This is a genomic window from Xanthomonas sp. WHRI 6106, assembly GCF_040202405.1.
In the GTDB taxonomy this organism is placed as follows: domain Bacteria; phylum Pseudomonadota; class Gammaproteobacteria; order Xanthomonadales; family Xanthomonadaceae; genus Xanthomonas; species Xanthomonas cannabis.
The window spans coordinates 1-81,926 of record NZ_JBEGFC010000010.1; the positions used below are offsets into that span (position 1 = coordinate 1).

73 protein-coding genes and 3 pseudogenes are annotated in these 81,926 nt (G+C 67.2%); 41 read left to right on the forward strand and 35 right to left on the reverse strand.

The genetic code is table 11. The features are described from left to right. Positions 1 to 327 precede the first annotated feature (327 nt). Positions 328 to 1,504 (forward strand): annotated as a pseudogene (locus tag ABQZ09_RS14450) (benzoate/H(+) symporter BenE family transporter). Positions 1,505 to 1,825: 321 nt separating this feature from the next. On the opposite strand, the gene bphP reads toward ABQZ09_RS14450, so the two are convergent. From bphP to ABQZ09_RS14480, 6 genes are all read right to left on the reverse strand, one after another. Next, entirely contained in the window at positions 1,826 to 3,730 is a 1,905-nt protein-coding gene (gene bphP / locus ABQZ09_RS14455) for a bacteriophytochrome BphP (RefSeq protein ID WP_349777219.1), read from the reverse strand. Beyond that, on the reverse strand, positions 3,727 to 4,320 hold the full coding sequence (locus ABQZ09_RS14460; RefSeq protein ID WP_349777220.1) for a biliverdin-producing heme oxygenase: 594 nt from the start codon (positions 4,318 to 4,320) through the stop codon (positions 3,727 to 3,729). Before ABQZ09_RS14460 ends, bphP begins: the two co-directional genes overlap by 4 nt. A gap of 99 nt (positions 4,321 to 4,419) precedes the next feature. Continuing rightward, positions 4,420 to 5,685, reverse strand: coding sequence for a TCR/Tet family MFS transporter (locus tag ABQZ09_RS14465; RefSeq protein ID WP_349777221.1), 1,266 nt, complete (start codon positions 5,683 to 5,685; stop codon positions 4,420 to 4,422). A 375-nt stretch (positions 5,686 to 6,060) separates the two neighbouring features. Further along, positions 6,061 to 8,223 (reverse strand): lytic murein transglycosylase, encoded by a 2,163-nt coding sequence (locus ABQZ09_RS14470; RefSeq protein WP_349777222.1) that lies wholly within the window; start codon positions 8,221 to 8,223, stop codon positions 6,061 to 6,063. A 180-nt stretch (positions 8,224 to 8,403) separates the two neighbouring features. Further along, on the reverse strand, positions 8,404 to 8,610 hold the full coding sequence (locus ABQZ09_RS14475; RefSeq protein ID WP_349777223.1) for a hypothetical protein: 207 nt from the start codon (positions 8,608 to 8,610) through the stop codon (positions 8,404 to 8,406). Between the two features lie 219 nt (positions 8,611 to 8,829). After that, complete coding sequence (locus ABQZ09_RS14480; protein ID WP_039415530.1) at positions 8,830 to 9,219, reverse strand: YchJ family protein; 390 nt, start codon at positions 9,217 to 9,219, stop codon at positions 8,830 to 8,832. Positions 9,220 to 9,532: 313 nt separating this feature from the next. On the opposite strand from ABQZ09_RS14480, the gene ABQZ09_RS14485 reads away from it, so the two are divergent. Then, positions 9,533 to 10,315, forward strand: coding sequence for a sulfite exporter TauE/SafE family protein (locus tag ABQZ09_RS14485; protein WP_199680269.1), 783 nt, complete (start codon positions 9,533 to 9,535; stop codon positions 10,313 to 10,315). Positions 10,316 to 10,390: 75 nt separating this feature from the next. Here ABQZ09_RS14485 and ABQZ09_RS14490 read toward each other — a convergent pair whose 3' ends face one another. The 4 genes from ABQZ09_RS14490 to folE all read right to left on the reverse strand — a co-directional run bounded on the left by ABQZ09_RS14490 (position 10,391) and on the right by folE (position 17,578). Further along, on the reverse strand, positions 10,391 to 14,413 hold the full coding sequence (locus tag ABQZ09_RS14490) for an SbcC/MukB-like Walker B domain-containing protein (protein ID WP_349777224.1): 4,023 nt from the start codon (positions 14,411 to 14,413) through the stop codon (positions 10,391 to 10,393). A 385-nt stretch (positions 14,414 to 14,798) separates the two neighbouring features. Then, positions 14,799 to 15,500: a DUF4194 domain-containing protein gene (locus tag ABQZ09_RS14495; RefSeq protein ID WP_349777225.1), complete on the reverse strand. Its 702-nt coding sequence runs from the start codon at positions 15,498 to 15,500 to the stop codon at positions 14,799 to 14,801. Further along, positions 15,487 to 16,956, reverse strand: coding sequence for a DUF3375 domain-containing protein (locus ABQZ09_RS14500; RefSeq protein ID WP_184553987.1), 1,470 nt, complete (start codon positions 16,954 to 16,956; stop codon positions 15,487 to 15,489). The genes ABQZ09_RS14495 and ABQZ09_RS14500 overlap by 14 nt, the downstream gene beginning before the upstream one ends. A gap of 19 nt (positions 16,957 to 16,975) precedes the next feature. After that, positions 16,976 to 17,578, reverse strand: coding sequence for a GTP cyclohydrolase I FolE (gene folE / locus ABQZ09_RS14505; protein ID WP_039413768.1), 603 nt, complete (start codon positions 17,576 to 17,578; stop codon positions 16,976 to 16,978). A gap of 130 nt (positions 17,579 to 17,708) precedes the next feature. On the opposite strand from folE, the gene ABQZ09_RS14510 reads away from it, so the two are divergent. From ABQZ09_RS14510 to ABQZ09_RS14530, 5 genes are all read left to right on the forward strand, one after another. Continuing rightward, a complete protein-coding gene (locus ABQZ09_RS14510) occupies positions 17,709 to 18,164 on the forward strand; it encodes a MarR family winged helix-turn-helix transcriptional regulator (protein ID WP_039413771.1) in 456 nt (151 codons plus the stop codon). Positions 18,165 to 18,243: 79 nt separating this feature from the next. Beyond that, on the forward strand, positions 18,244 to 18,453 hold the full coding sequence (locus ABQZ09_RS14515; protein WP_184553984.1) for a DUF1656 domain-containing protein: 210 nt from the start codon (positions 18,244 to 18,246) through the stop codon (positions 18,451 to 18,453). After that, positions 18,450 to 19,379: an efflux RND transporter periplasmic adaptor subunit gene (locus tag ABQZ09_RS14520; RefSeq protein WP_349777226.1), complete on the forward strand. Its 930-nt coding sequence runs from the start codon at positions 18,450 to 18,452 to the stop codon at positions 19,377 to 19,379. The genes ABQZ09_RS14515 and ABQZ09_RS14520 overlap by 4 nt, the downstream gene beginning before the upstream one ends. Beyond that, positions 19,376 to 20,824, forward strand: a complete 1,449-nt coding sequence (locus ABQZ09_RS14525; RefSeq protein ID WP_349777227.1) for an efflux transporter outer membrane subunit — start codon at positions 19,376 to 19,378, stop codon at positions 20,822 to 20,824. The genes ABQZ09_RS14520 and ABQZ09_RS14525 overlap by 4 nt, the downstream gene beginning before the upstream one ends. Next, the gene (locus ABQZ09_RS14530; protein WP_349777228.1) at positions 20,821 to 23,145 is read left to right on the forward strand and encodes an FUSC family protein; all 2,325 of its coding nucleotides are present in this window, start codon (positions 20,821 to 20,823) and stop codon (positions 23,143 to 23,145) included. The genes ABQZ09_RS14525 and ABQZ09_RS14530 overlap by 4 nt, the downstream gene beginning before the upstream one ends. A gap of 233 nt (positions 23,146 to 23,378) precedes the next feature. Here ABQZ09_RS14530 and ABQZ09_RS14535 read toward each other — a convergent pair whose 3' ends face one another. After that, positions 23,379 to 24,740 carry an MFS transporter gene (locus tag ABQZ09_RS14535; protein WP_039415273.1) on the reverse strand — a complete coding sequence of 454 codons (1,362 nt, stop codon included), beginning with the start codon at positions 24,738 to 24,740 and terminating at the stop codon, positions 23,379 to 23,381. 112 nt (positions 24,741 to 24,852) lie between these two features. Then, positions 24,853 to 25,404 carry a YdeI/OmpD-associated family protein gene (locus tag ABQZ09_RS14540; RefSeq protein ID WP_349777229.1) on the reverse strand — a complete coding sequence of 184 codons (552 nt, stop codon included), beginning with the start codon at positions 25,402 to 25,404 and terminating at the stop codon, positions 24,853 to 24,855. 283 nt (positions 25,405 to 25,687) lie between these two features. Here ABQZ09_RS14540 and ABQZ09_RS14545 point away from each other — a divergent pair, with 283 nt between their 5' ends. Continuing rightward, a complete protein-coding gene (locus ABQZ09_RS14545; protein WP_349777230.1) occupies positions 25,688 to 26,953 on the forward strand; it encodes a phospholipase D-like domain-containing protein in 1,266 nt (421 codons plus the stop codon). A gap of 32 nt (positions 26,954 to 26,985) precedes the next feature. On the opposite strand, the gene ABQZ09_RS14550 is transcribed toward ABQZ09_RS14545, so the two are convergent. Next, positions 26,986 to 27,510: a CcdC protein domain-containing protein gene (locus ABQZ09_RS14550; protein ID WP_184368277.1), complete on the reverse strand. Its 525-nt coding sequence runs from the start codon at positions 27,508 to 27,510 to the stop codon at positions 26,986 to 26,988. 275 nt (positions 27,511 to 27,785) lie between these two features. On the opposite strand from ABQZ09_RS14550, the gene ABQZ09_RS14555 reads away from it, so the two are divergent. The 4 genes from ABQZ09_RS14555 to ABQZ09_RS14570 all read left to right on the forward strand — a co-directional run bounded on the left by ABQZ09_RS14555 (position 27,786) and on the right by ABQZ09_RS14570 (position 29,899). Then, positions 27,786 to 27,992, forward strand: coding sequence for a hypothetical protein (locus ABQZ09_RS14555; protein WP_166744656.1), 207 nt, complete (start codon positions 27,786 to 27,788; stop codon positions 27,990 to 27,992). Beyond that, positions 27,979 to 29,091: a type II toxin-antitoxin system RelE/ParE family toxin gene (locus ABQZ09_RS14560; protein WP_184368280.1), complete on the forward strand. Its 1,113-nt coding sequence runs from the start codon at positions 27,979 to 27,981 to the stop codon at positions 29,089 to 29,091. Before ABQZ09_RS14555 ends, ABQZ09_RS14560 begins: the two co-directional genes overlap by 14 nt. A gap of 140 nt (positions 29,092 to 29,231) precedes the next feature. Continuing rightward, positions 29,232 to 29,486, forward strand: coding sequence for a FitA-like ribbon-helix-helix domain-containing protein (locus ABQZ09_RS14565; RefSeq protein ID WP_179456104.1), 255 nt, complete (start codon positions 29,232 to 29,234; stop codon positions 29,484 to 29,486). Continuing rightward, entirely contained in the window at positions 29,483 to 29,899 is a 417-nt protein-coding gene (locus ABQZ09_RS14570) for a type II toxin-antitoxin system VapC family toxin (protein ID WP_047695763.1), read from the forward strand. The genes ABQZ09_RS14565 and ABQZ09_RS14570 overlap by 4 nt, the downstream gene beginning before the upstream one ends. Before the next feature lie 125 nt (positions 29,900 to 30,024). On the opposite strand, the gene ABQZ09_RS14575 is transcribed toward ABQZ09_RS14570, so the two are convergent. From ABQZ09_RS14575 to ABQZ09_RS14585, 3 genes are all read right to left on the reverse strand, one after another. Beyond that, positions 30,025 to 30,585, reverse strand: coding sequence for a hypothetical protein (locus ABQZ09_RS14575; protein WP_349777231.1), 561 nt, complete (start codon positions 30,583 to 30,585; stop codon positions 30,025 to 30,027). A gap of 454 nt (positions 30,586 to 31,039) precedes the next feature. Further along, positions 31,040 to 32,317 (reverse strand): HipA domain-containing protein, encoded by a 1,278-nt coding sequence (locus ABQZ09_RS14580; RefSeq protein WP_349777232.1) that lies wholly within the window; start codon positions 32,315 to 32,317, stop codon positions 31,040 to 31,042. Beyond that, positions 32,314 to 32,565, reverse strand: a complete 252-nt coding sequence (locus ABQZ09_RS14585; protein ID WP_349777233.1) for a helix-turn-helix domain-containing protein — start codon at positions 32,563 to 32,565, stop codon at positions 32,314 to 32,316. The genes ABQZ09_RS14580 and ABQZ09_RS14585 overlap by 4 nt, the downstream gene beginning before the upstream one ends. 324 nt (positions 32,566 to 32,889) lie before the next feature. Between ABQZ09_RS14585 and ABQZ09_RS14590 the strand changes: the two genes are divergently transcribed. Continuing rightward, positions 32,890 to 34,521 (forward strand): alpha/beta hydrolase, encoded by a 1,632-nt coding sequence (locus tag ABQZ09_RS14590; protein WP_349777234.1) that lies wholly within the window; start codon positions 32,890 to 32,892, stop codon positions 34,519 to 34,521. Positions 34,522 to 34,660: 139 nt separating this feature from the next. Here the strand turns inward: ABQZ09_RS14590 and ABQZ09_RS14595 are convergent, their stop codons facing one another. Further along, positions 34,661 to 35,062: an antitoxin Xre/MbcA/ParS toxin-binding domain-containing protein gene (locus ABQZ09_RS14595; protein ID WP_166752819.1), complete on the reverse strand. Its 402-nt coding sequence runs from the start codon at positions 35,060 to 35,062 to the stop codon at positions 34,661 to 34,663. Positions 35,063 to 35,297: 235 nt separating this feature from the next. Here ABQZ09_RS14595 and ABQZ09_RS14600 point away from each other — a divergent pair, with 235 nt between their 5' ends. Further along, complete coding sequence (locus tag ABQZ09_RS14600; RefSeq protein WP_349777309.1) at positions 35,298 to 35,729, forward strand: hypothetical protein; 432 nt, start codon at positions 35,298 to 35,300, stop codon at positions 35,727 to 35,729. Positions 35,730 to 35,791: 62 nt separating this feature from the next. On the opposite strand, the gene ABQZ09_RS14605 is transcribed toward ABQZ09_RS14600, so the two are convergent. The 3 genes from ABQZ09_RS14605 to ABQZ09_RS14615 form a co-directional block, all read right to left on the reverse strand. Further along, positions 35,792 to 36,271: a nuclear transport factor 2 family protein gene (locus tag ABQZ09_RS14605; protein WP_349777235.1), complete on the reverse strand. Its 480-nt coding sequence runs from the start codon at positions 36,269 to 36,271 to the stop codon at positions 35,792 to 35,794. Between the two features lie 43 nt (positions 36,272 to 36,314). Then, entirely contained in the window at positions 36,315 to 36,878 is a 564-nt protein-coding gene (locus tag ABQZ09_RS14610; RefSeq protein ID WP_349777236.1) for a TetR/AcrR family transcriptional regulator, read from the reverse strand. Between the two features lie 160 nt (positions 36,879 to 37,038). Continuing rightward, a complete protein-coding gene (locus ABQZ09_RS14615; protein ID WP_228315348.1) occupies positions 37,039 to 37,317 on the reverse strand; it encodes a hypothetical protein in 279 nt (92 codons plus the stop codon). Positions 37,318 to 37,428: 111 nt separating this feature from the next. Here ABQZ09_RS14615 and ABQZ09_RS14620 point away from each other — a divergent pair, with 111 nt between their 5' ends. Beyond that, positions 37,429 to 37,674: a helix-turn-helix domain-containing protein gene (locus tag ABQZ09_RS14620; protein WP_184441832.1), complete on the forward strand. Its 246-nt coding sequence runs from the start codon at positions 37,429 to 37,431 to the stop codon at positions 37,672 to 37,674. 30 nt (positions 37,675 to 37,704) lie between these two features. On the opposite strand, the gene ABQZ09_RS14625 is transcribed toward ABQZ09_RS14620, so the two are convergent. Next, a complete protein-coding gene (locus ABQZ09_RS14625) occupies positions 37,705 to 38,595 on the reverse strand; it encodes a pseudouridine synthase (RefSeq protein ID WP_349777237.1) in 891 nt (296 codons plus the stop codon). A 498-nt stretch (positions 38,596 to 39,093) separates the two neighbouring features. Then, positions 39,094 to 41,136 carry a TonB-dependent receptor gene (locus ABQZ09_RS14630; RefSeq protein ID WP_349777310.1) on the reverse strand — a complete coding sequence of 681 codons (2,043 nt, stop codon included), beginning with the start codon at positions 41,134 to 41,136 and terminating at the stop codon, positions 39,094 to 39,096. Positions 41,137 to 41,279: 143 nt separating this feature from the next. Here ABQZ09_RS14630 and ABQZ09_RS14635 point away from each other — a divergent pair, with 143 nt between their 5' ends. Together ABQZ09_RS14635 and ABQZ09_RS14640 are read left to right on the forward strand one after the other, a co-directional pair. Then, positions 41,280 to 41,894, forward strand: coding sequence for an acetyltransferase domain-containing protein (locus tag ABQZ09_RS14635; RefSeq protein ID WP_349777238.1), 615 nt, complete (start codon positions 41,280 to 41,282; stop codon positions 41,892 to 41,894). A gap of 116 nt (positions 41,895 to 42,010) precedes the next feature. Continuing rightward, positions 42,011 to 42,343: a hypothetical protein gene (locus ABQZ09_RS14640; protein WP_184553919.1), complete on the forward strand. Its 333-nt coding sequence runs from the start codon at positions 42,011 to 42,013 to the stop codon at positions 42,341 to 42,343. A gap of 130 nt (positions 42,344 to 42,473) precedes the next feature. Here the strand turns inward: ABQZ09_RS14640 and ABQZ09_RS14645 are convergent, their stop codons facing one another. After that, positions 42,474 to 43,061 (reverse strand): TetR/AcrR family transcriptional regulator, encoded by a 588-nt coding sequence (locus tag ABQZ09_RS14645; RefSeq protein WP_349777239.1) that lies wholly within the window; start codon positions 43,059 to 43,061, stop codon positions 42,474 to 42,476. A gap of 86 nt (positions 43,062 to 43,147) precedes the next feature. On the opposite strand from ABQZ09_RS14645, the gene ABQZ09_RS14650 reads away from it, so the two are divergent. The 4 genes from ABQZ09_RS14650 (at position 43,148) to ABQZ09_RS14665 (ending at position 45,607) form a co-directional block, all read left to right on the forward strand. Next, positions 43,148 to 43,891, forward strand: coding sequence for an SDR family oxidoreductase (locus ABQZ09_RS14650; protein ID WP_349777240.1), 744 nt, complete (start codon positions 43,148 to 43,150; stop codon positions 43,889 to 43,891). A 238-nt stretch (positions 43,892 to 44,129) separates the two neighbouring features. After that, a complete protein-coding gene (locus tag ABQZ09_RS14655) occupies positions 44,130 to 44,462 on the forward strand; it encodes a hypothetical protein (RefSeq protein ID WP_228315343.1) in 333 nt (110 codons plus the stop codon). 585 nt (positions 44,463 to 45,047) lie between these two features. Then, positions 45,048 to 45,302 carry a type II TA system antitoxin, ParD family gene (locus tag ABQZ09_RS14660; RefSeq protein WP_184553911.1) on the forward strand — a complete coding sequence of 85 codons (255 nt, stop codon included), beginning with the start codon at positions 45,048 to 45,050 and terminating at the stop codon, positions 45,300 to 45,302. After that, a complete protein-coding gene (locus ABQZ09_RS14665; RefSeq protein ID WP_228315342.1) occupies positions 45,302 to 45,607 on the forward strand; it encodes a type II toxin-antitoxin system RelE/ParE family toxin in 306 nt (101 codons plus the stop codon). Before ABQZ09_RS14660 ends, ABQZ09_RS14665 begins: the two co-directional genes overlap by 1 nt. 35 nt (positions 45,608 to 45,642) lie before the next feature. Here the strand turns inward: ABQZ09_RS14665 and ABQZ09_RS14670 are convergent, their stop codons facing one another. From ABQZ09_RS14670 to recC, 5 genes and pseudogenes are all read right to left on the reverse strand, one after another. Beyond that, positions 45,643 to 45,933, reverse strand: a complete 291-nt coding sequence (locus ABQZ09_RS14670; RefSeq protein ID WP_064507888.1) for a HigA family addiction module antitoxin — start codon at positions 45,931 to 45,933, stop codon at positions 45,643 to 45,645. A 17-nt stretch (positions 45,934 to 45,950) separates the two neighbouring features. After that, positions 45,951 to 46,195 (reverse strand): annotated as a pseudogene (locus tag ABQZ09_RS19920) (type II toxin-antitoxin system RelE/ParE family toxin). 175 nt (positions 46,196 to 46,370) lie between these two features. After that, positions 46,371 to 48,824 (reverse strand): exodeoxyribonuclease V subunit alpha, encoded by a 2,454-nt coding sequence (gene recD, locus ABQZ09_RS14685; protein WP_503019163.1) that lies wholly within the window; start codon positions 48,822 to 48,824, stop codon positions 46,371 to 46,373. A gap of 178 nt (positions 48,825 to 49,002) precedes the next feature. Continuing rightward, entirely contained in the window at positions 49,003 to 53,115 is a 4,113-nt protein-coding gene (gene recB / locus ABQZ09_RS14690) for an exodeoxyribonuclease V subunit beta (protein WP_349777243.1), read from the reverse strand. After that, on the reverse strand, positions 53,112 to 56,519 hold the full coding sequence (gene recC, locus ABQZ09_RS14695) for an exodeoxyribonuclease V subunit gamma (RefSeq protein WP_349777244.1): 3,408 nt from the start codon (positions 56,517 to 56,519) through the stop codon (positions 53,112 to 53,114). The genes recB and recC overlap by 4 nt, the downstream gene beginning before the upstream one ends. On the opposite strand from recC, the gene ABQZ09_RS14700 reads away from it, so the two are divergent. Continuing rightward, positions 56,518 to 56,805 (forward strand): hypothetical protein, encoded by a 288-nt coding sequence (locus ABQZ09_RS14700; RefSeq protein WP_349777245.1) that lies wholly within the window; start codon positions 56,518 to 56,520, stop codon positions 56,803 to 56,805. The two genes, recC and ABQZ09_RS14700, sit on opposite strands and share 2 nt — an antisense overlap. Positions 56,806 to 56,965: 160 nt before the next feature. On the opposite strand, the gene ABQZ09_RS14705 is transcribed toward ABQZ09_RS14700, so the two are convergent. After that, on the reverse strand, positions 56,966 to 62,821 hold the full coding sequence (locus ABQZ09_RS14705; protein ID WP_503019200.1) for a putative Ig domain-containing protein: 5,856 nt from the start codon (positions 62,819 to 62,821) through the stop codon (positions 56,966 to 56,968). A 302-nt stretch (positions 62,822 to 63,123) separates the two neighbouring features. Between ABQZ09_RS14705 and ABQZ09_RS14715 the strand changes: the two genes are divergently transcribed. From ABQZ09_RS14715 to ABQZ09_RS14730, 4 genes are read left to right on the forward strand one after another with little or no spacing between them, the layout of a single operon-like run. Further along, complete coding sequence (locus ABQZ09_RS14715) at positions 63,124 to 63,669, forward strand: phage tail protein (RefSeq protein ID WP_039410623.1); 546 nt, start codon at positions 63,124 to 63,126, stop codon at positions 63,667 to 63,669. A 59-nt stretch (positions 63,670 to 63,728) separates the two neighbouring features. Further along, positions 63,729 to 64,256 carry a phage tail protein gene (locus tag ABQZ09_RS14720; protein WP_058562827.1) on the forward strand — a complete coding sequence of 176 codons (528 nt, stop codon included), beginning with the start codon at positions 63,729 to 63,731 and terminating at the stop codon, positions 64,254 to 64,256. Between the two features lie 58 nt (positions 64,257 to 64,314). Beyond that, positions 64,315 to 64,851 (forward strand): phage tail protein, encoded by a 537-nt coding sequence (locus ABQZ09_RS14725; RefSeq protein ID WP_039410645.1) that lies wholly within the window; start codon positions 64,315 to 64,317, stop codon positions 64,849 to 64,851. 4 nt (positions 64,852 to 64,855) lie between these two features. Beyond that, positions 64,856 to 65,404: a GNAT family N-acetyltransferase gene (locus ABQZ09_RS14730; protein ID WP_349777246.1), complete on the forward strand. Its 549-nt coding sequence runs from the start codon at positions 64,856 to 64,858 to the stop codon at positions 65,402 to 65,404. Between the two features lie 6 nt (positions 65,405 to 65,410). Here ABQZ09_RS14730 and ABQZ09_RS14735 read toward each other — a convergent pair whose 3' ends face one another. Next, entirely contained in the window at positions 65,411 to 65,698 is a 288-nt protein-coding gene (locus tag ABQZ09_RS14735; protein WP_005991442.1) for a DUF6916 family protein, read from the reverse strand. Positions 65,699 to 66,094: 396 nt separating this feature from the next. Between ABQZ09_RS14735 and ABQZ09_RS14740 the strand changes: the two genes are divergently transcribed. The 7 genes and pseudogenes from ABQZ09_RS14740 to ABQZ09_RS14770 all read left to right on the forward strand — a co-directional run. Next, positions 66,095 to 66,889, forward strand: a complete 795-nt coding sequence (locus ABQZ09_RS14740; protein WP_039410617.1) for an ABC transporter ATP-binding protein — start codon at positions 66,095 to 66,097, stop codon at positions 66,887 to 66,889. Further along, positions 66,889 to 67,638 carry an MlaE family lipid ABC transporter permease subunit gene (locus ABQZ09_RS14745; RefSeq protein WP_184553888.1) on the forward strand — a complete coding sequence of 250 codons (750 nt, stop codon included), beginning with the start codon at positions 66,889 to 66,891 and terminating at the stop codon, positions 67,636 to 67,638. The genes ABQZ09_RS14740 and ABQZ09_RS14745 overlap by 1 nt, the downstream gene beginning before the upstream one ends. Positions 67,639 to 67,646: 8 nt before the next feature. After that, positions 67,647 to 68,180 (forward strand): outer membrane lipid asymmetry maintenance protein MlaD, encoded by a 534-nt coding sequence (gene mlaD / locus ABQZ09_RS14750; RefSeq protein ID WP_349777247.1) that lies wholly within the window; start codon positions 67,647 to 67,649, stop codon positions 68,178 to 68,180. Beyond that, a complete protein-coding gene (locus ABQZ09_RS14755; protein ID WP_039410610.1) occupies positions 68,177 to 68,839 on the forward strand; it encodes an MlaC/ttg2D family ABC transporter substrate-binding protein in 663 nt (220 codons plus the stop codon). Before mlaD ends, ABQZ09_RS14755 begins: the two co-directional genes overlap by 4 nt. Then, complete coding sequence (locus tag ABQZ09_RS14760; RefSeq protein ID WP_039410608.1) at positions 68,829 to 69,122, forward strand: STAS domain-containing protein; 294 nt, start codon at positions 68,829 to 68,831, stop codon at positions 69,120 to 69,122. Before ABQZ09_RS14755 ends, ABQZ09_RS14760 begins: the two co-directional genes overlap by 11 nt. 10 nt (positions 69,123 to 69,132) lie before the next feature. Continuing rightward, a complete protein-coding gene (locus tag ABQZ09_RS14765) occupies positions 69,133 to 70,197 on the forward strand; it encodes an MlaA family lipoprotein (protein WP_349777248.1) in 1,065 nt (354 codons plus the stop codon). A gap of 144 nt (positions 70,198 to 70,341) precedes the next feature. Next, positions 70,342 to 70,498 (forward strand): annotated as a pseudogene (locus ABQZ09_RS14770) (ACT domain-containing protein); the annotation flags it as partial. A gap of 50 nt (positions 70,499 to 70,548) precedes the next feature. On the opposite strand, the gene ABQZ09_RS14775 reads toward ABQZ09_RS14770, so the two are convergent. Next, complete coding sequence (locus ABQZ09_RS14775) at positions 70,549 to 71,001, reverse strand: lysozyme inhibitor LprI family protein (protein WP_349777249.1); 453 nt, start codon at positions 70,999 to 71,001, stop codon at positions 70,549 to 70,551. 367 nt (positions 71,002 to 71,368) lie between these two features. Then, entirely contained in the window at positions 71,369 to 71,917 is a 549-nt protein-coding gene (locus ABQZ09_RS14780) for a glutathione peroxidase (RefSeq protein ID WP_228315149.1), read from the reverse strand. Between the two features lie 116 nt (positions 71,918 to 72,033). Between ABQZ09_RS14780 and ABQZ09_RS14785 the strand changes: the two genes are divergently transcribed. From ABQZ09_RS14785 to ABQZ09_RS14795, 3 genes are read left to right on the forward strand one after another with little or no spacing between them, the layout of a single operon-like run. Then, a complete protein-coding gene (locus ABQZ09_RS14785) occupies positions 72,034 to 72,498 on the forward strand; it encodes a MarR family winged helix-turn-helix transcriptional regulator (RefSeq protein WP_184553877.1) in 465 nt (154 codons plus the stop codon). Between the two features lie 16 nt (positions 72,499 to 72,514). Further along, positions 72,515 to 73,267 (forward strand): MATE family efflux transporter, encoded by a 753-nt coding sequence (locus ABQZ09_RS14790; protein WP_349777250.1) that lies wholly within the window; start codon positions 72,515 to 72,517, stop codon positions 73,265 to 73,267. Between the two features lie 14 nt (positions 73,268 to 73,281). Further along, positions 73,282 to 73,908: an MATE family efflux transporter gene (locus ABQZ09_RS14795; protein WP_349777251.1), complete on the forward strand. Its 627-nt coding sequence runs from the start codon at positions 73,282 to 73,284 to the stop codon at positions 73,906 to 73,908. A gap of 67 nt (positions 73,909 to 73,975) precedes the next feature. Here the strand turns inward: ABQZ09_RS14795 and ABQZ09_RS14800 are convergent, their stop codons facing one another. The 3 genes from ABQZ09_RS14800 to ABQZ09_RS14810 form a co-directional block, all read right to left on the reverse strand. Next, the gene (locus tag ABQZ09_RS14800; protein WP_349777252.1) at positions 73,976 to 74,356 is read right to left on the reverse strand and encodes a hypothetical protein; all 381 of its coding nucleotides are present in this window, start codon (positions 74,354 to 74,356) and stop codon (positions 73,976 to 73,978) included. A gap of 184 nt (positions 74,357 to 74,540) precedes the next feature. Beyond that, positions 74,541 to 76,073 (reverse strand): DNA recombination protein RmuC, encoded by a 1,533-nt coding sequence (locus ABQZ09_RS14805; RefSeq protein WP_349777311.1) that lies wholly within the window; start codon positions 76,071 to 76,073, stop codon positions 74,541 to 74,543. A gap of 177 nt (positions 76,074 to 76,250) precedes the next feature. Then, positions 76,251 to 77,258, reverse strand: a complete 1,008-nt coding sequence (locus ABQZ09_RS14810) for a zinc-binding alcohol dehydrogenase family protein (protein ID WP_184374378.1) — start codon at positions 77,256 to 77,258, stop codon at positions 76,251 to 76,253. A 97-nt stretch (positions 77,259 to 77,355) separates the two neighbouring features. On the opposite strand from ABQZ09_RS14810, the gene ABQZ09_RS14815 reads away from it, so the two are divergent. From ABQZ09_RS14815 to ABQZ09_RS14835, 5 genes are all read left to right on the forward strand, one after another. Next, complete coding sequence (locus ABQZ09_RS14815; RefSeq protein WP_184553871.1) at positions 77,356 to 78,273, forward strand: LysR family transcriptional regulator; 918 nt, start codon at positions 77,356 to 77,358, stop codon at positions 78,271 to 78,273. A 299-nt stretch (positions 78,274 to 78,572) separates the two neighbouring features. Then, complete coding sequence (locus ABQZ09_RS14820) at positions 78,573 to 78,803, forward strand: hypothetical protein (RefSeq protein WP_349777312.1); 231 nt, start codon at positions 78,573 to 78,575, stop codon at positions 78,801 to 78,803. A gap of 203 nt (positions 78,804 to 79,006) precedes the next feature. Further along, positions 79,007 to 79,627, forward strand: a complete 621-nt coding sequence (locus tag ABQZ09_RS14825; RefSeq protein WP_228315144.1) for a glutathione S-transferase family protein — start codon at positions 79,007 to 79,009, stop codon at positions 79,625 to 79,627. 133 nt (positions 79,628 to 79,760) lie between these two features. Further along, positions 79,761 to 80,141 (forward strand): hypothetical protein, encoded by a 381-nt coding sequence (locus tag ABQZ09_RS14830; protein ID WP_039410576.1) that lies wholly within the window; start codon positions 79,761 to 79,763, stop codon positions 80,139 to 80,141. Positions 80,142 to 80,367: 226 nt separating this feature from the next. Further along, positions 80,368 to 81,783 (forward strand): amino acid permease, encoded by a 1,416-nt coding sequence (locus ABQZ09_RS14835; protein ID WP_039410573.1) that lies wholly within the window; start codon positions 80,368 to 80,370, stop codon positions 81,781 to 81,783. The last annotated feature ends 143 nt before the right edge of the window (positions 81,784 to 81,926 follow it).

The following is an 81,926-nucleotide window of genomic DNA, read 5'->3' on the forward strand; positions in this document are numbered from 1 at the left end:
CACCTCCATCCGCCGTAGCGTCTTTCCGTGTAGCGAGCCGCCCATCATAGCCGGCTTTTTCGTTTCGTCAACACCTTGTGATGTTTCCGACTCGCCTCGTTCGTTGGTGCGGTGCTTGGAGAAGCGCCGCCGTCGTGAGCGAGGACGCGCATCTTATCGAGCCTGCGCAGAAGTGCAAGCACTTTTTGACACAGGCATGACATCGAGGCGCTTTTCCGCGGCCTGGCGACTGCCCTGCGGCCTGATCCTTTCCGCATTGAATGACGCAGTCCGATTCCGCTTGTTGATGCTCTCAGTGAGAATGCTCGCCTTAGTCAGGAGCCCCCCATGCCGCCAGCCCGCAGTCTGCTCCGCGATTTGTCGCTGCCTGCGATTGCCGCGGGATTTGTCACCGTGTTGGTGGGGTTTGCCAGGCTCTGCGGTGATCGTGTTCGAGGCGGCGCGGCATCTGGGGGCCAACCAAGCGCAGATCGCATCGTGGATGTGGGCGCTCGGGATCGGTATGGGCGTGACCTGCATCGGCTTGTCGCTGCGGTATCGGGTGCCGGTGGTGACGGCGTGGTCCACGCCCGGCGCGGCGATGCTGATCGGCAGCGCGGCGGGCGTGCCGTTGCGCGAAGCGATCGGTGCCTTCGTGGTGGCAGCGATCTTGGGAGTGGTGGCCGGGTTCTCGGGGATGTTCGAGCGTGCGATCAAGCGCATTCCCATCGCGTTGGCGTCGGGCATGCTGGCCGGGGTGCTGCTGCGCTTCGGCCTGGATCTATTCGTGGCCATGCAGCACCAGCGGGTGCTGGCGCTGGCGATGCTGGCGACCTATCTGGTGGGACGGCGCTGGTTTGCGCGCTACGCCGTGATTGCGACCTTGCTGGTCGGCGTCGGCATTGCCGCCAGCGGTGGGTTGCTGCACCTCGAAGCGGTGCAGCTGGAACTGGCAAGGCCGGCATTGGTGGTGCCGTCGTTGTCCTGGGCGGCGCTGTTCGGGCTGGCGATCCCGTTGTGGGTGGTCACCATGGCCTCGCAGAACGTGCCCGGGGTGGCGGTGATCCGGGCGTCTGGCTACACGGTGCCAATCTCGCCGACGATCGGCTGGATCGGCGTGATCAACACTATGCTGGCGCCGTTTGGTGGATATGCGTTGAATCTTGCGGCGATCACTGCGGCAATCTGCATGGGCCGCGAGGCGCATGAGGACCCGGCCCGTCGTTACACCGCAGCGGTGAGTGCGGGCGTGTTCTATGTGGTGATCGGCTTGTTCGGGGCGACCGTGGCCGCCGTGCTTGCGGCCTTTCCGCGCGAGCTGGTGATGGCCATCGCCGGGATCGCGCTGTTGGGCACGATCGGCAACAGCCTGGCGGCGGCGCTGCGCGAAGACAGCGAGCGCGAGGCGGCGTTGATCACGTTTCTGGTGACTGCGTCCGGGCTGACCCTGGGCGGGATCGGTGCGTCGTTCTGGGGACTGGTGGCCGGCACGGTCACCTTGCTGGTGCTGCGACCGCGGCGTTAGTGGCAACCGACGCGGTTTGTATCTGCGCCTTGATGGGGCGGCGAGCCTTGGCTGGATGTGCGGATGCCCATGTCGCACCTTGTGGGGTCACGCGCTGCGGCCGCCCGCGGAGACTGCCGTGCATATCACGCGCTGCGTGTCGTAGTGTCAGGCGCTCTTGGTGCCTCGCTTCCGCGGCTAGCCAGGCGCGGCGCGACAACAAGGATGGAGCCAGCCACCGCCGGTACGGAGAACCGCGTCGGACCCGAGGTGCGCGCACTGCCGCCGCGGCACTGCGATACCAGGCCGCAGCGTCGGCGTGGCCGCGCCAGGTGGCGGCGCTTATTCGGGGTCGCGCAGCTGCAACAGCCAGTGCGCCGTCACGCCGCTGGGGCTGGGCAGCGGTTCGAGGTGGAACTGGCGATACACCGGCGAGCCGTCCAGGGCGCGTAGCGGCAAGGTGACGTAGGCGGCGCGTCCCAGGCGCAGGGCGTCTTCGAGCAAGTCGACCTTGGAGCGGGCGGCATCGTCGGCGACCAGGGCGAGCATGTCGCGGCCGATCAGGTCGGCCACCTCGGCCTGGCTGAGTTCGGCGAATGCCGGGTTGACGAAGATCAGCCGGTGCGCGGCAGCGCTGGCGCCCCGTTCGATGATGGCCACGCCGTCGCGCAGGCGCGACAGCGAGGCTTCGAGCAGGGTGAAATCCTGCTGGAAGCGCTTGCGTTCCATCAGCTCGATCAACACGCGCAGACTACGCGCGGACTCCAGATGCAGTGGCGACCAACGCCGCGCGCGGCCGCGCACGGTCTGCTGCCAGAGATCGAAGCTCTTGCGCGGCGACAAGCGCGAGTTGGGGATGTCCTGCAGCTTGGCCAGCTGCGGGTTGCCCGCCCACTTGACCTGTTGCACCTGCTCGCGCCGGGTCCACAGCAGGGCGCTGCGCGATTGCGGCATCAACGGCACGAAGATGAAGCCGGCGGCCAGCGGAGCCAGGTCGGCCAGCTCCGGAAAGACCTCGCCGATGGCATCCACATGCAGGGCGCCGACGGCGTCCTCGCGCAGGGCGTCGTGGTGCTCGGATTCGAGATGGTCGCGGATGCGCCGCAGCGCCGCCACGTCCGGGGTACTGCCGTGACGGCTGATGTCTTCACCGTGGAAGACCGCCACGCCGTCGGCATCCACCACGTCCATCAGGTCCGGCGCCATGTCGGCGAGCATGTCCACGGTCAGGTGCTCGGCATCGTTGAAGTCGGTGATCAGCTTTTCGCGGATGGTCAGCAACACCGATTCCAGCCGGGCACGCGCCACCGCCTGCAGCGCGCCGATGCGACCGGACAGCGCGCGGGTCACCGCATCGGTGGCATCGCGCATGGTGTGGCTGGTGAAGTGCGGGCTGTAGTGATGGCAGGAAATCAGCCCCCACAGTGCGTCGTTGACCACGATGGAGGACACCAGCGTGGCACTGACGCCCATGTTGGCCAGATATTCCAGGTGCACCGGCGAAACGCTGCGCAGGCTGACATCGCTCAGGTCCACCGGTGTGCCCAGGCGTGGATGCAGGGTGGGCTGGATCGGCGATGGCTGGTAGCCGACATCGGCGATCTGGCGCACACGGTTGCGCAGGTACAGCGCGCGCGCCTGCGCGGGGATGTCGCTGGCGGGGTAATGCAGGCCGAGATAGGCCTCCAGCTCGGGCTGGCGGGCCTCGGCGATGACATCGCCGTTCCACTCTTCGTCGAAGCGATAAATCATCACCCGGTCGAAGCCGATCATGTTGCGCAGGCCCTTGGCTGCGCGCACGGCCGCCTCGGCGATGCCCGGGTCGCGCTCGATGCTGCGCAACAGCGGCAAGGCCTCGCGCAGGGTGACGTCCATCAGGCGCGCGTCACGCGGCTCGATTTCGATCAGCCACTGCTCCGGATACAGATGCCAGGCGGCTACCCAGGGGTGCTCGGGCGGCGCGCTGCGCTGCGGGAAGCGCACCTCGGCATGCAACAGGTGCTGCGGTTGATCGTCCACCGCAGCCGGCAAGGTGTCAGGCAGCTCCAGCACCTGGGTGTAGGGCATGCCCAGCAAGGCATCCATCGGCACGCCGAGCAACTCGGCGGCGGTGGTACTGGCCTGCACGATCCGACCGTCGGCAGGTTCGATCACCAGCAGCACGCCGTAGGGCTGGATCATGCCGGGAATGTGGATCGGCTCGCGCGCGCACTCGTCCATATCCAGGGGTTCGGTGTGCTGATTCACGGGTGCGGCTCCGCTGCGAGGCAGGTATGGAAATGGGCAAACATGGCATGCGCGCCGTCGATGGCGGCCGCGTGGGTCTGCGGCGAATCCAGGCGTTGATCAAGCACGGCCTGAAACCGGCGCCAGGCAGCCGGGTCTTCGTCGGCCAGCTCGAAATACTGCAGCGCACCGGCCAGCGCGGGCTGGTGCCTGCGCAGGCCGCGGGCAATCACCCGGCCGCCCAGCTGGGCGCCCTCGATGACGTACAACATGCCCCAGCGCGCGGCGTCGGTGCGCACGGCAGGCAGCGTAAGCGGCGGATCCGGCGGTTGGTTCAACGTGCGCAAGTCCGCGCGCAAGGCCGGCACGCGGCGGCGATAGTGCCAGCCACTGCCGACCAGCGTGCCCAGCCAGCCGCTCAACTGCTCTTCGAAACCGGCCAGCAAGGCATGGTGGCGGCGCAGGATCTGCACGTACGCGGCGCGGTCGACCCGCCCCTGCCCCAGCGCCTGCATCAGCGGCACCGCTTCGACCCGGCGATGCGTGTCCTGGGTGGCGTGACGCAGCACGCGTGCGGCCGATGACGGGACAACCTGGGTGTCAGGACACATAAGCAATCGAGGCAGTGCCGCAGCACGGAATGCATCAGCCTAGCAGCGCGCGCGCAAATCAGATAAAGCGGACACGAGCGCTAAATGAATCCGTTGGCATCACCCTTGCGCAGCGGCGGCGATTCCGCTGCCCCGCCCTGCACGCTTCCATGCCATCCACCACCCTGCAGCGAGCAACAGGCCGGCCAACAGCCAGGGCGCGCCGGGTAGATGCAGCGGTGCGCCAGCGCCGATGAACCAGGCAAACACATTGGCGAACAACAGCGGGCCCGCAATGCCGGCCAGGCTGACCAGGCCAGTCAAGGCGCCCTGCACACGCCCCTGCGCATCGGCGCCGACCTCGCGGGTGATCAAGGCTTGCGCGGCGGGTGCGGCAACGGCCCACAACGCGCTGATCGGTACGCCGATCAGGAACGTCGCGCCGCTGTCGGCCAGCCCGTAGATGACGAAGCCGATCACCCCGCAGCCCAGCCCCAGCAGCAAGGCGCGGCGTTCGCCGAGCCAGCGCACCAGGCGACCGACCAGCAACGCATTGACGATGATGCTGCACACGCCAACCCCGGCCAGCACCCAGCTCACTTCGCGCGGGCCCCAGTGATATTGGTAGCCGGCGAACAGCACGAAGATGCTGGGATAGACGTAATGCGCCAGGTTGGCCAGGAACACCACCGAGGCCAGGCCGAACACCTGCGGATAACGGCGCAGCAGCTTGAGCGCGCCGAGCGGATTGGCGTGCGACCACTCCAGGCGCGCAGTGCGACGTTCGGCGGGCAGCGATTCGGGCAGCACGAACCAGCCGTACAGCACATTCAACAAGGCCAGCCCGGCGGCAAACCAGAACGGCCAGCGCAACCCGATGCTGCCCAGCCAGCCACCGATCAAGGGGCCGGCGACAAAACCAATGCCGAACGCGGCGCCGAGCATGCCGAAGGCGCCGGCGCGCTTGTCGGCCGGTGTGACGTCGGCGATGTAGGCGTTGGCAGTGGAAAAGCTGGCCGAGCACATGCCGGAGATCACCCGGGCCAGCAGCAGCATCGGCAGGCTGTGGGCGATGGCCATCAGGATGAAATCCAGCCCCAGCCCCAGGCAGGAGAGCAGGATCACCGGGCGGCGGCCGAAGCGGTCGGACAAGGCGCCTTGCAGCGGCGAGCAGACGAACTGGATGGCGGCGAACAGGAAGCCGAACCAGCCGATCCAGCAGGCGGCGACCACGTAGTCGCCGCCGGTGAAATGCCGCACCAGATCCGGCAGCACCGGGATGATCACGCCGAACGACAGCACGTCGATCAGCACGGTGATGAAGATGAAGATCAGCGCGGCGCGGCGGCGCCCCGGAGCGGCAGCGGGATCGGCGGGGAGAGACATCGCGCGGCCCAGGGTGGCGAGGTGGGGAGTGTAGCGGCGGATGGAGCGCAGTGCCGGGGGTAGCGGGGCTGCGTGATCCGGCACCGCCTGGCGAGTGGCGTTGATGGTTGGTTGGCTGGGGTGCCCTGCCCTCATCCGCCCTTCGGGCACCTTCTCCCGCTAGCGGGAGAAGGGAGTGTGCCGCCGTGCGGCCGGCGGTTAGTTGTTGGACGCTGAGGGGCTGGGGCTGGGGCTGGGGCTGGGCTGAGAGGCTGGGGCTGTGCGGCTGGCGGCGGGAGGGCGCGATGACGTCCGGGCCGGCGTTGGCTGCTTCCAGACACCTGTCTTCTCCTGCGGGCGGAGAAGACAGCGTGCCGCCGGGCGACCGGTGGTTGGCTATTCGACGCTGATGGTCTGGGTCAGGGTGTGGCTGGCGCCGGAAGCCAGTTCGATGACGTCCGGGCCGGCGTTGGCCGCTTCCAGGCAGACGTAGTCGCGCCAGCCCTCGCCCACGTCGGCCATCTTCTTGCCGGCTTCTTCGCCCGGGTTCCAGGCCACCAGCGAGCGACTGCCTTCGGTGGCGATGACGATGCGGCGGCCGAGTACCGGGTCGGTGAGGGTGTAGCGGCCGCCGGCGTTGGTGTAGATGCGGTCGCTGCGGCCGGGGTCGCGCGGGTCGCGCAGGCTCCAGTCGCCCTGCTGGCGGTGGGCGGTGGCGTAGTTCTCGTATTTATCGAGGTAATCCAGCCCGTCCAGGCCCTGCACGCTGACCTTGAGCGCATCGCCAACGCGGAAATAGTTGTGCAGCGCCTGGGTAAAACGCACCGCGGCGGCGCTGGTGTTTTCGGTGATCAGGCGTTGCTCCACGGTGCGACCGATGCGCAGCGTCATGCGCAGGCGCAGCGCCAGGTCGTCGAAGCGCGGCGGGGTGAGCGTGAGCACCACGGTGCCGTCGTCCTCGCGGTGGCTCTCGGTGAGCTGCCATGCCACCGTGCGCACGAAGCCATGCGCAGGCACATCGCCGGTCTGGTCCTGGCGGCCGAAGTATGGCCAGCACACCGGGGCGCCGCCGCGGATCGGGGTGGGCGGCTGCTGGGCGCTGGGCGAGAGCCACATCACGTCCTGCCCGCCCTTGGGCACGAACGACAGCAGTTGGCCGCCGAACAGGCTGATGGCGGCGGTGGAGAACGGGGTGTCGATCAGCAACGACGGGAAACCATGGAAATCGCCTGTGGTCAGGCCGGTGGTGTCGGACATGGGGGATGCCTTGTGGACGATGGGGGATTGGGCGAAGGCGGGGTACGCGGCCGGCAGCTTGAATGCGGTGGCGCGTATTGCGGCCATGCCGGTGAGCGCTGGGGCGGCACGCAGTGCGGTGAGGATGCGCTGGCCGGGGCGACCGTCGGCCGGTTGCAGGCCCAGGCGGGTCTGTTCGACCTGGATGGCGCGGCGGGTGGCGCTGCCGACCATGCCGTCGGCTTCGCCGATCTGGTGACCGCGGGCGAGCAGCAACTGCTGGAGTTCGCGCCGTTCCGGGCGGCCCAGGCCGGGGTCGTCGGTGGGCCAGGCGGCGACCAGGCCGGGGCCGCCGCGCAGGCGGTCGGCCAGCAGGGCGATCGACAGCGCATAGCTTTCCGCGGCGTTGTAGGCATAGATCGCGTCGTAATTGCGGAACACCAGGAACGCCGGGCCGGTGGCGCCGGCCGGCAACAGCAAGGCGGCGGGAGTGTCTGCCGGTAGGCCGGCCGGTGCGAGCGGTTTGCCATCGGTGCCGAGCAGGCCGGCGTTTTGCCAGGCTTGCAGCGGTTGGCGGCGGGTGCGGCCGGCTTTGCTGGCGTCGAAGCCGCGCGGCAGTGTGACTTCCATGCCCCACGGGCGGGCCCGCTCCCAGCCGGCCTTGACCAGGTAGTTGGCGGTGGAGGCCAGAGCATCGGGAATGCTGGCGACCAGATCGCGGCGGCCGTCGCCATCGCCATCCACCGCGATGCGGGCGTAGGTCGAGGGCATGAACTGGGTCTGCCCGAACGCGCCGGCCCAGGAGCCGGTGAGCCCATCGGCGGACAGATCGCCTTGCTGCAGCAGACCGAGCAAGGCGAGGAATTCGCCACGGAAGAACGGTTGGCGGCGGCCTTCGCACGCCAGCGTGGCCAGCGAGACCAGCAACGGGCGCTTGCCGGTGACGCGGCCGTAGTCGCTTTCCACGCCCCACACCGCGACGATGGTGGCCGGGTCCACGCCGGTCTGTTCGGACAGGCGGGTCAGCAGCTCATGGTGGGTAACCAGCATGGCCTGGCCGTCGGTGACGCGCTGGCTGTCGACCAGGCTGGCCAGGTAATCCCAGATCGGTGTGGTGAATTCGGGCTGGGCATCGAGTAACGGCAGCACGCTGCGATCGGGCGCCAGGCCGGTGGTGAAGCGCTGGAAGCGGGCGGCGTCCACGCCCTTGGCCGCGGCCTGGGTCTGCAGCCCGGCCAGGCAACGGTCGAAGGCCGGGTCGGCATAGGCAGCCAGCGGCAGCAGTCCCATCAATAACGGCAGTGCGCGCTGGGGCAGCGTCATGGCACGGTGGCCAGCGGATAGGCGGACGTCATGCGGTGGAGGGCTCCTGCGCGGCTGGTCGAGCCGACGAGCATAGCCAAACTGACTGGTTGCAGGCGTGCAGGTGGTCGCGAGGGTGATGCGTAGCGAGGTGGAGCCCGCTGCAGCCAGTGCCGCCCGTACTGCGGTTGGCCGACGGGCTTAGCTGCCGTCGCCGGCGATCCCGGTGAGCAGCGACAGGGCCGGCGTCGATGCGGCGCCATCGGCCACCCGGCGCGTGCGTGCACGGCGCGGGGCATCGTGGCGCGGGCCGAAGCGAATCAGTGCAGTGGCCACGCAGGCGGGCAGCACAACCGCAAACACGACCGCCGCCAGGAGCACCCATTGCCAGAGATTGAAGGTTGCCATGATCCGAGTCCCACCCCGCGGCGGAGTTCGCCAGCGCGACAAGCTTCCGGGATCGGCTGCGAACGTGGCGTCGAGAAACGGCGGGTCTGGATGCCGTTCGTCGGGCTGAACCGGGCTTCTGGGCTGCGCGTTGGGGTGCGGACGGGTCGGTTGGCTGCGCGAGCGTGCAGACGTGGTTGGGGTTGCTTGGGCTCTGGTAGCAACTGGCCTGGGTCGTGCTCAGCGCGCGTCGAGGTAGTACCAGTGGCCGGCTTCGCGCACGAAACGGCTGTGCTCGGTCATGCGCACCGCGCTGCCGCCACCGATGCGATAGCGCGCCAGAAAGATCACCTCGGCGGTGTCCGGGCCGGTCGCGAGGGCGCGCTGTACGGTCAGGCCGAGCCAGGTGGTGCGCCCGCCTTCGTCCAGCGACAGCTCCGGTGGGCGCGTGGACGGATGCCAGCTGGCGAGCAGGTAGGCGGTATCGCGGCGCACATAGGCGCTGTAGCGGGCGCGCATCAGGGTCTCGGCGTCGGGCGCGGCGGCGCCGGCGTGGTAAGGGCCACAGCACTGCGCGTAGTTGGCGGGGCGGCCGCAGGGACAGGGGTCGGTGGGTGTGGAGGTTGGCATGCGGGGATTGTGCGGGATGGGATTGGGGATTGGGGCGTTGTTTAGCAGCCTCTTATCGAACAACACGAGGCTTCGCCCCGTACCGTCACCCCAACCCCTCTCCCGCGGGGAGAGGGGCTTTGGATGCAGTGATCTGATGTTGCACGGTCTCCATTGGCGTGTGCGTGGATGACACGGGGCGGGCATCGGGGCTACTGCTGATGCTGATACTGCAGCTCACGACGCGGCTACACCTGCCGCGATTCTGCGTAGCTTTTGCTGCGGCGCGTGACCTCGGTGCACTCGCTATGCTGTGGCCCCTATTGTGCGGAGCGTGGCCTTGCTGGAATTGATTCCCACCGAATTGCCCTGGCTGCTGTGCATCGCATTCGTTGCCGGGCTGGTGGATGCGGCGGTGGGTGGCGGTGGGTTGATCCAGTTGCCGGGCCTGTTTGCGACGCTGCCGCAGCAGGCGCCGTCGCTGATTCTGGGCACTAACAAGTTCAGCGCAATGTTCGGCACCGCGGCGTCGGCGTGGCGGTATGCGCGCACTGTGCGCTTTCCGTGGCGGCCGGTGCTGTATGCAACGGTGGCGGCGTTTACGTTTTCGTTTCTGGGCGCGACCGCCGTCAGCCTGATGCCCAAGCAGGCGGTGCGGCCGCTGATTCTGGTGCTGCTGGTCGCGATGTTGATCTACACACTGATCAAGAAGGACTTCGGCGCGCTGCATCGGCCACGCCGGATCGGCCGGCGCGAACTGGCCACCGCACTGGCGATGGGCGCGGCGATCGGGTTCTACGACGGGTTCTTCGGCCCGGGCACGGGCAGCTTTCTGATCTTCCTGTTCATCCGCTTTTTCGGGCTGGATTTCCTGCGTGCTTCGGCGGCGGCCAAGGTGGTCAACCTGGCCACCAACCTGGCAGCGCTGTCGTTCTTTTTACCCAGCGGGCAGGTGATGCTGGCGATCGGTATCCCGATGGCGGTAGCGAACGTGGCCGGCGCAGTGGCCGGCACGCGGATGGCGTTACGCGGTGGCACGCCGTTGATCCGCAAGTTATTCCTGGTGCTGGTGATCGTGCTGATCGGCAAGATGGGCTGGGATCTGCTGCAGCAGTAAGCGCAACCTGCTGGCGATGCGACATGCTCGAGGCGGTGACACCACCCTGCAGATGGCGTCGCCCGTGCACTGTTGTCAGCGCTTGCTGCGCGCCTGCGCCGTGCCTGCCTTGGCGCCGCGCGTTTTGGCCGGTGACGGTTTAGCCACCGCGCGCGTCGAGGTCGTCTTGCCGGTGCCACGCGCTGGCTGCCCAATCGATGCGGCTGTTGCACGTGGCTTGGCGGTGGCGGTTTTCACTGCCGCAGATGCGGCGGCAACCTTCCTGGGTGTGGCGTTGGATGCGCTTGTGGCCACCGTCGCCTTGGCCGGCGTTTTTGAAGACCGAGCGGTCTTGCCCACAGTGGACGTGGATGCAGCTGCTGACGACACCGCCGGCGCGCGCGCTGTGCGTTCAGCTGATACCGGCTTGCCGGCATCAGCCGAAATGCGCGGAGGCGACTTCTTCGTCTGCTTTGCTTGAGGCTGCGCCGCAGCGCGCGTGGAAGAGGCAGTCCTGGCGTGCTTGCTCTGCGTGTTCGTCGTCGCGACTGCCGGCTTGCGCTGACCCGTCTGCGTTTTCTGCGCTGCGGGCGGGGTCCCCGCCGCCGCAGGCGATGCCGTGTGCATTGGGGCGCCTTCAATTGCCATGCCATCTGCGCGTGCAGGGCCCTGCACTCCTGCAGACTCGCCCACAGCCTCGATCGAAGGCGCAGCATCAGTGGTGCCGGCAACTGCCGGCTCATCGCCACGCGAGCGCTCCGGCAACTTCAAGCGCTGCGCCTGCTCGTCGTATTCGATCAACAACACGCCCGAGTTGTGGCGGCCGCTGATTTCCACAAAGCAGGCGCCGCCGATGAAGGGCTCCAGCGTCATCACCGACTTCAACGGCGTGGCCACCACCATCTGGAAGCCGAAGTTTTCGAAGATGTTCATTGCCAGCGCGGTGAACTCGTTGTCGGCCTTGTCGAAGGCTTCGTCCAGCACCACCGCGCAATAGCGCGGCAGTTCGCCGTCTTCGCCGCCAAGCTGGTAACGCAGCGCCGCTGCAAGGCAGGTGGTGGCGAGCTTCTGGCGCTGGCCACCGGATTTGCCGGCGCCGCTGCGGTAGATCTCCACCTGGGCGCGCGTTTGCGCATCCAGTTCCACACCGATGAATTCCACATGCAGGCGCACATCCAGCACCTGTTCGCGCCAGCGGCGTGCCTCCGGTTCCTGCGCGCCCAGGCGCGCGACCAGTGCGCGCAAGGTGGAAAACTGCGCCTCAGCCAGCGCGCGGTCTTCGGTCTGTTGATGCGACAGCACCGCACGCAACTGCTGCTGGAATTCCTGCACCTCGGCCAGACGGCGGTCGCCGACTTCGATGGTCAGGATGGTGTCGCGATTGAACGGCACCTGCTCCAGGCTGGCATTGACCTCGTCCATGCGTTGCTTGATGCCCTTGTGCGCTTCGGCCGTGTGGCGCTGCAAGGCCAGCAGGTTGTTCTTGCTCTGGGTCTGCAGCAGGTCGAAGAAACGATGCTCGTGCCGCGGCAGGCCATCGCTTTCCAGCCGGTCCAGGCGCGCAAGAAAATCGTCGGCGCTGGCAAGACTCACGGTGAAGTCGCCGCTGTCTTCGGGCCACTGCTGGCAATACTTGCGGAAGCATTCCAGCAATTGGGCGCTGAGCCGGCTGTCGCGGCCCTGGCTGTCGGCAAGCTGCTCGGCCAGGCCACGCTCGACCACGCGGAAATGCGCTTCCAGGTTGTCCAGCGACAGCGGCGTCAAGGCGGCAAGCCGTTCCCGCAGGCCCTGCAACTGCGTCGGTGTGAGCGTGGCGGTGCCGGCGCGGCCCGCACATGCGGCATGTTGCTGCTCGAGCCGCACGCGCTCGCGCGCCAGTTGCGCACGCTCCAGCCGCACATCGTCGTACGTGCGCTTGGCCTGGTCGCGCAAGGTGCGTGCGGTGTCGATGGCCTGGCCGAGCGCGCGCAAGCCGCTGTTGCCTTCGCGCAGCTGCACCAACTGCTCGTCGATATCGCTCAGGCGTTGCAGTTTGGGACCGACGTCGATCTCGTCCCAGTCGCGCTCCACCAGGGTGTGCGCGGCCAGCTGTCGTTCCTGATCCTGCTCGCGCTGCTTGCGCAGCGCTGCGACATCGGCATCGCAGCTGGCGATGCGCTGGGCCAGCGCCTGCGCTTCGCGCTCGAACACCTTGAGCTTGTCGCGGTTGTCGTGACCGAGCAGCCAACGCTTGCGGTCGTTGACCGCGTGGCGGTCGTCCTTTTCGTAGCGATCGCCGGGATGCTTGACCTGGCCCTCGCGGGTGATCGCGCGGTCGGCGTTGCGCAGCGCGGTTGCGTTGTCCACGCAGGCGTAGTCGAAGCGACGGGTCAGCTCGTTGCGCAGCCACTCGGTGAAGGCGTGCTCGCGCAATTGCAGCTTGCCGGGCAACGCATCGGGATCGACCCGCCGGGAGTGCAACTCGTCGTTACGACGCACACGGAAGTAGACCAGGCGCGTGCCGATATGGGTGCGGTTGACCCATTCGCTGACCTGCGCGTAATGCCGCTCGTCCACCAGCAGCGATTGCGCAAAGCCGTGCAGCACGCGCTCGATCGCACCGCGCCACGCCATCTGGTCGTCGCGCACTTGCACCAGCTCGCCAACGAACGGCAGCGCGGCCTCGGCAATGCCGGTGTCTTCGCATAGCCGCGCGCGCAGCGCCTGCATCGGTGCAGGCATGCTCGACGGCGCCTTCTTCAGTGCATCCAGCTCGGCGCGGATCTCGGCAAAGCGGCGCTCATCGTCGCGGCGTGCGCCCATACGCTCGGCAATGGCGTCATCCAGCGCGCTGGCGTCGTGCTTGCCGTTGTCCAGCACGGTCTGCGCATGCGCGACCTGCGCGGCAAAGCCGCTGGCGCCGGCAGCCAGGGCGGTACCGAGCTGGCGGCAGGCCTGCTCGATCTGCGCACGGCGGCGCAGGCGTTCGTCGCGCTCGCGCTCCACGCGCGCACGCTCGCGTTCCAGTTCTTCGATCTGCTCACCGCCTGCGGCGCGCTGCTCGCGCTCCAGCCCGGCCAGTTTCTGCTCGTGGTTATCCAGCGACTCGCGGCGCTGGCCCTCTTCTCCGGCCAGTCCACGGTCCTGGTTGTCCAGTTCCTGCAACCGCTCATCCAGCAAGGCCAGCCGCTGCTGCTCGCGGTAGCTGTCCACGCCCAACTGCAGCTCGCGCAACTCGCCCACGCTGTGGCGCAATGCCATCAACGCCGCATGGTGCTCGCGCGCAGGGGTCAGCGTTTCCACCTGGCGGCGTGCGGTGACCACCGCATGGTGCGCGCCGTCGAGTTCGGCAAACTCCTCCACCAACCGATCGGCAGCTTCGAAGGTACGCGGCTCGTCCAGCATGAAGCCGCGCAGGAAGGCATTGAGATCGCCCAGATTCTTGGCCGACTGGGTCTTGTGCAACAGCCGCAACGCCATCTCGTTGTTGATGCCCAGCGCATGCCGGAAACGTTCGGCATAGCCGGCGAATCCATCGAAGTGAGCGACCTCCTCACCCAGCCGCGCCTTTAGCCTGCGCAGGTCCAGATCGAACCCGTCCAGCTCGGTGGCCACATCGAAGCTGCGCGGCGCCACCATGTAGTGGCGGCGGACGTCGGCAGCCGCATTGCCGCTGCCGGCGATCCAGAACAAGCGGATCAGGCTCACCGCCTCGCCATGCGCGTTGCAGTACTCCAGCACCAGCGCGGTCCAGGTGGCGCCCTTGCGCAGGTATTGCGTGGCGATTTCGCCCGACGCGCTGTCCTGCTGATCGGCCCAGGCGCCGCGTACATACGACACCAGGCTGCGATCGCGCCCGCTGCGTTCGGCCTCGCGCGCGGCGGCGTTGAAGTCGACGATGCTCGGCGGCGTCAACAGGGCCGACATCGCATCCAGCAGGGTCGATTTGCCGGAGCCGGAACGGCCGACGAACAGAAAGCCCTTTTCCGCGATCGGCACTTCGGTCAAGCCGTTGAACGTGCCCCAGTTGTGCACCTGCAAGCGCCGCATGCGGAACTGCTGCGCCCGCTGTTCGGCAAGCGAATCGGCGAACAAGGAAGCGCCCGGCTGCGCCGGTGACAGGTTGGACTGGGAATTCATGGCTCACTCACCAAAACGGGATGACGGGTCACGCTGAAGACGAATCACATCACGACTGTTTGAAGCGGGGTGTTGCTGGACAAGCATGTACTGCAGTGGCTGACGGTAATCGGGTACGTCCCTTCGCGGCCTGGGCCGCTCCTACGCGGGGCGACGGTCTGCGTCGACATGGGTGATGACCAGACCGCGCGCCATTCGATGAGGGGAAGCTGATGCCTCAGTGCCGCCCATGAAGAAAGTCGCTTGCGTTCGTCGGGGCATAAGCGTTGCTGGCTTTCACCGCGCAAGGCGGCGACACACACTCCAGACGTCACATCTCCAGGCATTGCGATCGGCCGCACCCTCATCCGCCCTTCGGGCACCTTCTCCCTCTGGAAGAAGGAAGCTAGTCGAGCGCAATGTCTCCCTCGCGCAGGCCGCGATACGCCACCACCAGGGCCTGCACGTCTTCGGCCGAGAACAGCAATTTCAGCACCGGGGAAACCTCGTAGCGTTCCTCGCTGCCGCGCAGGCGCGACAGCAACTGGTTGTCGCGCATCTTGCCGATCGCCGTCATCACCCGTCGCGCAAACCCTGCGCGGTCGGTGGACACGTTCTTCTCGTACACCGACAACGCCTCCACCAGCTGCGCCTCGTCCACCACCGCACGCGCGCCGCGGGTATCGGCTTCGGCCAGTTGCTGGCGCAGGAACAGAAGCAACACCGATTCGATAAAGGTCAGCGGCGCGCTGCGCAGCAAGGTGGGCGATTCCAGCTCGGCGGTGTCGGCCTGACGAGTGAAGGCCACCCCGCCCTCGCGGTCGAGCACCAGCTCCAGAAACAGCTCGCACAACAGCTGACGGATCGCCGCCTCGTTGCGCAACAGCGCCGGCCACAACGCGCCATGGCGTTGCGCATCGATGCTGGGCCCTGCCAGCAATTGGCACAGCGCGCGCCGCGCGTCGAACGGCAACGTGCCGGTGTCGCCCAGAAACAGCTCGCCGCGCGGTTGCGCGCTCGAGGCATCCGTCATCAGCGGGCGGCCGTCATTGGCCGGGGCACCGGTGTCCTCGTCGGCGTCCAGGCGCGTGTCCTCAGACCAGTTCATTGCGTTTCTCCCGGGTGAACCACACCAAGGGAATGCGCGCGCGGCGCGTGGCGCCGTCGCTGCCTTCCCATTGCACCGTTTCCATTTGCCCCTCGATCACCAGGCCGTGGCGCGTGCCCAGCGACAGGTAACCGATGACGCTGCCCAGCCCTTGCACGGCCGGGCGCTGTTGCAAGGCATCGCCGATGGTCAGCCGCGGGCGCTGGCCGAGCAGTTCGTGCAGGTCGTTGCGCAGGCTGCGCACATCGATCTCCGATTGCGCGACCAGGTCGCCCACGCTGTCCAGCGAGATCTCGGCGGCATCGGCGGCTTGCACACGCCCATCCACCTGGGTGAGCCGCGGGTCGTGCAGCCGCCATTGCGACAACGAACGCAGGCGGCTGCTGCTGAGCGCCTGCGTATACCCGGTGGCGGTGGTGGCATGCAGGCTGTCGCGCAATTGCAGGGCTTCGCCCTGCGCCTGCTTGAGCAATTGATTGAGCCGGCGCTGTTCCAGATAGCCGCGGCTCTGCACGAAACCGCGCAGGCTGCGCGCGAAGTGCTGCATCACCGTATGCACCTCGCCGCCGCGCTCCAGCAGCGTGCCGGTGAGCCCGCGCAGGAAGGCGCGTTCGCGGCGGTCGAGCTTGCGCGCGAAGCCGCGTGCGAGCAGCGCATCCAGCGCCTGATCGAGTTGGCTGCTCTGCTGGCTGTCGTTGAGCAGGCTCCAGAACGCCTCGAAGGTGCGCCCGGCCTCGCTGTCGGCGATCACATCCACGCCGTTGAACAGTTGTTCGAGCACATCGCCGCGCGCGCCTTCGTCGTCGATGATGCGCTCGCGGAACTGGCGGTTGAGCTGCTCGAAATCATCGCGCACGCGATGGAAATCTTCGGCCAGCTCGTCGGAGAGATGGATCAGGTCGCGGGCGCGTTCCAGCGCGCGCTTGCCATCCAGTGCCGCCACGCGGCCCGACGCCACGCGTTCGATTTCGGCATCGATGCGCGCACGTTCGTCGCGCAAGGCAGCCAGGCGCAGCTCCGGATCGGCCTCGGTCTGGCCGGCCAGCTGCACCAGTTGCTGGATCACCAGCGACAGGCGGCTTTCGGTGGCGCTGCTGCTGCTTTCGCGCAGGCCGACGATGAAGCGGATGGCCTGGGTGGCGGCGCGCGACAATTCGTATTCTTCTTCGGCTGCACCTTCGGGCAGGCGACGTTCCAGCCAGCCCTGTGCCAACCAATGCGCCAGATAGGCCTGCGCGGTACGCGGCAATTCGCGCGACAGCTCGTCGGCGCGCAAGGCATCGAGCTGGCGCTGCAACCGCTCGTGCAACACGGCCGAGGGCAGGCGCCGTTCGCCGTCCATCAGCACGGTCTGCAGCAGGCCGATCAGTTCGGGGGCGTGGTCGGCGGCGAGCAGTTTCCACACCGGCTGCTCGCGTAGTTGCCGATAGCCGGCGATACGTGCCTGGTGCTTCATGCGCGCTGCAACGGCTGCCTCAACGCTTGCCGCCCACTTCGATGAACTGCAGGAATTCGGCGCGGGTGCGCGCGTCTTCGCGGAAGCTGCCCAGCATCTTGGAGGTGACCATGCTGACGCCGCGCTTGTGGATGCCGCGGGTGGTCATGCACTCGTGCGCGCCTTCCACCACCACGCCCACGCCGCGCGGTTGCAGCACGTCCTGGATGCACTGGGCGATCTGGGCGGTCATCTTCTCCTGCACCTGGAACCGGCGCGCGTAGCTTTCCACCACCCGGGCCAGCTTGCTGATGCCGACCACCTTGCCGCGCGGCAGGTAGCCCACGTGCACCTTGCCGATGATCGGCGCCATGTGGTGCTCGCAATGGCTTTCATAGGAGATGTCGCGCAGCACGATCAGCTCGTCGTAGCCGGCCACTTCCTCGAAGGTGCGTTCCAGGTAGGCACGCGGTTCTTCGCGGTAGCCGCTGAACCAGTCGCCATAGGCTTCGGCCACCCGGCGCGGGGTGTCCAGCAGGCCTTCTCGGAAGGGGTCTTCGCCGGCCCAGCGCAGCAGGGTGCGCACGGCCTCTTCGGCCTGGGCCTGGGTGACGGAGGAATCGGGCTGGTCGGACTGGCTCATGCGCAGGTGCACCCAAAGGGGGCGAGCATGGTACCCGAGGACGGGCCGACGGCCCCAGCGCCGGTTGCGGCCGCTGCCGCGGGTTCAGTGACTATTGATTCATTGTTGAATTGATAGCATCCTAACTATTATGACGATCAGCACAGCATCTCCGCGCGCCCAGCTCAGTTCCGGCCTGTTGGTCGCCGCCCGCCAATGGCAACGGCTGGCCGACCAGGCCTTCGAGAGCTTCGGGCTGTCCAGTGCATGCACCGGCCCGTTGCTGATGATCGGCCGCTCCGGCGGCGGCATCCGTCAGGTAGCGCTGGCCCAGCAGCTGGGCATGGAAGGCCCCTCACTGGTGCGGCTCCTGGACAAGCTGGCCGCCCAGGACCTGGTCCGGCGCGAAGCCGACAGCAGCGACCGCCGTGCCAACCAGCTCTGGCTCACCGCTGCGGGCCAGGCGCTGGCCGGGCAGATCGAGGTGCGCCTGGACGCGTTGCGCGCCGAGGTCTTCGGTGCGCTCAGCGAGGCGCAGGTGCAGACCGTGCTGACGCTGTGGGAGCAGATCGCCCAGGCGCATGCGCGGCTGGGGCAGTCCGACTAGCGCACGGCGGTATGCGCTTGCAGTTGGCCGGCACGCCAGGTGCTGCCGGGCAACGTTGTTCCCTTTCCAGGTAGGCCCGATGTACGGCGAGTTCAGTCTCTACGGTGTGTTCGTTCCCACCCTGCTGGCGTTGATGACGCTGGCGTATCTCCTCAACAGCGCGATCGGCGCGCTGCTGACCCGCGCGGGCGCGTACCGCCACATCTGGCACCCGGCGCTGTTCAACCTGGCGCTGTACATCGCGCTGCTGGGCTGCCTGTTTTCTCTCATGCGGTGGATGCAATCGTGAAAAAGCTGATCAAGACCGCCGTGCCGGCGCTGCTGACCCTGGCAATGGTGGTGGTGGCTGCGTTGGTGCTGCAGCATCTGTGGCGCTATTACATGGACGCGCCGTGGACGCGCGATGCGCACGTGGGTGCCGACGTGGTGCAGGTGGCGCCGGATGTGTCCGGGCTGGTGGAGTCGGTCGCCGTGGCCGACAACCAACCGGTCACGCGCGGGCAGCTGCTATTCGTGGTGGACCGCGCGCGCTATGCGATCGCGCTGGAGCAGGCGCGCGCCGCGCTGGCCGAGCGCCAGGCCACGCTGAGCCAGTTGCGCCGCGAGATCGCGCGCGACCACAGCCTGCAGGACCTGGTCGCCGCCGAAGATGCCGAGGTGCGCCGTTCCAACGTGCAAAAGGCCCAGGCGGCAGTCGCCACCGCGCAATCGGCGGTGGACCTGGCCCAGCTCAACCTGGACCGCACCCAGGTGCGCAGCCCGGCCGATGGCCACGTCAGCGACCGCACCGTGCGCGTGGGCGACTACGTCACTGCCGGGCGCCCGGTGGTGGCGGTGCTGGACACCGGCTCGTTCCGCGTGGATGGCTATTTCGAAGAAACCCGCCTGCAGGGCGTGCACCCCGGCCAGCGCGTGGACGTGCACCTGATGGGCGAGCCGGTCACGCTGCATGGGCATGTGCAGAGCATCGCCGCCGGCATCGAAGACCGCTACCGCAGCGGCAGCGCCGGTGCCTTGCCCAATGTCACGCCAGCCTTCGACTGGGTGCGGCTGGCGCAGCGCATCCCGGTGCGCATCGTGCTGGATCGGGTGCCGGCGCATGTGCAGCTGATCGCCGGGCGCACCGCCACGGTGAGCATCCTGCCTGACACAGCCACAGCCAATGCGACCCCGGCCGCCGCGCCTGCCCGCGTGCAGGCCAAGGCGGCGCCATGAGCCACCACGTGCTTCGCCCACTGGGATTGGCCACGCTGCTGACGGCGTTGAGTGCCTGCAGCACCGTGGGCCCCGACTACGCGCTGCCGGACGATGCGGCCTACCAGCGGCCGGCCGCCAATGCCGCGTTTGTCGACACCGGCAACGACCAGGTGCAAGCCGGCGCACCGCTGCCGGCGCGCTGGTGGGCGCTGTACCAGGACCCGATGCTCGATGCCCTGGTCGAACAGGCCCTGCGCGACAACGTCGAGCTGAAGGTGGCCGATGCCAACCTGCGCCGCGCCGCCGCGGTGTACGAACAGGCCATGGATGCCGGTGGGTTCGATTACGAGGTGGACGCCGGCGTCAGCCGCGCGCAGGTCTCGGCCGAGGCGTTCCTGCAGCAGGAGAAGCTGCCGGTGTTCAACCTGGCCGATGGCAAGGTCGGGGTGTCGTATCAGTTCGATCTGTTCGGCAAGCTGCAGCGCGGCGCCGAGGCCGCGCACGCCGATACACAGGTGGCCCAGGCGGCGATCGACCTGGCCCGCGTCAACGTGGCCGCGCAGGTGGCCGGCAGTTATGTGGAGATCTGCCACGCCAACCACGAGCTGCACGTGGCCGAGCATTCGCTGCAGTTGCAGCAGCGCAGCCGCCAGATCACCCAGCGCCTGATCGCTGCCGGCCGCGGCACACCGCCGGATCTGGCACGTGCCACCGCGCAGGTGGCGATGCTGGAAGCGGCGCTGCCGCCACTGCGCGCGCGCCGCCAGGCGGCCGGCTATCAACTGGCCGCGTTGCTGGGCAAGACACCGAGCGAGGTGCCGGCCGGCGTGGACAGCTGCGACCACGCGCCCGCCCTGCAACGGCCCATCCCAATCGGCGATGGCCGCGCGTTGCTGGCGCGTCGCCCGGATGTGCGCCAGGCCGAGCGCCGGCTCGCCGCCGCCACCGCGCGTATCGGCGTGGCCACTGCCGAGTTGTATCCGGACATCCGCCTGGGCGGTTCGATCGGCGCCACCGGCCTGCTGGCCGACATCGGCGAGCCGGCCACGCAGGCGTGGTCGTTCGGCCCGCTGCTCTCCTGGACGCTGCCTTCCAGTGGGGCGCGTGCACGGGTGCGCGCCACCGAAGCCGGCGCCGACGCCGCTTTGGCGCAATTCGACACCACCGTGCTGCAGGCACTGCGCGAGGTGCAGACCGCGCTGTCGCGCTACGCGCAGGATCTGGACCGCCTACACCTGCTGGAACAGGCGCAGCAGCAGGCCGAGCTGGCGTCGTCGCAGAACCGGAGGCTGTATCAGGGCGGGCGCACGCCGTATCTGTCCAGCCTGGATGCCGAGCGCACCCTGGCTACCGCCGACATGACGCTGGCCAATGCGCAGGCGCAGGTCTCGCAGGATCAATTGCAGCTGTTCCTGGCCCTGGGTGGCGGGTGGGACGCCGCTGCCACGACGGCCGCACGATGACCGCCCTGCTGCGCGACCGCCAGGCCTGGCTGTTTTCGGCCAGGACGTTCGCTGCCTCGATCGCGGCGTTGTACGTCGCCCTGGCCGGCAACCTGTCGCGGCCGTACTGGGCGATGGCCACGGTCTATATCGTCTCGCAGCCGCTGCTCGGCCCCACCCGCGCCAAGGGCGTGTATCGCGTGCTCGGCACGCTGCTGGCCGGCGCGGCAACCTTGGTGATGCTGCCGAACCTGGTGGAAACGCCCTTGCTGCTGAGTGCGGCGATGGCGGTGTGGCTCTCGGCCTGCCTGTTCCTGGCGCTGCTCAATCGCGGCCCGCGCGGTTATGCGTTTTTGCTGGCCGGCTACACCACCGCCTTCATCGGCTTCCCGGCGGTCACCGCGCCCGAAGGCATCTTCGACACCGTGGTGGCGCGTAGCGAAGAGATCGTGTTGGGCACGGTGATGGCGGTGCTGTTTGCCGCGTTGGTGTTCCCTGCATCGGTGCGGCCGATGCTCACCGCACGCATCGGCAACTGGATGCAGGATGCGGCGCAGTGGTGCCGGCAGGTGCTGCAGCGCGGCCCCACGCACGCACCGCGCAACCGCCTGGCGGCCGACCTGGTGCAGTTCGAGGCCTTGATCGCCTTCGTGCGCCACGACGACCCGCGCCATGCCGGTGCCGCCCCCGCGCTGGAGCAGCTGCGCGCGCGCATGCTGATGCTGCTGCCGGTGCTGTCCTCGATCACCGACCGGCTGGATGCGCTGCAGGACGACGACACCGCCCAGCCTGAGCTGGCCGCGCTGCTGCACGATATTGTGGCCTGGGTGGATCCCGGCGACGGCGCCACGGCCAATGCCGTCGACGCCGATGCCTTGCGCGCCCGCATCGCCGCGCTGCGCGCCCCGGTGGATCAGCACATCGCGCATCTGCTGCTGGCCAGCCTGTTGCTGCGCCTGGAAGAACTGCTGGACCTCTGGCAGGACTGCCGCGCGCTGGAGCAGGCCCTGGTACAAGGCACGGCGCCCGCAGCGCTGCGGGCAATGCCGAATGCGGCAAGGCCGGCGATGGCATTACCGGCCGCAACGGCCGGCTCACCCGAGCGGGTCGCCGCGGTGCGGAGCGCAACCGGATCGGCTTGGCACGTGCGCGCCTCGTCGCAGCGCCCGGCGGGTTCACACAACGACGCTGCAACGGCTGCCTTGGCCGAACCGGTCGAAGGCGCGCCGCCCGAACCCGGCGCACATCCGCACGCGCCCGTATCGCTGCTGCAACGCCTGCGCGGATTACGCAGCGAGACCGCCGATGTGCCTGCACGCGGCGGCACCACGCGCCACGTCGATTTCGGCATGGTCGCGTTTTCCGCCGCCAGTGCCGGCTTCGCGTTGATGGCGTATTGCGTGCTGTGGATCGGCATCGGCTGGGAGGGCGGCGGCAACGGCGCGATGATGGCGGCGGTGACGGCCGCGTTCTTCGCCGCCCAGGACGACCCCGCGCCCAGCATGCTGTCGTTCCTGACCTGGGCGGTGGTGGCCAGCGTGGTGGCCGGTATCTACCTGTTCGGCATCTTTCCGGCCATCCACGATTTCCCGATGCTGGTGCTGCTGCTGGCGGTGGTGTTCCTGCCCCTGGGCGCGCTGCTGCACCGCCCTGCCAGCATGCTGATCGCGCTGCCGCTGGTGGTGAACCTCACCGCCCTGCTCAGCCTGCAGAACACCTACAACGCCAATATTCAGAGCTTCGTCAACGCCGCGGTGGCCATGGTGCTCGGTATTGGTTTTGCCGTGGTGCTGACGCGGCTGTTCCGCTCGGTCGGCGCCGAATGGAGCGCACGCCGGCTGGTGCGCCAGGGCTGGCGCACGCTGGCCGCTGCGGCAGAGGGCCATGGCACGCAGGACCGGCAGCACTTTGCCGCCCGCATGCTGGACCTGCTCGGCCTGCTCGCACCGCGGCTGGCACTGACCCCGGAAGGCAGCGACCTGGCCTCGGTGGATATGCTCAACGAAGTGCGCGTGGGCTTGAACATCCTGCAACTGCGCAGTGCGCGGCATGAGTTGCCGCAGCCAAGCATTGATGCAGTGGATGCGATTCTGGCCGAGGTTGCGGCGCATTATCGGCAGCAGGTGGCGCGCAAGCGGCCGTTGCCGGGGCCCAACTCTTTGCGTGATCGTCTGGATGTATCGCTGACGCGTGTGGACAAGGTGCCAGCGGGCACGTATCGCGATGAAGCGCTATTGGGGTTGATCGGGCTGCGTTACAGCCTGTTTGCAGAGACAGTACAGCGACGCGAAGACATCAAGCACGAGCCGTCTGCTTTAGCCCCTCTCCCCTCGGGGCGATAAGGCACTGCTTGCGCGCCACTGGCGCGCGTGCCTTGGAGCGCCCGCGCCGCCAGCGCGGGCCGGGGCGCGGAGCGGGGGTTGGGGTGAGCGTACGAGGCAAAGCCACTCAGCAATGGATGACGCGAGGCTTCGCCCGTACCTCATCCGCCCTTCGGGCACCTTCTCCCCCATGAAGGAGGACAATGTCCCGAAGGGAGAAGGGAGAAGCAGCCCAGTCAGCCCGCGCGCGCGCATCACCGCTTGCGCTGATGCATCGCCGCTTCGTCGTCCAGCCAATTGCTGCCCTTGTTGGTCAGGAAGAACATGTAGACCACCAGCGACACCGCGATCACAGCTGTTGCGTAGATCACGAATTCGCTCACATGGTTGGTCTTCAACGAGGCCTGGTACAGCAACGGCGCGGTGCCGCCGAACGCGGAATTGGCCAGTGCATAGCCCAGGCCAACGCCCAGCGCGCGCACATGGGTGGGGAACAATTCCGCCTTCACCACCGCATTGATCGAGGTGTAGCCGGTCAGGATCACAAAGCCCACGGTGAGGATCGCAAACGCGGTCAGCCAATCGGTCTGCTTGGGCAGTTCCATCACCAGGAACCAGGTATAGAGCACGCCGCCGATGCCGAAGAACACCAGCAGTGTCTTGCGCCCCACGATGTCCGACAACCAGCCGCCCACCGGCTGCATCAGCATCAACACCGTCAGCGCTACCAGATTGATGATGGTGCCGGCCATCACGTCGCCACCGGCGAACGCGGTCTGGATCATCTTCGGCCCGGTTACCGAATAGGTGTAGAACGCGATCGTGCCGCCGGCGGTGATTAGGAAGCACAACAGCAGCGGACGCCACTGATTGACGAACAGCTCGCGCATCGAACCGGAGGCCCTGGCCTTGCCGGTACGCGAATCGGCGATGGATTCGGAGCTCAACGACTCGTCCATGGTCCGGCGCAGCCAGAACACCACCAGCGCTCCGATACCGCCCAGGCCGAATGCCACGCGCCAGCCCCACGCCGACACCTGCGACGCATCGAAGAAATGCAGCATCACCAGCAAGGTGGCCTGCGCCAGCACATGCCCACCGACCAGGGTGACGTAATGGAACGAGGACAGGAACCCGCGCCGGCCCGGAATGGCCGCTTCGGACATATAGGTTGCGCTGGTGCCGTACTCGCCACCGGTGGCAAAGCCCTGCAGCAGGCGTGCCAGCAGCAAAATGATCGGCGCGGCGATGCCGATCGTGGACACGGTGGGCGTGATTGCGATGACGAACGAGCACACCGCCATCAACGACACCGAAATTGTCAGCGCCAAACGGCGGCCGTAACGGTCGGCGAAACGGCCGAAGTACCACGCGCCGATCGGGCGCATCAAGAACGTCATCGCAAAGATCGCCCACACGAACATGGTGGCGTTCTTGTCTTCCTTGGAAAAGAACTGCGATTCGAAATACGTGGCAAACACCGAGTAGACGTAGACGTCGTACCACTCGACCAGATTGCCGGCCGATCCCTTGAGCGTATTGGACACCGAGCGGCGAAGGCTACCGGGTGCTGCGCCAGAACCGGCGGCGATCGGAGACGATGGGGGTGCGCTCATGCGGTGGATTCTCTTGGGTGGGACAGCCCCGGAGTATAGGTGCGTGCTTGTGTGACGCATGTAAGCATTTCGGCGCATATACAGCGGCAAAGCGCACGCCGGGCCGCTCGCTTCAGTCCGCTTTTGGGGTCGGCGCCGCAAGCGATTTGCTGTACATCCCGGAGCGATCGAAGCAGCACGCACGCCGCTTGCCGGCCGCGAGCATGTCGCAGGCGGTGGCGACGCGCCTGGCCCGCGTGTCGGCCTTCTTGCCCGAGACGATCCAGAAGATCCAGTCGCGCCGCGCCACTGCGGTGATGTCGTCCCAGGTCGCACGTGCGGCCGGATGCGCGGCCAGTGCGGCGTGCAGATCGTCCGGCACGACCGGCTCGGGTTCCACGTCCACCGGCGCGATCTCCAGTGCCACCGTCTGCCCGGCCGCAACGCCCGCCGCCTGCTGCAGCGCGCGATCAACCCTGAGCCAATGCCCACCCTGCCCGTCCGGCTGCAGGGTCGCCTGCAAGCGCTGCCCGGCCAGGGTGCCCGCCACCGTCACCATGCTGCGCGTGGGCAGCCTGTCGCTGGCCGCCGTAGGCAGCACCAGAAACAGCCAGGACGCACCGGCAGGCGCTGCCGGTGCCAGCAACGTCGCCTTGCAGCGGATGGTGGCAACGGCGTTGACCATGCTGCGGACCATAGCACCGCAAGATCGCCACACGCAGCGCTGCGGGACCGACCACATGCAGCGCGACGCGGCGCCCTTGTCGAGGTCGCATATCGTGCAGGTGCGTGCCTTGCCCCTACGATTGAGTGCGACACAGCGGTCGCAACGCGCCGCGTTTTACGCCGGCGCGATGCTACTGGTCTTCCTCATCCATGCCCGCGCCCTTCACACCCCCCATGCCGTCGGCCTTGCCAGAATGCCGGCCGCTTGTGGCCGCAATGGCAGGGGAACCGGAGTTGGATGCATGACATGGATCATCGTGGCCACGGTCGTCATCACGTTGGTGATGGGGCTGCTGGCGCTCAACTTCGCCACGCCTGAGAAAAAGCTCCAGCACATTCCCGGCCATTGCTATGACGTGTCCGACCCGCAGTTCAAGCGCGAGATGTCGGTGTTGCTGGGGCCGGCGATCCTGCCAGGCAACAAGATCGATGTGCTGCAGAACGGGCGCGAGATCTTTCCGGCGATGCTGGCCGCCATCCGCGCCGCGCAGCACACCATCACCTTCGAGACCTATATCTACTGGTCGGGTGAGATCGGTCGCGAGTTCAGCGAGGCGCTGTCCGCGCGCGCGCGCGCCGGGGTCAAGGTGCGCGTCACCATCGACTGGGGCGGCAGCTTGAAGATGGACCCGTCGCTGGTGGAGGAGATGACCGAGGCCGGCGTGGAAGTGCATCGCTACCGTCCGCTGACCTGGTACAACCTGCATCGCGTCAACAACCGCACGCATCGCAAATTGCTGGTGATCGACGGCCGTCTCGGCTTCACCGGTGGCGTGGGCGTCGCCGACCAGTGGATGGGCGATGCGCAGGACCCGGGCCACTGGCGCGACTCGCACTACCGGATCGAAGGGCCGGTGGTGGCGCAGGTGCAGGCGGCCTTCAACGACAACTGGATCAAGAGCACCGGTCGCGTGCTCAACGGCGCCGAGTATTACCCTGAGCTGGCACCGGCCGGCGACAGCGATGCGCAGCTGTTCGTGGCCTCGCCCGCCGGCGGTAGCGAGAGCATGCACCTGATGTACCTGATCGCCATTGCCGCGGCGCGCACGTCCATCGATCTGGCTGCAGCGTATTTCGTGCCCGATGCGTTGATCACCCGCTCGCTGCTGGAAGCGCGCAGCCGCGGCGTCAACATCCGCGTGCTGCTGCCCGGCAAGCATATCGATGCGATCTCGGTGCGGCTGGCCTCCAAGGCCAGCTGGGAGCCGCTGCTGCAGGCCGGCATCGCCATCCACGAATACACGCCCACCATGCTGCACACCAAGTTGCTGATCATCGACGGCCTGCTGGTGTCGGTGGGCTCCACCAACTTCGACATCCGCTCGTTCCGCCTCAACGACGAGGCCAGTCTGAACGTCTACGACCGCACCCTGGCCGCGCGCATGACCGAGGTGTTCGAGGCCGACCTGCAACGCGCCGAGCGCTACACGCTGGAGCGGTGGCGCGCACGCCCACTGCGACAGAAGCTGGGCGAGAAGCTGGTATTCCCGTTCCGCTCGCAGGTGTAGTGCGCACGGCGTCCGCCGTCAGCAACACCGCCTCACAGCGGCGCGGTAGTTCCGGCCTGCAGACGCAGCTGGCGCAGGCGCCACCACACCCCGCCCACGTGGACCAGCGAATACAGCACCAGCGCTGCGGCGATGCCCAGGGTCAGCGCGCTGGCCTGCGAACCGGCCACCGTCACGCCCTGGCTGAAGGCGCCCGAGGCCCAACGCCAGGCCAGCCGGCCCAGCAACACCAGCATCAACGCAGCGCCGATCCAGGGGTTGGGCGTATACCAGCCGCGCCCGTCCACCCACTCGGCATGCGTATAGCGCAGCGACAGCGCACCCAGCCCCATGCCCACCAACGTGCCCACGGCAATGCCGGCCCGCACCTGCGGCAAGCCGTAGACCGCATACGCCAGCGCCGCGGCCGCGATGATCAGCACCACGCTGCGCACTGCCGTGCTCGCCGGCTTCCACTGCTGGCGGCCGAAGCTGCGCCGGATGCGCCGGTAGTAGAGGTAGCCAATGGCGGCCATCGAGAGATACGGCGTCAGCGGTGCGATGGCAGCGGCGGGCATGGCGGTTCCTTTGCGGGTGGGTTGAAGCGACCGACGCAGAATGAAACCAGCCATCGGCGCGAACAAGGTGCCAAGTGTCACTTTCTGCAGGCGGCGGCGTGGCGGCCCGTCGCCGGCAAGCCGCCGTCTGGCAGGGCTGTGCGCACGTAGGACCACCGCAGCGGGTGCGTTCCCGCCCCGGCCGGTGAACACCGCAAACGCGCGCCGGCGGTTGCCACACGCGAACCGGAGCGGCACAGGTAGACTTGCGCGCAGTGTTCCCCCACCGCAGTGCCATGTCCGCCATCAAGCAAGACGCCCACACGCTGATCGACACGCTGCCCGACACGGCCGGCTGGGACGACGTGGTTCGCGCCGTGGGCGATGCAAGCTTCCAGGCTGCGGTGCAGGACGGCATTGCCGCCGCAGAGCAGGGCGCGTTTGCCGCACCGGCGCAGGTCGGCGCACTGTTCGCCAGGTGGGGCGTTGATGTTACGGCGTGACTGGACCGTCCCGGCCGCCAAGCAGCTTGCCCACGCCCAGGATCACTACCACGCGCTCAACCCGGCCGCGGCCGCCGCCATGGGCCGGCAGGTGCTGGAAGCCACCCGCACGCTGGCCGAGCAGCCCGGCCGTGGCCGTGCCGGCCGGGTGCCTGGCACTCGCGAGTGGGTGGTCAGGCAAACCCCGTACGTGCTGGTCTACCGCGTGCGCGACGACGCGCTGCAACTGCTGCATGTCCACCTCGACGCCAGCGACTGGCTGCCGCGCACCGAGCCGCTGATCGAACGCATCGAGCCGTGGATCGCCGCGCTGATCAGCGCGCTGCTGCACGTGCTGATGCTGCTGATCCTGCTGTCGGCCTCCACCCCCACCGTCACCCCGCCGCAGGGCTCGCCCAGCGGTGGCCGCACCAAGGTGGACTTTGTCGGCGACACCAGCCAGCCGCAGCAACCCACGCCCTCGCCCACTCCCACGCCGCCCTCGCAGACCCCGGCCCCGGTGCAGCCGCCGCCGGCCGCCTCGCCGGTGCAGTCCACCCTGGTCCAGAACGCCAGGAACCCGGTGCCGCCGGCGGGCAACACCCGCCGTGGCGGCCTGACCGAGCAGCGCCAGACCCGCCCCGTGCAGCGCCCCACCCCGCCGCAACCGCCGGCCGAGCCGTCGTCGCCGCCGCAGCGTCGCCCCGAGACCTGGACCGGGCGCCCACCGGGCATGCTCGACGAACCCGCCGACTCCGCCGAAGACGGCACCGCCTACACGCCCACCATCAGCGAAGGCCGCCGCCGCGACCGCAACAACGCCCAGCCCAGCCTGGATATCGGCGGCTTCCAGGTCTATTACGACGTGCGCAGCGAAACCCAGCTGCGGGTGTGGAAGGAACAGGGCATGCAGGAAATCGCCATCATCCTGCCCGGCACCCAGCAGCGCATGGTCTGCCCGCTGGAGGTCGCCCTCAAACGCGGCTCCAGCAAATGCCGCCTGCTGCCACCGGACTCGCCGGAGCTGAAGACCATCGGCGACGCCCGCGAGGTCATCAACATGATGGAGGTCTACAAGCAGGGCGAGCCGGTGTGGCGTGGGCCGGGGCCGTATCGGTGAGGGGTGAGGCTAGGTTGGCCCCGGATTCCACTTACCTGCTAATGCGGGAATGACTGCATTCGATACCGGGCGTGCTGACGTTGGCTGAGTGCTTGCACTTCTCTAAAGTGCAAGCAACCTGATGTCACCGGGAGGGCCATATGCCTTCTTTCACCGTCCGCAATATCCCAGACGACGTGCATCGCGCGATCCGCGCGCGGGCTGCACTCCACGGCCGCAGTACTGAAGCAGAAATCCGCGCGATCCTTGAATCGGCGGCCAAACCCGCTGACCGGGTCAAGCTCGGTTCCCTGCTGGTAGAGATCGGTCGTGATGCCGGCCTGACTGCCAGGGAAGCCGACGCCTTCGACAAATTGCGCGACAAGGCCGCGATCAAGCCGATCCATCTGAAGTGATCCTGCTCGACACTAACGTCGTCTCAGCGCTTTGGCGGCCCAAGCCCAATCCGTCCGTCCTCGCCTGGATCGATGCGCAGGCCATTGAGACACTGTTCCTGTCGGTCGTGACGGTGGCTGAACTCCGTTTCGGTATTGCCGTGATGCCCAAGGGCCGAAAGCGATCCACCTTGCATGCTCGGTTGGAGGGCGAGGTATTGCCACTGTTCGACGGGCGCCTGCTCGCATTCGATCTGGATGCATCACACGCATTTGCGGCGCTTGCATCGAAAGCCAGAACCGCAGGACTCACACTCGGGCGCGCCGATGCCTACATCGCTGCAACGGCAGCCGCGCACGGATTGACCGTTGCCACCCGTGACACGCCGCCATTCGAGGCGATGGCGTTAGACGTCATTAACCCGTGGAATTGAGCTGGAGCGCGCGGTGATAAACCGGCATTTCGGCGCCGATTTCTGACGCACTGTTTTGAAAGCAGCAACCGAACGAGCCGAAGATGTCTTCAGCCCGTTCGTCAATTAGCCGGCGGTTGCAGCCATCACTTCCCCTGGTCTTTGCCGAGCTTTGTACCCAGTGACCCCTTGAACGGCGCCGGATTGCTGGTGACCAGGCAGTTGTAGGCTTTGTCGCTGTTGAGCACCAGCACGGACGACTGCGGCCCCTTGAAATCCAGCCCTACCGAGAACAGCACATACGTGTTGGGCAGCGCGCTCGGTCGAAATGCCCCGAAGGCATACTCGCCAGACAGGCCCAACGGCGACAGCGGCACCGTGAGCACCAGCGGCTGCGTGGCAACCGGAGAGGGCAGCGAGGAGGAAGCAGACATGATCTTGGACTGCACGTCGATGGAGTACTTGGTGGTGACCGTCATCCCCAGATACTTGGAATCTGGTGCCGACACCTGCTTGCGACAGGCCGCAATATCTTCCGGCTTCTGATCCTGCTGACCCGTCTGCAGCGTGGCAAAGACATGGGTCAGCGTGACCTTGTCCGCTCCGGTGACCGGTGCTGCAACGGCAGCGTCCATGCACAACGCGGCCACGACGAGCGAAAGGCCACATGCCGCAAGCGCACCGCGATAGCTGTTTCTACGTTTCATTTCGATCACTCCTTTGTCAGCGATGCAAGGTGTCGGCAGTGGCTCTTGCGCGGCTGCCGCTTGCGTCTTGAATGGAACTCGCAACGGCACCTGTGCATAACGCCAAGCGGCAGATGATCGATTGCGTACGATGACACCATGCGCGTGTGTGGGAGTACCACACCTACGCCACCCAGCTGGCCACGCCGCTGGTGTATGCATCGTTGAAGACCAACGCTTCGCAAACCCGGCAAATCGTCTCAACGACATCGTTGCGTGATGCAGCTCGGATTTTGGAAGCAAATAAAGCGACACCTCTTGCTCGAATCAGACATCAATCGAGACCGCACCAAGGCATGACCCCTCTTGGCACACGAAATTTGGTTCTATTTCGCGACTGAGCGAGGTAGCTTTGAGAGGCGAGCGTCGCAGGCAAAGCTGGCGTAACTAGGGTGAGAACCAATGGCAGCTATAGTTAACGCAGCACTGCCACCGCTTCCAACGCATCCACCACAGGCCCAAACACAATCTGCCGCAGCAAGCGCGCTTCGCCAGGATCGACTGCATGCGTGGCGCCTTGTTCGTAGCTCTGCAGCACCACGTGCGATTCCCGTCTGATCGCGATGGCTAGTTCATCCAGGTGTCGCAATGTCAGTTTTGGCGGTACGCCGATGGAGTGGCCAAACGCGGCGACATCATCCCGGCCGATGGCGTCATAACGGTGGGAAGTGCCCATCGGGAAAACCAGTTCGTCCAAGCCCCAGTCGGGGGCCTTGTAGACGCTGGTGCTGAGCAGGTCGTAATGCGGGGCGAGTTCCCAGCCATTTGCGCCGCGCAGGAAGCTCAGGTTCTTCAGGTGGGCATCGCTGTTGCCGATGAAGAAATTGAACAGTTGCCAGCGCAGCAACGCAATGCGCGTGGCCGCAGGCATACGGCTGATGCGTTCGAGCGCGCGCAAGTTACTGCTGGTGGCTTGCTGGTATTTGTAAACACGATCCAGGGACAGCAGTTGGCAACCGTCCAGCGCATAACGGCGCTGTGCCTGCAGGCCATCGCCGATGCGGTCGAAACGGCGGACCAGATACACCGGTTCCGGCACGCGGCGCACGGCCACCTGTGGCACCGGCAGTCCGCAGGCAGCGGCCAGCTGCATGCAGAACCATTCATTGACCGCGCTGTGCGGGTAGTCGTCCACATGCTCGTGGTCGGGTTTGAGGATATGGGTGGACGCAGCCGTGCCCACCGGCTCCCACAACTGCCCCTGCTCCAGCACCACCGCCAGCTTGTGCTGGGCGCCCGCCAACGACATGCGCTTGGGTGCGCCATGGGTCAGCGGTTGCCGAGGCAAGGCGCGAATACGCGCAGAAAGCGCGACATCGCTCAGCGGCTGCAGCGCCGGCGGCGGCAGTTGCTGGCCTGGCCTGAGCAAAGTCAGCGCGCCGGCCGACTCCGGGCCGAAACGTTGCAACAGGCCGAAAGCATCTGCCGCGTCGATGCCGGCGTCGCTGGCGATCAACCGGCGTCCGCCCTCCTCGGGCAGCAGGTTGTCGAAGAACCACTGCACCGGGCGCTGGCTGCCGCCATCAACGATCTCGCCCGCGCGACATGGCAATGCTGGAGACAGATCGAAGCCGTCCATTCGCCACGCCGGGTCGTACGCAAGCGCCCATATATTGCCTTGCTCGCGCAACTCCCCGATGCGGCGCTCTTCCAGCCACAGCTCAAGGCTGCGTGGCGCATCGGCGGTGTTCATTCGGCGTGCTTGGCTACCGGCGCAGGCAGTTCCACCGGCAGATCCAGCTGGACCTGGATGCCTAATTGCCGCAGCAGTTCGAACACCCGGCCCAGTTGCACGGTGTCCTTGCCGCGCTCGAGATTGCCCAGCACCACATGGCTGGTGCCGGCCAGCGCAGCCAGGTCGTCCTGACGTAGACCTTGTGCCTTGCGCACTGAGCGGACATAGGCGCCGATGTCGGATGCTTGGTCAATTGGGACGCGCATAGTGAATTACCGAATCTAAAGCGGACTTTAGATTACCTCTGCAATTTGACGGCAACAAGTAAAAACTAAAGCAGGCGTTAGATTGGGCATTTGTCAGCTGCAGGCCAGGCCAAACCTAACTCTCACTTTAGTTTCATTGCTTGAGCAGTCGCTGCTGCGAAGGGAAAACGAGCCCACGCGCTGCCTGGCGGAGCTCCAACGGTACATAGCTCGGCTACGGAGACCAGATCTCGCACCTTGCAGCACGCGACCAACCGGAACTGGCTACAGTCTGCTCAGGGCCGTGCGCGCCCACTCCATCCACCTGGGTTTCAAAGGATCTGCATGTCCCTACATCGTCTTGCTCCGCGTGTGGGCCTGGCCGTTGGCCTGCTGTGCGCCAGCACCGCGCATGCCGCCGCGCCTGCGCCGGCCCATCGCTTGCTGCGTGTCACCCTGGGCGGTGCCGCCGACCAGCCCACTTCCGGCCGGCTGCTGGTGTTCGCCACGCTGGCCAAGGATGCCGAGGCCCAGGCCCAGCAGTCCAGCAAGGACGGCAAGGCCGGCAAGGTGGAAGCGGTGGATACCAACCCGTTCCGCCCCAGTGCCACCGCAGTGGCCGCGCAGGAGGTGACCGGCCTTGCGCCGGGTGGCAGCGTGCAGATCGATCTGGACAACATCGCCTTCCCCAGCGGGTTCTCGGCATTACCGGCTGGCGAGTATCTGTTTCAGGCCGTGCTGGATCCCAACCACAGCTACGGCTACATGGGCCGCGATGGCGGCGACCTGCTGAGCGCCGTCACGCCGGTCATCCTGGGCGGCAAGCATGCCGCGCTGCCCGCGCTGACGCTGAGCACGCAGGTGCCGGCCTCGGACGACCCGTGGCAGGTCTCGCCGCGTGCGCCGCAGGCCGTGCGCGATGCCGTGCCCGAGGCCAAGCTGCATAGCGCCGATGCGTCGATGGTCAGCCCCGCGCTGAGCGCATTCTGGGGCCGGCCGGTTTCCCTGCGCGCGCGCGTGCTCACCCCGCCCGGCTACGACGCCAAGGCCGCCACCCGCTATCCCACCGTGTATGTCACCCATGGCTTCGGCGGCAACTACAACCGCTTTGCCGGCAGCATCGCGTCCACCTGGGCGGCGATGGCCGCCAAGCAGATGCCGCCGATGATCTGGGTGTTCCTGGACCAGTCCACGCCCACCGGCACCCACGAGTTCGCCGACTCGGTCAACAATGGCCCCTGGGGCACCGCACTGACCGAAGAGCTGATTCCCGCGCTGGAACGCCAGTACAAGATGGACGGCAAGGCCAAGGGCCGGTTCTTGAACGGGCATTCGTCCGGCGGCTGGGCCACGCTGTGGCTGCAGACGCGCTACCCCAAGCTGTTCGGCGGCACCTGGTCCACCTCGCCCGATTCCAGCGACTTCCACGACTTCACCGGGCCGGATCTGTACGCGCCCAACGCCAATGTCTACCGGCGCGCAGACGGCAGCCAGTTCCCGCTGATCCGCGACCAGGGCAAGGTGGTGGCCGATCTGGAAACCTTCGCCAAGCTCGAAGCGGTGCTGGGCCAGTACGGCGGCCAGTTCACCTCGTTCGACTGGGTGTTTTCCCCACGTGGCGCAGACGGTCGCCCGGTGCCGATGTTCGACCGCACCACCGGCAAGGTCGATCCCACGGTGGTGGCGTACTGGCGCGACCATTACGACATCGCCGCACGGGTGGCTGCGCAGTGGCCCACGCTCAAGCCGGATCTGGACGGCAAGATCCACCTGATCGTCGGCACCGCCGACACGTTCTACCTGGATGGCGCGGCGCGCAAGTTCCAGGCGGTGCTGGACGGGCTGGGCGCCAAGAGCGACTTCCGCTACCTGGAAGGCCGCACCCACTTCGACCTGTACAAGGAGGGCGACGACAGCAACGCCCTGATGAAGAAGATCGCCTGGGAGATGTACGCGGTGGCGCGACCGAAGCAGTAAGCGCGTAGCGGCCTGGCTGGCCCGGCCGACGGGCTGGCCATGTCTGTGACCGACACGCGATGCGCGAGGTAAGCGTGCTGGCAGCGGTGCGCGGCACACCACTCGCTCACGCCCCCTGCGTCGCCCGCTGCGGCGCACCTCACGCCGAGCGCTTGGGCAGCTCCCACTCCATCTGCTGGCGCAACACCAGCAGCAGCACCTTGATGTGACCGGCGCGCACCAAGGCCGCCGGGGTCTGCCCATCCAGCGCGTTCATCGGCTCGCGGAACCAGCGGATCAGCGCCTCGTTGTTGCCGCCATGCAACGCCCACGCATGGCAGACGATCTCGCCCAGCGCTTCGATGCCGGCGCTGCCCAGCAGCTTCAGGTGCTCCGGGCTGAACTTGAACAGCGACAGCACCAACTCGGCATCGGCGGCCTTGCCGTGGTCGACCGCCATCTGCGCGCTGTGTGCGGTGCTATAGCCGGATGGCTGCGCGCGCAGCGCTTCGGCGCGGCGCATGCCGGTGAGCAGTGAGGCAATGAGGTCGGCGCGGTCCACGGGGCAATCCGGTTGTATCGTGCGCGCACGCTAGCGGTGCGGGCAGCGGCGCTCAATCGGGAGTCTCCCGACACGCGCATTGCCAGTCAGCCGGCATTGGCATCGGCGGCACCTCACGGGTGGGGTGCTAGCATCCGGGCGCATTGCCTGGCAGCGGCCCGGTTCGCCCGGCCTGCCGCATCAGGAATGCCACCTCATGAGGAGTGACCCGATGAACTGGACGTCCGCCGTTGCCATGCTTGCCCTGTCCACCGCCGCGTTGCCGGCGCTGGCTCAATCCGACCGACAGGTGGCCGAAGACATGATCACCCGCTCGGCCAATGTCTGCCCCGGCCACAGCACCGAGCGCACCAGCCCCACCGTCAAGGCCATGCCCGTGGGCGCGCTGCGGGTGATGCTGGAACGCGGCCTGGTCATGTGCCCGGACCGCCGCCTGGACGCCGCCGCCCCGGCCGTGTTCTACGGCCGCCTGGGCGTGTTCGCCTGGAACCCGGACGTGCCGGCCGCCAAGACCGTGATCGTGCAACAGATCGGCGCGATGACCCGCAAGGACGACTACCCCGTCGAAACGCTGGTGTGGGATGCCAAGGGCACCGCGCTCAACCAGCAGACCGTGCCGATGTTCGAGCCCAGGCCCGGCGCGGCGGTGTTGTACAAGGTGCGTTGAGTCCGTGAGCGCGCGCGATGGAATCGTCCGCGCGCTCATGCCGCCGCCGGTCGCTGGCGTGCCTAGAGACCCAAATCGGACAGGCTCGGATGCGCGTCGGGCCTGCGCCCGAGTGGCCAGTGGAACTTGCGCTCCGATTCCTGGATGGGCAGGTCGTTGATGGACGAGTGACGCGCGCGCATCAGGCCGTCGGTATCGTATTCCCAGTTCTCGTTGCCGTAGGAGCGGAACCAGTTGCCGGAGTCGTCGCGCCATTCGTAGGCATAGCGCACCGCGATGCGGTTTTCATTGAATGCCCACAGCTCCTTGATGAGCCGGTACTCCAGTTCCCTGGCCCATTTGCGTTCGAGGAAGGCCTGCGCCTGATCGCGGCCGGTGACGAACTCGGCGCGGTTACGCCAACGCGTATCCACGCTATAGGCCTGGGCCACCTTGGCCGCATCGCGGCTGTTCCAGCCGTCTTCGGCCAGACGTACTTTCAGCAAGGCGCTGTCGTGGGTGAAGGGCGGCAGCGGCGGGCGGGACGATGCAGGCGATGACATGGCAACACTCCTCACAGAAGGCAGAACAGGAAAGGAAAGGACGCTACCCAAGCAACCTGCGGGCAGCCTGTTGGGCGGTGGTTGCAGACTCCGTACCGCCAAAGACCAGCGCAACGGCAATCGCGCCGTCGATCAATACCAATAGTTGCTGCGCCAGCGCATCCGGCTCTGGCCGGCCGGTGGCCACCACCAGGTCGTGCAGATACGTGTGCAAGCGCTGCTTGTGCAAGCGTGCCGCCCTGCGGATCACATGGTTCGAGTCGCCGATTTCACCTGCCGCATTGAGAAACGCGCAGCCATGGAAGCGGTTATCGGCAAACCAGCTCTGCAGCGCGTCGAAGCACGCCAGCAAGCGCGCGACAGGATCGTCGCTGTGTGAGGTGGCGGCCACGAACCAGGCCATCCAGCGTTCGTCCCGGCGCAACAAGGCCGCTTCCACCAACGCGTCCTTGGTGGGATACAGGCGATAAAGCGTCTTGCGTGCCACCCCGGACGCCTTGACGATCGCCTCCATGCCGGTGGCGTGAATGCCACCGGCATAGATCAGGCGCTCGGTAGCATCGAGCAGCGCGGCGTGGGGTTCAGGTTCGGGCAGCGAGGGCTTCATGCGGACTGAGAATGATCGTTCTCGACAAAGTAGAACGATCATTCTCTGCTGTCAATACGGCGCATGGCCTTGGATCCAGCTCCAGCCCGTCTTCCGTGTGCTCATGCACGTGGCTGCATGGCAACCACACGCGGCGGCAGCCGGCCCATCGCCACCTCGTCTACCACAGGCGCTGGTGTTCGCCGCACAGCGGTTGTGCATTGATCTCGTCGACGATGCCGCGCAGCGCACGCGCGGCATTGAAGATGCTCTCGCCCAGGATCGACACGCTGCCGTTGTCCAGCGCCTGGCCGCTGCACACCGCCACCATGTCGCTTTGCGCGGTGATCGTGCGCAGCAGCGTGTGGAACCGGTCGATCTGCTCGACGGTGACACCGAAGGTGAAGTGTTCTTGCTGCGACAGCAGCGTAGTCATCCTGCGGGTTTTCGAAGTCGTCATGGCATCCGTCCTCGACGTAAGCGGATGAGATATCCGTCACCCGAATTTATCCCTTTTTCAGATATTTGAAAAGGGGATATAGCTTTAGTGCGGCCTATCAACGTTGCCGCCATGCCAATCAAGTCAATCCATAAAGATCATTACGACATCTTGCTGCAGCAACTGCGCGAGCTTCGCCTCTCCGCTGGGCTAACGCAGGCCGCCCTAAGTACAGCACTCAAGCGCCCACAGTCGTATGTGAGCGATGTCGAGCGAGGCAGTCGCCGGATGGACTTGCTTCAGTTGCGAAGCTTCTGCAACGCCTGCGGAACCTCGCTGACCAAGTTCGTCACAGAGTTCGAGAAAGAACTGAAGTAAATCCACCGGGACGGTGGTGTTGTTTCGTTCCTAATTGTTCGGCCCGACCGTCGCTGTGAAGCTTCGGGGCTCACCGGTCATCGGATCATCAAACGCCAACGTGTGCGCGAACAGCTGCAGCGGCCGCTCAGGATCATCGGGCCGCTGGTCTTCCAGCTCGGGATAAAAGCGATCATGCAGGATCGGCGCGCCCAGTGCGGCCATATGCACACGCAACTGATGCTTGCGCCCGGTGACCGGCTCCAGTCGATAGGTCCACATGTCTGCACCGCGCGCGACCACATCGATCACCGTTTCGCTATTCGGCTCGCCCACCCCCTCGCGCATGCGGAAAAACGGCTCGCCCGGCTCCAGCCGGCTGCGATGCACATACGGAAACGTCAGCCCCGGCAGCGGCGCTGCCACTGCCAGATAGTGCTTGCGGATACGCCGCTCACGAAACAGCGCCTGGTAGACCCCGCGCGTGGCCGGGTTGGCCGAAAACAGCACGAGCCCGGCGGTGTCGCGGTCGATGCGGTGCAGCGGCACCAACGACGGGTTGTCCAAGCGTAGTGCCAGCCGGGTGAGCAAGGTCTCGCGCATGTAGGCGCCTGCGGGAACCACCGGAAGGAAATGCGGCTTGCAGGCCACGATCACCTGCGCATCGGCATGCACCACCGTTTCTGTTGCCGCAACGACCGGCTCCTCGACCACTTCGCGGAAGTAATACAGTTCTGCGCCCAGCCGGTAGGGCGCATCGACATCCATTACCTGCTGCTGTGCATCCAGCACACGGCCACGCGCAAAACGGGCGCGCCACGCGGCGGCGTCCACGCCCGGGAAACTCGCACACAGCGCCTCCAGCACGGTGCCCCAGGGACCGGCCGGAAGCTGGAAACGACTGGCAGGAATGCCATCGCGGATCGGGCGGGCAGCAGACATGGCAACGACGCAGATGCACTCGGGCTCAGAAGCGGCAATCGTACCGTGCCGTGCCGGTGCTCTCCGCGAGGCGTCGCCAGCAGCGCTGTGAGGAGGATTGCCGGCGAGCGTTACGCAGCACACCCTGCCGGGCGCTATTGCGACGTGGCCGGCTGGCAAGGGACTGCGATGCGCGGTGCAGCCACCGGATGCGGAAGCAGTGACGGGTATTTCAAGGCAGCAGGCATTGCCGGCCGCCGTGATGCGCCTCAAGAAGGGCGGTGGAAGCTGTGATACTGGAAAGGACGCACGCTCGCGCGCATCGTCGCAAGGTTGGGTGCGGTGCCTCGAACCACCCACACTATGTCCCATTACTAGCGGTTGGGTGCAGTGCACCCACAAGCTGCTTGTGACAAGGCTAAGTCGTAAAGATGCCTGCGCCCTGCACGTGCGCAGGCATCTTTACGCACGTCTGCTCCCGCTTGCCACAGCATCAGCATCAACCGCAGCAATCCAGCCTCACAGCTTCAGGTTCACGCCAATAAACACCTGCCGCCCAGCCGATGGCGAGAACATGGGCTGCGCCTGTGCTTGGAAGAAACTGTCGTACCAGGCGTAGTCGTACAGGCGCCCGGTGACGTTGCGCAGCTGCAGGTCCACGCTCCACGCCGGGTTGACCTGATAGCGCGCGGTGAGATCGAGCGTGGCCATGCTGCCGAACTTGCCGGCCACATTGCGCTCTTCCAGGTAGTAATCGCTCTGCGCACGGCCCTGCAGCCCGAGCTTGAGCGCATCGCTCGCCTGGTAGTCCACGCCGATATTGCTGATGTGGCGCGGCGTGGCCATCACTTCGTTGCCCTGGATGGAGACGCTGGCATCGCGTCCATCGCGCGCGATCTTGGCCTCCTGGTAAGCATGCGATGCCCACACCGTCCACGCCTCGCCCAGCTGGGCATTGATCTGCGCATCCACGCCGCGGCGCCGGGTCTTTCCCAGCACCACGTTGGTGCCGGTGGCCGGCATGTTGGAGATCTCGTTGGCCGCGTCCTGCTGCCAGATCGCCAGGCGCGCCTGGCTGCGCGGCAATGGGCTGAACTTCATGCCCAGCTCCATGCCGGTGTTGGTGGACGGCCCGATGGCGGCCTGGCCCGGGGTCAGGTAGGCCGGCGGAGTGGAGCCGGTGAGTACCTGGAAGGTGCGGCCCCAGTTCGCATAGACATTGGTGCGCTCGGTGAAGGCGTACACCACGCTGAGCTTGGGCTGCTCGATGGTGCCGTAGCGCTGCAGCGGGGCGCGCACACCGCCCGGCAGCGTCGTGTCGCCGTCGAAGCGGTCCACGCGGTAGGCCGGCACGATCTTCAACGCCTCGATCGGCTGGTAGATGGCCTGTACATAGGCGCCCCAGTTGTCGAACGTATGCCGGTCGTCGTTCTGGACACGCGCAGGGCGCGCGTTGAAATCGGTGGGCTCGCTATAAGCAAAGCGCAGGCGCTGGTAGCGGTTGTCCTGGTGCTCGTAGTTCAGGCCCGCTTCCAGGGTCAGCTGGTCGTCGGCGCGCCAGGTCAGCGTGTTGAGCATGCCGATTTGCGATTCGTCCCAGATGCGGCGCTGGCGTGGCGCATTGCCCACCGGCAGGTCGCTGAAGGTCACCCGACGGTCGTCTTCGTAGCTGTTGTAGTACAGCTTGGTGCCGAAGAACACCGCATCGCTGAGCTTCATGTCCAGGTGCAGACCCAGCTGGCGCATGTCGCGGTCGCCGCCGTCGTTCAAATTGTGGGGCTGCGTGACGCGGCGGGCGGTACGCAACTGCTCGGCGGTCAGGAAGCCCGGTTCGTCGGCCTCGTTGTGGTACACGCGCGCGGTCAAGCCGATGCGCATGCCCTCTTCCAGACTACCGACGTACCACTTGCCGCCCAGCGAGTATTTGCTGGACGTGTCGTGCTGGCGGTAGCCGTCCGATGCCTGCCACCCCACGAAATAGTTCTGCGCGAAGCCCTCGTGCTCGCGCCCCACCGCCAGCTGCGCATCGCGGGTGTTGAAGCTGCCGTAGGACAGGCGCGCGTCGGTGTAGTTGCCGCCCTGCCGCGTGCCGAAATTGACGTTGCCACCGATGTTGTGCAGCCCGTAGCGCGGATCGTTGGTGCCGCGGACCACTTCGATGTAGCTGATGTCCAGCGGGAACAGCATGTCGATGAAGCGCTGGTTGCCGCTGTTGACGTTGCTGGGGATGCCGTCGATCAAGGTCTTGATGGCGTTGATGTAGCCCTCGCCGTTGAACGCGCGGAAGCTGACCTTGCCCGATTCATTGCCCTGCCGCGTCTCGGTGAGCTGGATGCCGGGCATCTGTCCCAGCAGCTCCCAGCTCTGCGATACGTTCTTGTCCTCGATCTCATCGGCACCCAGCACGTCCACCGAGGTGAGTACCTGATGGGATGCCAGCTGGCCATCGGCGTGGTGGTGCACATCCACCTTGCCGAGCGTCAGCGCTGAATCGGACGACTGGGCGCGCAGCTCCGGCGGAAACAGCACGGTGACGAACGAGGCAGCCAACACTTGGGTCAAGGACAAGGACGAACGGGTCACAGGCAGCCGCAGTTTGTGGGGGGGTGAATGGAATATTATAACATCCGTTGCTCGCGGCCCAGCCTGCTGGCGCTCCGCGTTGTGCTGTCGGCTGAGCCGAAGACGCGAGTAAAGGGAGACGAATGAGGGCTGCACCCACGCACACGCCGGCCGCCCTGCAAAGCATCGACGCGCTGCGCGGCGTCGTCATGGTGCTGATGCTGCTGGACCACCTGCGCGAAACCTGGTTTCTGCATGTGCCGGTGGCCGACCCCATCGACGCGACGACCGCGCTGCCGGGCCTGTATTACGCCCGCCTCGCCGCCAGCCTGTGCGCGCCGGTGTTCGTCGCGCTCACCGGTATTTCCGCCTATCTGTTTTGGCACCAAGCACACCCTGGCAGAGACCCGCCTGTTCCTGATCAAGCGCGCCCTGGTACTGATGGCGCTGGAAGTGCTGTTTCTCTCCGAGCTGTACTGGGGCGTGGCCAGCCCGACCTTCTGGCTGCAGGTGATCTGGTGCATCGGCATGTGCATGATCGTGCTGGCCCTGTTGATCGGCCTGCCGCGCAAGCTGCTGCTGGCCACGCCGCCGAAGCGATCTGGGGGCCAACGCAGGGCACGGTGTTCGGCGTGGACCATTACGGCTGGGTGCTGGCGTGGTACGTGGTGCTGATCATTCCGCTCTACCTTCCCACCGCATGGTTCTCCCGGCCTGAGGCCGCCCGGCGCGATGTGGCGTGGTTGAAGTATTTTTGAGATGCGGTGAGTGACCTTCGGGCGATACGTGCCGCGCTGCATGTTGTGTTGACTCTTGACCTCCCATACATCCCCAACCCGCCATTCTCGCCCCAGATTCAACTGGAGAACGCACGATGATGAAGTGGATGGGCACCGCGCTGGCCGCGGCATTGTTGGTGAGCGGTTGCGCCAAGGTGGAGGGCGAGCAGTTCGTCGGCCACTGGGTCAATGTGCAAACGCAGGACGAGACGATGGACATCGAGCGCAATGGCGAGACCTTCATGGTCCGCAGCACTACGCCGAAGTTCTTCAGCCGCCAGCCTAAGACCGAAAGCTACCCGGCGGTCTACAAGGACGGAGCGCTGCAGGTGACCAACGATGGCGAGACGGTGAACTTCGCCATCGACGAGAGCAACGGTCACCTCAACACCGGCGGCGAGCAGTACCAGCGCGTGCCGGCCAAATAAGCGCATCACCGCAAGCCCGCACTGCGGGCTTCGTCATTTTGGTCGCAGGCGTCGCCGCAGTTGCAGCGGATGGCGCATACACGCGTAAGCGATCAGCGCATTGCGCTCGCCTTGGCCAGAGTAGCGAGGGTCAGGCTGACTTCTTTAGTGCTGCTGGACCCGTTCTTTGCGTAGCGATGCCGTCGAGGAACAGCCCGATCAGGTGCGCGATGCGGGTTCTCGGCGATCCGAGCTGCTCGGTGGCCAGCGAGGTGGCGGTGGCGACCACGACAAGATCGTCGAAAGAGACGTCGCGCCGGACGACACCGGTCTTCTGCGCGCTCCGCAATAGCCGTTGTCCCTCCGTGCTGATGGCATCGCAGCCTGGCGTGCCGCTCTGCAGCACCTCGCCAAGCGAGGCGGCGAGCCCACGGTAGACGCTGGTGTGTTGCGCCAGCTCCTCGAGATACGCGCGTAGCGCGGCTAGCGGATCGAGCGTGCTGGCACGGGCATGACTGGCAGCGGCGAGCGAAAGGAAGCGCCCGCTGTAGACCGCGGCGAACAACGACTCGCGTGTGGGGAAGCGCCGATATAGCGTGCCGATGCCCACGCCGGCGCGTTTTGCGACGTCTTCCATCGACGCCTCGGCGCCGCGCTCCAGGAACACCTCCTCAGCTGCGGCGAGCAGGCGCTCGCGGTTTCGCTGGGCATCGGCGCGCAAGGGGGTGTCGGCGGTCAACGTGGCTATTCCCGGGCTGGCTTGTGTAAGTGGAGGCTACCTCCATATACTAAGTGGAGCAATCCTCCACTTACAAAGGACGCGAGATGGGCAAGCGATTCGAGGGCAAGGTGGTCGCGATCACCGGTGGTACCGACGGCATCGGACTGGTGACGGCGAAGGCGTTTTCGATGGAAGGCGCGCGGGTCTACATCACGGGAAGACGGCAGGACCGGCTGGACGCTGCCGTGGCGGAAATCGGTGGCGGCGCAGTGGGCGTGCAGGGCGATGTTGGCGTGCCGGAGGATATGGACAGGCTCTATGCGCGCATCCAGCAGGAGCACGGCCGGCTGGATATCGTCTTCGCCAATGCCGGCGTTTCCGAGTCGGCGGCGCTTGGCGAAATCGACGTCGCGCACCTGGAGCGCCTGCTGGCGACCAACCTCAAGGGCACGGTCTTCACCGTGCAGAAGGCGCTGCCGCTGATGGCAACTGGCGGCGCCGTGATCCTGGCGGGCTCGGTGGCTGGTAGCAAGGGGATCGGCGCACTGTCCGTGTACAGCGCCACGAAGGCTGCCATCCGCTCCTTTGCGCGCACCTGGACGGCCGACCTGAAGAGCCGCGGCATACGGGTGAATTTGGTTTCGCCCGGCATGGTCCACACGCCGGCCATGCAGGCCTACCTGGAAGCAAATGCAGGGGCTGAGGATGCGTTCAAGCAGATGATCCCGTTCGGCCGGCTCGGTAACGCGGAGGAGATTGCCGAAGCGGTGCTTTTCCTTGCCTCGGACGCGTCCAGTTTCATGGCGGGGCACGAACTGTTCATTGATGGCGGGGTCATGGCCATCTAGTCCTGCCTGTGGGAGCGTGGCGGTTGCCGACAACTTCGCCATCGTGCACAACCTGCGCGTCGTGCTATGGATGCGACGCAGGACGTGGCAGGAGACGGTGGCCGTCAGGAAATGGGGTGGTTGAGTCTCCCAACATTGTCGACGACGTTCAACTTCGAATGCCGGGCAAGTACGCCTTGACTCCTGCTATATCCCCCACCCGCCATCCTCGGCCGCAGCCTCAACGGGAGAACGCACGATGATGAAGTGGATGGGCACCGCGCTGGCCGCGGCATTGTTGGTGAGCGGTTGCGCCAAGGTGGAGGGCGAGCAGTTCGTTGGCCACTGGATCAATGTGCAGACGCAGGAAGAGACGATGGACATCGAGCGTAATGGCGAGACCTTCATGGTCCGCAGCACCACGCCGAAGTTCTTTAGCCGCAAGCCCAAGACCGAGAGTTACCCAGCGGTGTACAAGGACGGGGCGCTGCAGGTCACCAATGACGGGGAGACGGCGAACTTCGTCATCGATGAGACCAACGGCCACCTCAACACCGGCGGCGAACAGTACCAGCGCGTGACGGCCAAGTAACGCTGCTGCTGTCACCGGATGCCACTAACGCCCGCGTGCGAACTTGATGGTCGCACGCGGGCCTTTTGGTCGTTGGCAGCGTGGTGTTTCCAGCCGCTTCGACGGGCTGCAGGCCCCTGCCCTGCCTTGCGAGGGACCGCCCTGCCGCTCCGTCCGCCGCCGGCCTGAATCTGCTGCCATCCAGCGCGTACAAGCCTTACAGTGCGCTGGCACGCCAGGGTCATGGCGCTGCCCGACCGATCAATCCAGCAACTACGAGGGTGTCATGAGCAAGGGGATGGACCAGAAAAAGAACCAGAAGAAAGAGCCGACCAAGACGCTGAAAGAAAAGCGCGCGGCCAAGCAGGAAAAGAAGGGCAAGTAAGCAGCCCGACCTGCCAGACGGCAGACGAGGTCAGGCGCAGGCCTGACCTCGCGGTTTTAGGGCGTGGCGCTGAGCGTTGGCTTGCGAACTCGGCCTGTCGGATTCTCCCACTCACCGCTGGCATGACCTGCGGTAGCATCCCCAACGCTGCTGTAAACCGAACAACGAGCCGGCCAAACCAGCTGTGCTAATGTGGGTTTGTGTGGATTTCGGAGCGCGTCATGAGCCGTTTGACCATTGATCTGAGCGATCAGCAGCATCAGAGCCTGAAGGCGCTGGCGGCTTTGCAGGGCAAGACCATCAAGCAATACGCGCTTGAACGCCTGTTCCCCGGCGACGTGAACGCCGATCAGGCGTGGCAGGAGTTGAAAGCCCTGCTTGGGGGACGTGTCGAGCAAGGCCTTGCCGGCAAGGTATCTAGCAAGAGCATCAGCACGATCCTGGATGAAGAATTGGCCGAGCGCCGTCGCGGTTGATGCACGGCTACGTCCTCACCGACGCGGCCGAAGCCGATCTGCGCGGGATCATCCGCTACACCTCGACACGCTGGGGCCAGGCGCAGGTTCGCCGATACATCGCAGACCTTGAACGGGGCATTGCCCGTCTCGCAGCAGGGGAAGGCACTTTCAAGGATCTGAGCACGCTATACCCTGCGTTGCGGATGTCACATTGCATGCACCATTACGTCTTCTGCCTGCCGCGTGAGCACGCTCCATCGCTGATCGTGGCGATCCTGCATGAGCGCATGGATCTGATAATGCGTTTGGCCGGCAGGTTATAGCTCACGATCCACGTAGCGATGGGGTGGCTCTCCACTCAAGCCGCCAGCCGCTTGATCCGCGACGGCAGATCGCCCAGCGCGCGGTGTGCTTGTTCCAGCTCGTAATCGGCTTGCAGGCCCAGCCAGAAGCGCTCGGTGGTTCCCAACGCTGCAGCCAGGCGCACCGCGGTGTCGGCGGTGATGCCGCGCTTGCCCAGGACGATCTCGTTGATGCGGCGCGGCGGCACGCCGGTGGCCCGCGCCAGTGCGTTCTGGCTGATGCCCATCGGCTCGAGGAACTCCTCAAGCAGGATTTCCCCGGGGTGGATGTTGGGTAGGACTGTCATGGACAGATGCCTCGTGCTCAGTGGTAATCGACAATTTCGACCTCGGCGACATCGCCCTCCATCCATCGGAAGCAGATGCGCCACTGATCGTTGATCCGGATGCTGTACTGCCCGCGCCGCTCGCCCTTCAACGCTTCCAGCGGTTGGCGGGTGGAATGCGCAGATCGTCGAGGTGCGCGGCAGCGTTGAGCATGCGCAACTTGCGGCGCGCGACCGACTGGATGTCGGCCGGCAACCGGCGGGAGCGCTCAGCCAACCAGATCTTCTCGGCTTCCTTGTCGGCAAAGCTGCCTGATCAGGCATCGACCGTAACGCGATCCGTTATATAACGCAAGCCGTCATGGCTGGGTGGTCAGTCAGCTTCCGTCGGCAGCAGTCATCCGAAAATTTCGGATGACTTGTTCTTGCTGCAACTCAACTTTCGTTCGATACCCTAATCAGAACAACGACCCCTGCACGGGCATGACAGTGGGTGGTTCTGTTGCTGGCTTGGCGGGTGCCGGCTGCTGCTGCGCACCCAACCGCCACGCCAGCCCAGAGATTCGCGCGGCGTGCCTTGCGAGTGCGGCGCGGATGACCGCTTCGCTGCCGGCCAGGTGCAGGGCGCGGCGGGCGCGGGTGATGCCGGTGTAGAGCAGTTCGCGGCTGAGCACTCGGGCGTCGCGGGTGGGCAGTTGCAGCCAGACGTCGTCGAATTCGCTGCCCTGGGCCTTGTGCACGGTCATGGCGAAGGCGCTTTCGTGCGCGGGCAATGCGGCGGGGTGGAAGCCGCGCACTTGGCCGTTGCCGTCGCCTTCGAACCAGGCGACCAACGGGCCTTGGGCACGGTTGTCTGTGGCGGGGGCGCCGGACTGGCCTGGTCCTGACGACGCGCCTTCGTCGCTGCGCCCGGAAGAGGGACTCGCGTCGCTGCGCAGGCAGATGCCGACGTCGCCGTTGAACAGGCCGTGGCGGTAGCTGTTTTCGGTGATCAGCAGCAGGCGGCCCTGGAACCAGGGCGAGGCGGCGCCGAGGCGGCGGGCGCCGGAGCCGGTGTCGGCCAGCAGTTGTTCGATGCGGGCGTTGAGGCCGCGCGCGCCTTGCGGGCCGGCGCGCACGGCGGTGAGCAGGCGCAGGCGCGCTGCGTCGCGCAATGCGGCGGCGGGGTCTTGGGCGTCGGCCAGCGCGCGCCAGTGGGCGAGCAGTGCGTCGCGGCCGTCGCTGAGCGGGTCTTCGCCGTCTTCGTGGAAGTGCACGCCGGCCAGCTCGCCACTGCGCAGCAGGGCCAGGGCGGTGTCGGCGTCGCCGGCGCGGATGGCGTCGGCCAGGGGGGCTAGAGCGAAGTCATCGGCCTGGCGGTAGCCGCGCAACAGGTGCACGCGGTGGCCGGCCAGGCCGCCGGTGCGGGTACTGGCCGCGGTGCCGACGGACGGGCCGCCAGTGGGCGCGCTGCCGAGCAGCGGTTGCAGTGCCTGGGCGTCATCCGGCTGCAGGGCATCGCCGGGGCCGGCGGCCTGCAGGATGGCGGCGAGCACGTCGCCGGCTTCCACCGAGGGCAGCTGGTCGGCGTCGCCGAGCAGGATCAGCTGGGTGCCATCGGCGACGGCTTCGACCAGCTTGCACATCAGTGGGAGGTCGACCATGGAGGCTTCGTCGACCACGATCAGGTCGAATGGCAGCGGGTTGTCGGCGTTATGGCGGAAGTGCGGCGAATCCGGGATGACGCCGAGCAGGCGGTGCAGGGTGCTGGCGCCGGTGGGGAGGAGGGAGTTCCAAGGGGTCGCTTGGCCCTCACCCGCCCTTCGGGCACCCTCTCCCGCAGGCGGGAGAGGGGAAAGGTTGGCTGGCTCTGTTGCTTGGCGGCGAGGGGCAACAGCGGAGTTGGCTGGCTCTGTCGCTTGAACGAGAGGGGAAGCGGCAGGGTTCGGTAGCTGCTGCGCTTGCCCGGGCGGGGCTGCACCGGGAGTGGGTGCGAGGTGGATGCCGTCGGCGATGGCGCGGGCGACGGCCAGGCGCAGGCTTTCGGCCATGCGCTCGGCGGCGCGGCCGGTGGGCGCGGCCAGGGCGATACGTGGCGGCGCGTGGCCGGCGGTGTGGGCCTGGGCGATGCGCAACAGCAACAGCCGGGCGATGGTGGTGGTCTTGCCGGTGCCGGGGCCGCCGGTGACCAGCAGCAGGGTGCGGCGCAGGGCCAGGGCGGCGGCCTGGGCCTGGCGGTTCGGGGAGTGGGATGGCTGGGGCTGGCCTGTGCCGTTGAGGGACGGCGCAGGTGAGGCCTTGTTCGTGGGGGATGGCTCGGGTGGCGCCTTGTCTGTGAGGGATGGCGCGGGTAAGGCCTTGCCCGTGAAGGATGGCTCGGATTGAGCCTTGCCCGTGGAGGATGGCGCGGGCAGGCCCGTACCCTCACCCGCCCTTCGGGCCCCCTCTCCCGGGGGGAGAGGGGAGGCCTGGGGGAATAGTTGGGCGAACAGTGGGGCCAGGGAGGCGGGGTCGAAGGCCGGCATGGGTTGGGCGGCGATGCGTTGCAGGCCCAACGCCAGGCGCCGTTCGTACTCGCGGTAGCGGCGCAGGTAGAGCAGGCCGTGTTCGAGGACCAGCGGGCAGTCGGCGGCGGCGGGGTCTTCCGGGGCCGGTTGGTCGACCCAGCGCGAGGCGGCCAGGCTGCGTTGCCAGTCGGCGGGGTCCGGAAGGGGCGGCAGTGGGCCGTCGCGCTGGTCCAGCAGCATGGCGGCGCGGGCCGGGTCCAGCCCGGCGTGGCCGCTGGTGACCGCCAGCGAGGCGAGCGCGGCGCCGGCCAGGACCTGCGGATCGGTGTCCGGGGCCAGGCGTTGCAGGCTTTGGGCGAAGGCCAGGTCTAGGGTGCGTAGGACTTCGGCTTTGATCAGCGCGCTGAACAGGGTTGGCTGGTTCATGGGGTGGTGGCTGCCTTGGCGGACAGGCCTTGATCCGGGTGCGCTTGCCGTGCCTGGACCTGCGCGGCGTGGCACTGGCATGGCCAGGCGGGCGCGGCATGCGGGGCACGCGGTGTCTGCTTTCGCCGATGGGAGAGCGGTTTGCGCACGGCGGTGATTGCCAGTGGGGTTTGTTGGGTCATGGGTCGGGCGCTTCTGTGGCGGACGTACCCTCACCCCAACCCCTCTCCCGGGGGGAGAGGGGCTTTGAGCCATCGGGGACCAGTTGCGTTGGTGCGCTGCTGGACATTGGCTCCGGGGCGTTGCCGGCGAACAACGCGTCCAGGGCTTCCACCAGGGCGGGGGCGAAGCGCCAGGCGTGGATGCCGGGGGCGGGATCGCTGGCGGGTGCGCTGTCAGCGGTTGCAGCGCCGGAGCGCAGGGCAAGGCCGGATACGGCGACGTCCTGGTCGGTGCCGGATCTGGCAGGGTCCTGGGCGGTGCCGGGCCTGGCGGACTCCTGGGTTGTTCCGGGTGTTCCGGTTGTTCCGGTTGTTCCGGGTGTTCCGGGTGTATCGGGTGTCGCGTGACGGTCGGGGTCGGGTGCCAGCTCGTCAGGCAGGGACTCGCGCACGCGGCCGGCGTTGGAGGCAGGCACGCCATCGCCCCCGGGGTTGCGCCCGGCGTCCAGGCCGCGGCAGAACAGATAGCGCACGCCGCCGAAGTCGCGGGCGTAGTCATAGCCACCGCCATCGGCGGCATCGCCCAGGCGGAAGCGCAGCCAGCGGTGCAGCGCCACGGTGTAGATCAGTGCCTGTAGCTCGTACTCGCTGTGCGCCATGGCGCGGGCCAGGGCGTCGGCGTCGTAGCTGGGCAGGCGGTTGGATTTGTAGTCCAGCACGTACCAGCGGCCGTCCACGGTGTAGGTGAGGTCGATCAGGCCGGTCATCAGGCCTTCCAGGCGCTGGCGCATGCCGAAGGCCTGGCGGTCGCCGACCACGCCAAACCGGTGCAGCAAGGCCAGCAGCGCATCCACGCGGGTGGGCCGCATGGCGAAGTGGAATTCCATCTCGTTGCGACGCTGCGGCGCAGGCACGTCGGCCAGGCGGGTGCCTTCGGGCAGCGCAACGGTGAGGGTGTGGCCGATCAGCGCGGTGAGCATGCTCAGGCCGTCGTCGAGTTCGTCCTGGGCATAGCCGCCGCGTTGCAGGGCCTCGACGATGGGCGCCGCCTGGCCGTCGGGCGCGGGTTGGCCTGGCCGCCACGCCCGCCAGGCGGCAAAGTCGCAGCGCTCGAACACGTCGTGCATCACCACGCCGAAACGGTTGCCGGCGAACCGTGGATCGAAGGGTTCGGCCTCGGTGGTCACCGCGATCGCTTCGCTGCCGGACGGCTCGTCGCTGCCGCCGCTGCCCACCACAGTGGCGCTGGCCATCGGGTCGGTGGCGGCGCCGGCATCGGCGTTGGCCAGCTGGGTGAAGCTGTAGACCCACCACTCCGGGGCGATATGCCGCTGCGGGATGCGCGCAGGCGGCACCTGCGCCTCGACCGGTGGCGGCAGGCGTGGCAGGTTGGTGGGCGGCGTGCTGGTGTCGACCACCACCGCGCCCTCGCCTGCCGCGCCCTGCAAGGCATCGAGCGTGCGCAGCATGCCGGCCAACGCAGTGCGTTCATGCTGATGGAACGGGCCGCTGGCGATCCACAGCGCGTGCTCGGCGCGGGTCAGGCCGACGTAGAGCAGGCGTGCGTCTTCGGCACGTTGTTCCTGTTTCCAGGCGGTTTCGGCGGCGCTCCAAGTCGGGTCGTCTTTATCTGTCTTCCAATGCAGCTGGCGACCGAGGTCCGGCGCATGCACCACGCAGTGGCGGCCGGCCCCCTTGTCGCTGCGACCGATGCCGATGTACGGCAGGAACACCAGCGGATATTCCAGGCCCTTGCTCTTGTGCAGGGTGACGATCTGCACGCGGCGCGCGTCCGACTCCAGCCGCAGCTGCTGGGCTTCGTCGTTGTCGTCGGCGTTGGCGATGCGGCGCGACAGCCAGTCCACCAGGCCATGCGGGCCGAGCGCGCGGGCGTCGGCTTCCTGCAGCAGTTCGGCCAGTTGCAGATAGTTGGTGAGGCGGCGTTCGCCATCGACCAGGGCGAGCAGGCGTTGCCCATGCGCGGCGCCCAGTTCGCCGATCAAGGCCAGCGGGCCGCCGCGTTGCCAACGCTCGCGCCAGTCCAGTGCGTGCTGCTGCCAGCGGCGGTGACGCTCGCCGTCGTGTGCGAGCGCAGCGATGGCGGCGGCGTCTTCGCCGATCAACACGGTGGCCAGGGCGGCGCGCAGGCGGCTGTCGTCGCCGGGGTCGAGCAAGGCCTGCAGCAGGGCGAGCAATTCCAGCGCTTCGTGGGTGGCGAACAGGCTTTGCTTGCCGGCGGCCACGGCGGGGATGCCCACTGCACCCAACGCCTGCTGGATACGGGTGGCCTCGCCGTGGCTGCGCACCAGCACGGCGATGTCGCCGGCCTGCACGGGGCGGCCGTTGATGGTGGCACTGCCGTCGCGGCCACCGGCCAGCCAGCTGCGGATCGCCGCGACGCAGGCGGCGGTGGCCAGCTCGCGGGCGCGGCCGGCGCTCCAGGGTTTGGGCTTGCCCTTCATTACCGGCGGTGGCTCGGGCGCACGCCACAGCGTGAGTGCCGGCGCGGTGACGCCGTTGCATTGCAGGTCCGTGTCCAGCCGTTTGGTGCCGGCCTGCACCGGGTGGAAGGCGATGCCGTCGGTGAGGAAGGCGTCGGTGTAGCCGGCCTGCGCGTACAGCGCATCGATGGCGGCCAGCACGCCGGGGCGCGAGCGGAAATTGTGGCTCAGCGGTGGCGCCAGTTCGGCAGTGACTGCCGCGGCCAGATAGGTGCGCACATCGCCGCCGCGGAAGCCGTAGATGGCCTGCTTGGGGTCGCCGATCAGGAACAGGGCCGGCTCCAGGCCGGCGGCGCGGGCAAGCGGGCCCTGGCCAAACACAGTGGAGAAGATCGCCCACTGGCGGTCGTCGGTGTCCTGGAATTCGTCCACCAGCGCGATGGCGTATTGCGCGCGCAGGCGCTGCACCAAGGCATCGGCCTGCGGGCCTTGCAGCGCATGCGCCATGCCATCGACCAGGTCGTCGTAGGTCTGCACGCGGCGCTGGCGCTTGAGCAGTGCCAGCCGTGCGATGGCATCGTCGCGCAGCGCGTGCAGCAGGCGGATGCGGCGGCGGGTGCGCCATTGTTCGACGTTTGCCAGCGCGGTGAGATAGCCATCGATCTGGTGGCTCATCGGCGAGGCCGGCGTGCGGTCGACGAACTTCTTGTTGGTGCCGGCCGCCAGTTCCGTAGCGGTGAGCTTGGACAGTTTGGGATGCGGCGCGCTGTCGTGCGAGGGCGCCGCGGCGAAGCTCTGGAACCAGTGCCACAGCGAGGCCAACCACTCGGGTTTGTAGCTGACCTTGCTCAGGATGCCGCCATCGATGGCGGCCATGAGCGTTTCGAAAAACGCCGTGCCGTGCGCCTGGAACGCGGCCGCCAATGCATGGCTGGCGTCGTGCACGGCCTGCAGCAATCCCGCGGCGGCGTCGGTGGCGTCATCGGAGCGTGCGGGCAGGATGGCCGGGTGGCGCACCAAGGCGCGCAGATCGGTGGCCAAGGCGGGCGGGCCGCCCGACCACAAGGCGATCAGGTCTTCGGCCATCACCGCATCGGCGGCGCGTTGCCGCCACAGGTCGGCAGCGACTTCGCCCAGCAATTCGCGGTCGTTGGCGAGCAGTTGCGGTGCGGCGAAGGCCTGGCCGCTTTCCAGCGCATGTTCGCGCAGCACGCGCGCGCAGAAGCCGTGGATGGTGAACACGGCGGCCAGGTCGATTTCTTCGACGGCCTGTTGCAGGCGGCGGTGCAAGGCGGCAGGGGTTTCGGTGCCGGTGGCCAGGTGCGCTTCGAGAATGGCGCGGGTGAGCAGGGCGTCGGGCGCGTCCTGTAGGAGCGGACCTGGCCGCGACGGGCCGTTGGCGAGATCGGTCGCGCCCGGGTGCGCTCCTACGCTGGTGGATGAGGCATCGGGCACCAGCGTTGCGGCCAGCACCAGGCGTTCGCGGATGCGGCGGCGTAATTCCTGGGTGGCGGCTTCGGTGAAGGTCACTGCGAGGATCTGGCCGATGCGCAGGCCGCGCTCGACCACCAGCCGGGTGAACAGCGTGGCCAGGGTGAAGGTCTTGCCGGTGCCGGCGCTGGCTTCGATCAGGCGTACGCCGTGCAGCGGTAGGTGCAGGTACGGGTCGATGACGGGAGTGCTGCTCATTCGGCGTCATCCTGTGCGCCGTGCCAGTGGCGCCAGCTGTCGATCAGCCGCTCCGGGTCGAGCGTCGTCTCGGTGCTGCCGCGTTCGAGCAGGTCATAGACGCGGTGGCTGGTGGTGGCGAACTCGGTAAAGCGCTGCGCATCGGCAAACGGGTCGCGGCCGCGGTTGACCAGGCGCAGTTCCGGGCTGTGCGACTCGCTCCAGCCGAAGCTGGCCTGCCACTGCCCGGCGGCGTCCTTGATGGCCTTGTCCAGGTCGTCGCTGCGCGCGGCCTGGTGGTATTTCCAGCTGCTGTACGGGGCGAACGGCAACGGCGCCTGCAGGCCGTGGCGATACAGCTGCAGCAATTCGGCCAGGGCGTTGTGCGCCTGCGTCTGCGATAGCGGCTCGGGGTCGATGGGATGCGGGCCCAGGCCATCGTCGTGTTCGAAGAAGCGCACATACGGCGCCTGCTCGCCGGCGGCGCGCAGCAGCAGCCATTCCAGGCCGTGGCGGATCGCGCTGCGGCCGCTGAGCGCGCCCACCTGCACCCGCCCCACGCCATCGGCGTACCAACCAGGCACGCGGCCATGCACTTCCGTCTCGCCGATCTGCACCTGCAGCCGGCGCGACTGTGCGGGCGCTTCGCCACGCCATTGCCGGAATGCCTGCGCATACGGGCGCAGCTGGGCCACCCGCTCATCGAGCTGGCGGCGCCCCAGCGGACCGGATGGCAGCAGTGCGCGCGCGCGCAGACGCTCGTACAGCCGCTCGGTGTCGCCGGCCAGCGCCGCGTCGAACACCTGCTGCTGCAGGCCGTAGTGGTCCAGCCCGCGGGTGGAGGCAAGCAGTGGTTCGAGGTCGCTGTCTTCGCTGGCCGGATCAGGCAGCCGCATGCCCAGGCGGTGGCGCAGGAACTGCCCGGCCGGGTCGCCGAACAGGCGGCGCAGGTCGTCGATGGACACGTTGCTCGGCACTGCACTGTCGTCGGCAGGCAATGCAGCGGCGACCCACGGCGCCAGCGCCTGGCGTTGCCCGGTCAGGCTGTCTACGGCCGGGCGCCATTGCCGGCGATAACTGAAACGGCGTGGGTCGGCGTGCGCGTCGTCGCCCACCGCGCCGAACGCCGCGGCGGCGAACGGCTGCAACGGGTGATGCACCACCAGCGTGTCGAGCGCCGCTGGGTCGGCGTGGTACTGCGCCGCGCTGCCCAGCAACTCGCTCACCAGCACCGACGGCTCGCGCACGCTGCCATCGCGCGCGTCGGCGCCGAGATAGCTCAGGTAGAACACCTCCTGCGCAGAGGCGAACAACTGCAAAAACAAGAACCGGTCGTCCTCGCGCGTTGAACGATCACCGTGGCGGCGACGTTCGGTGCCCAACTCGGCGGTAAGACGATTGAGCCCGGCGGCCGGGTCGCGGCGCGGGAAGTCGCCGTCGTTCATGCCGAGCAGGCAGATCACCCGGAACGGCAGCAGGCGCATCGGCACCATGCGGCCGAAACTGATGCCGCCGGTGAGCAGCGGCGCGCGCGTGTCCGACTCGCCCAGCACCGCAGCGAAATGCGCGCGCACCACCTCGGCTGGCACCTTGCCTGCGTAGTCGGCGCGCACCGCATCGCGGGCGAACTGGTCGATCAAGCTGCGCAGGCGGTCCAGCGCGCGCTGTGCACGCGGTGCGGTGGGCGCTTTTGGCATCAACGCCTCCAGCAGGCCAAGCAGACGCTCGCGCCACTCCACCGGCGTCATCGCTTCGGCCAGCACCGCTTGATGCCGTTCGAGCACGCGCAACAGCCGCAATAAGGTATCGAGCGCGGCCAACGCGCTGCCTTCCAGCTGCGGCCACGGCGCCACGCCATCGATGTCGTCGTCGGCACCGCTGGCATGCCCCAGCAGCAGCCGGTCCAGCGCAAAGCGCCAGGTGTAGGCATCGTCGCTCGGGGCCTGCAGTTGACGCCGATGCGCCGCATCCAGGCCCCAGCGCGCGCCGGCCGCGTGCAGCCAGCCGCGCAGGCGTTCCAGCCCGGCTTCGTCCAGGCCGGCGGCTTCGGCAATTGGTGCGCTGGCCAGCAGGTCGAGAATTTCGTGCAGGCCGAAGCGTGCGATCGGCAAGCCGAGCAAGCTCAGAAAAACCTCGGCCAGCGGCTCGCTGGCCAGCGGGCTGGCATCGGCCAAGGCATACGGCAACGCGTCGTCGTTGCCGTGGCTGCCGAACACCGCATCCAGATACGGCACGTACGGGTCGATATCCGGCGACAGCACCGCGATCTCGCGCGGCTGCAAGGGCGGGTCGAAGCGCGGGTCGTCGAGCAAGGCGCGCAGCTGGTCGTGCAGCACCTGCAACTCACGCAGCCGCGTGTGGCAGGCGTGCACCTGCAGGCTGGGGTCGTGCAGATTCACCGTCGGCAACGCGGCCGGTACGCGTGGCGCGCGGCGATGGAACAAATCGCTCTGCATGCGCCGCAACAGGCTGTCGCCCAGGCCGCCATCGGCCAGCGCGCGACGGCCGGACTCCAGCGGGTCGGCATAGGCGGCGATTTCGGCCAGCGGATGCACCACCTCGTAATCGCCCACCAGCGCCATGAAGTCGCGCCCGGCCGCACCCCAGGCCTGCAGCAGCGGGTTTTCCTGCACCTGTTCGGCGAACAGCTGCACTGCGCCGTCTTCGCGCCGGCGTTGCCACAGGGTCTGCAAATCGCCCCAATAGCCTTGCGTGGGCGTGGGCAGATAGAAATGCAGCGTGCCCACGCGCGCCTGCGTGGCCAGCACGCGCAGCACGTCGGGCGAGATATTGAGGATGGCGAAGGCGAACAGCCGGCCCGGCAAGCCCTGTGGCAAAGGCCCGTCGGCGCGCGCGTACCGGTCCAGATACTGGCCGATGCGACGCGCGCGGTATTGCCGGCCGGAAGCGATGCTGCGCCACAGCCGCGCCTGCGGATCGTCGGGGTCGGCGCCACCTTCCCAACGCAGCAACCAGTCGCGGCGCCAGGCCTGGTACTTCTCGAACACATTGCCCAATTCGCCAGCCAGCGCCCAGGGCTTGAGCGCATCGCCGTCGGACAGATAGCCGGCCAGTGACGCCAACGCCGCATCGCTGCCCAGGTCCGATTGCAGGGCCGCGTACAGCCGCCACTGCGTGGTGGCCATGTCCAGATCGTCGTCGGCCGGGCCGAGGTTGCACTCCAGCGCGCGCGCGACGAACTCGCCGGGGGTCAGGAATTCCAGATTCGCCGCCACCCCGTGCTCGGCCGCCAGCGTGGATTGCAGCCAGCGCCGCATCGCCACCTGCGGGATCAGCACCACCTCCGGTTGCAGCAGCGGCTGCCCGGGTACCGGTCGTCGCAGCTCCTGGGCCAGCAGGGCAGCCAGGGTATCCAGCGCATTGGATGGATAAAGGCGGAAATCGGGCGCGGAGGTGACGTGCATGCGTGCGCGCATTGTGCCGGATGCGCGCGTGATGCGCTGTCGGCGCTGGCCGCGATCTGCCCTGGCGCTGATGCACGTGCGCCGTGCTGTCGAGCGCGCAGGCGCGCTGCAATCCGATGCAGCCCCTCTTGCCAATGCCGTGCGGCGCAGCATTCGACGCCGCGTGCGGATCGCGCGACGTCAGATGGATGTGCCCGCCGGCCGGCGCATCGACGCTGCCCGGCAGCGCCGCGTCGGCCAGCACCGGAGTCAGAGCGGTGCACATTCCCGCGCCGCGATCGCATGACAGCCGGCGTGCGACCTGCGCGATCGCGACCGCAGGTCGAACAGGGGCAGGCCATCAAGCGGCGGGCCAGCCGCATCCACCGGGCAAACGTCGCAAATGCGATGGGCCGGGGTCATCGCCCGGCCCATCGCGTTGCTTGCTGAGCGGGCCTGCGCCGCGATCAGTATTTCTTTTCCAGATTGATCATCCAGGTCTGGTCGTTGTTGCTGTCGCCATCGGTAATGCCGCGGTATTCCAGGCGCGTGGACAGGCCTTGCTCGGTCAGCAATGCCGCGCCGATACCGACCATCAACCGGTTGCGGTCGAACGCACTTTGCGCGGTGCGATAGAACGGGCCGCCGCTGAGATCGGCATAGCTCAGCGTGGCATCGCCACGGCCCTGGAAGTCGCGCTGATACTCCACGCGCAACTGCGGGGTCAGACGTCCCCAGGCGACTTCGCGGCGCCACTCCAGGCGCAGGCCCAGGTTGCCGGTCGTGGTGGCCACATCCATGTCGGCATAGCGCAGTGCGAACGGCGCCACGCCGTCTTCCGCATAGCCATCCAGCGTGGCACGTGCCACATCCACCCGCGCATACGGGGTGATCTGCACGTCGCCGCGCTGCAGGTCGGCACCGGTGGACAGCGAGGCGATCCACTGCTTGCCGTCGCGGTTGCCCTCGGCCAGCGAACTGTCGTCGGTGACGAAGCGGCGCAGGTCGTAGGACAACAGTTGGTAACCCACCAGGGTGTCGAAGAAGAACGCCTTGCCCGGGTGGAAGCTGGCATACAGCGCCATGGTGTACGCGGTGCCCTTGCTGCGGCTGCCGCGCGTGCCCACATCGCTGTCGTCGCGGCCCCAGCCCAGGCCCGCACCGATCGCCAGCGACTGCGCAACCCGGTAGTCGGCGCCGACGCTCAAGCCGTCGGTCTGGAAATCCACGCCGTTGCTGTTGGTCTGCCGGTTCAAGCTGCCCGAGCGGATCGCACCGCCGATCCACAGGCCCAGGTCGCCCTGGCCCTGCACACCCTCGCTGCTGCCCGCCGCCGCCGCTGCCGGCGCATCGCGGAAGTCGTTGTCGGCGTCCTGGGTGTCCGGGCTGCACGGCTGCGCCGTGATGCCGCGCTCGGCCTGGCGGCAATGCGAGGTGGGCTGGAAGCTCACCGCGTTGGTGAAGCTGCCACCACCACGGTGGGTGGCTTCCAGACGGCGCTGGAAGTTGTCGATCTGCGCACGGGCAAACCGCCGCGTGGACTCGGACTGCGCATCGATCAAGCCACGCACTTCCGCGTCCTGGCTCGGGTCGCGGCGCGGCGCGATGTTGAACACCACACTGGCCGGCACCGAGGTCGCGAAGGCGTTGGACAAGGTGAACTGCACCGTGGCCTGGCCGACGAACGCCGGGTTGGGGGTAAAGGTCAGCATGAAGCTCGGCGTTTCGGCCATTGCCGCCGCGGCCGGCGACGGGCCGCCAGTGGCGCGCGCCGCTGCGGCGGTGGCAGTGCCGCCCACCCGGGTGATGGTGGCAGTACCGGCCGAGGCCGGCAGCACCGCGACCACGGCCGCAGCCACAAACGGCCCGCCGGTGGCATTGCGGGTGATGTCCACCTGCTGTGCTTCGCCGGGCACCGCCTCCGCGGTCACCGACACCGCCACCGGCCGCGCATTGACCGTGATGGTCAGCGTGGTGGCCGCCGAGGTGCCGCCACTGCCGCTCGCGGTATAGCTCACCACGTCGGTGCCGATGAATCCGGCGTTTGGCGTGTAGACCACATCCAAGCCATTGACCACGGCACTGCCATTGGTCGGCGCAGTGGTAATGGCAATCGCGGTGATCGTGCCGGTGTCGTTGCCCGTCACCGCCACCGTCACGGCGGTGCCGTCCATGGTCACGGCAGTGTCTGCCACCGCCACCGGCGCGGCGCTGCCCACGCTGACGCTGTAGGCCTGCGCCGCGCTGGCAGCACTGGCGTCGGTCACGGTGATGGTGAAGTTGCTGACGCCCTCGGCACTGGGCGTGCCGGACAGCGTGCCGTCGGCAGCCAGCGTCAACCCGGCCGGCAAGGTGCCGCTGGTCACGCTGAAACGGTAAGGCGCCACGCCGCCGGACACGGTCAATGTCTGGCTATAGGCGGTGCCATTGACGGCCGGCGGCAACGTGCCCTGCCCGATTACCAGCGTGGCCGCGCCGATGGTCAGTGCATAACTGCGCGATGCCTGCGCAGCCGGGCTGGGCGTGCTGTCGGAGGCAGTGAGGGTGAAGTTGAACGTGCCCGCCACGGTGGGTGTGCCGCTCAGTCCACCGGTCGCCGCATCCAGCACCACACCGGCCGGCAGGGTGCCTGCGCTCAACGCATAACTGTAGGGCGCAGTACCGCCGGTGGCCGGAGTGATGGCCGCGGTGTACGCCTGCCCCGCCGTGCCCGCAGGCAAGGTGGATGCAGGCAGCACCAGGGTCGGGCCAGCTACGGTCAGCGCATACGCCTGCGTGCCGGTAAAGCTGTTGGCATCGGTCGCCTGCACGGTGAAGTTGAACGTGCCTTCCACTGTCGCCGTACCCGACAGCGTGCCGTTGCTGGCCAGGGTCAGGCCCGCCGGCAACACGCCGCCGGCAATCGCATAGGTGTACGGCGCGGTACCGCCACTGGCGCTCAACGCCTGGCTGTACGCAGTGCCACGCGTGGCACCCGGCACCGTGGTCGGTGCGACCACGACTTGCGGGGCAGCGATGGTCAACGCATAGCTGCGCGATGCCTGCGCAGCCGGGCTGGGCGTGCTGTCGGAGGCAGTGAGGGTGAAGTTGAACGTGCCCGCCACGGTGGGTGTGCCACTCAGACCGCCGGTCGCCGCATCCAGCACCATACCGGCTGGCAGCGCGCCGCCAGTCAGCGCATAGCTGTACGGGGCGGTGCCGCCGGTGGCCGGAGTGATCGCCGCGGTATACGCCTGCCCTGCCGTGCCCGCAGGCAAGGTGGATGCAGGCAGCACCAGGGTCGGGCCAGCTACGGTCAGCGCATACGCCTGCGTGCCGGTAAAGCTGTTGGCATCGGTCGCCTGCACGGTGAAGTTGAACGTGCCTTCCACTGTCGCCGTACCCGACAGCGTGCCGTTGCTGGCCAGGGTCAGGCCCGCCGGCAACACGCCGCCGGCAATCGCATAGGTGTACGGCGCGGTACCGCCACTGGCGCTCAACGCCTGGCTGTACGCAGTGCCACGCGTGGCACCCGGCACCGTGGTCGGTGCGACCACGACTTGCGGGGCAGCGATGGTCAACGCATAGCTGCGCGATGCCTGCGCAGCCGGGCTGGGCGTGCTGTCGGAGGCAGTGAGGGTGAAGTTGAACGTGCCCGCCACGGTGGGTGTGCCACTCAGACCGCCGGTCGCCGCATCCAGCACCATACCGGCCGGCAGCGCGCCGCCAGTCAGCGCATAGCTGTACGGGGCGGTGCCGCCGGTGGCCGGAGTGATCGCCGCGGTATACGCCTGCCCTGCCGTGCCCGCAGGCAAGGTGGATGCAGGCAGCACCAGGGTCGGGCCAGCTACGGTCAGCGCATACGCCTGCGTGCCGGTAAAGCTGTTGGCATCGGTCGCCTGCACGGTGAAGTTGAACGTGCCTTCCACTGTCGCCGTACCCGACAGCGTGCCGTTGCTGGCCAGGGTCAGGCCCGCCGGCAACACGCCGCCGGCAATCGCATAGGTGTACGGCGCGGTACCGCCACTGGCGCTCAACGCCTGGCTGTACGCAGTGCCACGTGTGGCACCGGGCACCGTGGTCGGTGCGACCACGATCTGCGGGGCAGCGATGGTCAATGCATAGCTGCGGCTTCCTTGCGACGGCGTTCCCGAGGTGCTGTCCGTGGCCGTCAGGGTGAAGTTGTAGGTACCGGGGGCTGTAGGCGTGCCGCTCAGCGCACCGGTTGCGCTATTGACCGTGATCCCGGCCGGCAGGACGCCGGCAGCCAGGGCGTAGGTATAGGGCGCGATACCGCCGCTAGCCGGCGTGATGGCGGCCGAGTAGGCCTGACCGGCGGTTCCCGGTGCCAGCGTGGTGGCCGGCAGGTTCACGGCCGCGCCGGCAACCACCAGCGTGTAAGCGCGGCTTCCGGTGGTCGGCGCTCCGCTGTCGGTGGCGCTCACGGTGAAGTTGAAGCTGCCACTGGCGGTCGGGGTGCCCGTCAGCACGCCGCTGGCGCTCAGGGTCACCCCGGCCGGCAACGCACCGGCACTGAGCGCGAAGGTGTACGGGGCGGTACCACCACTGGCCGACAGATTTTGCGTGTAGGCGGTGCCCGCCGTTGCCGCCGGCAGCGACGCCGGGGCGATGATCACCACGGCATCGTCGTTGTTGATGGTGCCGGTACCGGTGGCGCGGGCGATGGTGGCATTGGTGGCGCTGGACAGCACCACGCGATAGGTCTCGTTGGGCTCCACCGAAAGATCGCCGTTGACGGAAATCGCCACGGTCTGCGTGGTGGTTCCCGGGGCGAAGCTCAGCGTTCCCGAGCGGGCGGCGTAATCGCTGCCAGCCGTGGCGGTACCGTCGGCGGTAGCGTAATTGACCGTGACGGTCTGGCCGCTGGCCGTGCTCAGGCTCACCGTGAAGGTGGCCGTGGTGGTGCCGCTGTTGCCCTCGATCACGCTGACATCGTCGATCGACAGCGCCGGCGCCGTGTCGTCATTGACGATCGTGCCAAGGCCCTGTGCATCGGCCACATTGGCGCCGGTGACATTGCTGACGTTGACGAAGTAGGTCTCGTCCGGTTCGTTGAGGGTGTCGCCGTTGACAAGCACGCTGAAGGTGGCGCTGCTGCTGCCGGCGGGAATGGTCCGCCCGCTCAGGCTGGAGGCGACGTAATCCGACCCGGCGTTTGCGGTGCCATCGGCGGTGCCGATGTCGAAGCTGACGCCGCCGGCACCGGCCGGCTGGCTCAACGACACGGTGAAGGTGGCTGTCGTCGTACCGGCATTGCCCTCGTTCACCGAGACGTCGTTGATGCTCAACGACGGCACATCGTCATTGACGATGGTGCCGGTGGCGCTGTTGGGCGAACCCACCACATACCCACTGCCCGCGCTGAGGGTGATCACGACCGTTTCGTCGGGCTCCGACGTCGCGTCCGCAGTGGGATCAATGACGATGCTGCCGCTGGTCTGCCCTGCCGGAATCACCAGCGGCGAGTTCACCGCCGCGAAGTCGGTGCCCGACGTTGCCGTGCCGCCGATGCTGAAACCGATCGAGACGGCGCTTGACGACGGATTGGTGAGTGTCACTGTGTAGGTCAGGTTGGTGCCGCCATCCTCGGCCACGCTCGCAGGCGACACCGCGATCGAGGCGGTGGTGACGTCGTCATTGACGATGGTGGCCGTCGCGCTGGCCGGGCTGCCGGGCGAATAGCCGGTGCCGGTGGCGACGCTGAAGGTCACCGTCTCGTCCGGTTCCACCACGCCATCGGCGATCGGGGTGACGCTGAAGCTGGCGGAGGAGGCGTTGGCCGGCACCACGACGCTGCTCACCGCACCGGAGTAGTCGGTGCCGCTGGTCGCGGTACCGCTCCGGGCCAGGTTCACCGTGGTCGCCGATGTGTTGGTCTGGCTCAACGTCACCGTGTAGACGAAGGCAGCGCCGCTGTCCTCGCTGCGGTTGACCGGGCTGACCGCAATGCTGGCCGTGCGCGAGGGGTTGATGGTGATGTTGAAGGTGAGGACGTTTTCGTCCTCGTCGCGCAGGTAGAACGTATCGGAGGTCGCAGAATTCCCCCCATGCGTATAGGTGACCGTCTGGGTGCCGGGGCCACTCTGAAAGCTGAGCTGGATGCTGCCGTTGGCAGTGGAACCGCGGCCATTGGCATCCAGCGGATTGCGCGGGTCGTCGCCCATGCCGATGTTGGAGGGGCCATCGCAGTTGCTGACGTCGAACGTCACCGAACCGCCCTGATTGATCGTGGCGTTCTGGGTCGAACAATAGGCCGACGCCCCCTGTGCCCAGACCTGTCCGGGTAGCAGGAGCGCCAGGGCGCATATCATCACGGCCACCATCCAGCGCATCGGCGCACCGGTGCCTGTTCCACGCCACTGCGGCTTGTTCACGTTCTACCCCTGATGAAGCGCCACCCCGGCGCCGGCACGGTCCTCGTGCCTGAAGGCAATGCCGCCCTAGAGACGTCATCCCCTGGCATTGCGAGCGCATTGAAACAGGAACTGACTGCCAGTTAAAGAACAAAAAATTAATACTTCATCCCAGTTCTGAATTGTCCCGGCTTGTGGGACGCCGTCGCGACGGGTATCTGTACGGCGACCCCCGACACATGTCGGCGGCGCACCTACGCAGGGAGAGCTGCATGAGCGAGTTTTTCATCGGCCAGGTCATGCTGACCGGTTTCGCCTTCGCGCCGAAATATTTTGCGCAATGCAATGGCCAGCTGCTGCCGGTCAATCAGAACCAGGCATTGTTCAGTCTGCTAGGGCCGCGCTTTGGCGGCGATGGCCGGACTACGTTTGCCCTACCTGATCTGCGCGGTCGCACACCGGTCGGGTACGCGCCTTCGGCCGATGCGAATTGGCAGCCGCCGGTTGCACCGATGGGTCAGGCGGGCGGCGCGGAGGCGGTGACCCTGCTGCCCGCCAACCTGCCCGCGCACAACCACCTGGTGGAATGCAGCAGCACCGGCGGCAACAACCGCACACCGACCGGCCGCGTGTTTGCCACCAACATGGCCACTTCGGGTGCCGCCACGCCGCTATATGCCGCTCCGGGAACGACGGTTCCGCTGGCGCCGGCAACGGTCGCGCCCGCTGGCGGTGACCAACCGCATCCGAATCTGCAGCCCTACACCACGATCAATTTCTGCATCGCGCTGTCGGGCATTTTCCCCTCGCGCAGCTAAACGCGACCGCATTCGGCTGCGCCTGAACGCGCGGCGCCTCATCGACCAGGAAGGATCACATGGGCACTCCATTCATCGGCGAAATCCGCATGTTCGGCTTCGGCCGCACGCCTCAGGGCTGGCAGGCGTGCGACGGCTCGCTGCTGCAGATCTCCGAATACGAAGCACTGTACCTCCTGCTAGGCACCTCGTATGGCGGCGATGGGCAAACAAACTTCGGGGTGCCGGATCTACGCGGACGCCTGCCGGTTCACCAGGGCCAGGGCCCTGGCCTGAGCAACTACGTGATCGCCCAGAAGAGCGGTACCGAAACGGTGGCCGTGACCGTGCCGCAGATGCCGGCGCATACCCATGTCGCACAGGTCACGACGGTGGCGGCAACCAGCCCCTCACCGGCCGGACTCCTGCCCGCGGCGGTCGGTGCCACGCTGTTCTATGCCAGCGACGTGACCGGGGCCACCGCGCTGGCGATGTCCACGCAGAGCACCTCGTTCACAGGGGGCAGCCAGCCGCACGACAACACGATGCCGACGCTGACGGTGCAGTACTGCATCGCCACCACGGGCATCTTTCCACAGCAGTCCTGATCCACGGCGCCGCGCCGAGTCGGTCGCGGCCTGCATCGCTCCACCGGAGGAAATGCGCATGACCGAACCCTATTTCGGCGAAATCCAGTTGTTTGCCTTCGATTACAACCCATACGGTTGGGCGCTGTGCAACGGCGCAACCCTGCCGGTCATGCAGAACACCGCGCTGTTCTCGTTGCTGGGCGTGGCCTATGGCGGAAACGGCAGCACCACATTTCAGTTGCCGAACTTCTCCGCGCGCGCCGGCTGCCAGCAGGGGGCGGCGCCGGGTCTGACGCCACATGCGCTGGGCAATGCGTTCGGCTCCGCCTCGGTGAGCCTGTTGAGCACGCAGATGCCCAACCACGAGCACGGCTTCAATGCGTTCTCGCAAGCGGATCCGAGCAAGAAAAGCGGCACCCCCAGCAGCGGAGCCGCACTGTCGAACTTGAACAGCAACAGCGACCGGCCGTTCAATGCAGTTGCACCCGACCAGCAGTTTTCCCCAACCATGGTGCTGCCCGCCGGCAACGGCCAGGCGCACGAGAACCGGCAGCCCTATCTGGCCATGAACTTCTGCATCGCGCTGCAGGGCGATTACCCGGTGTTCGACTGAAGCCATGCCGCACCTGCGTCACAGGGTCGCGCCGATCGACCTGGAACCACCTGCTGCACTGGGCGTGCCAGGCGGCGTGCTTCGTCCCGAGCGCGCCACCGATCTGCCCTGGCTACGCGATCTCTACGCCAGTACGCGGCGCGAGGAACTGGCGCAGGTGCCGTGGGCGGAGCAGACCAAACGCGCGTTTCTGGACCAGCAATTCGCGTTGCAACGCGCCCATTACCTGCAGCATTTCGCCGGTGCCGACTTGTTGATCGTCCAGGTTGGGGCATTGCGTATCGGTCGCCTGTACCTGCACCGCACCACCACGCAACACACGCTGGTGGATATCAGCCTGCTGCCGGACTGGCGCGGCAAGGGCATTGGCTCGCACCTGATCGCCTACACGCAGGCATCCGCCCGCGCTGCGGGGTGCGCCGTGTGCCTGCATGTGCTGCACGCCAACCCTGCCGCGCAGCGGCTGTATGTTCGTCACGGCTTCATTGCGGGGTGCAGCACCCAGACGCATCTGCAGATGCACTGGACTCCCCATGCTCAACTGCTCAGCTGAGCGTGCTCAATTGAACACGGCCTGATACAGGAACCCGTCGCGTTCGCGCGCCACCGGCACCAGAAAGATGCCGATCTCGCCCAGGCGCGCGTGACGCATCTGATAGGTCTGTTGCGGAAACAAAAAGGCCGAGCCATTGCGAAACAGCAGCGAGAACGGCGCACGCTGCGCATTGCGTGTGTCCTGCAATGGCCTCGCTTCCACCAGCACGAACGGTACCTCGCCCTCGTTCAAGGAGGCAGCGAAGGTTTCGTTGACGCTGCCGGCAAAGTGTTCAAGCGTCAGCAACTCCATGGATGATTCCTTTCATGACGATGTGCACGGATCGTCGCGTGGTTCGCGCCGGCGCCACAAGATGGGGATGCCAACAACGCGACGTACTCGACAGATCGGAGCGATGCGGCAGGCGCCATCGCAGTGCACGTGGTATCCGACTATGACAACGCGTGATCGCCACAGATTCTGAAACGCCAGCCGCACCTGCAGCGACTCCCTACTGCAGCGTACGTTCGGTAGCCGTCGCATGTAGCGCAATCGTCCGTGCGTTGCGGGACACGCTGTTACGCAGATGGCGACACGGGCGGCCCCATTGTCTGCCGCATGAATGCGACAATACTGCACGCGGCGGTTCGGTTATGTTCAGCCGTGTGACAGTTACTCTATCGCGTTGGAATTCTGTTAAAGGCCTCGATGACGGCGTCCGCTTCTTCTGTCGTGCAACTGTCCGGTGTCCGCATCGATCGCGGCGGGCGGACGATCCTGCGCGACGTATCGCTCGACGTGCCACGCGGCAGCATCACCGCCGTGCTCGGTCCGTCCGGTAGCGGCAAGTCCACGCTGCTGGCGGCATTGACCGGCGAGCTGCGCCCGGTGGCCGGCACGGTCACCTTGTTCGGCAACGCCATTCCCACCGGTAGCCGGGCACTGCTGGAGATGCGCCGCAATGTCGGCGTGCTGCTGCAGGGCAATGGGTTGCTGACCGACCTGAGCGTGGCCGACAACGTCGCACTGCCGCTGCGCACGCATACGCGCCTGCCGGCGCCGGTGCTGCAACGCCTGGTGCAGATGAAGCTGCACGCGGTGGGCCTGCTGGCGGCGGCCGACGCCTGGCCGCGCGAGCTGTCTGGCGGCATGGCGCGGCGCGTGGCGCTGGCACGTGCGCTGGCGCTGGACCCGCCGCTGATGATCTACGACGAGCCGCTGACCGGGCTGGACCCGATCGCCTCGGGTGTGATCATGAGCCTGATCCAGCGCCTCAACGACAGCCTGGGCCTGACCAGCATCATCGTCAGCCACCACGTGCACGAGACGCTGCCGATCAGCGATCAGGCCGTGGTCATCGCCAATGGCGGCATCGTGTTCGCCGGCACGCCCCAACACCTGCAGGACAGCACCGATCCGCTGGTGCAGCAGTTCCTGCACGGCCAGCCGGACGGCCCGATCGCCTTCGATGCCGCACCACGCCGCGACCGGAGCGCTGCCTGATGGCCTTCGCCGATTCCATTCGCGCCTTCGGCCGCGCCGGGCTGTTTTCGTTGACCGTGCTGCGTGGCTCGCTGCCCACCCGCGACTTCGCCGCCGAGCTGGTGCGCGAGATCTACAAGGTTGGCGCGCGTTCGCTGCCAATCATTGCGGTGGGCGGTGCCTTCGTCGGCCTGGTGCTGACCCTGCAGGGCTACCGCACGCTCACCACCTACGGTGCATCGGATGCGCTGTCGACGTTACTGGGGCTGTCGCTGTACCGCGAGCTGGCACCGGTGCTGACCGCACTGTTGTTCATCGGCCGCGCTGGCAGCTCGATCGCAGCCGAGCTTGGCCTGATGCGTGCCACCGACCAGATCAAGGCGCTGGAGCTGATGGCCATCGACCCGGTAGCCAAGGCGGTGGCGCCACGCTTCTGGGCGGCAGTGCTCACGGTGCCGTTGCTGACCGGCGTGTTCTGTTCGCTGGCCATCACCGGCGGCTACTTTGAAGCGGTGCACGTGCTGGGCATCGACAACGGCACGTTCTGGTCGGGCCTGAGCAACAGCGTGGATTTCTGGGACGACTTCGGCGTGGCGATGCTCAAGTCGGCGATCTTCGGCGGTACCGCCGCGCTGGTCGCCGCCTACGTGGGCTTTCATGCCGAGCCGACCATCGAAGGCACCTCCATCGCCACCACCCGTGCGGTGGTGAATGCCTCGTTGCTGGTGCTGATGTTCAACTTCGTCCTTTCTGCAATGTTGTTTAGGTGAGATAGCCCATGGCCATGCGTGGACCACGACTCGAATTCGCCGTTGGCGCCTTTTTGCTGCTGACCCTGGCCTCGCTGCTGGTGCTGGCGGTGGCCTCGACCAACCAGCGCTGGGGCTTCGGTTCCAGCCAGTACACCCTGATCGCGCGCTTCAGCCAGATCGGCCAGCTGCGCGCGCAGGCGCCGGTGAAGATCGGCGGGGTGACCATCGGCAAGGTGGCCGACATCAGCCTGGATCCGACCAAGTTCGATTCGGTGGTGACGCTGTCGCTGGACACGAAATACAAGGACCTGCCCGCCGACACCTCGGCCGGCATCTTCACCAGCGGACTGCTCGGCGAGAGCTATGTCGGTCTGCAGCCGGGCGGCGACCCGGAGACGCTCAAGCCGGGCGAAGAGATCGGGTTCACCCAGCCGGCGGTGGATCTGCTGCAGCTGGTCGGCAAGTACATGTTCAGTGGCGGCGGTGATAAATCCGCTGCAGACGGTCAGGCCGCCCCGCCTGCCCAGCCCGCTTCTCCCTCTACGGAACCGCATCAATGAAGACCACCCTGCTCTCTGCCATTCTGGCCTCGACCCTGCTGGTGTGCGCACCGGCCACCGTGCTGGCGCAGCCGGCCGCCGCCAGTGCGCCTGCGCAGGGCGCGGCCACCAAGACCGTCATCGACAGCAGCACCCGCATCCTGGGCACGCTGGAACAGCGCCGCGCCGAGTTCCGTAGCAACCCGGCCGCGCTGCGTCAGTACATCGATGGCGAATTGAACAAGGCCTTCGACCGCGACTACGCCGCGCGCCTGGTGCTGGGCGTGCATGGCCGTGGCGCCTCCGATGCCGACATCAAGCTGTTCGCCGATGCGATGGCCGACAACCTGATGCAGCGCTACGGCACTGCCCTGCTCAACTTCGAAGGCAAGCCGACCTTCCGTGCCAAGTCGGAAAGCGCGCTGCCGGGCAACCGCGGCGTCAAGGTGTCTACCGACCTGCTGCGCGCAGGCAACGACCCGACCCCGGTCGACTACCTGATGCGTAACGTGGGCGGCCAGTGGAAGATCTTCGACGTGATGATCGAAGGCATTTCCTATGTGCAGACCTTCAAGGGCCAGTTCGACGGTCCGCTGCGCGAAAAGGGTATTGCCAAGGTCGCCGCCGACCTGCGCAGCGGCAGCCTGCAGGTCGGTGCGGCACCGGCCAATGGCAAGTAACAACTCCGTGCAACGCAACGGCGACACGCTGGTGGTCACCGGCGTGCTCGACCGTGCCGCGGTCACCGCGGCCTGGCCGCAGGCGGCCGCACAGCTCGATGGCGTACGCACGCTGGACCTGTCGGGTGTGCAACGCCTGGACAGCGCCGGCGTGGCGATGCTGGCCGAACTGGCCGCGCGCGTGCGCGGCACCGGCACTGCGGCAGTGGTGGGCGAGGCGTCCGGTCTGGACGAATTGCGCGCTGCCTACCGCTTGTCTCCCACCCTCGAATTTCAGGCCTGAGCGCCACGCCATGACCCAGTTCCGCACCCTTTCCCTGTTGGCCTGCCTGTCGCTGCTTGGCGCCTGTGCCAGCCAGGCACCCAAGTCTGCCCCGCCACCAGCCAGCGCCGACACCGCGCCCGATGCTCCGGCACCGGTGCGTGACGACGCCGGGGTGACCGCGCAACCGGCCGCCGCCGGGTTTGCCGCGCCCGATACGTTGCCAGCCACGGTGGCGGCGGCGCCAGCCGAACAGACCGGCGCTGCGGGCGATGCCGGCGCGGACGCGTCCGGCGCGCCCACCTCGGCCGAGGACGACTTCAATGCCCTGTACGGCACCACCACGCCACAGGCAGGCGCCAATGGCGCACCCGCCCAGCCGGGCGCGGCGCCAGCGTACGACCCGTGGGAGCGCTACAACCGCGGCATGCACCGCTTCAACCTGGCGGTAGACCGCGGCGTGGCACGGCCGTTGGCGACCGCCTACACCAAGGTGGTGCCGAGTCCGGCGCGGCTGGGCGTCACCAACTTCTTCGACAACCTCGGCACGCCGCTGACCATGGTCAACCAGCTGCTGCAGGGCCACCCGGTGTATGCGGCGCAGTCGCTGGGCCGGTTCGTGATGAATACCACCCTGGGTATCGCCGGGCTGTTCGACCCGGCCAGCGCGGCGGGGATTCCGCGCCGCAGCGAAGACTTCGGTCAGACGTTGGGCGTGTGGGGCTGGCGTAACTCGCGCTACTTCGAGCTGCCGCTGTTCGGGCCGCGCACGGTGCGTGACACCTTCGGCCTGGGTGGCGACATCCCGCTGTCGTGGGTGCGCCAGGTCGACGACGGCGGTGCGCGTTTCGCGCTGCAGGGCCTGCAACTGGTGGACACGCGCGCGCAGCTGATGTCGCTGGACTCGCTACGCGACCAGGCGCCGGACGAGTACGCCCTGACCCGCGATGCCTGGATGCAGCGCCGTAATTACCAGATCACCCGCGACCTGCGCAGCCACCGCGAACAGAACAACGAGCTGCCGGAGTATCTGCGCGAAGACAAGGACAACACGGTGCCGGTGGATGCGATGCCGATTCCCAGCTGGGTGCGTTGACCGGCCCGCCAGGCGTGAACAGAAAAACCCGGGAGCGATCCCGGGTTTTTTTCTGGGCAGCGCAATGTCGTGGCCGCAGCTGCCTGCGTGGAAAGCGCACAGGCCCGCAGATGCCGGTCTGCGCCGGGCTCGCCCACACCGCCTGCGCCTGATGACGCCCACCTGCCGGAGATCAGCAGCGACACCGTGCGATGCCGGCAGGGCGCACGTACGGCTGCGGCTCAAGGTCAGCGGCTACGACCAGCTGTCGGCCTTGCTCGCTAAGCTGGACGCTTTGCCCGGCATCGATGGAGTGGCCCGCAGGTGCGGGCGCAGGACATATCGTCGGGCGCCTGGGTCATGTGTCCGGTGTCACTCCGGTTCGGGCAGCAATGGCGGGGTGCGATCTTCGTAGGTGAGATAGCTCTGCCACAGATCATGTGCGCGCTGGTCGTTGAGGTCGACGGCGCAGCGGGCCGCCTTGGCCGTTCCGACCGTTGCACCCGTCCAGCGCTGTCGTATGTTGCTGCAGTGAAGCGTCTTGTAGCTCGCCCAGGCCGCCTGCGCGTTGTCGAACGCCTCGCCCGACACCCCCAGCGTGACGACGGCCCGGGTGCGCGCGGCCGCCAGATACGCGGCCAGGCGTTGCTGCGATCGGCCCACTTCTGCCGACCAGCATTTATTGCTGTCCGTGGTCGTTTCGAGATCGTGGCAACGCTCCGTCGCATGCGATGGCACGCTGAAAAGCAGCACGAGAAATATCCAGCCGGATCGCGTCGTCATGTGCACCTGATTGGTAGCTTGGTCGATGATTAGCCGGATCATGGGATCGGTTGATCGTGCGTCGCGCGAGGGGAGCGGGTCGGCGATGGCGGCTGCACGCTGTCTGTCGGCTCCCGCGTCGTTGCGGTGATTGCCGGGGCAGATGCGATGGCAGTGCCTGAAACGTCTTGCCGCATGGCGGTGGAGATACGCTGCGATGTTCGGCGACAGTGCGTGTCGAGCGTGCGGCCTGGTCGGCCTTCCGCCGTACCGTCCTTCCCCCTCTCCCTGACGGGAGAGAGGGGGGAGCGCCGGCCTCTGATCGTGCGCTGCAGTGTCTTGCCCATCGGGAGAGTGGCGCATGCAGCGGACGCGGTACAGGGCGCGCGCAAGCTCTGCTCTGGCGCATGTCTGGGCCGGCGCGCGGGACTCAGGCCGCTGCCAGCGCCGCATCCACCGCTGCACGCAGGCGTGCATCGTCGGCCGGGACATCGGGGGCGAAGCGCTCGATGACGGTGCCGTCGCGGCCGATCAGGAATTTTTCGAAGTTCCACAACACGCCGGGTGCGGGGTTGGGCGCAATGCCGTAGCCAGCGAGCTTTTCGCGCATCGGGCCGTCGCCGGTGGCACTCGGGCGTGCATGGGTCAGGGCCTGATACAGCGGATGGGTGTCGCCGCCGGTGACCGCGATCTTGGCGAACATCGGGAAGGTGACGTCGTAGGTGAGCTGGCAGAACTGCGCAATCTCCGCCTCGCTGCCGGGCTCCTGGCCGTTGAAGTCGTTGGCCGGAAACGCCAGCACTTCCAGACCTTGCGCATGCTTGTCGCGGTACAGCGCTTCCAGGCCTTCGTACTGCGGGGTCAGGCCGCACTTGGAGGCGACGTTGACCACCAGCAGCACCTTGCCGCGATAGTCGGCCAATGTGGCCGGCTCGCCTTCGATGCGGGTCACGGGAATGTCGTACAGCGTCTGGCTCATCGGGGCTGTCCTGATCTGCGGGGTAGCCAGCATAAACCGCCGCGCGCGCATGGGTGACCTGTACTGCACCGTGCCTCAATACTTGTATATGCAAGTATCTTGGCTACACTCGCCGCATGGCCACACCCCGCACGCCGACCGGCTGTACCAACTTCCGCCTGCGCAGCGTGTCGCGGATGGTGTCGCGCCATTACGCGACGTATCTGAGTGCGAGCGGCCTGAAGGCGACGCAGTATTCGCTGCTATCGCATCTGCTCACGCTGAGCCCGATCCGGCCGGTCGACCTGGCGCGCAAGATGGGCCTGGATGCATCCACGCTCACACGCAATCTCAAGCCGCTGATGCTGGCCGGACTGGTGCAACAGGCCGACGGCCCCGATGCGCGCAGCCGCCTGATCACGCTCACCGCCGCCGGCCGTCGCCGGCATACCCAGGCCCGGACGCAGTGGCAGAAGGCGCAATCCAGCCTCACCGCACTGCTGGGCAGCGAGCGTGTGCTCGCCCTGCATGGCCTGCTCGACGACACACTGGCCACGCTGCAACAGGCCGGGCTTGCCGATACCGACGACTCCCCCGACTAAGAGCAGCGCTGCCTCCATGACCGCACTCGATGCCCGCACCCGCCTGCTGCTGGAAGCCCCGATCGCGCCCACGCTCGCGCGGCTGGCGGTTCCCAACGTACTGGTCATGGTCGCGCAGGCGTCGGCCGGGCTGATCGAGACCTATTTTGTCGGCAAGCTCGGCACCGATGCGCTGGCCGGCATGGCGCTGGTGTTCCCGATCGTGATGCTGATGCAGATGATGTCCTCCGGTGCGATCGGCGGCGGCATTGCCTCGTCGATCGCGCGGGCCCTGGGCGGCGGCCGGCGCGAGGATGCCAACGCGGTGGTGGTGCATGCGCTGGTGATCGCCGTGGCGTTCGGTGTGCTCTTTACGCTTGCGCTGTGGGCGGGCGGCCGCTGGCTGTATCGGCAGATGGGCGGGACAGGCGCCGCGCTCGATGCCGCGCTGACCTACTCGCACTGGATCTTCGCAGGCGCGGTGTTTGTCTGGCTGTTGAATTCGCTGGCGGCGGTGCTGCGCGGCTCCGGCAATATGGCCGTGCTGGCCAAGGTCACCGTCTACGGGGTCATCGGATTGATCCCGCTGTCGCCGTTGCTGATCTTCGGCTGGGGGCGATTCCTGCGCTGGGCATTGCCGGCGGTGCGCTGGCGCTGCTGCTGTACTACATCGTCGGCACGCTGGTGCTGGCGGCCTATCTGCGTTCGCCGCGCAGCCTGCTGCGCCTGTCGTTTGCGGCGATCCGCCTGCGTGCAGCGGTCTTCCGCGACATCCTGCGGGTTGGCCTGATCTCGGCGATCGGGGTGATCTGCACCAATCTGGCGGTGGGCGTTGCCACCTCGTTGGCCGGGCATTTCGGCTCCGGCGCGATTGCCGGCTACGGCACTGCATCGCGGCTGGAATACGTGCTGATCCCGCTGGTCTTCGGCCTGGGAGCACCGATGCTGACGATGGTGGGCACCTGCATCGGTGCGGGCAAACGCGAGCGCGCACTGCGCGCGACCTGGATCGGTGCGGCCATGGCGTTTGCCATTACCGAAACCATCGGCGTTGCGGCGGCGCTGTTCCCGCGCGGCTGGCTGTCCTTGTATGGCAGCGATGCGACCATGCTGCAGACCGGCACGCTGTACCTGCAGACCGTAGGGCCGTTCTACGGCTTTCTGGGCATGGGTCTGGCGCTGTACTTCGCCTCGCAGGGCGCAGGAAGGCTGCTATGGCCGATCTGCACGACCTTGCTGCGCCTGCTGATCGCGGCCGGCATCGGCATCGCGGCGATCCGGCTGGGTGGCGGCCTGCACCAGGTCTACCTGGCACGGAGCGCGGCGCTGCTGGTGTATGGGCTGGGGACGGCGCTGGCCATCGCCGGTGGATCGATGTTCGGCCGGCTTGGCTGGCCGCGTCGCACCGCGGACGTGGTGGTGGACGCATAGGCCGCTGGCGCTGGTGCATGCGTTGCGGCATCTCGACGCGACGCGCGCCTGATGCCCTATCCGCGCATCAGTCGATGCACAGCGCCGCCTGGCCCTTGCCGCCGATGATTTCCTGGCGGCAGCCGAAGCGGTCGCTGTCGCGCTGGCAGGTGCCGGTGGTAGCGGCACCGGTCGGCACGATGCTGGTGGCCAGGCAATCGCCGCTGCAGTCGCTGTTGTCGCTGCAGGTCTTGCCGGCATCAGCATACGGCACGATGCAGCGCACCGTTTGCATGCGGCCGACCGGACGCAGTTGACCGCCCTTTGCGGTGCATGCTGCGGTATCGGCAGAGGCTGCGCGCGGTGGCTGCGCATCAGATGCGGCGGTGCCCGAACGAGATGCCGGCGTAGCGCTGCAGGCGCCCAGCAGCAGCACGCACACCGTTGCGTAGATCCATCGCGTCGCCATGGGATGCTCTTCTTGACTAGGGTGCGTGCAAGCATCGCGGTGGCGATGTCTGCGCGGTGTGCTCGACATCCGGCGCAAGAACAGGACCTCGCAGACCTGCTGTGTAGGAGCGCCCTTGGGCGCTCCTACGGGTGGGTCGGTCATCGGGCGCTGTGCGGCCGGTCAGGCCTCCTGCACTTGCTGGCTACTCCTGCTCGTCGCTGCTGTCGTCGTGTGAGAGCCCGGCGCCTTCGTCGCTGCCATCGTCCAGCAGCGCCTGCGATTGCTCGCCGGCCAGGGTTTCCACACCGCGCAGGCGGCGTTCGATGGTGCGGGTCTTGCGGCTGGCTTCGCCCAGGCTCTTGCCGACGGTGCTGATCTGCCGCTCGGCCTTTTCGAGAATGCCGGCGAACTTGCCGAACTCGCTCTTCACCGCGCCCAGCACCTGCCAGACCTCGCTGGAGCGCTTCTCGATCGCCAACGTGCGGAAGCCCATCTGCAGGCTGTTGAGCAAGGCGGTGAAGGTGGTCGGGCCGGCCAGCACCACGCGGTGCTCGCGCTGCAGCAGATCGACCAGACCGGCGCGGCGGATGACTTCGGCGTACAGGCCTTCGGTGGGCAGAAACATCACCGCAAAATCCGTCGTATGCGGTGGGCAGACGTACTTGTCGCTGATCGACTTGGCCTGCACGCGGATGGCGCGTTCCAGCTGCGCGGTCGAACTCTTGATCGCGTCCAGGTCGCCTTTTTCCTGCGCGTCGATCAGGCGTTCGTAGTCCTCGCGCGGGAACTTGGCGTCGACCGGCAGCCACACCACCGTGTCGTCGCCGCGCCCGGGCAGGCGGATCGCAAAATCCACCGCTTCGGCACTGTCGGGTTTGACCCGCACGCCGCGCGCGTACTGCTCCATCGTCAGCGTCTGCTCGAGGATGTTGTCCAGCTGCACTTCGCCCCAGCCGCCGCGGTCCTTGACGTTGGTGAGCACGCGCTTGAGATCGCCCACGCCGGTAGCCAGCTGCTGCATTTCGCCCAGGCCGCGCTGCACCTGTTCCAGCCGTTCGGACACGAGCTTGAACGAGGCATCCAGGCGCGTGTTGAGGGTGGTCTGCAATTTTTCGTCGACGGTGGCGCGCATCAGTTCGAGCTTGCTGGCGTTGTCGTTTTGCAGGTTGGCCAGCTGCTGTTCCAGCGTGGTGCGCATTTCGCCGATGCGCAGTTCGTTGCGCTGGGTGAGCTCGGTCAGGCGCTGGCCCAGCGCTTCGGTGAAGCGCTGTTGCGATTCGCCGGCCTCCTGCCTGCCCTTGCGCGAATCTTCGGCCAGCGCTTCGCGCAAGGCGGCCATGTGGGTGTCGGTGCGCGCGATCAGCTCGGTCAGTTGCTGGCCGAACATGTGGATGCGGGTTTCCTGCTGCTGGCCGAAGCCTTCCAGCTGGGTACGCAGTTCGGTGAGCCGCAGGGTCAGCAGTTCGCCGGTGCGTTGCTGGGCCAGGCCACTTTCTTCGCGCGCCTTGCGCGCGTCTTCGCCGAGCGCGTCGCGCAGCAGGTCCAGGCGCTGATCGGTGCGCGTGGACAGTTCGGTGAGATTGCGCGCAAAGGTTTCCAGGCGGCCGTCCTGCTGCCGTGCCAGGCCTTCGAGTTGCTCGCGCAGTTCGCCGCGGCCGTCGCGTTGCTCGGCGCGCAGCGCGTGCTCCAGCGCGGTGGTGGAGGGACGTCGCAGCAGCGCGAGCAGCTGCAACACCAGGACTACGACAAGCAGCCCGAGAAGGATCAGGGATTCGGATGACATGCGCGCAGTGTAACGGTGCCTGTCGCAACAGCTGCGTCGCGGACCGTCGCCCGCCCGAGCGCGCGCAGCGCCCGGGAATCTGCGAGGCAGCGGCCTGAGCAGCCGCTGTCTCGCTGCGCAGGCCTGAGGTCAGAAGCCTTCCAGCACCAGCTTGCCGCGGGTGCGGTGCGATTGCAGCGCGGCGTGGGCGCGGCGCAGGTTGTCGACGGTGATGCGGCCGTAGTGCTCGCCCAGGGTGGTGCGCAGCAGGCCGCTGTCGATCAGCTCGGCGACACGGTTGAGCAGGTGGTGCTGGGCGATCATGTCGTCGGTTTCGAACAGCGAGCGGGTGAACATCAGCTCCCAGTGCAGCGACAGGCTCTTGCGCTTGAGCGGCAGCGCATCCAGCGTGGCCGGGTCGTCGATCAGCGCCAGCTGGCCCTGCGGTGCGAGCACCTCCACTAGCTGCGCGAAGTGCTGGTCGGTGTGGGTGAGGCTGGCCACGTGCTGCACCTGCGCGATGCCGATCCGCTGCAGGCCCTCGCCCAGCGGCTGGGTGTGGTCGATGACGTGATGCGCGCCGAGTGCGTAGACCCAATCCTGGGTCTGCGGGCGCGAGGCGGTGCCGATCACGGTCAGCTTGGTCAGCGTGCGCGCCAGCTGCACCAGGATCGAGCCGACGCCGCCGGCCGCGCCGACCACCAGCAACGCCTGGCCTTGGCCGCCGCCTTCGGCAATGCGCAGCCGGTCGAACAACAATTCCCAGGCGGTGATGGCGGTCAGCGGCAGTGCCGCAGCCGCGGCATCGTCGAGCGTGGCCGGCTTGCGCCCGACCAGGCGCTCGTCCACCAGATGGAATTCGGCGTTGGTGCCCGGGCGGGTCAGCGCGCCGGCGTAGTACACCGCGTCGCCGGGGCGAAACAGGCTGACCTCGCTGCCAACGGCGTCAACCACGCCGCTGGCGTCCCAGCCGAGCACGCGCGGCGATTCCACCGGCGCGTTGGCGCGCACCTTGGTGTCCACCGGATTGACCGAAATGGCATGGATGCGCACGCGCAGATCGCGCGGGCCGGGTTCGGGCAGCGGCAGTTCGAGTTCGACCAGCGCGCGCGCATCGTCGATGGGCAGGCCGTGCTGCGGGTAGGCAATGGCTTTCATGGCGGGCGTCATGCAGGGAGGGGACATGCATGGTCGGCTGCCGGGATTAGGAGAAAAACCGGCAAACTGCATAAGCACTTTCACGATTGGAGTGAAGATGGTCCGCTTCGACGACCTGGCGCTGTTCGTACGTACCGCGGCGCTGGGCAGTTTTTCCAATGCCGCGCGTGAGGCCGACCTGCTGCCGGGGCAGGTCAGCGCGGCGGTGGCCCGGCTGGAGCGGGCACTGGATCTGCGCCTGTTCGCACGGTCCACCCGCAGCCTGCGGCTGACCGCCGAGGGGGAGCAGTACCTGCCGTATGCGCGCCAGGTACTGGAGCTGCTACGCGACGGGCGCGAGCATGTGCGCGGGCGCGACAGCGAATTGCAGGGCCTGCTGCAGGTCACCGCGCCGTCGGACCTGGGCCGCAATGTGCTGCTGCCCTGGCTGACCGAGTTCCGCGCTGCGCATCCGAAGCTGACTTTGCGGCTGCATCTGTCCGACCAGGTGGCCGACCTGTATCGCGCGCCGGTGGATGTGGCGTTCCGGCTCGGGCGCATCGACGGCGGCGACCACGTCGCGCTGCCGTTGGCACCGCACAACCGCCGGGTGCTGGTGGCCGCGCCAGCGTATCTGCAGCGGCACGGGCGGCCGGCCACGCTGGAGGCGCTGCGCGACCACGCCTGCCTGCTGTATCTGCTGGCCGGGCGCGCCTACGACCGCTGGCAGTTCGAACGCGACGGCCGCCGCCAGGTGGTGCCGGTACGTGGGGCGATGCTGTGCGACGACGCCGACATCGTGCGGCGCTGGGCCGTGGCCGGCGAAGGCATCGCCTACAAGTCATGGCTGGATGTCTGCGCCGACGTGCAGGCCGGGCGGCTGGAGGTGCTGTTCCCCGACGATGGCGACCGCTTGCCGCTGCATCTGGTGTGCCCGCATCGCAAGCAGTTTTCGCCGGCGGTGCGCCAGCTGCACGCGCTGTTTGCGCAGCGCTGCCAGGCGCTGACGGCGTTGTATCCGCCGGCCCAGGGCTGACGTGCTGTGCTCGTGGTGCAAGGTGCCGACGGCCGCGGCTGATGCGGCGTCGCGCTCGGGGTTCGGCGGGCCCGCAGCCCGCCAGGCAAGACGCGGAGGGCGCGGTATCGCATGCCACGCCAGCGTTCCGGTGCCCTGCATGTCCGGCCCATGCGGCCCGCATGCTGCTACGCGATGGCATGTGCATGACGGTGTGGAGGTCACCGCAGACGACCGCGCCGGCATTGCCGGGCTCGTTGAAGCGCCCATCACCGCGGCGGTTCTAGCCTGCTGGCATGACCTCACCCAGCCCGGTTCCCCTGCAGCGCTACGGCAACCGTGATGGCCACTCCGGCGTGGTGGCGTATGCGCTGGCCGGGGATGCAATTGCGGTGCGTTTCCGCAGCGGCGAGACCTATGTGTACACCGCCGACAGTGCAGGCGCCGACGTGGTGGCGACCATGCAACGCCTGGCCAAGGCGGGGCGCGGGCTGAGCACCTACATCAGCCAGCATGTGCGCGACGCTTACGCAGGCAAGCTCGACATATAGCCAGGCGCGACTACTGACGAACCCACGTCGCATCCGCCAGGCGCAACGCAGTTGCGTCCTGCAGCGTCCGCTGCCTGTACTGCCTTACGCGCAGACACGACCGCCGGGCTGCTGCGATGATGCCTGGCAGCGATGCGCATAACGCGCTATTTCTCCTGGTGGCGCGTTACGCCGCCTGCACCACTTCACTCGTCGGGATGCACATGCTGGACATCTACGGAACGCTCACCTCGATCAATGTGCGCAAGGTGCTGTGGCTGTGCGAGGACATGCAGCTGGACTACCGCCTGCATGCCTACGGCAGCGGCGCCGCATCGGTCCAGGCGCCCGCGTTCCTGGCGCTCAATCCAAACGGTCTGGTGCCGGTGCTACGCGACGGCACGGTGGTGCTGTGGGAATCGAACACCATCTGCCGCTATCTGGCTGCACGCAGCCGGCGCGAGGATCTGCTGCCGAGTGCGCCGGCAGCGCGGGCACGGGTCGAGCAATGGATGGACTGGCAGGCCACCGAGCTCAACCCGGCGTGGCGGTACGCGTTCATGGCCACGGTGCGTGGCAGTGCGGCGCATACCGACATGCAGTGCATCGCAGACAGCGTGCAGGCGTGGAACCGGCTGATGGCGCTGCTGGATGCGCAGCTGCAACAGGCCGGCCCGTATGTGCTGGGCGCGCAATTCACCCTGGCCGACATCGTGCTGGGGCTGTCGACCCAACGCTGGATGGCCAGCCCTATCGCGCGCCCGGTGCTGCCCGCCGTGGCGGCGTATTACGCGCAGCTGTGCACGCGCGTCGGGTTTCAACGCCATGGCTGCAGCGCGCCTTGAGCATGGCGGGCAGGCCCGCGCAAAGCGGCCGCAGCAACACGCCGTGATGTCGCCGCGGCGCTTGCGGCACGCATTGACCTCAACGTGACCTGCGCATGGGTAGGCTGAGGCTCTGCTCCTGCGAGGCTTGCCGATGACCACTGCCACCAATCAGACCCGCCTGCTTGCCCTGGGCTTGTTTGCGTTTCTGGGCACCTTTGCAGTGATCGTCTGGTCGCTGATGCGGCCGTATGGCACGGCGTATTTTTTCCCGGTGCATTTTTTGATTGGAGCGGCGTTGCCGTTCCTGGTGTACGCGATCGGCGGCACACGGCTGTGGTTCTGGATCGGCATGGGGATCACCGCGGCGGTGCTGCTGTGGTTCAACCTGTGGGGACATGAGGCCAATGGCGCGGCGCCGCAGTTGCTGGACTGGAGCCAGTTTGCCGCCGGTGTGGTCGGGCTGGCCGGCGCCTGGGCGGTGCAACTGATCTATCGCAATGCACGCCCGCCGCATCGTCCGTCGATTGAGTGAGCGATTGAGCGGGATTGGTGCGTTGGGACGTGGGATTCGTAGAAGCGCCGGGCTGCAGACGTCGGTTAGATGGCGAAGGTCTGGCAAAGCGAAGCACGCGCCACGCTGATGCAGGCAGGCGCGTCTGCCCTGCCCGACCTGCGCCGCCACATGACCTTGGACCGATAGCTTTGCTGCGCTGCGTTGGGCGACACTCGCGCATTCTTTTGATTCCCGCGAGGTCCGCATGTCGTCTTGGCTCAGGCGCAAATCCATCGATCAGGTCACCGTGCACGAAGCCGGGCGGCAACTGGTCCGCAGCCTGAGTTGGCCGCACCTGATCGCGCTGGGCATCGGCGCGATCGTCGGCACCGGTATCTACACGCTGATCGGCGTAGGCGCCGACAAGGCCGGCCCGGCCGTGCTGCTGTCGTTCGTAGCGGCCGGCATCGTGTGCGCCTGCGCGGCGCTGGCGTATGCGGAAATGGCCACGATGATGCCGGCGGCCGGCAGTGCCTACACCTACAGCTACACCGCGCTGGGCGAGAGCATCGCCTGGGTGGTGGGCTGGAGCCTGGTGCTGGAATATTCGCTGGTGGTCAGCACGGTGGCGGTGGGCTGGTCAGGCTACTTCGTCGGTTTCCTGCAGTGGCTGGGGGTGGAGCTGCCGCAGACGCTGATTGCCGGGCCGCATGCCGGCGGTATCGTGAACCTGCCGGCGGTGGTGATCACCTTCCTGGTAGCCGGCATGCTGATGGCCGGCACCAAGGAAAGCGCCACGCTCAATGCGGTGCTGGTGGTGCTGAAGATCATCGCGCTGGGCGTGTTCGTGGCGATCGCGTTGCCAGCCTTCAACAGCGCCAACCTGCAGCCGTTCATGCCGTATGGCTTCTCCAAGGCGATGGGCCCGGACGGCGTGGAGCGCGGGGTGATGGCAGCGGCGGCGATCATCTTCTTCGCGTTCTACGGTTTCGATGCGATTTCCACCGCGGCCGAAGAGACCAAGAACCCGGGGCGCGATCTGTCGATCGGCATCGTCGGCTCGATGATCGGCTGCACGCTGATCTACGTGCTGGTGGCGCTGGCGGCAGTGGGTGCGATGAGCTTCACCGTGTTCGGCAAGAGCCCGGAGCCGCTGGCGCTGATCCTGCGCGAACTCGGCCACGGCAAGGCCGCGTTGGTGATCGGTGCGGTGGCGATCATTGCGTTGCCGACCGTGCTGCTGGCGTTTTTGTACGGGCAGAGCCGCATCTTCTTCGTGATGTCGCGCGACGGGCTGTTGCCGCGCGGCTTGTCCAAGGTCAATGCGCGCACCGGCACACCGGTGGCGATCACGCTGTTCACCGCGGTGCTGGTGGCGGCGTTGGCGGGCGTGGCACGGCTGGATGAGATCGCCGCATTGGCCAATGCCGGCACGTTGGCGGCGTTCACCGCGGTGGCTGCATGTCTGCTGGTGCTGCGTGTGCGCGAGCCTGGCCGTGCGCGCGCCTTCCGCACGCCGCTGGCGTGGGTGGTGGGCCCGGTGGCGATCCTGGGCTGCCTGTACCTGTTCTGGAGCCTGCCGAGCAAGACGCAGCTGTGGTTTCTGGTCTGGAATGCGCTGGGTGTGGTGGTGTACCTGGCGTATGGGCGGCGCAATAGCCGGTTGCATCAGGCGGGGTGAGTCGCGACGTCCTCCTCGCCCGCGGCAGAGAGGCTTTCAAACCACTGTGGCAATGCCAGCACTCCCTTCTCCCACTGGGACAGTGTCCTCCTTTATGGGGGAGAAGGTGGCGTGTAGCGCCGGATGAGGGTGCGCGCGAAGCC

Coding starts and splice junctions, on each gene's coding strand:
- ABQZ09_RS14460 (WP_349777220.1), bottom strand. CDS start 4,320: ATGTGTCCTGACACCCAGGTTGTCCCGTCATCGGCCGCACGCGTGCTG.
- ABQZ09_RS14465 (WP_349777221.1), bottom strand. CDS start 5,685: ATGTCTCTCCCCGCCGATCCCGCTGCCGCTCCGGGGCGCCGCCGCGCC.
- ABQZ09_RS14470 (WP_349777222.1), bottom strand. CDS start 8,223: ATGACGCTGCCCCAGCGCGCACTGCCGTTATTGATGGGACTGCTGCCG.
- ABQZ09_RS14475 (WP_349777223.1), bottom strand. CDS start 8,610: ATGGCAACCTTCAATCTCTGGCAATGGGTGCTCCTGGCGGCGGTCGTG.
- ABQZ09_RS14480 (WP_039415530.1), bottom strand. CDS start 9,219: ATGCCAACCTCCACACCCACCGACCCCTGTCCCTGCGGCCGCCCCGCC.
- ABQZ09_RS14490 (WP_349777224.1), bottom strand. CDS start 14,413: ATGAATTCCCAGTCCAACCTGTCACCGGCGCAGCCGGGCGCTTCCTTG.
- ABQZ09_RS14495 (WP_349777225.1), bottom strand. CDS start 15,500: ATGAACTGGTCTGAGGACACGCGCCTGGACGCCGACGAGGACACCGGT.
- ABQZ09_RS14500 (WP_184553987.1), bottom strand. CDS start 16,956: ATGAAGCACCAGGCACGTATCGCCGGCTATCGGCAACTACGCGAGCAG.
- folE (WP_039413768.1), bottom strand. CDS start 17,578: ATGAGCCAGTCCGACCAGCCCGATTCCTCCGTCACCCAGGCCCAGGCC.
- ABQZ09_RS14510 (WP_039413771.1), top strand. CDS start 17,709: ATGACGATCAGCACAGCATCTCCGCGCGCCCAGCTCAGTTCCGGCCTG.
- ABQZ09_RS14515 (WP_184553984.1), top strand. CDS start 18,244: ATGTACGGCGAGTTCAGTCTCTACGGTGTGTTCGTTCCCACCCTGCTG.
- ABQZ09_RS14525 (WP_349777227.1), top strand. CDS start 19,376: ATGAGCCACCACGTGCTTCGCCCACTGGGATTGGCCACGCTGCTGACG.
- ABQZ09_RS14530 (WP_349777228.1), top strand. CDS start 20,821: ATGACCGCCCTGCTGCGCGACCGCCAGGCCTGGCTGTTTTCGGCCAGG.
- ABQZ09_RS14535 (WP_039415273.1), bottom strand. CDS start 24,740: ATGAGCGCACCCCCATCGTCTCCGATCGCCGCCGGTTCTGGCGCAGCA.
- ABQZ09_RS14540 (WP_349777229.1), bottom strand. CDS start 25,404: ATGGTCAACGCCGTTGCCACCATCCGCTGCAAGGCGACGTTGCTGGCA.
- ABQZ09_RS14545 (WP_349777230.1), top strand. CDS start 25,688: ATGACATGGATCATCGTGGCCACGGTCGTCATCACGTTGGTGATGGGG.
- ABQZ09_RS14550 (WP_184368277.1), bottom strand. CDS start 27,510: ATGCCCGCCGCTGCCATCGCACCGCTGACGCCGTATCTCTCGATGGCC.
- ABQZ09_RS14555 (WP_166744656.1), top strand. CDS start 27,786: ATGTCCGCCATCAAGCAAGACGCCCACACGCTGATCGACACGCTGCCC.
- ABQZ09_RS14560 (WP_184368280.1), top strand. CDS start 27,979: ATGTTACGGCGTGACTGGACCGTCCCGGCCGCCAAGCAGCTTGCCCAC.
- ABQZ09_RS14565 (WP_179456104.1), top strand. CDS start 29,232: ATGCCTTCTTTCACCGTCCGCAATATCCCAGACGACGTGCATCGCGCG.
- ABQZ09_RS14575 (WP_349777231.1), bottom strand. CDS start 30,585: ATGAAACGTAGAAACAGCTATCGCGGTGCGCTTGCGGCATGTGGCCTT.
- ABQZ09_RS14580 (WP_349777232.1), bottom strand. CDS start 32,317: ATGAACACCGCCGATGCGCCACGCAGCCTTGAGCTGTGGCTGGAAGAG.
- ABQZ09_RS14585 (WP_349777233.1), bottom strand. CDS start 32,565: ATGCGCGTCCCAATTGACCAAGCATCCGACATCGGCGCCTATGTCCGC.
- ABQZ09_RS14590 (WP_349777234.1), top strand. CDS start 32,890: ATGTCCCTACATCGTCTTGCTCCGCGTGTGGGCCTGGCCGTTGGCCTG.
- ABQZ09_RS14600 (WP_349777309.1), top strand. CDS start 35,298: ATGCTTGCCCTGTCCACCGCCGCGTTGCCGGCGCTGGCTCAATCCGAC.
- ABQZ09_RS14605 (WP_349777235.1), bottom strand. CDS start 36,271: ATGTCATCGCCTGCATCGTCCCGCCCGCCGCTGCCGCCCTTCACCCAC.
- ABQZ09_RS14610 (WP_349777236.1), bottom strand. CDS start 36,878: ATGAAGCCCTCGCTGCCCGAACCTGAACCCCACGCCGCGCTGCTCGAT.
- ABQZ09_RS14615 (WP_228315348.1), bottom strand. CDS start 37,317: ATGACGACTTCGAAAACCCGCAGGATGACTACGCTGCTGTCGCAGCAA.
- ABQZ09_RS14620 (WP_184441832.1), top strand. CDS start 37,429: ATGCCAATCAAGTCAATCCATAAAGATCATTACGACATCTTGCTGCAG.
- ABQZ09_RS14625 (WP_349777237.1), bottom strand. CDS start 38,595: ATGTCTGCTGCCCGCCCGATCCGCGATGGCATTCCTGCCAGTCGTTTC.
- ABQZ09_RS14635 (WP_349777238.1), top strand. CDS start 41,280: ATGAGGGCTGCACCCACGCACACGCCGGCCGCCCTGCAAAGCATCGAC.
- ABQZ09_RS14640 (WP_184553919.1), top strand. CDS start 42,011: ATGATGAAGTGGATGGGCACCGCGCTGGCCGCGGCATTGTTGGTGAGC.
- ABQZ09_RS14650 (WP_349777240.1), top strand. CDS start 43,148: ATGGGCAAGCGATTCGAGGGCAAGGTGGTCGCGATCACCGGTGGTACC.
- ABQZ09_RS14655 (WP_228315343.1), top strand. CDS start 44,130: ATGATGAAGTGGATGGGCACCGCGCTGGCCGCGGCATTGTTGGTGAGC.
- ABQZ09_RS14660 (WP_184553911.1), top strand. CDS start 45,048: ATGAGCCGTTTGACCATTGATCTGAGCGATCAGCAGCATCAGAGCCTG.
- ABQZ09_RS14665 (WP_228315342.1), top strand. CDS start 45,302: ATGCACGGCTACGTCCTCACCGACGCGGCCGAAGCCGATCTGCGCGGG.
- ABQZ09_RS14670 (WP_064507888.1), bottom strand. CDS start 45,933: ATGACAGTCCTACCCAACATCCACCCCGGGGAAATCCTGCTTGAGGAG.
- recD (WP_503019163.1), bottom strand. CDS start 48,824: ATGAACCAGCCAACCCTGTTCAGCGCGCTGATCAAAGCCGAAGTCCTA.
- recB (WP_349777243.1), bottom strand. CDS start 53,115: ATGAGCAGCACTCCCGTCATCGACCCGTACCTGCACCTACCGCTGCAC.
- ABQZ09_RS14700 (WP_349777245.1), top strand. CDS start 56,518: ATGCGTGCGCGCATTGTGCCGGATGCGCGCGTGATGCGCTGTCGGCGC.
- recC (WP_349777244.1), bottom strand. CDS start 56,519: ATGCACGTCACCTCCGCGCCCGATTTCCGCCTTTATCCATCCAATGCG.
- ABQZ09_RS14705 (WP_503019200.1), bottom strand. CDS start 62,821: ATGGTGGCCGTGATGATATGCGCCCTGGCGCTCCTGCTACCCGGACAG.
- ABQZ09_RS14715 (WP_039410623.1), top strand. CDS start 63,124: ATGAGCGAGTTTTTCATCGGCCAGGTCATGCTGACCGGTTTCGCCTTC.
- ABQZ09_RS14720 (WP_058562827.1), top strand. CDS start 63,729: ATGGGCACTCCATTCATCGGCGAAATCCGCATGTTCGGCTTCGGCCGC.
- ABQZ09_RS14725 (WP_039410645.1), top strand. CDS start 64,315: ATGACCGAACCCTATTTCGGCGAAATCCAGTTGTTTGCCTTCGATTAC.
- ABQZ09_RS14730 (WP_349777246.1), top strand. CDS start 64,856: ATGCCGCACCTGCGTCACAGGGTCGCGCCGATCGACCTGGAACCACCT.
- ABQZ09_RS14735 (WP_005991442.1), bottom strand. CDS start 65,698: ATGGAGTTGCTGACGCTTGAACACTTTGCCGGCAGCGTCAACGAAACC.
- ABQZ09_RS14740 (WP_039410617.1), top strand. CDS start 66,095: ATGACGGCGTCCGCTTCTTCTGTCGTGCAACTGTCCGGTGTCCGCATC.
- ABQZ09_RS14745 (WP_184553888.1), top strand. CDS start 66,889: ATGGCCTTCGCCGATTCCATTCGCGCCTTCGGCCGCGCCGGGCTGTTT.
- mlaD (WP_349777247.1), top strand. CDS start 67,647: ATGGCCATGCGTGGACCACGACTCGAATTCGCCGTTGGCGCCTTTTTG.
- ABQZ09_RS14755 (WP_039410610.1), top strand. CDS start 68,177: ATGAAGACCACCCTGCTCTCTGCCATTCTGGCCTCGACCCTGCTGGTG.
- ABQZ09_RS14760 (WP_039410608.1), top strand. CDS start 68,829: ATGGCAAGTAACAACTCCGTGCAACGCAACGGCGACACGCTGGTGGTC.
- ABQZ09_RS14765 (WP_349777248.1), top strand. CDS start 69,133: ATGACCCAGTTCCGCACCCTTTCCCTGTTGGCCTGCCTGTCGCTGCTT.
- ABQZ09_RS14775 (WP_349777249.1), bottom strand. CDS start 71,001: ATGATCCGGCTAATCATCGACCAAGCTACCAATCAGGTGCACATGACG.
- ABQZ09_RS14780 (WP_228315149.1), bottom strand. CDS start 71,917: ATGAGCCAGACGCTGTACGACATTCCCGTGACCCGCATCGAAGGCGAG.
- ABQZ09_RS14785 (WP_184553877.1), top strand. CDS start 72,034: ATGGCCACACCCCGCACGCCGACCGGCTGTACCAACTTCCGCCTGCGC.
- ABQZ09_RS14790 (WP_349777250.1), top strand. CDS start 72,515: ATGACCGCACTCGATGCCCGCACCCGCCTGCTGCTGGAAGCCCCGATC.
- ABQZ09_RS14800 (WP_349777252.1), bottom strand. CDS start 74,356: ATGGCGACGCGATGGATCTACGCAACGGTGTGCGTGCTGCTGCTGGGC.
- ABQZ09_RS14810 (WP_184374378.1), bottom strand. CDS start 77,258: ATGAAAGCCATTGCCTACCCGCAGCACGGCCTGCCCATCGACGATGCG.
- ABQZ09_RS14815 (WP_184553871.1), top strand. CDS start 77,356: ATGGTCCGCTTCGACGACCTGGCGCTGTTCGTACGTACCGCGGCGCTG.
- ABQZ09_RS14825 (WP_228315144.1), top strand. CDS start 79,007: ATGCTGGACATCTACGGAACGCTCACCTCGATCAATGTGCGCAAGGTG.
- ABQZ09_RS14830 (WP_039410576.1), top strand. CDS start 79,761: ATGACCACTGCCACCAATCAGACCCGCCTGCTTGCCCTGGGCTTGTTT.
- ABQZ09_RS14835 (WP_039410573.1), top strand. CDS start 80,368: ATGTCGTCTTGGCTCAGGCGCAAATCCATCGATCAGGTCACCGTGCAC.